Genomic DNA, 87571 nt, shown 5'->3' with positions numbered 1-87571 from the left:
AGCATCCCCTCGGCCGTCCATTCCGGCGCCGCGGGTGCGGGCGGCCTGGGCGCGGACATAGCCTCGATCGGCACCGCCTTGCTCCGGAAGACGTAGCCGTCCGCGTGGGCGGCCGAAGCGGCCGCGAGGACTGCGGCGGCGAGGAGGAGTGCCGCTCTCATCGGTCGGTCCCAGCGCCATATTCCAGCGCCGCGAGCGTGGCGTAGAGCCTCGCGCAACGGACGCGGTACTCGGGGTCCACGACGGCCCCTGCCGTCTGCACGTATGTCGCGGCCTCGGCGAGTTCGTCCGCGCTCGCGGTGCCGGAGGCCAGGAGGTCCGCCTGGTACTCGCAGGCGAGCGCGTAGCGCGATCGTGCCGCGTCCTCCAGTTTCGTCAGCATGTCCATGCTCGCTCCTCCTCGTCGGCGACGGGGAAGCCTTAGCCCCGCGGGGCGCGAACGTTCGCAGAACGTATAATCGCGCCCTTAGCAGGGGGCCTCCCGATCCCTTCGAGGGTTGGGCGCCCATTTGCTCCGCGCAAGAAGACGCCTGACGCTTGGACTTGGGCGCTCCGCGTGGGGCGCCTCCGGGCCGCACGAAACCTCGAAAAACTGGCGGGCGGCCTTCCCACGGATCGGAAGACTTTTCCGCTCCGCGATCGGATTCCGCCGGCGGATCGGTCGACCGGCGATGCAGGGAGGACACCGCATGACACTCGATCTCGCCCGGCTCGCGCACGCGACGGCCGCGTTGCGCGAAGCCCAGCGCAAGGACGATACGCGACGCAAGGTGATCGCGGGCGCGGCCCTGCTGGCGGCGGTGCGCGAAGGGGTCGTCCCTGCCGGGACACTGGCGGTCCTGGTCGGGCGAATGTCCGAACGCGACGCGGCGCTCTTCGCCGACGCGATGGCGGTCCCGTCGCACGAGACCGAAGGTACAGACCAGTGACCCCGGCGGACCTCTTCAAGGAGCCGCCGACGACGGACGTGGGGTGGAGGATCGTCACCACGATTCTGCCGACGGGCGACGACGTGACGGCCTTCGCGGTCGTGGTGCGCTACCTGTCGGCGGGCCTCCTGCTCCTCGCCTACGGCTGCCTGGGATACTACATCGTGTCCGCCGTCATGCGCGCGGCCGACCGCGGCGAGGCGCTGTCGGCGCAGCAGTCGGGGCCGGTCGCCATGATCCGGATCGTGATCGGCATCGGTTGCCTCGTGCCGGTCGCGGGCGGTCTCTCGACGGTCCACTACATCCTCCGCGACGGCGTGGCGCGGCCGGGCATCAACATGGCGAACGCGGCGGCCGGCTCCGCTGCGGAACACGTCCTTCGCGACGGGCATCCGCTGTCCCCGATCAGCGCGAACGGTCGCGATGTCGTCCTTGCCGTCGTAGAGTCCGAGGTCTGCGCGAGGGCCTACGCGGCCGCGCGGGCGAACCAGGCGATCGAAGGCGACGGGGCGGCAAAACTGCCCCCGCCGGCCGGAGCGGAGGTCGTCTCGCCGGCTCGCGCATCGTGGTTCCCGTGGGGCGAGGACCAGCCCGCGCGCTTGACGGGATACGCATGGTCGTGGGGGGCCGCGTGCGGGTCCCTCACGCTCTCGACGGCCGAGGGATTCGGCGGCGGCGAGTTCGGCCGGGCACGGCGCCAAGCCGTTGCCGCCGTCGTGTCGGAGGTCAGGTCGATGGACTGGGTCCCCCGCCTCGCGGAGGCCGTTCGCACGGCTTCCGAAACGCATGTCGCCGGGCCGGACGGGGACGCTGCTCTCGGACGCCTTGGCGTCCTTCGCGAGGGCATCGACGCCGCGCTGCGCGAGGCGGGTGACAGGTACGACCGGGGCCTGTCAGCGATCGCCGGGCGGCTCTCGACGGGCGACGACGGAAACATGCGAACGCTCGTGCTCTGGGACATCGAGGAGCGGGGCTGGTACGCCCTCGGCTCGTACTACCGCGTGATGGCGCACGCCTCCCTCGCGTCGGCCGAAGCGGTCGCGGAGCGAGCCGTCCGGACGAAGCCCGATCCCGCCGCGTGGGAATCCCTCGCCGGGCCGGTCGGTACCGCGCTGGCGCTCGTGGACGGCGAGCTACGCCGGGGAACGGCGCTCGCCGCCCTTTCGACAGGCGACACGCTGACGGGCGAGGCGACGGAGGGCGGGAACCTGTTCACGACCCTCATGCAGACCGCCACCGTGCCGCTGACCGACTTCCTCACGGGATACGACGGACCGAGGACCGATCCCATTGGAGACCTCATGTCGCTCGGCGGCGTCCTGATGGTCGCCGGACAGGCCGCATGGGCGCTTTCCCTCGCGGCCTACGGCACCTCGGAGTTCTTCATGGGCGCGGGGCGCGGGGTGATCGACTTCATCATGCTCGCGGGGTGGCCGCTGATCGCCCTTCTGTGGACCGTGGGCGCCGTCTTCGCCTACCTCGTGCCGCTGATCCCGTTCATTTTCATGACTTTCGCCCTCACAGCCTGGGCGTGGGAGGTCGTCAAGACAGCCGTTGCCGTGCCGATCTGGGCATTCCTGCACGTCCGGCTGGACGAGCCAGAGCTCGTGGGGCAGGCGCAGCGTCAGGGATACATATCCCTGCTCGTCGGGGTGCTGCTCCGCCCGATCATCACCGTCGCGGCGTTCATCGCCATGCACATGGTCAACTCGGTGATCCTGAACGCCTTCCTCGCCGGCTACAACGTGGCCTTCAAGGGGGCGCAAGTCGGCAACGCGATCGGCGGCACGGGCGTGCTGATCGCGGTCGCGGTGATGCTCTACGTCGAGTGGACCGTCATCCTGTGGAGCTACCGGATGACGACACAGATGCCCCAGAAGGTCGCCGAGTTCATCGGCTACCAGGCCAGCGCGTGGGGCGACGACGACGCCGGGAACACCGTCGTCGGCAGCGTGGCGGGCGGGTCCCGGCATCTTCCGAAGCCGGGCGGCGGCTCGTCGCCCGGCAAGGGCAACACGGGCGAGGACGCCGGGCAGCACGCGAAGGCCGGCGCCAAGCTCGGGGCGAAGGCGGCGGCAGCCGCTACGGGAGGTCCCGGATCGGGAACCACCGCTTGACGTTCGGCGAAGACGGCGCGAAGGTGCGGCCGTCTCCCCGTTCGACGCGGGAGGGCAAACCAACCGCGGGCATCGCAAGGCCGCCTCGGAAACAGGTCTCCCCAGATGCGGGAGGGATACGAAAAAGGCACCCGCGAAGGGTGCCTTTCGTCTTTCCGGAGGCCGTGTCCCCGTCAGGCGTACAAGAGCTTCCAGATGGCGACGGCAGCGGGCAGCCCGCCGATGATCAGGATGGCGGGCGCGGCCTTCGCGAGCACGATCAGGAAGGCGCGGTTGAGGCGGTGTCCGATGCTGGGCGTCATGTCCGATCTCCTGTTCGTGCCGGCCGCCCCCGGCGGCCGTTCCAGCCTCGCCCAGCGGCATCGCGGCCGGGGGTGGCTGCCTCGCCCGGCACGGGCGACGCTCGCGCTTGGGCATCGGCGCCCGCGGCCGAGCATGCCGTAGAGGCGTTACGGAACGGCGTCCAGGCGATCAGGAATTCGAGGAATTTGGGCTTGTGGGCCGCAGCGCGGCGCTCGCTCTGGGACAGGGTCTGCGCCTCGGCGGTGTAATGCCACGCGGCGAGGCCGCCGACGAGCCACCAGCCGGACTCCATCGCGCGATCGAGGTTGCCCGACCAGAACAGGAGGCCCCCGTATACGAGGGCGGCGGCACCGCCGAGGTAGCCCCCGGCGAGGACGAGACGCCGCGTCCAAGGGCGGCGATGGAGTGCGTTGGTCAACGTGATCGGCAGCAAAGCGGCGGGGCCTCCTAAGGGGTCGTGAGACCAGCGTGAGGCCCCGCCGTTCGGGCGTCCAGGTCAGGTCTCGTCGGCGAGGATGCCCGCCAGTCTCCATGCGACGGTGATGGCCTCGTCGCAACGCCGCCCGAGCGCGAGGTCGTCGTCCGAGGCTCCGGCCTCGTCGCGCAGCTTGAGGTACGCGTCCTCGGCTTCGCGCATCGCCTGCCAGAGCGATTTCCGCAGATCGGAGTACGTGGTCATGAGCATCCTCCTGCGGCGAGCGTCGGATCGCGATGGACGAGCATCCAGGCATCGCGCGCGGCCCGCGTCATCGCGCTCCCGATCGTGTCCTCGATCGCGTCGGCCAGCACCGACTGGTCGCCGCCCGGAACGACGGCCAGACCCTGCTCCACCGTCGCCCGCCAGCCGCTCGTAGTCGGCGCCACCGTGAGGAGCAGCCTCGGCCGCTCGCGGCCGGAGCCGTCGTCGTCCGCGTCGGCCTCGCGCGGGTCGGCGGCACCGACCATCGCGGCGCTCCACTTGCCGCCCGTCTCGTGCGTCCAGCGCGTGAGACGGAGGTCGGTGCGCACCGCAACGCCGAGCATGACGGCGGCAGCCGCCGCATAGACAGGCGCGTGGCCGTAGCGGATCACCAGTGCTTGGCGAATGAGGGCATCGAGCTGGTCGTCGGTCATCACAGCACCCCGTCGAGCAGCCGCGTCCCGACCGGGGTCGTCTCCGGCCTGCCGCTGTGGAGCGACCAGCCGCGGCGGAGGTGCGTGGCGAGGGCGGCCTTCTCGGTCATCGGGGCGCCAGCGGACGCGAGGTCCGCTAGACGTTCGTAGCCGGTCTCCGCCAGCCGGGCGGTCTCGAGGTCGGGCAGCGGCACGGTCCCGGCCTCGGCGCAGGCGCGCTCGTAGCCGGGGCGGTCGATGTAGGTGAGGAGGTCTGCGGGCTTCGTCACTGTGCCGCCTCCTGCTCGCGTTGCTCCCACATCTCGGCCGCGAGGTCCTGCGGCCCCGAGAGGTAACGGCGGTACAGGTCCATCCTCGCCGCGATGTCGTCGGGCCTGCTCACGACCGACACCGTCCCTGGCCGCCCGACGGGCGGGTAGAACATCGCGATCGCCTCGCCGTCGTCCACGCCGAGGTGGACGGTCCAGCCGCGCGGCACGCCGGCGACGTGTTCGACCACGATGCCGGTCATCGTGTGTGGATACGCGTCCGACCAGTAGCGGGCATCCTTGGAACGCATGTTGACGCGCATCCAGTCGGACAGGGTGTCCCACCTGTCCGCATAGGGCGGACGCTGCGTCGTAGCGGAGGACTCCGTTACGACGACGGGTGCAAGAGCGTCGCCTTCCATCACAGCACCGGAGCCGCGGCGGCCGCCGTCGCGGCGGGCGGGATGACCGGCAAGCCCTTGGCAAGCTCGCGGGCCGCCCGGAGCGCCTGCGCGGCGGTGTCGTGGCGCTCGACGGTCATCTCGTCGGCGCCGTCCGTCGCCAGCACCAAGAAGTAGCGGCGGTCGTAGTGGCGGTTTCCGCCGCTGGTCACGTAGTCGCCCCCGAACTCGATAACCTGCCCCGGGCGCACGTCGGACAGGTCCACCGTCGCCCCGCGGGTGTGGAGGAAGGTCCGCTCCATGCGGGCGGCGTTCGGGCCGGACAGGATGGCGCACCAGTTCCTGCCGCGCTTGTGGCGCACGAACGCTGGGTTCTCCATCGCCCCGCCGTCCAGCGGCAGCACCTCCCCAAGGGTCGGCGCCTCTGGGGCGGTCTCCGCCGCGCTGCTCGCGGCCTGCTTGTCGTCCACGTCGGACATCGCATCATCCTTCCAGGTTGCATCGTTGTCAGCGACGGAATTGCCCGCGACCGGGCGGCTCCGTCACCAACCAAGCTGCCTACGAGACGGCCCGACGTCCAGGGCTGGGGACGCAAAGAAATATAATTTAAGATACTGATTTATATGATGAAAACCTTGACAAGGACTCGTTGGAACTGGCCGGAAAGTTGAGCCGGCGAGGTAGGACACGCTGGAAAATCGTACCCCTAAGCAGGGATTCGAACCCTAAAGATCGGAACGATTTTCTCACTCAGACCGCTGGAAGGATCGAGAGGGACGGCTTGACAAGAACCCATGCTAGCAATTTTGGGTTGCAGCTTGGTTTGGTTTGCCAGGCGCTAGGTCTCGCAAGGATTCGAGTGTCGGGGAGATCGGTGAGACCGCGACAGGCGACCGCCCTTCGCGTCAGAACGGCGTTCCGTGCTCCACCCATGTCGTCGCCGACCACGTCGCCGCCTGCTCCTCGCGCGCGAGGCGTTCGCATAGCGCCAGTGCGCCGGACCAGTCGAGCCAGTCACCGCGGCTGTCCCGCACGTCAACGATCTCCTTGAATGCCTTGATCCGGGCACGGCGTTCCGGCATCGCCGGCTCGCGAAGTCCGCTGAACTCCCGGCACACCCGTTCGATCGTATCGGCCGCCGGGCGGCAGTAGCTGCCGTCCTCGTAGATCCACTCCATCGCTTCAGCGGCGGCGACCAACGCCCGGCGCGCCTCCGGCTCGAAGCGCCACGGGCGCGGCAGCCGCTCGGAGAGGATGCGGCGCACGAAGTCGGGGAAGCGCGCGGCGCCGCCCTCCGCGTCGTGGACCGCGCGTTGGTAGGCCCGCGTCACCGGTCGCGTGTCCCGAAGCGGCGTCTGGAGGGAGATGAACTCCCAGAACCTGTGGCCGTAGAGCGACGAACCGCTGGAAGCCCAAAGCACCGCGACCAAGCAACGCACCTCGAGGCTGGTCCAGAACGGCCCGCCGACGATCGGCACTGGAACCGCGGCGACGGCGCGGTGCGGGTCCGCCACCGCGGCCGCGATCCGAGCGGCAGCGGCCTTCTCGGTCCATTGTCGGCCCCGGATCAGGGCAACGTGGTCGCCGTCCGCCACGGCGTGGATGGAAAGCGGGGCGAGGCTCGCGAGCGCGTCGAGGAGGCGCTTGCGTTGCGCGCGGGTCGTCCCCGGCTTGACGGCCTCGCCGGCCTTCGGCCACATGCGCTCGGCGAGGTCCGCGACGCGGACGACGCGCTCGCCGTCGCCGGACAAAACGCTCTCCACGAGGCCGCGAAGCTTCTGGGCGGTCGGGGACAAGGTCGCCGCGACGGCCTCGCGCTTCGGCGTTCCGCGCACGGCCTTCAAGGCCCGCGCGGCCGTCGATCGGCTGATCCCGAGCGTGTCCGCGATCTGCCGCGCGGGGACGGTCTTGCCCGCGTCCTCGCCCATCATCTCGGCCACGACGCGGGTCGCGTGACGGTCGAGGGCGCGGCTCTCGAAGCTGCTCGTAGCGGGCGGGCGCTTCCTGCGCTGGCCGCACTTCTCGACCATGAAGCGCGCGACGCCCGAGGCCGTCGTCCAGAGTTGTGCGTCGGAAAGCTCGTCGCCGTCGGCTCGCCGCTCGCGCCAGCCGCGCAGTTCCGCCTCGCCCCATGCGGCGATGTCATCGGCCCGGCGCTCCGCCTTCGGTACGCGCCCCCATCGCTCGTATGCCTGGCGGCGCAGCCACGCGAACGCCTCTGGCGCGATGCTCATCGATTCTTGACGATCGCGGTCCTGTCGCGCATCATCACCCCCGTAGAAACGACCCAAGACCCGGCCGGGACGGCAATCCCATTGGCCGGGTCGATCGTTTCAGGGTTCGGGCGTATCGCCCTCGCGTCAAGCGCCCAGAAGGGCCGCACCGTCGCTCCGCTCCTCCCGGCCCTTCACGACAGACCCCAGCATGTAATAAGGGCAAAACGGAACGCGCTCGCGAAAGCTGTTGCGCTACAAGGGCTTGCGCCGTTTCCGCTTGTAACGCACGGCCTGCCGAGAATGCGAACGATCGGCGCAAGGGTCCGTTCGCCTGCGACGTGCCAGGGTGTAGGCTCCACGTGACAGGAGCCTCCATGCGCCTCGCCGCCATCCTTCCCGTCGTCGCCCTGCGCGCGCTGTCGTCCACCGCCGCCGTCGCCGGTCCCGAGCTGTCCCGACAGGTCTCGGCCGGTGCCGAACGCGGCGTCGAGCGGTTCGGGGGCATCTACGAGGGCGGGGGGATCAGTGCGGCATCCGATGCTGTCCGGGGCTGCTACAAGTCCCTTAAGCGATCGGCGGCGGGCAGGCTCGCCGAGTGCGCCGCCCTCGACATCGTGTCGGCGAGCGTGGACCAGCAAGCCGTTCATGGCCTCGGGGTGCCGCCCTACGAGTTCTTCTCGGGGACGGGACCCGAGGGACGCATCCTCGCCGGGATCAAAAAGGTCGGCCTGTCGGCGAAGGAGAAGGCAACCTTCGACCGAGCGCTGGAGGCGACGATGGCTTCGGCCGCGGCGGAGTTCATGGCGGAATAGACGTACGGGCGACGGCGGCCGTAACGAATGTCGCCGTTACGGCTCGATCGGCGGCGGGACGCTCTCGGCGGCGCGCTCGGGCGTTCCGTCTGCCCGGACAGGTCAGGGTCGCCGCTCCGTCGTCGAGACGAGGAGCCCGACCGCGGCGAAGGCGACGACCGCCCCGCAGCCGAGGAGCGCCGTGACCAGCAGACCGCCGCCGACCCCCATCCAGTCCGTCGCCAAGGCGAAGGCGAACGGCGCCGCCGAGCCGACGATCAGCCGAATGGACGTGATGCGCCCCTGCAACGCGCCGTAGCCTTCGGGGCCGAAGAGCGCGAGCGGCAGGGTGCCCCCGACAATGCTGTAGAGGCCATTGCCGAGGCCGAACAGAGCGGCGAAGACGGTGGCCCCCGCGATGGATGGCGCGGTGGCCGCGAGGAGGACCAGGGAGGCGGGCAGCAGGCCTGCGGAGATCACCGCGAGCGCCAGCGGGGACAGGTCCCGCCCGAACACCATGAGGGTGAAGCGGCCCGCGACCTGCGCCGGCCCGAACACGGCGCTGACCATGACGCCCGCGAGCCCCAGCCCGAGCGCCGACAGGATCGGCAGCATGTGGACCAGCACGGACGAGACCACGAGGCTCTGGAAGGCGAAGGCGACGCCCATCAGGAGGAAGGCCCGGGACCGAAGGGACGGCGGCACGAGGCCCCTCGCCGGGGCGACGGGGGCGACGCGGGCAACGGGTTCAGCCCCGGTCGCCGGGAGCGCCGAGGCCTTCGGCCGGCGGTCCAGCCACAGGTGGATGGGCAGGCAGACCGAGAGGTTCATGGCCGCGAAGACGAAGTAGACGTCGCGCCACGACATCGTCTCGTGAAGCCACGTCGTCAGGGGCCAGAACAGGGTCGAGGCGAACCCGGCGATTAGGGTTAGGTACAGGATGCTCCGTTGTGCCGTCCCCGGGTGACGTTGGACCAAGAGGGGAAAGGCGGCCCCGTACTGGACGAAGGTCGATGTGACCTCGATCGCGACGAGCGCGAGGACGAAGGAGGGGGCGGCCGGAGCGAGGGCGGCGGCGACCAGCGCAACGGCGGCCGCGACGGACCCCGCGGCCATGACCCGACCGGCGCCGAAGCGGTCGAGCCAGCGCCCCGTCCAGGGGGCGACCAGTCCGCCCGCGAGCAGCGCGGCCGAGAGGGCGCCGAACACCCACTCGGTCGGCCACCCGATGTCCCGCGCCATCGCAGGGGCAAGGATGCCGAAGCTGTAGTAGAGGGTCCCGTAGCCGACGATCTGGCTGACCCCAAGGGCGGCGATCTCCGCCCAGGTGCCTCGCATGCTGCTCACCGCGACGACACGATCGGGAGCCACACCCAGAGGGCGACGAGCGTCGCCAGCAGGACGGGCGGGGTGAGGACGAAGCCGACCCGCATGTACTGGCCCCAGGTGATCCGCTGCCCTTTGCCCGCGAGGACGTGGAGCCACAGGAGGGTTGCCAGCGAGCCGATCGGTGTGAACTTCGGCCCGAGGTCGTTGCCGATGACGTTGGCGTAGACCATGAGCTCGCGGGTGAGCGGCGCCACGTCCGCCCGGTCGATGGCGAGCGCCCCGACAAGCGTGGCGGGCATGTTGTTCATGACGGAGGCGAGCGCCGCCACCACGAAGCCCGTACCGACGGTGGCGGCGAACGTGCCTTGGGTCGCAAGCCATCGCAGGACGCCTGCCGCGATGTCGGTCAGCCCGGCGTTCCCAAGACCGTAGACGACGAGGTACATGCCGATCGAGAACAGGACGATCTGCCACGGCGCCTCGCGCAGGACGTTCGGCAGGTCGACCACCGCACCGCGCCCACTGGTGAACCACCGTCCCGCGACCGCCATGAGGACGAGGGCGGCGGCACCTGTGACGAAGGCTATTGGCACGCCGAGCGGCCCCGTCACGAAGTAGGCGACGAGCAGGAGCTCGAGAAGCGGGAACGCGGCGTGGAAGACGGCCGGGTCGCGGATCGCGCTGCCGGGGGCTTCGAGCCGACCCACGTCGTAGGTCGCCGGGATGTCCTTCCGGAAGTACGCCCACAGGACGAGGAGCGTGGCCGCTAGCGAGACGAGGTTCACCGGCACCATGACCGCGGCGTAGCGGCCGAAGGACACGTCGAAGAAGTTCGCGGTGACGATGTTCACGAGGTTCGACACGACGAGTGGCAGGCTGGTCGTGTCGGCGACGAACCCGCAGGCGACGACGAAGGCGAGCGCCCCGGCGGGCGGGAACTCGAGGCGCAGGAGGATGGCGAGCACGATCGGGGTGAGGAGCAGCGCCGCCCCGTCGTTGGCGAACACGGCGGCGATGGCCGCGCCCAGAAGGACGACGAGCGGGAACAGCCGCCGCCCGTTGCCTCCGCCCCAGCGGGCGACGTGGAGCGCGGCCCAGGCGAAGAACCCGGCCTCGTCGAGGACGAGCGAGATGACGATCAGCGCGACGAAGGTGAAGGTTGCGTCCCAGACGATCTCCCAGACCGTCCCGACGTCGCCCCAGCCGACGACGCCGGTCGCCAACGCGACCGCGGCGCCCGCGAGCGCCGACCATCCGATGCCGAGGCCCCGGGGCTGCCAGATGACGAGAACGAGGGTGGCGACGAAGATCGCGAGGGCGAGCATGGACGGTCCGGGGACAAGAGGATCAGAAGGTGGGCTGGTTCACGCGCTCGGACAGCTTCTCGGCGCTCTCGACCCGCTCGGAGTAGCGATCCGTCAGATAGTCCGAGCGACCGCGCACGAGGTGGGTGAACTTCACCAGTTCCTCGCAGACATCGACGACGCGGCTGAGATAAGCGGACGGCTTCATGCGTCCCGCCTCGTCGAACTCGAGGAACGCCTTCGGGACCGACGACTGGTTCGGGATCGTCACCATGCGCATCCAGCGGCCGAGGATGCGCATCTGGTTCACGGCGTTGAAGGACTGCGAACCGCCCGACACCTCCATGACGGCCAGCGTCTTGCCCTGCGTCGGACGCTTGGCGCCGAGGGCCAGCGGGATCCAGTCGATCTGCGCCTTCATGATCCCGGTCATGGCGCCGTGGCGCTCCGGGCTGACCCAGACCATGCCCTCGGACCAGTCGGCGAGGTCGCGCAGCTCCTTGACCTTCGGATGGTCGGGCTCCGCCCCATCCGGGAGTGGCAGGCCACGCGGGTCGAAGGTGCGCACCTCGCAGCCGAACCAGCGAAGCAGGCGACCGGCCTCCTCGGACAGGAGGCGGGAGTAGGACCGCTCGCGGATCGAGCCGTAGAGGACGAGGATGCGCGGCGCGTGCGTCGAGGCGCCGGGGCTGGCGAGCGCGTTCCCGTCGATCGGTCGAAGCTGGTCGATGTCGACGGACGGCAGGTCGAGGGCAACGGGATCCATCATCGTCCGGTCTCCTTCCGCCACAGGACCGCCGAGGCCGAACACAGGCCCATGGCCTGTCGGGTCGCCAGCACCGCGGCAGGTGCCTCCGTCCGTTCGACGCGGCGGAAGCCGAGCGCCGCGAGGAAGGTCCGTTCCCCTGTCGTAAAGGCAAACGCGTCGGCCGCGCCTTGCCCGCGACCACGTTGCATCAGGTCCGCCGTGATCGCGCCGCCCATGCCGCGCCCGCGATGCTCGGGAACGACGGCGATGGATCGCAGGAGGACGGCGGCGCCGAGGGGTTCGAAGCCGCCGATCCCAACGAATTCGCCGCCCTCGGTGGCGTAGCGCAGGAACACCCGGCCGGGCTCGGCCACGTCCTCGGTCGGCAGCCCTGCCGTGGACAGGAGGCCGACGAGACCGGCCGGATCGTTGACTGCGGTCGCGACGAGCGTCGGGATCATGCCCGGGAGCCTCCGACGGTCTCCCCGTCTTCCTTGGTGAAGGTGGCAACGGGGTTGGCGAGGAGCGGCAGCACCTTCTCGGACGGGCGGCAGAGCGCGGCGCCCTTGTCCGTCACGACGATCGGGCGGTTGATCAGGATCGGGTGCGCCATCATCGCGTCGAGGAGGGCATCGTCCGTCAACTTCGGGTCGGCAAGGCCAAGCTCGGTGTAGGGCGTGCCTTTCTCCCGCAGGATGTCCCGCGGCTTCAGGCCCATCCTGTCGAGGAGTTCGGACAGGACCTCCCGGCTCGGCGGGTCCTTCAGGTACTCGATCACCTGCGGATCCTCGCCGGACTGGCGGATCATCTCCAGCGTGTTGCGGGACGTGCCGCAGGCGCGGTTGTGGTAGATCGTGACGGTCACGAGCATTTCTCCGACGGGCATGACGGGGCGAGGAGGTCGGCGTCGAGGTTCCCGCAGATCTCCGGGTTCCCTGAACAGCAATCCTCCGTCAGGAAGGCGAGGAGTTGGCGCATGTCGTCGTAGCTCGCGGCGTAGAGGATTCGCCGGCCGTCCCGCCAGGAGCGCAGGAGCTTGGCGCGTTCCAGCGTCGCGAGGTGAAAGCTCATACGCGTCGGCGGGATACGTAGGGCCTCGGCGATCTCGCCGGATGCCATGCCGTTCGGACCGGCACGAACCAGCATCCGGAAGGCCGCGAGGCGGTCGGCATGAGCGAGGGCGGACAGGGCGGCAACGGCTGAGTCGTCGTTCATCCCTGCGATATTGCAAACATCGTTGTAATGTTCAAGCGTCCGTTCGTCTGGCGCGCGCGTCGGCGACGATCCTGCTGACCGTCGGCTGGGACACCCCATAAAGCCGCGCCATGTCCGCCGCCGTTCGTCGGCCCGAAACGACGCTCTCGACGATCTCGCGACGCTGGGCGGTGGAGAGCTTCCGGCGCCGCCCTCCGACGCGCCCCTCGGCTCGGGCCTGACGGAGACCGGCGGCCGTCCTCTCTCGGATCATGGACCGCTCGAACTCGGCGAACGCCCCGAGCATGTGCGCCATCATGCGGCCGGCGGGGCTCGTGGTGTCGACGGCCTCGGTCAGCGAACGGAAGCCTGCGCCGGCTGCCTCGACCCGCTCCATGACTGTCAGGGCGTCCTTGAGGGACCGCGACAGGCGGTCGAGCTTCCAGACGACCAGCGTGTCGCCGGGCCGCAGGTGATCGAGGAGGCGTTGAAGCTCTGGGCGGTCCCAGCGGCCACCGGACGCGACTTCCTCGAACACTCGCTCGCATCCGGCATCGCGCAGGGCGCGGGCCTGGGCGGTGGTGGACTGGTCGTCGACGGTGGACACGCGAGCGTAGCCGAGGAGCATGGGACGGGAAGCCTTTCGCAAACGGCCGTTTTCGGATGCGATCGGCAGGGTGCGGTCGCGTCGAGGGTTGGGCCTTTCACAATCCTCTTGCGCTGGATCGGCAAGGCGCAGGGGGTTTCCGGAAGGCGCGACATTCCTCCGGCTACCGAATCGGCCGATGCCTGCTACGGTCTCCTACAACCTGGGGGTAACCATGAAGCTTCTGTCGGCGAGCATCTGCAACTTCCGCTCCTACCGAGAGCCGGTGACGATCGGCTTCGGGAACTTCACCGCGGTGATCGGCAGGAACGACGTGGGGAAGAGCACTCTCCTCGAAGCGCTGGAGGTCTTCTTCAACCACCAACTCATCAAGCTCGACCAGGACGACCCGTGCGTTCATGGGGCCGACAAGATCATCGAGATCGGGTGCGTGTTCGACAACCACCCGACAGAGCTCACGATCGATGTCGGGTCCTCCACGACGTTGGAGGCGGAGTTCCTGTTGAACCGCGACGGGCGGCTGGAGATCGTGAAGCAGTTCGACTGCTCTGGAAAGACGGTCAAGGAGGCGGTGTTCGCGCGCGCGAGCCACCCGACCCATGACAAGCTCCGGGACCTGCTGAAGCTGAAGAACACGGACCTGAAGGCACGGGCGACGGAACTCGAGATCGAGAAGGGAAACGCGGTAGACTTTCGATCGAACACCGCTCTTCGCAACGCCATTCGCGGTGCGGTGGATGACGGCGCCCGCGAGGAGACCTTGATCCCGCTGGCGGCCGACGACGGCAAAAAGGTCTGGGAGCTGTTGGAGAAGCACCTGCCGGCCTTCGCCCTGTTCCAGTCGGATCGTCCCAGCCGTGACGACGACCGCGAGGTGTCCGACCCAATGAAGGCCGCGATGGCGCTCGCGGTAAAGCAGGTCGAGGCCGAACTGGAAGCCATCAAGACCAAGGTTCAGGCGAGCGTCATGGAGGTGGCCGAGCGGACCCTTGCGAAGCTGCGCGAGATGGACCCCGCCCTCGCCGGGCAACTGACGCCGACGTTCAAGGCCGAACCGAAGTGGGACGGGTTCAAGCTGAGCCTGACTGGCGACCACCAGATCCCGATCAACAAGCGCGGAAGCGGCGTCCGCCGCCTAATCCTCCTGAACTTCTTCCGTGCTGAAGCGGAGCGTCGCCGGGAGGCTGAGGGAGGGAGGAACGTCATCTATGCCCTCGAGGAGCCGGAAAGCTCGCAGCACCCTGACAACCAGATCATGCTGATCAAAGCCCTTCTCGCCCTTGGCGAGGACCCAAGCACGCAGGTGCTGATCACGACGCACGTCCCGGCGGTGGCCGCGATGGTGCCGGTCGATGCGATCCGGCTCGTCAAGCGCGACGCGGCCGGGCACCCACGCCTTCGCGTCGGGGACGACGACGTGTACCGTGAGACCGCCGAAGCGCTCGGCGTGCTGCCGGATCGTCGAGCTCGCGTCGCGGTCTACGTCGAGGGACCCCACGACGTGACCTTCCTCACCGTCGTGGGGCATCTCTACCGCACCGAGGATGCAGGCCTGATCGACCTAGAGAATGACCACCGTGTGGTCTTCGTCCCGACCGGCGGCGGGAACCTCAAGCACTGGGTGAACAACCAGTACCTCCGGCATGCCGAGCTTACGGAGGTCCATATCTACGACCGAGACGACCAGCAGAACCCGCCGTACCGCGCGCATGTGGACGCGGTGAACGCTCGGCAGGGACGGGACATCGCCTTCCTGACCGTTCGGCGCGAGATGGAGAACTACCTGCACCCCGACTGCGTAACGGATACCTTCGGAGGATGCCCTGCCTTCACCGACTGGTGCAACGTGCCAACGTTGGTGGCCGAGCATGTCCATGCTGCGAGCGCGTCGCCGAACCCATGGGGGACGCTGGACCCAGAGAAGCAGTCGAGAAAGGCATCGCGCGCGAAGTACCGCTTGAACCAAGAGGCTGCCGCGGCAATGACGCTGGTCCAACTGAAGGCGGTCGATACGAACTCGGAAATCCTCGGATGGCTTGTCGCGATCCGCGAGCGGGCGGACGCTTGATCTAAACATCGGGCATATGCCGCACGCGGCGGCAGGCCATCCCGCGTTGTCCAGCCCCAGAAGGGGCCGTCAGCAGGGCGGAGCCGCGCCGCGCCCTCCGAAGCGCCGAAGGTGCGCCGTAGCCCTGTGGTCAACGCGGGGTGGGCGGATCGACCGGCCGCAAGCCCCGAGCGGATTTCGTTGCCTACGACCGTAACGAGATTTCGCATCACGGAGTGGGCATGCGGACGGTCGAGCTATTCTGTGGGGCGGGCGGACTCTCGCTCGGGCTGGGCCGGGCCGGATGCGAGGTGGTCCGCGCGCTGGATGTCTGGCCGGAAGCGGTCGCCGTGTACCGTGCGAACCTCGGCGAGGCAGCCGAGGTGGCGGACCTGTCCGACCTGATGGTCGTCGCGCCCGCCGTGGCGGCGCTGCGGCCCGATCTGATCGCAGGCGGGCCGCCCTGCCAGGACTTCTCGGCGGCCGGCCCTCGCGTCGAAGGCGAGCGCGCATCCCTCATGGTCGCCTTTGCCATGGTCGTGGTTGTCGCGCGGCCGCGCTGGCTGCTCCTCGAGAACGTCCCCCGGGCCAAGGATTCGGCCGCTTGGGCGGCTGCCCGCGAACTCCTGACGCGGGCCGGCTACGGACTGACGGAGACGGTCGTGGATGCCTCGCGGTATGGGGTCGGGCAGTCGCGCCGACGTCTGATCGTGGTGGGACGGCTCGGCGAGGCGGACGGGTTCTTCGCGTCCGCGATCCGCGACGCGGCGAGCGCACGGCCGACCACCATCCGCGACGTGCTCGGCGGTGAGGTGGCGGAGGTCGTCCACGCGCATCCTCGGGTGTCGGGCAAGCGGCGTTTGTGGAGCGTGGATGCGCCGGGGCCGACGATCCGCGAATCCTCTCGGCGGCCAATGCCGACAGGGGCCGTGCTGATCGACTCGGACGCGGCCCTCCTGAGGGCGGGGGCGGTGTACGTGAGGCCCTTTGGGGGCGGACGCGGTGTCCGTTCGGTGGACGAGCCGTGCCTCGCGATCGTCCGCACGTCGGCGGAGCGTCCGGGGCCGCGCTACCTGTCTGCCCCACACCGTGGCGATGTCCTGCCGGTCGCGGAGGTCCCGTGCCTGACACGGGAACAGGCCTCGCGTTTGCAGGGGTTCCCGGCGGGCTGGGACTGGTCCCCTGCGGGCCGACTACGGAACGTCGATCAGATGATCGCCAACGCGGTGCCGTCTGCGCTCGGCGAGGCGATCGGACGCGCGATCCTCGCCCGCGACCGCGGCGAGAGCGTGCCGGCCGTCGAGCCGGGGTTCTCTGCCTGGCTCCGCTCGCGCGGGGTGGTCGTCGGGCAGGTGCTGCGCAACAGGCGGGCGCAACTCGGCCGCGCGCGGCGCCTGCTCGGGGGGCGAATCATTGCGGACCTCGCGGCGGATATCGCGGCGCTGGAGGCGGCGGAAGGTTTCGCGGCCCTCTCGACGGGGGTGCGGTCGGACCTGCGCGCGGCGCTGCGGCTGCACGCCGAATGGCGGGCGCTGCCGCCGCCTGAGTCGAGGCGCGCGAGACGGGCGGAGGTTGTCCCCGCGGAGGAGATGGCGGACGTTCGGCGGGCGGCCTGACCCCCTCCCGGTCCTTCGGACCGGCTCCACCCCTCCCCGGAGGGGAAGGGTTCACGCCCCTCGCGGGGGGCGTTGCCGGGTTCGGGCGGGTCGCGCCGGCTACGCCGACGCTCGCCGCCCGCGCTTGGTCTTGGCGGGTGCCCGAGCGCGGAGTTCGGCAAGGTCGGGGACATTGCGAAACCGGGGCTTCGGTCTGGTCTGCTTGGCCTTTGGCAACGGACGCGACGGCGCCTCGCGATACGGCGAGATTTCTACGCCGCGAGGAAGTGGCGCACGCTCGATCGCCTCCACCTCGTCGGCTGTCAGGGTCCGGAAGCCGTACTTGTCCCCGGTCGTCTTGGGAGCGTGACCGCATTGAAAGTCGGCCGTTCGGTCGCCGACGTGCGGTCGAAGCCAGGCCTTGGTGTTGTGGCGGAGGGAGTGGAACACCTGCTTCTGGCGCTTGCGAATGCCGAGCCGCGTCATCCAATGTCCCATGCGCTTCTGGGCAGTCTGCGCTGGGTCCTTCGAGTCGTGGAACTCGGGGAATAGAAAACCCTCAATGCCCTGGGCCCACGCGACGAATCCGACCTCTTGAAGGATCGGATGCAGGGCGACGAGACGACGGGAGGTCGGGGTCTTCAATGGGCGCGGCTTTTCGATGCCGCCGACAAGGACGGGCGAGCGTAGGTCGATCACCAGGTTCCCGTCGACCAGGCAGATGTCGCGCCCCTGTAGGAAGACGATCTCGGCCAGCCGCATGCCTGTCAGCAGGCCGATCAGCGGCAGCCAGCGCACATGCGGGTCCGCGTAGGTCGCGGCATCGGCCAGCCATAGGTTCAAGGCCTCGACGGACAGACCCTCTCGGGTCACGGAAGGGGCCGCCGCTCGTGGCGCGGTGACCTTGACGGCGCCGAGGTCGCGCACGCCGGGCACCGTGGCGGCAACGGCGCGCCAAGTGGGGAGGAAGTCCGACACGTACCCCTTGACCGCAGACGAGGACAGGGGGGGCGGCGCTGGTCGGGCGGCAGCCTGTCGTTCGCGTCGGCCGCCTTCCGGGCCGTCAGTCCCGCGAACGCCTTCAGCTTGTGCCGGTTCGCTGGCAAGCGTCCGAGGACGTTCGCGAACTCCTGCACGTCGGCGGGAAGGTATGCCCGCAGCGGCTTGTCGCCGACGATCTCGAGGAAGGCGGCGAGCGCCTGCTGCACGCGCTCGCCGTAACGGCTGGCGGAGGTGCCACCTTGGTCGAGCGCGTCACGCCGGGCCTTCACGATCGGGGCCGCGACGACGCTGAGCAGGGAGTCGGCGGTGGGTCCCTCGGGAGCCGGCGGCGGGGCAGGTTCGGGGGCCGGGGGAACGGAAGCGGGCGCAGCCTCGCGGCGTTCGACGGCATGGAGGTCCGCCAGCGTCTCGCGGTACGTAGCACGCTCCGCTGACCAAGCTACGTCGTCGCGGTCCAGCACGGCACTGAGCGATTCGAGGCGAGACCGGATCGACTCGAGAGCGACCTTGCGGGCACGATGCGCCGCCGCTTCCGTCCGAAAGTGCGCGGCGAGCTCGTAGGCCGGGTCGTCGTGCATGGCCTTGTCGGCGGCCTGCGAAGCGGCGGACGACGCCTTGAGGGCCGCCCATCGGCTTGCGCGGTCAAGGTCGCGGAGTTCCGCGGCAAGGGCGGCGAGGCTCTTGTCGAGCGTCGGTCGAGTCATGGTCGGGTCCAGCATCAGGCCATGGCAATGACCGGCGAGGATAGCGGCCCGGCGTTGCGCTTCCGTTGCCGCGACTGGGCCAAGCCGAGCGCGCAGGGGCGTTCGCCCGAAGGATTCACGGAACCCGGAAGGGATTCGAAGCTGGAAGGTGAAGCCGCCCGGCCGTCGCCAGAGGTACATGCGCCGCGTCCCGTGTGTACGCGGAGGTGTACGGAAGGCGAAGGGCCCTAGAAAACGCTACGTCGAAACAATGGCCTGGGTTAGTGGTGGGCCCGGCAGGACTCGAACCTGCAACCAAGCGGTTATGAGCCGCCGGCTCTAACCATTGAGCTACAGGCCCCACCCTATGCGAGCCCTAGCGCAAACGCTTCGTCATCTCAAGCGGACTTGTAGGGGGGCGGGCGATGCGGACGAGAAATCGGGAAACTTCTGGCGAGGCTTTCGTTCTCTTCTCGACAGGCAAGGGAGTGAACATGTCTCAGATCGAACCCAATATCATCGACCCGACGAAATCGCCGCCGCCGGATTCGGTGCCGAATATCGATCCGCCTTTTACTCAGGACGACCAAACGTCTCCCGACGATATCAGGGAGCCGGGGGAGGGGAATGCGCCGATCGAGAAGGACCCGGAGGAAGGCGGCGGAGGCGGTTCAATCGAGCGCGCCGGGGTGCGTTGATCCGAAGGCTCGAGTGAGGAACGAGAAAGGCGGGGCTGCCGCGCACCCCGCCTTTGCGGTTCAATCCGCTTTGGATTTTTCGGTTTCGGCGGCCCCGTCGAGCGTTGCGCGATCGGTGCCTTCGCGGGCGATCAGACGCTTGGCCTCTTCGATGGAGATGCCGTGCTTGCCGGCCAGCTCTTCGGCCGCCAGATCGGGTGTCGCGCCCTCGTCAATCGGTGTGTTGCTCATGCTCGCGCCTCCTGTTTTCGACACAACGATAAGGCGCGGCGTTTGGTGCCCTTCGGCCCTGTGGATAGACGCATCAGCATTCGCCCTTTAGGCGCGGCGTTCTCATCGCGGGCGGCATTCCTATATAAGGATGGAAAGAGGAGTTGTGCCGTGAGTGTCGCCTTCGTCAAGGAACCCAACGAGAATCAGGTCGAGACGCTGCCCGACCGCGAACTCGGAACCGATCCGAACTTCGTGACGGCGCGCGGCCTCCAGCAGATCGAAACGCAGGTCGCCGAGCTCGAAGCCAAGCTTCTGGAAGCTCGGGACGTCGATGACAAGATCGCCTATGCCGCCATCCATCGCGACCTGCGCTATTGGCGCGCGCGGCGCATGAGTGCCGAACTGATCGCCCCGCCGGAGGCAAGTGACAGCGTGCATTTCGGATCGGAAGTGACGATCGAACGCGATGACGGACGGCAGCAGACCTTTCGCATCGTCGGCATCGATGAGGCCGATCCAAACGAAGGACTTTTGTCCTATGTCTCGCCGCTCGCCAAGGCGATTGCCGGCAAGGAAGTCGGCGATGTTGTGAAGGTCGGGCCCGCCGAGGCCGAGATCACGGAAATCCGACCCGCCGATTGAGGCGGGCCGTGACCTTGGAAACCGGCGTCAGGCCGGTTGAAGCGCCCGAATGAAGCGGCGCGTCGTTTCCGCGAACCCATGCTCCAGCGCATCGGCCGTGAAGGCGTGGCCGATCGAGACTTCCTTGAGCGCGGGAATGGCTTGGCAGAGCGCCGGCAGATTGTCGATCGTGAGATCGTGGCCGGCATTCACCTCCAGCCCCTCGCGCGCAGCGGTATCGCCCGCATCTTTCAAATGCGCTAATTCGCGCTGTGCCGCCACCGCATCGGAATGTGTGGCGCCATAGGGGCCTGTATAGAACTCGACACGATCGGCGCCGACGCGCCGGGCGATATTCAGCCCGACCGGCGAGGGGTCGGCAAACAGCGACACGCGAATGCCGCGCGCTTTCAGCCGGGCGACGATCCCCACCAGACGCTCCGCCTCGGCGGCGAAATCCCAGCCATGGTCCGAGGTCGCCTGCGTCGGATCGTCGGGCACGAGCGTGACCTGATCGGCGCGTGCGTCCTCGCAGAGCTGGAGGAAATGGTCGCTCGGATAGCCTTCGATATTGAATTCGGCGGACGGAAATTCGCGGTCGATCAGATCGCGCAGAGCCGGCACGTCGGAAAAGCGAACATGCCGCTGGTCGGGCCTGGGATGGACCGTCAGCCCGGACGCCCCGTTCTGAAGGGCGATGCGCCCGAAATGGATAACGTCAGGCCAAGGCAGGTCGCGGCGATTGCGCAGCATGGCGATCGCATTGAGATTTACGGAAAGGGTCGCGGTCATCGGCGGACGGCCTCCTGCCAGCCAAGCTCGCCTGCGGGATGAACCCGGCCGCTCGCCATGTCAACGCCCTGAATGGGACAACGCCCCGGCGGCACAGGCCACCGAGGCGTTGTTCAAGTCTGGCCGAAGGCTCAGTGCGCCGGCTTCGATGCCTCGTCCGCCGGCTTGGCCTTGCCCTGGCCCGTCAGCTTCAACACGAAGACGAAGAAGATCGGCACGAAGAAAACGGCGAGGATGGTCGCCGAGATCATGCCGCCGATCACCGTCGTGCCGATGGCGTTCTGGCTGGCGGCGCTGGCACCGGTCGCGATCGCCATGGGGAGGACACCCATGGTGAAGGCGAGCGAGGTCATGAGGATCGGCCGGAAGCGAAGATGCGCGGCTTCGATCGTCGCGTCCCGCAGACTCATCCCCTCTGCCATCAGATCCTTGGCGACTTCCACGATCAGAATCGCGTTCTTGGCCGACAGGCCGACGATCGTGATGATGCCGACTGTGAAGTACACGTCGTTCGACAGGCCGCGCAGCATCACGGCGGCGACACAGCCGATGACGCCGAGCGGCACGACCAGCATGACCGAGAAGGGGATCGACCAGCTCTCGTAGAGCGCAGCCAAGCACAGGAAGACGAAGAGCACGGCCAGACCGATCAGGAAGGGCGCCTGATTGCCGGACTCGATCTCCTGCAGGGACTGCCCCGTCCATTCGAACGAGAAGCCGGAGGGAAGCTGGCGGGCCAGTCGCTCCATCTCCGCGATCGCATCGCCCGAGGAGTAGCCGGGCTGGGCATCGCCCGAAAGGCGGATCGAGGGATAGCCGTTATAGCCGACGAGCTGCGAGGAGCCGAGCGTCCAGCGCGCATCCGCGAAGGCCGAGAGAGGCACCATGCCGCCCTGATTGTTGCGGACATTGAGGCGCAGAACCTCCTCGGCCCGCATCCGCGAGCGCTCCTCGGCCTGAATGATAACGCGCTGCATCCGCCCGCCATTCGGGAAGTCGTTGATATAGGACGAGCCGAGCGCCGCCGAGATCGTCTGGTTGATGTCGGTGAAGGTGACACCGAAGGCGTTGGCCTTCTCGCGGTCGATATCGAGTTCGATCTGCGGGCCGGGCGGCAGGCCCTCGAAGTTGATCCGACCTAGAATCGGGCTCTTGCCAGCTTCCGCGACCAGCTGGTCACGCGCCGCCAGAAGCGCAGGGGTGCCCTGATTGGCGCGGTCCTGCAGACGGAAGGCGAAGCCGCCCGTGTTGCCGAGACCCTGAATGGGCGGGGGCGAAAGGGCGAAGGCGATCGCATCCCGGAACTGGATGAGACGACCCGAAATGATCTTGGACAGCGTTCCCGCATCCTCGCCGGGGCCGCGCTCGCTCCAGTCCTTCAGCGTGACGAAGGCAAGGCCCGCATTCGCGCCCTGGCCGGAGAAGGAGAAGCCCTGGATCGTGATCATGCTCTCGACCGGCTTCTGTTCGAGGATGAACGCCTCGGCTTGCGACGTGACCTCGCGTAGACGGTTGCTGGTCGCGCCCGCCGGTCCCTGGAAGTTCGCGATCAGGAAGCCCTGGTCTTCCTGCGGTAGGAAGGCCGAGGGGATCTGAATGTAGAACCAGCCGAGGCCCGCCAGAAGCGCGAGATAGATCACCATGAAGCGCTTGGTGCGCCCGATCAGGAAGCCGATGCCACGCGAATACGAGCGCGAGGTCCGGTCGAAGCCGCGGTTGAACCAGCCGAAGACGCCGCGCTTCTCGTGATGATGCCCCGCCTTCACCGGCTTCAGGAAGCTGCCGCAAAGCGCGGGCGTCAGCGAGAGGGCGAGGAAGGCCGAGAAGAGGATGGAGGTCACCATCGTCAGCGAGAACTGGCGATAGATGACGCCGACCGAGCCGGGAAAGAAGGCCAGCGGAATGAACACCGCGCAAAGCGCCAGCGTGATGCCGATGATCGCGCCGGTGATCTGCCCCATCGCCTTCTTGGCGGCCTCCTTGGGCGACAGACCCTCGCTCGCCATGATGCGCTCGACATTCTCGACCACGACGATCGCGTCATCGACCAGAATGCCGATCGCCAGAACCATGGCGAACATGGTGAGTACGTTGATCGAGAAGCCGGCGGCCAGCATGACGGCGAGCGTGCCGGCCAGCGCGATCGGCACGACCAGCGTCGGGATGACGGTGTATCGGATGTTCTGCAGGAACACGAACATCACCACGAAGACCAGCGCCACCGCTTCCAGCAGCGTGTGGATGACCTTCTCGATCGAGGCCGAGACGAAGGGCGTCGTGTCATAGGGGATCTGGTAGCTCACCCCTTGCGGGAAGAGCGGAGCCAGACGCTCCATGACTTGGCGAACGCCCTTGGCCGCATCCAGCGCATTACCCGTGGGCGAAAGCTGGATGCCGATGGCCGCGCTCGGACGCCCATTCAGGAACGTGTTGAAATTGTAGCTCTCGGCGTCGATCTCGACCCGCGCGACATCGGACAGGCGCACCAACGAACCATCGGGATTGGCGCGCAGCACGATGGCGCCGAACTCTTCGGGCGTCTGCAACTGGCCCTTGACCAGGATCGTCGCCTGGATCTGCTGGCTGACCGGGTTGGGATTGGCGCCGATGGAGCCGGCCGCGACCTGTGCGTTCTGCTGCGCGATGGCGCCCGTGACATCGGAGACCGCCAGATTGAGGCCGACGAGACGGTCGGGGTCGATCCAGACGCGCATGGCGCGCTCGGAGGCAAATAGCTGTGCGCGCCCGATGCCGGGCACGCGGCGAACCTCGTTGATGACGTTGCGCGTGATGTAGTCGCCGAGGCCCACGGCATCGAGCGTCGACTTGTCGTCGCCGACGAGCGAGACGACCATCAGGAAGCTGGAACCGGCTTCCTCGACCAGAACGCCCTGTTGCGTCACCTGCTGGGGCAGGGAGGATTCCACGCGCCGCAAGCGGTTCTGTGTGTCCACGACCGCCTGGGCGATTTCGGTGCCGGCCGAGAAGGTCACGGTGATCTGCACCGCGCCGGTGGCGTCGCTGGTGCTCTCGAAATAGAGCAGACCCTGAATGCCGTTCAGTTCCTCCTCGATCGGCCGCGTGACCTGCTGATACAGGTCCTCGGGCGATGCGCCGGGGAAGGCGGTCGAGATGGTAAGCTGAGGCGGCGCGACATTGGGATATTGCGCGATCGGCAGCGACGGCAGGGAGATGACGCCTGCCAGCACGATGAAGATCGCGATCACCCATGCGAAAATGGGTCGATCGATGAAGAATTGAGGCATGTCGGTCGATCCTTAACGCGCGGACTTGGGCGCATCGCCAGCGGGCGCGGTGGCCTTCTGGCTGCCCGCATCCTGCGGGGCGGGATTGGTCGTGCCGGACGCGGCGGCGTCCGAGCCGGGGGCTGGCGTCGCCCGCTGGGCCTGCGGTTCGGCGGCCCCGCCGGTCGGCTCGGCCTCGGGCTTCTGCGTGCCTGCGCCGACCGCACCCGATTGGCCGCCATCCTTCGTGAGCGCGTCGGCCGCCGCGCCGACCGGCGTCCAGGGCGCGGGCGCGACGGGCGCGCCGGGGCCGATCTTCTGGAACCCGTCCGCGATCACCTTGTCGCCGGGCGCCAGCCCCTGAGAGATGACGGAGCGATTGCCGACGACGCGAACCACGGTGACATTGCGCTGCTCGACCGTGGAATTGCCGTTCACGAGATAGAGAAAGGCCTGGCCCGCCGTGTCGCGCTGAATGGCTTGGTTGGGAACTGCGAGCGCCTTGGCGTCGATGCCCTGATCGACCGTCACGCGGACATAAAGGCCGGGCAGGAGCGTGTCCTCCGGGTTCGGGAACTCGGCGCGCAGCGTGACCTGACCGCTGGTTTCCTCGACGGTGGCTTCAGAGAAGAGAAGGCGTCCGGGGTAGGGATAGTCGCTGCCATCGTCGAGCCGCAGGCGAACCTGCGCGACATTCTCCTCCAGCTTGGTCAACTTCCCCGTGCGCAGCGCTTCGCGCAGGCGCAGAAGCTGCGACACGGGCTGCTGGATATCGGCGTAAACGGGGTCGAGCTGCTGGATCGTTGCCATGGCGGTCGTGTCGGTGGTGCCGACCAGCGCGCCCTCGGTGACGATAGCGCGGCCGATGCGGCCGGAAATCGGCGCGCGAACCGTGGCGTAATCGAGATTGATCTGGGCGGAGCGCAACTGCGCCCGAGCGGAGGCAAGATCGGCTTCCGCCTGCTTCTGGGTCGCGATCGCGGTTTCCAGATTGGCGGAGCCGACCGTGTTGCGCGAGACGAGTTCCTGCGTGCGCTGGGCGTCCTGCCGCGCCTGCGTCAGCACGGCCTCGGCGCGCGCGACGCCGGCCTGCGCCGATTCGACTGCGACCTGGAACATGGCCGGGTCGATCTGGAACAGCGGATCGCCTTCCTGTACGTCCGATCCCTGCTCGAACACGCGCTGGATCACGATGCCGCCGACGCGCGGCCGAACCTCGGCAATGCGGGTCGAGGCGATTCGGCCAGGCAGTTCGGAGGTCACCGGAATGGCTTCGGGCTGGACCTCGACGATGCCGACCGGCGTCGGCGGCGGCGCGCCGCCGCCAGCCCCTTGCGCCGCGGCCGTCTTGGATTCGCCTTGGCAACCCGCGAGGACGAGAAGGCCAAGGGCTGTCGCTGCGTAAAAGGAACGTGCTGGAAATCTCATGGAACCGCTCTGTTCGCCGCCTCGCCCCACGCGAATGCGGCACCCCCGAATATTGCTGTGCAACATACATGCATGTATGACACTAAACAAGAGAACGGCAAGGCAGGCGTAATATGAGGCGGACGAAGAACGAGGCGATGGAAACGCGGTCCGCGATCCTCGACGCTGCGGAACTGACCTTCTTCGAGAACGGCGTCTCGCGCACCACGCTTGCCATGATCGCGCAGGCCGCGAGCGTCACGCGCGGGGCGATCTATTTCCATTTCGCCAATAAAAACGCGCTGTTCGAAGCGATGCTGGAGCGCGGCCGGCTGCCGCAGGAATGTTTCGTGGGGTTGGACGAACTCATGGCGGCTGCCGATCCGTTGGATCGCATTCGCGCCAATGCGATCGAGGCGCTGGAGTTCATCAGCCTCAACACGCGGACTCAGAAGATCCTGACGATCATGCTCCTGCGCTGCGAATATGTGGCGGAAATGGAGGAGATGCTGGTGCGAATGCGCGATGCGGACGAGGAGATGCTCGGCACGATTCGCTTCGCCTTCCAGGAGGCTTCGCGCCGCGGGCTCATGGCTGAGGACTGGACGCCCGATTCGGCGACGACCACACTCCATTGCGGCATGGCGGGTCTCATCAACCAATGGCTGAGATCGGGCTTCGGCTTCGATCTCGTTGCCGTTGGTCGGCGCATGGTGGACAGCCTGTTCGATTCCTTCCGCGCGCCGCCCACACCGGCGTAGGGGAGGGGGCTTCGACCATCAGGAACGGGAACGAAAAAAGCCGGAGGCGAGTGCCCCCGGCTTTTTCATGGACTTTGCGTTGGTCGTCGTCTCAGAGCGCGCTGGCGGCGAGACGGCGGTTGACGAGCAGCGCCAGCAGCGTGACCACGGCGCCCGACAGGAGATAGGCGCCGGAGAAGACGAGGCCGAGATTCTGGGCGATGGCCAGAGCGGCCAGAGGCGCGAAGCCGGCACCGAACAGCCAGGCGAGGTCGGACGTGAGAGCCGAGCCGGTGTAGCGCTGCGAACGCGGGAAGTTCGCCGCCAGAGCGCCGGAGCACTGGCCGAAGGAGATACCCAGAATCACCGAGCCGATGATCATGTAGATCGTCTCGCCGATCGTGCCGCCGTTCAGGAGCAGCGGCGCCAGGCAGCTATAGAAGGCGATCGCGCCGGCGCAAACGCCCAGAACGCGGCGGCGGCCGTAATGGTCGGCCAGCGGGCCGGAGGCGATGTGAGCCACGACGCCGAAGACCGTTGCGATGATCTCGATCAGGAGGAAGCGCGAGACGGGTTCGTTATTGAGATGAATCCAGGACAGCGGAAACACCGTGACCATGTGGAACAGCGCGAAGCTCGCCAGCGGCACGAAGGCGCCGATCACGATATTGCGTCCGTTGCGCGCGATGGTCTGGCGCACGGGCGAGGGGTGCAACTCGCCGCGCTCGAACATCTCGCGATAGTTCTCGGTGACGACGATGCGCAGGCGCGCGAAGAGCGCCACGACGTTAACCGCGAAAGCCACGAAGAACGGATAGCGCCAGCCCCAGCCGAGGAAGTCGTCCTGAGTCAGGTTGGTGATCAGGAAATAATAGAGCGCGCTGGCGACGAGCAGGCCGAGCGGCGCGCCGAGCTGCGGCAGCATCGCATACCAGCCCCGCTTGTTCTCGGGGACGGAGACGGCGAGAAGCGGCGCGAGACCGTCCCACGTGCCGCCAAGCGCCAAGCCTTGGCCCACGCGCAGCACGATCAGCGTGACGACGGAGGCGGTGCCGACGCTGGCATAGGCCGGCAGGAAGCCGATGACGATCGTGGAGCAGCCAAGGAGGAAGAGCGCGGTGGTGAGCTTGGCCGCGTCGCCATAGCGCCGGTGCATCCACGTGAAGAAGGCGGTGCCGATCGGGCGCACCACGAAGGCTAGGGCCAGGAGTGCAAAGGCATAATAGGTGCCGGTGACGGGATCGGCGAAGGAGAAGACCACCGCCGGAAACACGAGCACGGACGCGATCGCATAGACGAAGAAATCGAAGAATTCGGCGGTGCGGCCAATCAGCACCCCGATCGCGATTTCGCTGGGGCGAATTTCGCCGTGATGCGCGTTGGCGGCGCGCGCATCCCTTTCAAAGGCGGACGGAGCCGCCGCCGCACTGTTCGCACTCATCTCTGATCTCGCTCCTCACATTTCGCGAAGGTGGAACATTCGCGTTTCCCTCACGGCTTCCACCTTGAATATAGGCTCCGGCGGGCTTAACGAACGCCCCATAAACTATTTGCTGCGATGCAGCTAAGATAAAGCATGCAAGCGACCCCATTTCGCTGGATTGGACCGCTATCTTGAGCCGATTTCGCTTCCTAGCCCTCGCACCGCTCCTCGTCCTCATGGGGGGGTGTAACGCTGTCCTGCTCAACCCGGCGGGCGATGTCGCCCTTCAGAAGCGGGATCTCCTCTACATCTCCACCGGATTGATGCTCCTGATCATCGTCCCGGTGATCGTCGCCACCCTTGTTTTCGCTTGGCGCTACCGCCGAAGCAACAAGGATGCGACCTACGATCCCGAGTGGAACCATTCGACGCATCTGGAGCTGGCGATCTGGTCGGCTCCGCTTCTGATCATCATCTGTCTGGGAGCACTGACCTGGACGGCGACGCATCTTCTCGATCCCTACCGTCCGCTGACGCGAATCGCCGAAGGGCAGCCGGTCACGCCGGAGATGAAGCCCCTCGAGGTGCGCGTCGTCTCGATGGATTGGAAGTGGATGTTCATCTATCCCGAACTGGGGATCGCCACCGTCAACGAACTGGCCGCTCCGGTCAACACGCCGATCAATTTCAAGCTCACGTCCACCAGCGTGATGAACGCGTTCTTCGTGCCGTCCATGGCCGGCATGGTCTACACGATGGCGGGCATGGAGACGCAGCTGCACGGCGTCATGAACAAGGAAGGCATCTACGAGGGCATGTCGTCGCATTATAGCGGCGCCGGTTTCTCCTACATGAACTTCAAGTTCCACGCGCTGAACCAGCAGGGCTTCGACGAGTGGGTCGCCAAGGTGCGCGCCGAGGGGCAGCCGCTGAGCCGCGAGCTTTTCCTCGAGTTGGAGAAGCCCTCCGAGAAGGAGCCGATCCACTATTATTCGAGCTTCGCCGATGGCCTCTACCACGCGATCCTCAACAAGTGCGTCGCGCCGGGCAAGATGTGCGCCGACGAGATGATGCATATCGACGCGATGGGCGGTGCCGGCGTCGAGAGCCATGAAAACCGCGAGCGCCTACTCTATGATAACCGCCGCGCCGAACAGGGCGATGAGCCCTCGGGCGCGACCTTCCCGGCCAGCGGCCGTCTGCCGCATAGCGAGGACCAGCCGCAGGGCATGAAGCCCGACGAGCTGAATCCTCAGGTGAACGAGAGTGGGACCAGCACGCCGCCGGCCGGCCACAGCGACCACCAGATGCCCAATAGCGGCACGGGCGTCGCGCCGGCGCAGCTGAACCAGACGAACTAACGGAGCACCGTGTCGCACCCCGCCGGGTGCGACGCCAGACGATGCCATCGCACGAGTGCCAGAGATGCAAGAGAACTCAGACCTCATACGAATGATCTTCGGGCGCTTGACGCTCGAAGCCTTCCCGTATCACGAGCCGATCGTCGTCGTGACCTTCGCCGTGGTGATGCTCGGCGCCATCGCGCTTCTCGGCGCGCTGACCTATTTCAAGCTCTGGGGCTATCTCTGGAAAGAGTGGTTCACGAGCGTCGATCACAAGAAGATCGGCATCATGTACATGGTGCTCGGCATCGTCATGCTGCTGCGCGGCTTCGCCGACGCGATCATGATGCGTCTGCAACAGGCGATCGCCTTCGGAGGGTCGGAAGGCTATCTGAATGCCCACCACTACGATCAGGTGTTCACCGCCCACGGTGTCATCATGATCTTCTTCGTCGCCATGCCGCTGGTGACGGGCCTGATGAACTACGTCGTTCCGCTGCAGATCGGCGCGCGCGACGTGTCCTTCCCCTTCCTGAACAATTTCAGCTTCTGGATGACGGCGGGCGGCGCGGTTCTGATCATGGCCTCGCTCTTCGTCGGCGAGTTCGCACGGACCGGCTGGCTGGCCTTCCCGCCGCTGTCGGACGCGAACTACAGTCCGGGCGTCGGTGTCGATTACTATATCTGGGGTCTCCAGGTGGCCGGCGTCGGCACGCTGCTCTCGGGCGTCAACCTGCTGGTGACCATCATCAAGATGCGCGCGCCGGGCATGACGCTCATGAAGATGCCGGTCTTCTGCTGGACCTCGCTCTGCACCAACGTGCTGATCGTGGCGTCCTTCCCGGTGCTGACGGCGGTTCTGGCCCTTCTGTCTCTCGACCGCTACGTCGGGACCAACTTCTTCACGAACGATCTCGGCGGCAATCCGATGATGTACGTGAACCTCATCTGGATCTGGGGCCATCCCGAGGTCTACATTCTGATCCTGCCGGCCTTCGGCATCTTCTCGGAAGTCACCTCGACCTTCTCGGGCAAGCGCATCTTCGGCTACACGTCGATGGTCTACGCCTCGGTCGTCATCACGATCCTCGCCTATCTCGTCTGGCTCCATCACTTCTTCACGATGGGCTCGGGCGCGAGCGTGAACTCGTTCTTCGGCATCACGACGATGATCATTTCGATCCCGACGGGTGCGAAGATCTTCAACTGGCTGTTCACGATGTATCGCGGGCGCATCCGGTTCGAAACGCCGATGCTGTGGACCATCGCCTTCATGATCACCTTCGTGATCGGCGGCATGACGGGCGTTCTCCTGGCGGTTCCGCCGGTGGACTTCATCGTCCACAACTCGCTCTTCCTCGTCGCTCACTTCCATAACGTCATCATCGGCGGCGTCCTGTTCGGCCTCTTCGCCGGCATCAACTACTGGTTCCCTAAGGCTTTCGGCTTCAAGCTCGATCAGTTCTGGGGCAAGATGAGCTTCTGGTTCTGGGTGGTCGGCTTCTACGTCGCCTTCATGCCGCTCTATGTGCTCGGCCTCATGGGCGTGACGCGTCGCCTGCGTGTGTTCGACGATCCCTCGCTGCAGATCTGGTTCATCATCGCCGCCATCGGCGCAGGCCTGATCGCGATCGGCATCGCCTCCTTCCTCATGCAGATCTTCGTCAGCATCAGGAATCGCGAGAAGCTGGTGGACGTGGATGGCGATCCCTGGGGTGGCCGTACGCTGGAATGGGCGACGTCCTCGCCGCCGCCGAGCTACAACTTCGCCTTCTCGCCGATGATCCACGACGGCGATGCTTGGTGGCAGATGAAGCAGCGCGGCTATGAGCGTCCGCTGGAAGGCTTCAAGCCGATCCACATGCCCAACAACACGGAAGCGGGTGTGGTGATCGCGGCTCTCAGCGTCGTCTTCGGCTTCGCGATGATCTGGTACATCTGGTGGCTCGCCGTCTTCTCCTTCATCGGGATCGTCGGCTACTCGATCTATCACACGTTCAACTACGACAAGAGCTTCTACATCCCGGTGAGTGAAGTCATCGCGACGGAAGCCGAGCGGACACGTCTCCTGGCGGTGAAGGCGAAGAGCGCATGAGCACCAGCAGTTCTCACAGTGTCAGCAGCGACGAGATGACCTTCTACGTCGCCGACGAGCACGAGCACGCCGAAGGGTCCAGCACCATGCTGGGCTTCTGGATCTACCTGATGAGCGACTGCCTCATCTTCGCGTGCCTCTTCGCCACCTATGCCGTTCTCGGAACCGCCTATGCGGCGGGTCCGAGCCCGCGCGACCTGTTCGACCTCCCGCTGGTCGCGCTCAACACGTCGATGCTGCTCCTGTCGTCGATCACCTACGGCTTCGCCATGCTCTCCATGGCGAAGAACGACGTGCGCTCGGTGCAGATCTGGCTGGCGATCACCGGCCTGTTCGGTCTCGCCTTTCTCGGCATCGAACTCTACGAGTTCTGGCACCTGATCCATGAGGGCGCGACGCCCCAGCGCAGCGCCTTCCTGTCGGCTTTCTTCACGCTGGTCGGCACGCACGGTCTGCACGTGACCTTCGGCCTCGTCTGGCTGGTGACGCTGATGGTGCAGATTAATCAGCGCGGGCTAGTGCCGGCGAACCAGCTTCGCCTGTCATGCCTCAGCCTGTTCTGGCACTTCCTCGACGTCATCTGGATCGGTGTCTTCACCTTCGTCTATCTCATGGGAGTGCTTCGATGAGCGCCAACGCCCCCTCGACGAAACACGCCGCCCTGGCGGATGGCGCGGGGCAGGGGCCAAGCCACGACCATGGCCATCTCGACGGCCACGGCCATGATCACGGCACCATGGGCGGCTACGTCACCGGCTTCGTTCTTTCGGTCATCCTGACGGCGATTCCGTTCTGGCTGGTCATGGCGAACCCGCTTCAGGACAACGCCCTGACCGGCCTCGTGATCATGGGTTTCGCGGCGGTGCAGATCGTCGTCCACATGATCTACTTCCTACATATGAACGGGAAGTCGGAAGGCGGCTGGACCATGACGGCCCTGGTCTTCACCGTGGTTGTCGTCGTCATCGTGCTCGCAGGCTCGCTCTGGGTCATGTACCACATGAACACCAGCATGATGCCGGGTATGATGCAGATGCAGGACATGGGCTGACGCGTCCTGACCCCCGGTCTTCTGCGACCGGCGCAGCCTGCGCCTCGCTGATTTCAAAATCCGATCCGCGCGGCCTCGCCGCGCGGATTTTGCATATGTGCGGAAAGGCTTGAGATGAGCACTCGGTCGAGGATCCTCCTCCTTCTCCTGTCGCTCCCTCTGATCGCTCTCCTCGTCGGCTTGGGCGTCTGGCAGGTCGAGCGGCGTGCCTGGAAGCTCGATCTGATCGCCAAGGTCGAGGCGCGGGTTCACGCGCCGGCGAGCGACGCGCCGCCGAAGGCGCAATGGGCGGAGGTCAATGCCAGTAACGACGAATATCGCCATGTCAGTCTCACCGGAACCTTCCTGAACGACAAGGAAACGCTGGTTCAGGCGCTGACGGATCTCGGCGGCGGCTTCTGGGTGCTCACGCCTCTGCAAGCCGCCGATGGATCGATCACGCTGGTCAACCGCGGCTTCGTGCCTCAGGAGAAACGCGACGCCTCCACGAGGCCGGCGGGGCAGATCACCGGCGAAGAGACCGTCGAGGGCCTGCTGCGCATGAGCGAGCCGGGTGGAGGATTGCTGCGCGCCAATGATCCGGCAACCGACCGTTGGTATTCGCGCGACGTCGCGGCGATCGCGGCGCGACGCGGGCTGGTCAATGTCGCGCCCTATTTCGTGGATGCCGATGCGACACCCAACCCGGGCGGCTACCCCGTGGGCGGACTGACGGTGGTGCGCTTCAATAACAACCATCTCGTCTATGCGCTGACCTGGTTCAGCCTTGCGATCATGCTGGCAGGGGCGACGATCTCTGCCCTGCGTCATGATCGCAACAAGCCCTGACCCCGCGTTGCCGCCATGCGTCACGGCCTCGATCGCGACGTGTTTTGTGCTAGACGGGGGAGGGGATCGAGCTTCGGGGGACGCATGACATTGGCCAGGGGACGGGGCCCTCAGCGGGCCCGGCGCATCGCCGGTGCTCTGGTTTCCGCTGCGATCCTCGCGTCGGGTTGCGCGAGCCGACCCTATGCGACGTTGATGACCGTGGATCGGACGGTGCCGGGCGCGCACCGCGTCGATATGCTGGTCGCGACCACTCGTGCGCCGTCGCCTGTGCCGGGCGTTATCTTCTCCGGGGAGCGCGGGCCGGAGCTTTCGCTGGAAAACATTGTCGTTTCGATTCCGCCCGACGGCGTTCGCAAAGCCGGCGACGTGATCTATCCCAAGCGCAATCCGCCCGACCCCTCCCGCGAGTTCGTGGCTTTGCGCATCGATCCCCTGACCGAGCAAGGCGCGAACCGCTGGTTCGAGCAGCGCGAAGCGCCGAGCGGTCGTCTCCTGATCTTCGTTCACGGCTTCAATTCGAGCTATGAGGAAGCGGTCTTCCGCTTCGCGCAGATCAGCTACGATTCCGGCGCGGACGCCGCGCCCATTCTCTTCACGTGGCCCTCGCAAGGGTCGATCTTCGGCTATCTCTACGACCGCGAAAGCGCCAATTACTCGCGCTCGAGCCTGGAGCGGGTGATCCAGCAGGCGGCGGCGCGCAAGGACGTGTCCGAAATCACCATCATGGCCCATTCCATGGGAAGCTGGCTGACCATGGAAGCCCTGAGGCAGATGGCGATCCGCGATGGGGGATTGCCGAAGAAGCTCGGCAATGTCGTGCTGGCATCGCCCGATCTGGATGTGGATGTGTTTCGCGAGCAGCTGGACGAGATCGGCCCGGACCAGTCTCGCATCACGATCTTCACCTCGCAGGACGATCGCGCGCTTCTCGTCTCGCGCCGTCTGGCGGGCGGCGTTCAGCGTCTCGGCGCGGTGGATCTGACGAAGCCCGATGTGCAGGCCGGCTTTGCGAAACGCGGCATCAATGTCGTGGACCTCACCAGCGTTCGCACGGGCGACAGTCTGAACCACACGAAATTTGCCCAAAGCGCCGAGGTCGTACAGGCGATCGGTCGCCGCCTGATCGCGGGGCAGAAGGTGTCCGAAGGCAATCTCGGCCTTGGCGAAACGATCGGTGCCGCCGCCATCGGCACGGCGCAGGGTGTCGGCTCCGCCGTCAACGCGGCGGTGAATGCGCCTGCCGCTTTGGTCGATCCCGGCGCGCGGCAAAGGGTCGGCGAAAGTCTGCAGGATGTCGGCCGCAATATCGGCGGCTCGCTGCAGACCGTCACCGGCAATTGAGATGAGGTGAGCCCACCGTGCGGCGGGCTCTCCCATTCTGGGTCAGGCAGCTTTGCGCAGGGGCCTGACGTCGGGCGCTGCGACCGGGCCTTCCAGGCGCGGCAGAATGAGGAAGGCGAGCAGCGCCGACAGCGCCATGAAACCGCCCACGATCACCATGGGAACGACATATCCGCCGGTCCAGTCCTTCACCGCGCCGGTGATGTAGGGCGCGGCGAAACCGGCCACGTTGCCCATCGTGTTGATGAGCGCGATGCCGGCCGCCGCGCCCGCGCCGGTCAGAAAGCGGGCGGGGAAGCTCCAGAAGTTCGGCAGGGCCGAGAAGATGGCGCAGGCCGTGACGGTGATGACCGCGATGGTCGCCGCCGGGCTCTGCATGGTGAGCGCCAGCGGGATGGACACGGCCCCGAGCAGGGCGGGAATGCCGATATGCCAGGGCCGAACGCCCCGGCGCGTCGCGTCGCGGCTCCACAAAACCAGCGCGACGGCGGCCGGCAGATAGGGGATGGCGGTGATGAGGCCGCGCTGTATGACGGTGAACTTCGTGCCGAACGCCGTTTCGAAGCCGCCAATGATGGTCGGCAGGAAGAAGCCGAGCGCATAGAGCCCATAGATGAAGCCGAAATAGATGAGCGACAGCGCCCAGACACGCCCATCCGTCAGCGCCTTGCGCGAGATATGGCCGCCTGTCGATTTGGAACGATCCTCGCGCGCCAGTTCCTCATTCAGCCAGTCTCGCTCGGCCGGTGTCAGCCATGTCGCGTCGTTCGGCGTGTCCGGTAGATAGAAATAGGTGACGATACCAACGAGAATGGCCGGAATCGACACGCCCATGAACATGACGCGCCAGCCCTCCAGACCGAAGAGCCCGTGCATGTCGATGAGCAGCGAAGCGAGCGGCGCGCCGATCACGGTGGTCAGCGGCTGCGCGACATAGAAGACCGCCAGCACCTTGGCGCGGTGCCGGGCCGGCACCCAGAGGCTAAGGAAGAGGATCGCGCCGGGAAAGAAGCCGGCCTCGGCGATGCCGAGCAGGAAGCGGAGCCAGTAGAGCTGCGTTGCGTCCTGCACGAAGGTGAAGAGAAGCGAGACGATCCCCCAGCTCACCATGATGCGCGCCAGCCAGCGCCGCGCGCCGAACTTGTGAAGCGCCAGATTGCTGGGGATCTCGAGAATGATGTAGCCGAAGAAGAAGATCCCGGCGGCGAAGCCGAATTGGGCGGCCGACAGGCCGAGATCCTGCGTCATGCCGTTGGGGCCGGCAAAGCCGATGGCCGTGCGGTCCAGGAAATTGATGAAGAACATCAATCCGAGAAAGGGGACGAGCCTCCAGACGATCTTGGAGATCGTCGATGTCTCGACGCTGGTCGGGGTGCTGGTCATGGCTCGCCTCCTCCTTCAGGCAAAGCTCGAGCGCTCCGCCGGATGGGTCCGGTCGGCCGCTTCGTGTGGTGGGTGGATTGCGGGTTCGAAGCGGGGGTCAGACCCCCTGGCGAATCCGGACGAAATAGTCGTCGTTTCCGACCTGACCGCCCTTCAGCGCGATCTCCAGTCCGTCGAAGGCCGGGTCGTCGCTATGGGCGGTCGAGACCGGAGAGCCGGGCGTCTCGGCCAGCGGCATTCGCGGCGTCAGCGCATGGACGCCGAGCTGGCGCAGCGCGTGGCTCGACGTATCGCCGCCTGCGATCACCGCGCGCGTCAGGCCGGCTTGGCGTACGAGCGCGGCCTGAAGCTGCCCGAGCCCACGCCCGATCGCATGGCGCGCGCCTTCGCTGCCGGCGATCTCCGCGCCGAGATCGGTCTCAGGGCCGAGCGCGGTATAGACGATGAGGCTGCGACCCTGGGCGAGCTGGGTCAGGGCGTGGTCCCGCAGGGCGTCGATGGCCGCGCTATCGCCCGCCACGAAATGGCGCGGGTCGAAGGCAAGCGCCGTGAAGCCGTGCGCTTCGGCAAAGCGGATCTGGCGCTCGGTGGTCGGCGAGCAGCTTCCTGAAACGACCGCCAAGCGCTCCACAGGCTCCATCGGCGCGAACACGCCGGGCCGGTCGATCACCCCGTCCTCCCGCCAACTCTCGGCCAGCGCATATTCGACGCCGGACGAGCCCACGACGAAGCGCGAGCCGGCAAAAGCCAGGCGGCGGAGCTGGCGCCCGGCCGCGCGCTGGGTCGCCGCGTTCAGCACGTCGATCAGGAGTGCGCCGGGCGTTTGCGTCAAAGCGGCGTCCACAGCGGCATCGGCATCGGCGTCCGTCAGGGCGAGATGGTCCACCAGCGCGATGGGCAGGTCGGTTTGGTCGGCCAGATGCCGGCGCAGATCGGCCTCGCGCATCGGGGTCACCGGATGGCGGCTCATGACCGGGTGGCGATCGATGCGGAAGATTCCGCCACGATAGGCCGCGAAAAGTTCGCCGAAAGCCGTGTAGCGCTTCAACTGCGGCGCGCCGACGAGAATGGGCACAGGCTTGCCTCCGAAGGCGGCGTGCCCAAGCTCCAGCGCGCGGCCGATGGAGCCGATCTCGGGCGAGGAATCGAAGGTCGAGCAGATCTTGTAATGCGCGATCTCGGCCTGCTCGTGCGCCATCCAGCGGAATACGGGCGTGAGGTTCTCGTTCATCCAGCCCGGCGTTTCGCTGCGGCTCGTGCCGGCGACGCCGATGGCGCGAACGTTCGGGAAGCTCGCTCGCTGCGCTTCGGTCGGCACATCAAGAAACAGAACGGTCTCGACACCTCGCAGCGCCAAGGCCTCCATCACGTCGGTGGAGCCGGTCAGGTCGTCGCCATAGAAGGTGATGAGAAGGGGGCTGGTCATAGCGCGCTCCATCGGATCAGGCGCCCGCGCCGGACGAGAATGTGTCCAGCGAGGCGGCAAGCTCGGGATGGTCGGCGGCGTAGGTCTCCAGCGGAATGCCCGCGACGGCCGCTTCCCAGGCCTGCCGCACGGCGCGAACGCCCGCGCCCGGCCCGCCGGGATGGCTCACCACACCGCCGCCGCAGAGATACATGATGTCGGTCGTGCGCACGGCGTCCCAGGTGGCCGGGGCCTGCCCGCCCCATTGACCCGAGCAGACGACCGGAAGGGAGCGATCGGCCTCCGAAAAGATCGGCTTCTGAAGCGAGCGGAAGGAGCGGATGAAGGAGTCGTCCGGCTCCCAATATTTGGCGCCGATCCCGTTGATCTGGAACTGATCGACGCCCAGCAATCGCCAGATCGTGCCATAGACCGAGAAATCCATGCCGAGCGAGGGATGCCGCGTGAGAATGTCCCAGCCATTGCGATGGGCATGGAGCACGAGCTTCGAGCGCTTGCGCAGGAAGGCCATGGCCCCCATGCCGATCGAGTTGATATTGATGACGGCCGCATTGCCGCCGGCCTCGGCCACGAGGTCGTGGTTGCGCATCATCTCGTCCGGGTCGGTGGCGGAGATGCCGAAGGCGTACATGACCTTCTGCCCGGTCTTCTGCTCATGGTCGAGGATCACGGGCATGATCGCCTTCACGCGCTCGGCCAGCGGCGAATAGGCGGGGCTCATCAGCTTTTCGTCGTCCTTGATGAAATCGACGCCGGCCTCCACCAGTTCCTTCACCATGGCCGCACTCTCATGGGGGCGAAGCCCGAGCGCGGGTTTGACGATGGAGCCGATGATCGGCCGCTCGCGAACGCCGGTGAGGCGCTGCGAGCCTTCGATGCCGAATTGCGGGCCGGGATAGGCGTTGGCGAAAGCGGGCGGCAAAGTCAGGCCGATCACGCGGATGCCGCTGAAGCCCTTGATCGAATAGGTGCCCCCGATAGCGATCGTCATCAGCGCCGCGAGATCGGGGCCGATGGCCTCGATCGGAAAGGCAATGTCAGCCTCGCCGCATTGAAACGGACCGGCGTCCCGCAGATCGTCATGCGACCGGCCGAAGGCAGGCTCGGCGACGGGTTCGAGCGTGCGAACTGCCAGAACCTCAGCCGCCACGCGCGCTTTCAGTTCCGGCGTTTCGCCGGGAAGGGGAACGAAGGTGCCGGTGGACTGATCGCTGGCGATCTTCGTCGCCATCTTTTCCACGCTGCCTGGCGTCTCGATGCGGTAGGTCAGGACGATGCGGTCGGCCATGTCAGGTTCCATCGGAAAGTTTGCGCGAAGACGCGGCGCGCGAAATCGTTTGGGTCTGTTCTAGAGAAGGCGTGCCGGTATAATGACGATATCAGATCGCCGGCGCGCTTGAGGGGCGATCGGTTTGACGAGACCTCGCTCCGAAAGGCTCCCGATGGCGACGCCGTCCGAACCCATCGTCCGACGCAAGCTCTCCGCGCAGGTCTTCGAGCGGCTGAAGACGATGGTCATGGACGGGACGCTGAAGCCCGGCGACGCCATGCCGTCCGAACGCGAGCTGATGGAGCGCTTCGGTGTCGGACGCCCGGCGATCCGCGAGGCGATGCAGACGCTCGGCAATATCGGCCTGATCGCGATCTCCCATGGGGAGCGCGCGCGTGTTCTGCCGCTGACGCCCCATTCCGTGATCTCGCAGGTAGATCTTGCGGCCGAAATCATGCTGTCCACCTCGCCGGCGGCGCTCGACCATCTGAAGGAAGCCCGCATCTTCTTCGAGCGTGGCATCGTCCGGCAAGCGGCTGAAAAGGCGAGCCCACAGGACGTTGCCGCGCTGCGCGCGCTCCTGGACGAGCAGGAGGCCGCGCTCGGCACGCCGGAGATTTTCATTGCCGCCGACATGCGTTTTCACACGCGCATTGCCGCGATCTGCGGAAACCCGATCTTCGAGGCGGTGTCCGGCGCCATGCTCGGCTGGCTCAAGGCCTATCACACCGAAATGCTGATCTGGACCGGCAAGGAAAACGTGACGCTGGTGGAGCATCACGAAATCCTCGACGCGATCGCGCGCAACGATGCGAGCGAGGCCGAGGCGGCGCTGATCCGCCATCTGGAGCGCTCGCGCGCGCTGTATGTTCATCAGGCGTCCTGACTCGGTTTCGATGCAGCGAGCGACACGAACCTAACCACGGCATGAGGCCCGAGCGGAATCGTGTCACCGGCCTGCAGCGCCGCCGGCGCTTCCCCCGATGCAGCCTCGTCGAAGCTCGCCTCATCCAGCACCCAGTGCCGCCAGCGGCCGGGAAGGCGGATGGTTTGCGGTTCCGACGTGAGATTGGCGAGCCAGACGATGCTGCGCCCGTCCGCATCCCGATGCGCATAGCCATTGACCCGCCTGCGATCCGAAGACGTGAAGCCGATGCGCGGATCGCCCGCTGCGCGGGCAAGGCCGGCGGCGACATGAAAGAGGGGCGCGACGCGGCTGTTCTCCAGGACGAGGCCGCGCGGCCCCGCCAGCGACGCCCCGCACCAAGCTTCCACCCCCGAGCCTTCCAGCCGCGCGGCATAGCCGACACCCCAGGCCGCGCCGAACAGACCGCGCCCACGCGGATCATCGGCGGCCATGGGCACGCGCTTGTTGTCGGGGTTCGGCATGGTGCGCGAACCATACGGGTTCTGGCGCATTCCGATCGTCGTCGGACCCAGCCGATAGGGTTTGTCGCCGATGAAGGCGCGGGTCGATCGGGTGATGAAAGGGATGGCTTCGAGCGTTTCCATGACGCTCCGATCGTCCGCCGCATGGACGATGGGGCAGGTCGCGTGGGTGACGAAATCCAGAGGCTCCAGCGGAACGCGCTTGCGGTTCAACTCCGTGAAATAGCTGAACATGCCGCCGCCAAGCCGGACACCGGGAAACGCGCGGCGCGCGGCTGAGTAGATGTCGGCGAGCGGCGGGCAGTCCGGCCATGCGCTGCCCGGCGGCGTCGAGCCGCGATCGGCATCCGGGCCGACCACCAGCGTATCCAGGCGAAGGCCCGCCTCGCGGATCGCCTGTGCGCCGGCCTGGCATTCCGCGTCGAGATCGCCGCGCGCGGGCAGGACGAATTCCAGCGCGATCTCGGCGCCGGGGCACTCGGCCGCGATGCTGGCGAAACGCTTGAGATCGTCCACGCCATGGCCGGCCAGCGGATCGAAGTGCAACAGGAGATATTGCGGGGCGATGGCTCGCAGCCGCTCGAGTTCGGCCAGCGCGGCCTCGGCCTCACCAGGCGCGACGGCGAGGCCGAAGCGCGGCAGGGTTTCGCCTATGGCGTCGCCCAACGCGATGTCGATGACGCCATTCTGGATGGCGGCGGGTGGCAGGGCAGCGGCGTCCCCCGTGATCGTCAGCGTCACCGCCTGGCGCTCGGCGACGCCGCTCTCCATGCGATAGGGCCAGGGCAGGGCGAGGGGCCGGACGTAGGTCTTGTAGGAGGCATCGGACCAGGCGCGCTGATCCTCCATCTCGAAAATGTCGCCCTCCATGCGGCAGGTCGCGGCGACGCCGGGGGCGATCTCGTGCGTGATGGCGCGGATGTTCTTGAAGGGCTGCCAGGGCTCGATCAGATCGGGGAAGGCGCTGCGCTCCACCGACCCATCGACATGCTCGACCTCGGCCGCTGTTCCGGCCAGATGTTCGATGGGGTGCAGTATGCAGAAACCGCAGCGATTGGTTTCGAACGCGCCTTCGGACAAGGCCTCGACGTCAAAGGAAAGCCGGCCGGACGCCTCGCCGGCAATGCGCGCGCTATAGCGCAGCCGCGCGCCATCCGGGGCCTCGCAGGCGGCCTCGAATTGCAGGGTGAAGCGATCGGGTTCTTCCGCGATCTTCAGATGCTCGATCGGCGGATCATAGGTGCCCCAGTCCCGATCCCGCACGACATAGGCAATGGCGCGCAGGACCTCATGGCCCTTGAAGCGGATCGCGCGCAGCCCGCCCGAGACGAACTCCACGGACAACGGCCCCGCCGTCATCAGGCGTGAAGTGGCGGGCGGCTCATCGGTGCCGAAGAGCTTGATGCGGTCGCTCATGGCTCAAAGGCTCGCGGGATCGACGGTCTGACGCGAGGCCGCGCCCTGATAGGCCGCTTCCACCAGTGCCAGCGTCTTCAGATTGTCGCGGCCGGACGTGTCGGGCTCGCGGCCCGCACGCAGGCTCTCCACCCAGTGCTTCTGAATCAGGAGCACGCTTTCCTGAATGTTGTGCCAGGGACGCTCGGCCCAGGCGAGAAGCGGGGGCGAGACATCCTCGTGCCGCGTGCCCTGCGCATCGGTCACGGTCAGCCGGTAGCCGGCGTCGAGGCGGATCGATCCTTCGGAGCCGTCGATTTCCACCAGCGTCTGGGGGAAGCGCTCCTCCTCCAGCTTCGTGGCATAGGAGCAGTCCACGACCGAGTGCATCCCGCTCTCGTGGTCGAGCAGCATGGTGGCGACATCCTCGCCGCGAATGCGCGGGTTGACGCGCTTCGTGCGGGTCGTGATGGCCGAGACGTCGCCGAAAAGAAAGCGGGCGATGTCGAGCGCGTGGATGCCCAAATCCTCGATGATGAAGCGTTCGCCCTCGGCCAAGTAAGGCTGGCCGGAATAGACGTCATAGGCCGAGCGGAAGGAAACGCGGCCGAAGAAGGGCGTGCCGATCGTGCCGGCATTCAGCGCCTCGCGCACCCGCAGGATGGGCGATTGCCAGCGGAAATTCTCATGAACCATCAGCGGAACGCCGGCCCGCTCGCAGGCCGAGACCATGGCGCGCGCATCCGCCATGGAGGGGGCGAACGGCTTCTGGCAGATGACCGGGATGGAAAGGGAGGCGGCGAGTTCCACCAGCGCGCGGTGGCTCGGCGCGGTGGTGGCAATGTCCACGAAATCCGGCGTCTCGGCGCGCAGCATCTCGGCGGCGTCCCTGTAGCGAGCCGCAATGCCGAAGCGCTCGCCCATGGCGTCGAGGCGGGCTTCGTCCCGGTCGCAGATCGCGACCATACGCACACCTTCGATCTCACCCCAGGCGTTCATCTGGTTGACGGCGAAGAAGCCGCAGCCGATCAGGGCGCCGCGCAGCTCGGTCATGTCACTCTCTCCCTCATGCTGTCTGTCCCGCCCGAGCCTTTCGGCCCGGACGGAATGCGTGCGAGCTGTGTTCGCCGATCAGGTGATGCGGCGGATCGAGGCGGCGAGTTCGTCCGCCTCGAAGACACGCTTCCAGTCGTCGCGCATCAGCATGGGCTTGCCGAATTCGATCGCCTTGTTGCAGGCGTCGGAGAAGACGCCCGGCGTTTCCTCGAAGATCACCGCGCCGAGCACGTTCATATGCCCGAGCAGGAAGTCGCGCGCGGCTTCCTTGGGAACGCCGCGACGGACCACCTCGTCCATGGCCTCGCGCATGACCACGAGCAGGCTGGCGCAGACGGTTTCCGACAGGCCGGGCTCGAGCAGCGCCATCTGCTCGACCGTGACACGGTGCGAGCGCATGACGGGCGCCCAGATTACCTTCGCCACTTCCTCGCCCAGCGCGAAATGTTCTTCCGGCCCCTGCATCAGGGCGGAGGTGATGTGCTGCTTGGCCGCGATGCCGCCGAAGAAGTCCCGCTTGGCGGCCGGGTCCGTCTCGTCGTTGAAGATCGGCGGATGACAGGGATGCGTCACGAAATAGGTGAGGTCCGGGCGCTCCGGCAGATGGCCGGCAAACGGAGCGGCGGCATCGAGAACGACGACCATTGTGCCCGGCTTCAGCTGCGCATTGATGCCGGCCGCGACCTTGCCGATGGCGGTGTCGGGCACGGCGAGGATCACGACGTCGGCTCCCTCGAGCGCTTGATCCTGCGGCACGCAGTCGAAGCCCAGACCCGACTTCAGCCGCTCGCGTCCCGCTTCGCTCAGCTCGACATGGCGCACGTCGAAACGCGAGCCCTTCAGATTGCTGGCGAGGCGGTAGCCCATCTTCCCGCCTGCTCCGAACAGAGCAATGGATGTCATGGAATGTCCTTTCACTGCGAACGAATGTGCCTTCCCGTCAGCGGCCGAGGGCCGCCTGACGCTGGAGCGCGATGCGCTGCTGAAGGCGTTGCTGGAACTGATCGACCACCACGGCCGCGATAATGACGAGGCCCTTGATGACGGTCTGCCAGAGGGAGGAGACGCCCATCATCACGAGCCCGTCCGACAGGATGCCGATGACGAAGGCGCCGACGATCGTGCCGCCGATCTTGCCGCGCCCGCCCGACATGGAGGTGCCGCCGAGAACCGCCGCCGCGATGGCGTTGAGTTCGAAGCTTTCCCCGGTGGCGGGATGCGAGGCGACGAGCTGCGAGGCGATGATGAGGCCGACGATCGCCGCGCAGAAGCCGGAAAACATGTAGACGAACATCTTGATCCGGTTGACCTTGATGCCCGAAAGCGCGGCGGCGCGCTCGTTGCCGCCGACGGCATAGATTTGCCGGCCGAGCGGCGTGCGAGCGGCGAGATAGGCCGCGCCGAGCCCCAGCACGACGAGAACCCAGATCGACACGGGCACGCCGAAGAGGGAGCCCGCGCCAATGAACGGAAAGCTCGCCGTGCCCCATTCCTCGGACCCGCGCAGGTTCGGGAAGGTCGCGCCATCGGACGAGAGCAGCGCCATGCCGCGCGCGACATAAAGCGTGCCGAGCGTGGCGATGAAGGGCGCGACGTTGAGGCGCGTGATCAGAAGCCCGTTGACGACGCCCACTGCAACGCCGACGCCGAGGGTCAAGAGGATGATCTCGAACGTGTTGAAGAAGACCGTGTAGCCCGTGAAATCGAGCGTCACGCCGTTCAAGACGAGATAGCCCGCGACCATGCCGCACAGGCCTACGATGGAGCCGACCGAGAGGTCGATGCCGCCGGTGATGATGACGAAGGTCATGCCGATGGCGAGGAACGCGTTCAGCGCCACGTGCTCGGACATGATGATGAGGTTGGCCGTCGACAGGAAGTTCGGCGCGGCGAAGGAGAAGAAGGCGATCACCGCGATCAGGGCGATGAAAGTGCGCGCCTTCAGGAGAAGAAGCGTGAGCGAGGCGTCGTTTCCGCCGGGAGCGGCTGCAAGCGATTGGGCCGACATCAGTGAAGCTCCCCAGCGGGACGGGACGAAACGGACTTGGTTGGGGCAGGGGACAGGCCATGGCCGGCGGCCGACAACGCGACGATCTCGGGCTCGGAGGCCTCAGCGCGCGAGCGTTCCCCCGTCACGCGGCCGTTGGACATGACGATGATACGGTCCGACAGCTCCATGACCTCTTCGAGGTCGGAGGTGACGAAGAGGATGCCGAGCCCCTGGGCGGCCAACTCGCGCATGACGCGGAAGATCTCAGCCTTCGCGCCGATGTCGATGCCACGGCTGGGCTCGTCCATCAGGAGCACTTTCGGCCCCGTCATCAGCGCCTTGCCGATGACGATCTTCTGCTGGTTGCCGCCCGAAAGGGAGGAGACCGGATTGTCCAGCGAGGAGACTTTCACCGCGAGCTTGCGCACGAATTCACGGACGGCACCGCGCTCGGCCTTCACGTCGAGATGAAAAAGTTTGGTGAAGGCGGCCAAGCTCGACATGGTCATGTTTTCGGTGACGGAGAGGATCTGCACGAGACCCTCCGCCTTGCGATCCTCCGGGATCAGCGCGATGCCGCGCTGGATGCGCCCGTGGATCGTCTTGTCGTGGAGCGCCTTTCCGTCCAGCACGATGCGGCCGGTGGCGAGCGGCTCGCGTCCGATAATGCAGTCGAACAGCTCCGTGCGCCCCGCGCCCATCAGCCCGTAAATGCCGACGATCTCGCCGGCTCGCAGCGCCAGGGACACGTGATCCACCGCGAAGCCGCCGCCCTTGCGCGGCAGGGTCATGTCGTCGACGCTTAAGACCTCGCCGCCATAGGCATGGTCCACCGTCTTGGCGAAGTCCTTGGAGGCCGAGCCGATCATGGCGCGCACGATCCAGGGCACGTCCACATCGGTCATCGGCTGCGCGCCGGTGATGCGCCCGTCGCGCAGGACGGTGATGTAGTCTCCGATCCGCACCAGCTCTTCCAGCCGATGCGAGATATAGACGATGGCGACGCCCTGCGCCTTCAGCTCATGGATGACGCCGAACAGGATTTCCACCTCGGCCGCCGAAAGGGCGGAGGTCGGCTCGTCCAAGATCAGGATACGCGCATCCTGCGACAAGGCCTTGGCGATCTCCACGATCTGCTGCTCGCCGATGCGCAGGTCCGCGACCGGCGTGTCCGGCGCGTTGGAATGCTCCAACCGGCGCAGAAGCGCGCTCGCGGCATTGGCCTGTGCTTGCTTGTCGATGTCGATGCCCAGCCGCGTCTTCTCGCGGCCGATGAAGATGTTCTCGGCGATCGTCATGTTCGGGAAGAGGTTGAGTTCCTGAAACACGATGCCGATCCCATGCCGGGCGGCGTCGGCCGTGCCCGAGAGGGTGACGGGCTCGCCGCTCACGATCACCTCGCCCGTCGTCGGCTGCTCGACGCCGGCGATGATCTTCATGAGGGTCGATTTGCCCGCGCCGTTCTCGCCGACGAGAACGTTCACCGCGCCCTTGCGCACGTAGAAATCGACGCCCTTCAGCGCCTGCGTGCCGGGATAGACCTTGGTCGCGTTGCGGACCGACAGCACGATCTCGTGGTCTTGCGACGCCGTATTCATGCGCCGCCCCCGAGGGAGACCAGAACCGGGGTCAGGACAATCTTGTCGCCCTTGGTCTTCATGGTGAAGACGCCCGTCGCCTCGACGCTTGCGCCCACCAGCTTGTCGCGCGGCAGGTCCTTCAGCGCCGTCTCGTAGGCCTGATTGTTGAAGGCCTTGGCGACGTCGGCATATTCGATCTGATTGCTGTATTGCGTGAAGGAGACAAAGGGCAGCACGTCGCGGATCGAGGTGCCCTTGATGACGGGGCCGAGTTGGAGCGTGACGTCGCCCTTGCCGTCGCCGTCCGTGTCGAGTTCGGCGGTGGCCGCGCGCGACTGCGTGTTGGCCGCGACCACCGTGCCCTTCACGCGCACGGCGAAATTCCAGGGCGCGCCTTCCTGCACCTCGCGATAGCCGAAGCTTCGGCCGGCGGCGTCGAGATCGGCCGCGATGGCGGGGCGAACCGCGGCGAAGGGATGGGCCTTTTCGACGAAATAGGGGACGACTTGGGCTCCCCACATGGCGGTTGCGCCAACGCCCGCCTTGGGCTTGGCGGCCGCCTCCTTGCGGGCAGCAAGCTCCGCCGTTTCGATGAACTTGCAGCCGGTCAGCGCGAGCGCGAAACCGAGAGCGACGAAGGGCAGTTTGCGGAAAAGAGACATGCGAAGCCTCCGGATCGAGCGAGCCGACGATGCGGGCGGCACGTTGCGCCGCCCGCCTGTCGGGTCAGTCCTTCAGGGCGAAGGTTTCGAGCTTGTCGGCATTGTCGGCATTGATGAGGACGCAGTCCATCAGCTGCTTCTCCTCGGTGCCCGTCTTGCCGGTTTCGAGATATTGCTTGGCTTGCTCCACCGCGAGCTGCGCCTGGCGATAGGCCGGCTGGAGAACCGTGGCCTTGATGCCGCCCTTCTTGATTGAGTCGCGCACGTCGTTTGAGCCGTCGAAGCCGACCACGATCACGTCGGTGCGGCCGGCCGCTTCCAGCGCCGCCCAGGCGCCCATGGCCATCGTGTCGTTGCCGGAGATCACGCCCTTGATCTCAGGGTTCGCCTGCAGGATCGTCTGCATCTTCTCGAAGGCTTCGGGCTGGCTCCAATTGGCCGACTGCTGCACGACCATCTTCATGTCGGGATACTGATCGATCACGTCATGATAGCCGCTCGAACGGATGCCGGCATTGGTGTCCGCCTCGCGGCCCAGAAGCTCGGCATAGGGGCCTTTCTCGCCCATGAGCTTGACGAACTCTTCCGCGCCCAGCTGCGCGCCCTGATAATTGTTCGACACGATCTGCGACACGGCGATGCCGGTCTCGTTGATCTCGCGGTCGATCATGAAGGAGGGAATGCCGGCATTCTTGGCCTTCTGCACCGCCGCCGTGGTGGCCGCCGCGCCGGCATTGTCGAGAACGATCGCCTTGGCGCCGCGCGCGATCGCCGTGTCCACCAGCTGGTTCTGCTTGTTGGCATCGTCGTCGTGCACCAGGATCAGCGGCTCGAAGCCGAGTTCCTTGGCCTTGGCCGCCGCGCCTTCCGCCTCGGCCTTGAAGAACGGGTTGTCGTGGCTCGGCGTGATGATCGCCATCAGGTCGGCGGCAAACGCCCCGGCCGGCAAGGTGACCGCGAGCATGGCGGCGGCGGCCGTCGATAGAAGAAGCTGCTTGAACATGGATCGTCCTCCCGAAACTCCCTTCGGAGGGTGATCGGCGTTTTGGCACCACGATCCCCACCCGGGCGCTGCCTCCCCGCAGCGATGCCGGGACCATGACAATCCATGGTCTTCTCGTCAACTGGTATAATGAGTTTGCCAGTTTGTGGGTCTCAGACGTCCTGTGGCCAGTTGGCCTGCGTGAAGACGCCGCCATCGACCCAGAGCGTCTGGCCCGTGACGAAAGCGGCGGCCTCGCTGGCGAAGAAGAGGACGGGTCCGGTGATGTCGTCCACCGTGCCGGCGCGGCGCAGCGGCGTGATGCGGCCCCAGCTGGCTGCGTAGTCCGGCGCTTCCTGCAGGGTGCGCTCGTTGAGGATGGCGCCGGGGGCGACGCAATTGACGCGAATGCCGTAAGGGCCGAGCTCAGTGGCCGACACCTTGGTCAGCTGCTCGATGCCGCCTTTGGACGCCGTGTAGTCCACGAGCCGGGGGAAGGCGAGCTTGTTGCAGCCCGAGCCGATATTGACGATCGAGCCGCCCTTTCCAGCCGCGATCAGTCGGCGCGCGGCCGCTTGGGTATTGAGAAACGTGCCTTTCAGATTGGTTTGGATGACCCGGTCCCAATCTTCCTCCGCGAGGTCGAGCAGCGAACTCCAGGTCTGCAGCCCCGCATTGTTGACCACGACATTCGGCGCGCCGCCATGCCAGCGCTCGATCTCGTCATAGAAGGTCGAAACCTCGACGGAGCGTCCCGCGTCGCATTCCAGGCCCAGCGCCCGGCCGCCCTTGGCCTCGATCTCGGCGACGAGCGAAGCGGCGGCCTGCGCATCCGCCTTGTAACTGACGGCGACAGAATAGGCCTGTGCGGCGAAGGCCAATGCGAGACCACGCCCGATGCCGGTATTTCCGCCTGTGATCACAACCAGCTTCGTCATGAATGCCCCTTTGCACGCGTGAGATGCCGCGCGCTCTACGACGAGGGAGCACTTGGCGGAAGGGCCAAAGGTTTTAAAAACGGCTGGGGGCGGGCTCTTTGCCGGGCGAGGGAACCTGTTGGCCGGCTCCGCTCTTTGCTGGAAGAGTTCCAGACAAGGATGCGACGCATGGCCGAGAAGGACAAGGGACCGGACTTCGCGAAAGGCATCGCCTCGGCGGAGCTTGCGATCGGCGCGATGATGCGCGGCACCGTGGGCGAAGCGCCGGTGATCCTCGTGCGGAGCGAAGCGGGCCTGCGCGCCTTCTCGGCCAAATGCACGCATCTCGGCGCCATGCTGGATACGGGCCTGCTGGCGTATGGCGAGATCCGCTGCCCTTGGCATCATGCGCGCTTTTCCGCCGATACGGGCGAGGCCGTTGCCGCACCGGCTTTCGCGCCCTTGTCCTGCTACCGTGTCGAAGAGCGCGACGGGCAAATCGTCGTGGGTGAGAAAACCTCGACCCAACCTCCGCAACTGGACCGGCAGCCGCCCGAGCGAATCGTGATCCTGGGCGCGGGCGCAGCGGGCTTTGCCTGCGCCCATGAACTGGCCAAGCGTGGCGCGGGCGCACATGTTACTCTCATCGACGAGGAGAGGGACGCGCCCTACGACAGGACATTCTGTTCCAAGCAATATCTCGCAGGGAAGAAGGACCGTCCCGGCGTGGCCATGGCCGAGGCCGAGTTCCTGCACCAAAGCGGCGTGACGTTGCGCAGCGGCGAGCACGTTCTGTCCATCGACGCGGAGGCCAAAACCCTCTCGCTGAAGAGCGGAACCTTGCCTTACGACGCGCTGGTGATCGCCAGCGGCGCCGCGCCGAAGCGAGCGGACACGTCGGGTTTCGAGCGCGAAAACGTTTATGTGCTCCGCAGCCTCGCGGATGCCGATGCGATCATTGCACAAGCGCGAGAGGGTCGAACGGCCCTGATCGTCGGCTCCAGCTTCATCGGGCTGGAGGCGGCCGCTTCGCTGCGCGCCCGTAAGGTCGAAGTCCATGTGGTCGCGCCCGGCGACATCCCGCTGCGCAAGGTGTTGGGCGCGGATGTCGGGCGGATGGTTCGCGCCCTTCATGAAGAGAACGGTGTCCTCTTCCATCAGGGGAAGGTCCACTCCTATGATGGGCGCACCGCCGTTCTGGAAGACGGCATTCGCCTTGACGTGGATTTCGTGGTGCTCGGCCTGGGCGTCGCGCCGCGCGTCGATCTGGCATCGGCCGCCGGGCTCGACCTGGCTTCGGACGAGGAAGGAGGCGGCATTCGGGTAGATTCCAATCTTCGCACATCCGCACCCGGCATCTTCGCGGCCGGCGACGTCGCCAACCTTCCGGCGCGTGCGGGGCAGGGACGTCAGCGGATCGAACACTGGGTTCATGCTCAGCGCCAAGGCCAGCACGTCGCCCGCGTCCTGCTCGGACACAGCGAGCCTTTCGAGGACGTACCGTTCTTCTGGAGCGCGCATTTCGGCACCAGCCTTCGCTATGTCGGCCATGCCGAGGAGATCGCGGAGGCCGAAATGGACGGCTCGACGTCCGACAAGAATTTCGCCTTACGCCTGACGGACAATCGAGGCGGCCAAGCCATCGTCACCTGCAAGCGAGATAAGGCGGCCCTGGAGGTGGAAGCGGACTGGGAGCGTTAAGGTCTCCAGGTGCGATACCCCGAGACACCTGACGGCCGATATTTCGTGGTGCGGGGTCGCCTTTGGCGCCTGTCCAACCCCGCTCTGTCAGGCGACAAACGGGATGCTCTCGTCAAGAACCTCATGGCGGCTCGCCGCGCGGTGGCGCTGAGCCGGCGTAAGGGGGACGGCGAGGGTCTTGCCGACGCGCGGCAGGCAGTGGATAGGGTCAAGAGAGCCTTGGGCGAGCGTGGGCCGGTCTGGTGGTCCGATGGCGCGCCGGATTTGAATCGGCGGCTCGTGCGCAATACGCCTTACGCCGATTGGTATGCCGGCCTCGAAAGCGAACAGGACGGTGCGCGGGACAGAACCGAACCGGGCGATACGCCGGCGGTTTGACGCCGATTCGATGCGAATTTGTCTGCGCATTGGGCCCGAAGGTTGGGTATCACGCTGGCCCTGCCATCCGGCTATGCTACAGTTGCCTGCCGGATTCGCGTCCGGTAGAGGGCCGCGCGGGGGGATCGCGCGGTGGGGAAGGAGTCGCCACGCTGGTAGTCGAGATCGCACCTGTCAGCCGTTCGTCCAAGCGACGCTCCTTGAGATTGCACGGCTCCATCGCGCAAGAGATCGGCACGGCCATTGTGACCGGGCGGTACCAGCCGAACGACCTTCTCCCGAACGAAGTCACCTTTTCCGAAAAGCTTCAGGTCTCGCGCACGGCCTATCGCGAGGCGGTGCGTATTCTTGCTGCCAAGGGGCTCGTAACGAGCCGCCCGAAAGCCGGCACCCGCATCAGCCCGCGCCGGAGCTGGCACGTTCTGGATCCTGACGTCCTGCGCTGGATTTTCGAGAACGGTGCGCCGGACCCGGCCTTCCTTCAGGAACTGTTCGAACTGCGACAGATTGTTGAGCCGGCAGCGGCCGCGCTCGCCGCCGAGCGACGCACGGCCGAGGATCTCGACGAGCTTCGAGCGGCGCTGGACGGTATGGAGCGTCATGGTCTCGCGGTGGAAAACGGGCGCGAGGCCGATCGCCTGTTTCACGAGGTGATCCTGCGCGCGACCGGAAACGGAGCCCTCGGCACGCTGGCGCCGGGTATCGCTTCGGCCGTGCGCTGGACGACCTTGTTCAAGGCTCGTGACGGCCGTATGCCCCGCGATCCTCTGCCCGAGCATGTGAGCGTGTTCGAGGCGATCAAGCAGGGCGATGCCGCAAAGGCGCGCCGCGCCATGGGCGAGCTTGTCGGCCTAGCGCTTCACGATATTGGCGCGATTGAGAGCAGCCAGACCTGACAGAGGGGCAACCCGAGCGCTTGGCCACGGTCGGGGAGGGACTCTTTCGATGGTCGCAAACCCGCGCCTCGAATGGCCGAGGGCATCGACGATACGCGCTGTCTGAGTCGAGCACGTAGAAGCAGCCAGTTGATCGCACAAATCGTTTAGCCGGCTGAAAGTCGATTGGAACGCGCCCATAATATCGCGCGCCATGATTCGAACGGTTATGCCGACTTGGACAGGCGCACCACTTCGGTGTCCCGTTACATCGTGGGGTTCTCGCAACATTGCGAAACCGAAGAGTCTCGATTCCATTTCGAAGGGCTCCGGAACCTTGCGTTTAACGCTCGCTTCCGATCCGATGCTAAGGCACCATTGGTAATTCGGCGAGGAGGGATGCCGCGGAGCGGCGCGCCGGGTTGCAGGACGTGAAGCGGGGATATCCACATGACATTGCGCACCGTCTTCCTGGCGATTGGCGCCAGCGTGCCAGCCTTATCTTGGGCGCATGGGGCGGACGTCCCTGTCACGCCACAAGTGGAACCGGCGGATTATGTCCGGGTCTGCGACGTCTATGGTGCAGGATTTCTCTTCATTCCGGGAACGCAGACCTGCTTCAGCTTCGGCGGCTATCTCCGCTTCGACACGATCGTCGCCGGCAGCCCGGCGCGCAATCTGGAAGGGGACGATTACGAAGCCTCGACCAGCGTGCGTACGCGCTTGAACTTCGACATTCGGGAAGAAACGGAATGGGGGACGCTTCGCGCCTACGCGCGTCTTCAGAACACCAATCTGTCCGGCACCGGTAATACGGTCGCGATGGATCAGGGATTCGTACAGCTTGGTGGTCTCCTCGCGGGCTACCGCGATTCCCTTTGGTCGTCCGACATCGGCGGGATCGAAGACGGGCTGCTGACGGACACCGACCTCGTGGTTGGTGACTTCAACACCAATCAGGTGTCCTACACCTTCGCCGGAGGGGGCTTCTCGGCGACGCTGGGGCTGGAGGACGATTCCACCGGCGACATCAAGCCCGATATCCACGCCAAGCTCGTCTATTCCGGCGCCTGGGGCGGGGCCTACCTGTCGGCTGTCTATGACGAAACGTTCAATCAGGAAGACGCCGCCCGCGCCATCGGCTTCGATCCGTTCCTGTATCAGGGCTTGGAGTATTATCCGCTCTTCCTGCCCAATCTGCCCACCCGGCTTCAGGATGGTTCTCACTACGCCTTCGCTTTGAAGGGCGGCGTTCTGTTCAAGAACGTTATAGCGCCCGACTCGTCGCTGAAGATCGAAGGGCATTATGCGTTCGACCCGACCGTCTACGCCTCGATCGCCGGGCTTGCGACGACCAGCACATTCGCGGCCAACAACCCGACGGTTCTGAACCCGGAGCCTGGCTCTGTCCCGGTCTTCCTCGAATATGCCGTGGGCGCGGGCTACGCGCAGAAGGTCGGACAGGTCGGTTTGGCCGTCTCGGGTCAGTTCGGCCGGACGTTCGACACCGGCTTCTTCGGCACCTTGCCCGATGGACGCTTCGGCACGCTCACGAGCCGAGGAGATTATTACGCCCTGGTTGGCAATCTCGGCTACCAGATCACGTCTAAAATGGCCTCTCTCTTGGAGGTCTCATACCGCAATGTCGACTTTGATCGCGTGGGGCAGGTGGACCAGACGAGCGGCTTCCTGCGCCTTCAGCGCGATTTCTGATCTGTCGGCCGGAGTTTAACTGAAGATGCCGCGCCCTTTCGGGGCGCGGCCTCCTGGAATATCTGCCTCTCAGGCGCTCAGCCGCTCCCATTCGTCATCGCGTCCGACGTGACGCGAGGGGGAGGGCCGCGACGATTCCGCCACCGGCCGGATCACGGCTTCACGTTCGGCGGCCGGTGATGGAACCGTAGTAGCGGTGGATGCGAGCTTGAAATAGTCGGTTTGGACGTTCAGCCGCTGCGCTTCGCCCGACAGTTGCTCGGCCGTCGCCGCCATCTCACCGGCCGCACCGGCATTGGCCTGCGTGACCTGATCCAACTGCCCGATCGCCTGATTGATCTGCTGGATGCCGATCGACTGCTCGCGGCAGGCCGCCGAGATTTCCGAGACCAGCTCCGCCGTTCTGCGGATGTCCGGCACCAGACGCTGAAGACGCGAACCGGCGTCCTCGGCCACGACCAGCGTGCGCGTGGACAGATTGCCGATCTCGGTCGCGGTGCTCTGAGAGCGCTCCGCCAGCTTGCGCACTTCGGAAGCCACCACCGCAAAGCCCTTGCCATGCTGCCCGGCGCGGGCCGCTTCGATGGCGGCGTTCAGCGCCAGAAGGTCGGTTTGACGTGCGATCTCCTGCACCAGAGCGATCTTTTCGGCGATCTCGCGCATGGCCTGTGTGGACTGCGCCACGGCTTCACCGGTTGTCCCGGCGTGTTCGGCGGCTTGGGCGGCGATCTTTTCCGTGGTGGACGCGTTGTCGGCATTCTGACGAATATTGGCGGTCATCTGCTCGATCGCCGCCGAGGCCTGTTCCGACGCGGCAGCCTGCTCGGTGGAGCCGGAGGAGAGTTGCTGGGCCGTCATCGAGGAATTGGCCGCTCCGGAGGAGACCTGCGACGCCGTTTCCCGAATTTGTCCGACCGTCGACGCAAGCCTCTTGGCCATCGCCGCGGCCGCATTCTGAAGGTCACCGATCTCGTCTCTACTGCGAGTCGCCTCGACCGAACGGCTCAGATCGCCGCCGGCCATACGGCCGAACGCATCTTGCAGGATATTCAGCGGCCGGAACATTCGTCCCGTCACGTAGAAGATTCCGAGCGCGGCCACGACTGCAATCGCCAGATTGGTCAGCGCCATCGTGTAGAACATGGTGTTGATGCCTGCGATATAGGCGGCTCTGTCGAGCCCGACCAGAAGGAGGCCAAGCGTCTTGCCGGAGGCGTCCTTGATGGGATCGTAGGCGACGTAATAGTCTTTCCCGAGAATCTGCGCTTCGCCCCGGAACGGCTGTCCGCCGATCAAACTGATGTTCGTGGCTCCGGCCGATGTCAGCTTTGTGCCCGTCGCGCGCGTCCCGTCGGCGTTGCGAAGGTTGGTGGCGATGCGTGTATCGCCCATGAAGACCGTCGCCGCGCCTCCCAACATGTCTGCGATCTCATCGACGATGCTCGTATCGCCGTTCAGAGTACGGGAGCCGAGCTTCAACTCCCCATTTTCGGCGGTGAAGGTTTCGTTCCGCGGGTTGAGCGTCTTCCAGGCCACCCGCATGTTGGACGAGAGCCGCGCCTCGGACTTGTGACCGGCGTCCGTGATCGCGGTCTGGTAAGATTGCCAGATGTTGACGACCGATACGAGAAGAGCCACTGAAAGTGCTAAACAAACAACTTTGGCGCGAACAGACATTCGCATAGTCTTACCGTGCACGTCACACCTCTCCGGGCTCACGAACTCACGAGCGTTCATGGGCCTATAATAAGGCAACGGCTAGATGGTTCGGCCCAGAACTGGAGCATCAGGCCGAAAGTGGTTTCTATACTGAAGAAGGTATGAAACGTTTGTCCGAACGGGGCTGATACCCCCCGTCGCGATGATCCGCCATGCGATCAAAGCGGTCATATCCTTGCTCGAACGCTATTCGTCATTCGATGCAAACGGTCCGGCGTATCGCATCTTGCCCCGCGCCGAAGCGCTCCGATCTGCCAGGGCATCGCAAGCGTTTCCGAGGAAACAAGCTCAGCAAGCTACCAATCGCGATTGTCACCCCAAGAGGGAAGCACTGCTACATTTTAAAGGGGAATGATCGGATATGATGGATCGCGTGATGGCGCTTCATGGCGGAGAGGATGGGATTCGCCGCTAACAGCCGAGATTCGATGCGAGCCCTTCTAGTCTAGGGCTTTTTGCGCGTCTGGCGCAAGCTGCGTCCCCCCATATGTCCCCCGGAATGTCCCCCGAGACAAACCATGAACATGAACCTATTGGACATGTTCTAGGGTGCCGTGCAAGGGGGGAACATGGACCTGAGCTCTACGGCGCAATGGACTGATCGTGAGCTTTCATCTCGTCTTCGATCAAGTCAGCTAAGCTACCGATCTCGTGCTCCTCGAACACCACGGGATCGCAAGCACTGACCCGAAGGAGCTTGATAGCACGTTCATAATCCTCATTGAGGGTAGCGTCGACAGGTGCCCCAACGAAGAAGTATGGTCGGAATGTTTCTGTTGATCGAGCCAGTCCGGTCATATGGCCCGACCAGCGTGCTGCCTTTTCGCGGATCCCGTCAGCAGTCGCGAGGTCAAGGCTTAGGGGCTGATAGCAATGCCAAGCACCATTTTTCCAAGCGTTGTCAAACGACACTCGGTCGACAGATGAGACGATCTCCTTAGCCTGAAGGCGATCGGCGATCCCGCGCTCGACCAAAAGGTCCTTCAATGGCTGCCATACTGCCAAGTCGTCGCGTGTGTGTTTTGCATCGCCATCGTAGCGTCCCACGAACCGATCGTAGAGCTTTAGGAGCGTGGAATAGGGGTCGGCAGTGAGACCAGAGCGGCACTCACTCCACAAGAATGCGGAGTCCAGATCGTCGAGAGCACTCTTCGCGAATGTCACAACGTTCGCTTCCAGATCGAACAAAGACGTTTCACGCTTTGTGGCTACGCGATCAATCTGACGCTCGATCGATCGTAGAACTTCCATCACCGCAGACCTCTCCACGTCAGGAAAGACCTTTGTCAAACGACCCACGGTCTTGCGAACCTTGACGCCCAGGTAATCCCCTTTGCGGGAATGCAGAACGACGCCAACGTTGATAGCCTCACCGGCCAGCGGATCGTGTCTGTAGCGGAGGAGGGTGTATGTGTAGGCGTACTTCATGAGAGCACCCTATGAACCTCAGCAAGGCAATCGTCTATGCGCTCTCTGACAAGAGTCAGATGCGCTTTCGCATGATCGATGTAGGCAGCGGTTTCACTCCACTCCGTCGGGAGCATCGCTGCGTATGCTGAAAGAGCATCATCCGTTAAGCTGACCCAAATAGGGCGCAACTCGGATACGTCGGCAAATTTGTTCTGACGCAGTTTCCGGACAAGCGCATGTCCATCCCCATGCGCGGTCCGCGTAAGGTATCCAAGCTCCCAAGGGCGCGGAGGTGGAAAGAGCAGACTGCGGATGCGGAATGAAAGCTCGTGATCAATCAGGATCATGCGATCGGATTTGCATAGGAGGTTGGGGTTGTTGCCCCTTTTTCGGTCCGCGTTTTCTGTGAATGCGTCGAAGGCGAATGTACCTTGGGCGTGTAGCCGGTTCGACTGACCAATGATGTCATCGTCCTGCCATTTCCGCCAACCCGCGCCAGCAGACACGGACGCAAATGCCACTGGGCAGCTTCTCCGTAGGCACGCTTTGAGGTCGGGATCCTCGATAACCTCGATCCACTCTTGGTCTAGATCTACGAGGAGGGGCTCACAAACGGGAAGTTCGAGATGCTGGGCTATACAAGCCGCAAATACTTCGTTTGCCATCCCTTCCAAACCTGTCTCACGCCAATGAGACGGTTTGAGGTACGCTTCAACTTCCTCACCATCGATATCGACGGCCACTTTCAACGGACGATTTCTGCCACCCTCGGTCAGCCCGTCGTAGCGTACGGCGAAACCACGACGAATCATCTACAGCCCTGCGTCTCTCACAACCTCAGAATGAGAAGCATGACAGAAGGTACGAGTCTAGGGCCTGTTAGCGCCTGAAGTCGACTCTATGTCGCTGGCTTTTCCGAGGAGGAGAAGCTGGGGTGCTGAGCGACAAGCAATGGTCTGATCTGGAGCCGCTGATGGAAGTGTGCCGCCCGCATGCGAAGGTTCCGAGCCCGCACCTTCGCCGGACCGTGGAGGCAATCCTCTGGCGCCATCAGAACGGGGCGCAGTGGCGTGCTCTTCCAACGGAGTTCGGCCCATGGTGGATGGCGGCGCAGACCTTCATCAGCTGGGCGCGGCTCGGCGTCTGGGAGAGGCTACTGGTTTCAACTTGCCGGCTGACCCCCCCATTACGCACGAAAGAATGTGGCCACACCGGCACGGTGCTCTTGGACGAAGGTCGGGCGTAGCCTCGTCTCTGCCCTTCCTGACGCTCGGACCGTCATCGACACGCTGCCGATCTGGTTCGAGCACTACAATACCGTTCACCCTCACAAGGCACTCGGATATCTCTCACCGCGCGAGTTCATCGCGTCCCGGCAATCCCTCTGATCTGTCCGATCAGTCGGGGGCAACAACAAAAGCCAGAGACATAGAGTCCGCTTCAGACGCTAACAGGCCCTAGCTCACTCTTGGTTGGGAACGGGCGCGTACTTGATTGCACAACGCCTCAAGTGCAAGATGGAATTCCGAGTAGTTCCGGAAGAAGGGTGTGTTTTCCACAATCGCGCCGGGCTCGGGTTGAAATTGGAGACAGGTCATGCCGGCTGCCGTTGCAGCTTGCAAGCCCAGGGCGCTGTCCTCCACAACAAGGCATTCATGTGGCTGGACGTCCATAGCGACGGCGGTCGCAATGAATAAATCGGGATCCGGTTTCCATGCTCCTATATCGTAAGCACTGAAAAGCTTCCGAGCGAAGAATCGGCTCAGACCGGCAATCTCCAAGGCGATGTTAATTTTTTGCATTGGAGCGTTTGAGGCAACGCAAACTGGCAAATTGACAGCTTGCAGCGCCTCGCTGACGCCATCGAACGCTCTCAATTCTGTGCGATATAGCTCTTGAACGCGGCTCCTGTAGGACGCGACGAATTCGTCCGGAACGTTAATTTTGTAGGTCTTCGCGAGGTGGTTGATCACGTCGCTTAGCTTCCATCCACGATATGCATCTCTGATAGCTTCACTACTAAGATCCAGGGGACCCATCAGCTCAGAAAGCGCGCGTGCATTCAGCGTCTCGCTGTCTACGAGAGTTCCGTCAAGATCAAAGATGATACATTTAAACATAGGAGTCTTATGCATTCGCCTACCATTATTCCTCTAACAACTATGGTGGTGGTATAAGTAGGGAAATCAGCAGCGCGAACCCGGCAGAGCTCCCTACAAAGATGAGGTCTCCCCTGAGCTTTTGAATTCTGCGATAAGCCCCTAGGGCCTGTTAGCGCCTGATGCAATCGAGCGCGGCGGCGAGACAGAGGACACCGAGGAAGCTGGCGGCGGTTTTTTCGTATCGGGTGGCGATGGCGCGCCACTCCTTGAGCCGGGCCCAAAGGCGTTCGACCCGGTTGCGGTTGTTGTAGATTCAGTCCGGGCAGGCAACTGGCGCTTCGTGGCGAAGCGGCGGGATGGCGGGCCGAGTGCCGATGTCCCAGATGTGCTGGCGGAACGCATGACTGGTGTAGCCGCGGTCGGCCACGACCCACTTCGGGATGCCCAGCAGATGGGCCAAGAGCGGAACGGCGTGCGGTAGTTCGTGTGCTTGTCCGGGTGCCAAGCGGAAGGCGATGGCGCGCCCGGTGCCGTTGGCCATCACGCAGGCCTTGGTGACGTAGCCGCCACGAGATCGGCCAAGCGCTTCACGGCCGTCTCGCTCTTTTGCAGATCCCCCTTTCGGCTGGCACCTGCTGCCTTCTGATGGGCGCGGATGTTCGTCCCGTCCAGGAACACCATGCCGAACGTAACGCCGCGCTCCTGGACCAGCGCCAGCAGCCTCTCCCAGACGCCGAGCCGCGCCCAGCGGATGAAGGTCTGCGCCGCCATCCACCAGGGGCCGAACTCGGCCGGCAGAGCACGCCACTTGGCTCCGTTCTGGGACGCCAGAGAATGGCCTCGACGGTCCGGCGAAGGTGCGGGCTCGGAACCTTCGCATGCGGGCGGCACGCCTCGATCAGTGGTTCCAAATCAGACCATTGCTCGTCGCTTAGCATCTGCGCACTTCTCCTCATCGGAAAAGCCAGAGACATAGAGTCGGCTTCAGATGCTAACAGGCCCTAGCCTTCTAGCCTGCCGGTCTCTCGTCCATGTTTGTGCCGCTGGGCTTGTGCTTCGAAAGTCCCAATAGGGCATCAAAAATGTTTTGCGGCGGTCGGTGCAGGCGGCCCATCCAGCCAGACAAGACCGCCGCCCATATGGCGAGCAAGAGAAAGCGGAGTTCACCGCTTGAATCAACGTCGTCGGTGAAAACGGTATTCAATGTGAGAACGCTGAGAAGTTTTTTGTTCCCGGCTCTATGTCTTCGGAAGACGTCCAATATCGGCTGGCTCATGGACGAGATGTTGTGCGCGTAGCTGTTCCGCAATGCCGCTAGTGCCTGCACGAACTGCAGTTCGTCGGAAGTTATGACGTTCAATTTGCACGCAATTTGAAGGCGACCGGGTCGACCCATTAGCGGGAGGTGGTCCAACTCCCGGAAGGTAGGTTCCAGTTCGGGGCCTCGGTCACGCCCACCGAGCCCGCCATTTGGTTGTAGGAAGCCGAACCGGATCAGGTCGTTGATGACAGGTTCGATGACGGCGATGAGTTTGATGAGGAACAAATTGTCCTCGTCTTCGACAATGCCTGCAATCGAGCCGGCCGGAACGCTGAGATGCCGTTCTACCTCTTCTGCGGTGTTGCCGATGAACAGCTTGAACGTTTCAAGCGGATCGCTCGGGAGCGCGCTCGTCGGCTCTTGCGAGCTATCTACCGGGCCCTGCTTTTTTGTCATGGGAAATTCGTCGGCGGCATGAGACGGTCTTGATGTTGGTTCACAAACCAACGCAAGGACCACGGCGGGCGTTTCCGGAAACGACTGTTCAGCTTCCGAACGTCCACAATCCGAGTGATCCAGAATGAGGATAGGTACGGTTCGTCACGCTGCATGTAGGCCATGAAGCGAGCGTTTTGCATCGCATCTCCTGCCCCAGAGAGGGGGGCGAGGAAGTGAATGCGTCCGGTTTGACCGGGTCTGATTTCTTCTTTGAACAGAAATCTCACAGTATCGCCGGAAAACTCGCATGCTTGCATCCTTAACTCTTCCGGTTTTGAGTCATTGATAATGAAAGTTCCGCTGTATGGCTTGCCAGTGAAAACATCTCCTGGCACGCAAACGACGATCCGATACACCGTCACCGGGACCTTCTGTCGATTGGTGATGGAGAGACCTAGCTCCTTTGCGAACTCCGTTTTTTCTGGATTGAGCGCTCGGCGGCCGAGGATAAGTTCGCTGATCCAAGGTTTCGCCCCATACGCGGAAAGCCAAGCGAGACGCCCGGCTAAAATTGCAGCACCGATCGTACCAACGGCGCTGCCCACAGAGCCGACCGCACTCGCGATAGTCCAGAAATCAGCCCCCAAAACTGCCCCCTCGCCGCATTGATCTTCAATCTAGCAAGGTGACCTTTCAACCCAAAGGTAATTTCTGTCTATGAGGCATCGTCCTCGCCAACCGCGCAGCGGCCGCGATGACCTTGACCTGTGCGGCAGCCTCAGCGACCGTGAAGCGGTACAACTGCAAGCGCACATAATGCATGCCGGCCGGCGCACCCGTGCTGGGTCCGCCTTACAGACCCATAGCGATCGGTAGCGCAGAGCCGGTTGGTTTGGCCCCTTGCTTCGCGCGAATTTTCTCCACCATCTCCGGCGTCGTGATCCGATCGATCTCGCGGCACGCCTCGACCTCAATGTCGAGACCGTGGGCGTTGCAGGCAGCGGCCAGCGTGACCATCACGCCGCCGACTTCCTGGCCGGGGTCTCCCGCGGGCCGGCCGAACACGTATTGCACAAGGGCATGGGCGCGATCGGCGGTGTAGCCGGTGCTTTGCGCGAACTCGAGCGCCTCTTCGATGAAGCGATCGTTCCGCTCGACCTTATCGGACGAAATCTCTCGGCCGAAGCATTCCTCCGTCCATGCGGCGACGCGGTTCTGAAACGAGGTGTGAGCACTCATAGGCTGGCCTCCATGCCGAGCGCCTGCAGATAGAGGTCCATGATGGCCTCCTGCTCCTGCCGCTCCTGTGCGTCCTGTTTGCGAAGCGAGATGACCTTCCGAAGCACCTTCGTGTCGAAGCCGTTGCCCTTGGCCTCGGCGTAGACGTCCTTGATGTCGTCGGCGATCGTCTTCTTCTCTTCCTCGAGCCGCTCGATCCGTTCGACGAAGGAGCGCAACTGATCCTGCGCGACCTCATCCGTGGCGTTCGACATGCGGCTAACTCGCTTGCTTGGCGCCGGGTGAAGCCACAGGCGCGATGTTGAGAATGGATGACTGCCCCTTGGCGTCGAACGTCGGGGCCAAGCTGTGCAGCAGCTTGGGTTGCTCGCCCAAAGCTTCCAGCTCGATCTTCAGCGCGCTGATGAGCTCATCCGTGCCGCGCTTGTTACGGTACCGGGTCAGCGCAGCGCGGAGAGCCTTACGGGCGTCCTGCTCTGCGCGGCTGTCGGCCGTGGCTTTGGCCTGGCGCGCGGCTGTGTAGGTTGGAGGCGGCAGGATCTCGCCGCGCGGACCGCGAGGGAGCCTCATCCGAACGGCACCTCCAACGAGGGGAAGCCGTCGTGCAGTTCGCCGTCGAGAAGGCGGCCGGCTCGTTTCTTGCCGATGCTGTGCATAACCGTGACCGGGAACCGCCCCTCGTCGCGAGCCCGCATGAAATCTGCCCCAATTCGGAGTTCCTGCCCCATGCGATCGAGGCAGATGCCCCCGGCAACCCATGTCTGGGCCTTATTCACCCATGTCTGGAACGTGTCGAAAGTTCTGAAGACCATCTCGCCCGAGCTTGATTTTTCAAACCGTGATCCCCATTCGCCCCACTGTTTGAAGAGGAACGGCGCGCCCGCCTCGCTGCACTGATCGCGGATCGACCGAACCCATTCTGGGTGCATCGGCCGCGCACCTTTTCCGCTCTCACCGCCCACCACAACCCAGTCGAGACGCGCTCCAGCCTCGAGATCGGGAGGGCCAAGCAACGCATCCATGCAGAGAATATGCTCGCCGAGCATGTCGCCCGTCGGGATCATCGTGAAATCGATCGGTCCTAGTAGAGGCTCCGCGCTGACCCAGCGCACGGCGGCCGGAGTTTCGAGAAGGATCGGCACTCGCGTGTCGGCGCGCAGCTGGTCCTCGACAGAGACGCCGAGCCAGACATTTGGCAGCGAACCGCCACCCAAATGGGCCAGCGTCTTCCCGATCGGCACGGACGCCAACTGGCGCGCGCGGTGCTCTACCCGACCCCACGGTCCGAAACCGTCGTCCGCTGTCAGGTAGGCGCGCATCCGCTCCGGCCGTTTCGTCAGCACCTGGAACTGATGCTGTGGGGCGAGGGCCATGACCGCAAAGATGCGATCGATCCATTCGTCCGGCACGTTCTCGTGGAACAGATCGGCGTGGGCGCAGACGAAGATCATGCGCGGCCGGCGCCAGTGCAGCGGCTGGTCGAGCGTCCGTTCGTTGAACCGAACCTCGCCGGTCCAGACCGCGCCGCCCTTCGTCTGGCGCGTCAGGCCGGCGCGCGAGGGCTCGTTTCGCAGGCGGGAGCCTGCCAGCTTCATCGCGTAGCAGTTCGTGCAGCCGGGCGAGACCACGGAACAGCCGGTGATGGGGTTCCAAGTCGCGTCGGTCCATTCGATCGGGGTGCCGTCGGCCATCAGGCATCGCCTCCGCTGTTGCGCGCGGCAAATTCGGCCGGCGTTTCGCATGGGGCACAGACGAGTTTGCCGCTGGGGTCGAAAAAGCCGCCCTCCTGAAGCCAAGCTTCGTCCTGGCAGCGAACGCAGATGCTCCCGAGACCGCTTTCGCACCACAAGCGGCTGCCGATCGGAACAGCGTGACCGTCCCATTCCTTGTGGCGGACCACATCCGGGTCCTGAGCGTTGCAAAACTCGCAGTCGCCGCAAGGCTCGGTCGCCTCGCCATCCTCGATGGCCTCGCAGATCGATGGAATGCCGCGCTCGCTCAGCCAAAGCTCGATCGCGTGCTCCGGGCTGCGCGCTTTTATCGGCAGCCAGTTCCACTCGTCAGCGATCCCAACCGCATAGGAAAGCAGGGGCTCTGCCGATGAGACTATGCTGGCGCTGCCAGCGATGGCGGGAGCGGCGATCGGCGGAAGGAGAGGTGCCGCCGCGACGGCCGCCATCCCGCGCAGGAGTGATCTACGGTTGATCATCACGCAGCCTCACTCTTTGGAAGGGCGTCGATATTCGCTTTCGCGACGGTGAAGGTGAGGGCGACCACCCAGGGGTTTTGGCCGAAGATTCCGTCGCCTTTCAAATTCCAACGGGGATCGTGAAGTTCGTTGATGAACCCTGCGAAGGCGGCGACGGGGGTGCCATGAGAGATGTCGCACTCGGACAGCACTCCGCCGTTCCGCGCAAACCGAGATGGTTTGTCGACGGCCGACCAGTCCATCGACCAGCCTGGATAGCGTCCCATGCATCCAGAACATTCGAGACGGCACGTCGCGCCTTCAGCAATCGCATCTGCTTCGCTGATATCTCCGAGCCGCTCGACCCGCACATCTGACACCGTGAGCGTCAACCGGGAGAATTCGCGTGGCATGTGGATCGACGGCCAGTACTTCGCGTGCGGGGCGTCTGGCGCGGGCGTGGCCGCATAAATCACGCGACCGGTCGGCGCAATGCGAGCCTGATGAATTTCGAACACACCATCTCCGGTGTGCGACCACGTCTCGCGCACCCAAAGGCGGTCGCCTGCTGCGAAGCTCAAACTGGCGAGTTCCCATAGGGACATCGGCCCGCCGTCGTCGGCAAAATTATCGCCCCAACTGCTCGCGTCCCCAGGCATGCCCGAATAATATCCGGGATTGCTCTCAGCTAAGTTCTCGACAGTGAACCCCTTTGGAATGCGTAGCACCCGCCGCGTCTGGGTCTTTCGGCCGTCGAGAAGCGCCTGGATCATCGGTCCTGAAAAGAGGATCGGGCGATCGGCCATCAGAAGTCGCCGTAGCCAGTGTCGTGATCGTTCTCGCTACCGACGATGATTTTCGCGCCACAGGCATAGGCCGCGAAAAGCATCTTCTGCCATTTCGGTAGATAGCCCATTCTGACCGTCGTCTTGGCGTCCTTCTGATCAATATGCAAGGCGTAGATCACACCGTCCGAATTGACCGAAAAACGCGCGGCGGCCGAATACTTATCGGTGTCGCCGCGATAGCGTTTCTCAAGCGATCCCGGGTCAAGATAGACGCTCTTGTAGCCGGAGACGCTTTGGCTTTCTTCCACGATGACGGTCGCGTGGGTTCCCCAACGCTCACTCTCATCCTCCTCCGCTTTCATCGCTTCGACGATCTTGGACAGATCGGTTTCGGCCGGTGCGACCGCGAGGATTTCCTCCATCTCTTTCCCCAGCCGCTCGTTCACGAGCGGGGTCAGGATCTCGTCCATCTTCTGACGGAGGACAGCCATGACCATCGTGCCGTAGGCGGGCACGTCGAGCGGCTCGCGAAGTTCGAGGGAGGTCGCGACAGCCTTCTCGATCTGCTTGCCGATATGGCCGTAGCTGGCGAACGCCGACTCAACAGCCCGAGCGACCGTCTTCTCAACGTTCACTTCGACGATCTTGCGGATGTTTTCTTCGCTGCTCTGGCGGGCCACTTCGGCGACGATGAAATCAACGAGGGTTTCAGGCGCGTTCGACATGGGAAGCTTTCGGTATCAGAGGACAAGGAGGGCGAGGCCGAAGCCGACCGGAATGCCGATGAGCGCGCCGCTCAGGGCGCAGGCGACGGCCGTCTGCAGGATAGGTCCGAGGCCAGGGCGAATGCGCACGCTCATCGCGCGACCCTCGCATCCTCGGCCGCGATTTCGAGGGCGATCTCAGCGGCGGCCAGCGCCGCTTGACCGAACGCCCGCGCTTCGGCCTGCAAGCGGAGGCGTGGCGCGGAGGCCTTGCCGTCCACCGAGCTTTTCGTCTCGATCGCGGAGCGGATGTCGGCCTGCTCGCGGGCGAGCCTTGCCTCGATCTTCTGTTCGGTCGCGACCGCGCGGCGCGCCATGGCAGCGGAGACGCCGCGCGCCACCTGGTCGGAAAGGCTGGTCACGGCCGGCCCTCCGCGACTTCCGTTCGGCGCTCTTCGACCGCTGCGGCCGCATAGGAGGCGACGAGATCGCAGGCAAAGGCCGGCCAAGTGGGGCGCTTCGCCACTTTAAGCGGCATTAGGAAGCCGATAAAATCCGGCACGCCGTCCATCAGGAAGACGACCGCGCCGCCTGGGCCACCCGGCGTCCATGTCACGGCCGGCGGGTTAAAAACGTCCATTGCCGCCCCGAACATAGCAACGCGGTTCGGGTCGAGGTCTGCCCCCATCTCAGGATCGGGTGCGCTGGCAAGCGCGCGGAGCGGATCAAGGCGCGGTTTGGCGTGCCAGTAGTCCCGTCCGAGCATCCGATGCGACTTGAAGGCTGCCGACCGCGAAAAGAGCGTGTGAAGATCGTCGTAATCGGCCACGTCGGCTGGATGGTGCATCCTTGCGAACAGGCTGACCCCGCTCCTGAAGAGCATGACGCTGCCTGGCTGCATCCATTCCGGCAGGGGTTTTTCCTCCTGCCAGCCCGGGTAATGCGCCACGAACGGCTTGGGCGGTGCGCAGGCGGCGATGAGTTCTTCGGGCAGATGAAGGTTGCGCGGAACGTCGACGCGCGCCTCACGGTCCAGCATCATCATCATGGCGCGGCCGTCAGTGGCAATGCACAGGACGCCATCCTGATGCGGATAGAGAAACAGGCCGCCGTCCCAAAAGCGGAGGAAGTCCTGTGCGGCGGATCGAAGGATCGGCCCGAATGCGTGAATGATCCGGCTGTCGATGAAGGTGCAGAACGGCACGTCTTCGTCAGGGCTCGCCATGGTTATTCTGCCTTTTTCCGGGTTGGGACCGCTCAGTGCGCAAGCGGCCCTGAGGCAGCGGTCGGCGCAGCGGGGCGCGGGCGCGCGTAGCTCGCGCCGAGGGCGTCGAGGAGCGCCGACATGGGCGCGCGCACATGCGCAGGCAGGTCCTGCAGGGTGGGCAACGGCGCATCCTGCAGTCCAAGTCGGCTAGCCGAGAGCGCGGGAATTGTTTCAGCGCCCTCCTGATCCGGCATCGGGACCAGCAGGTCGGCCGGCTCGCAATGGAACGCCTTGGCGATGCGATAAAGCGTTGCGGTCGCGATGCGGTTCGCGCCGGTCTCGTATTTCTGGATCTGCTGGTAGGTCACGTCGATCTGGCGGCCGAGCTCCTGCAGGCTCATGCGGCGCGCGGTGCGCATGGCGCGCAGGCGCGCACCGAGAGCGATATCGATGGGATCGCGAGTGTTGGGCATGGTGGTCACTTTCAAGACGAGGGAAACGGTGCGGCGCGGAACCAGCGCGGCGAATCGGGGCGGGCGGCCCGGCTTTAGGCCGCGCCCCGCAAAACCATCTCGAGTTCGAGATCGAGATTGTCGTTGTTCATGAGCTGCTTCTCGAACAGCTTGATGTCCTCCCAGAACTCCAAGAGGATCGGCACCTTGCCGTGGGCCTTGATCAGCAAGGCGCAGTTGCGTTTGGCGCGGGCGCAATCGGCCAGCGTCAGATGCTCGTCGCCCTTCGGCACGAACAAAGGACGGTTTTCGCGGAGCGCCCGAGCCATAGCGATGCCTCAGCCGTGCCCGGCGGCGAGGGCGTAAAGAGCGGCGCGAAAGCCCGGCTCGCTCTGATCGGCCTCTTCGTCCGACATGGTTTTGGAGCGAAGGAACTCGACCCCGTTCAGGCGCAGGCTGAACGCGACGCCGCCGCGCACTGCGATGCGGGGCATGGAGCATGAGGCTTTGACGCCATCGACCACCTGGGCGGCGTGCGTGTTCCTGTCGGCCAGATAGGTGGGGGTGCCGTCATAGGCGCGGGTTGTCGGCAGCAGCTGCGCGTCGCGCTCCCGGTCCACGAAGCCCGCCGGGGTGCGGGTCTGGGCCAGAACGTCGGCCGGCGTCTCGCTGTCTTCGAGATCGACGCGGCGGACGGGTTCGAAGTCCGGCGCGGACTGGTCGAAGTTGAAGTCGCTCCAGTCGTAGCGCTTGGTTTTCTGGCGCCTGCTCATCGGCCGGCCTCCGAGGAAGCGGTGCGGAACGAGCGGAAGTTCTCCTGCCGGTCCAGAACCTGAGCGGCCTGCGCCTCGATGCAGCGGCCAATAGCCTTGTAGCCAAGGGTGGACATGCAAATTGCAAGCATCGCCCAGGCAGCAAAATACCTTGTGAGATCGCCGATTTTAAGGTTGCGCCTGTCGTGCTGATCAGGCCGATTGCCGAGCTTTTTGGATGCCATGTCTCGTCTCCGACATGAGGGGGCTTCGGTAGCGCTTGGCTAGCGAACTGGAGACGAGGATATACGCACGATGCGTAAAGTCAACGCATGATGCGTATGAATATGCGTAAGCCGATCGCGGGAGGAATGATCTCGGCCAGCAGGCAGGCGAAAGCTGCTCTCACCCTACGCGGTTATTCCCGCAATCCACAGGCGAGGAAATGGCACACTCGACTCCCGCCATTGTTTGATAGCTAATGAGAACGAATGGTGAACATTTGGAGGAAATGAGATGAGCTTTCCCGGTCGGGAGGCGCTTTTGGGCCAAGTATCGTCATTGACGATCGAATGTGCCGACTGCGGTCGCACCCGCATGCGTCGCAGGGATGAGCTATGGCGCTATGGCGTCAGTGATGACGTGCCGCTCTCGCAACTTTGCGCCAGGCTCACGTGTGCTGGCTGCCGTGACGAGGGGCTACCTGGACGTCGAGTTTCCGTACAGGTGGTATTCATCAGCGAAGCCCATAGGCTCAGGGCAGAGGCCTATCTGATCAATAGCCGTGAAGCTCGCGGTTCGGCACGACGCGCCAAAGGTGCTTGATCTCATATGGATCGAACGTGAGGTCTTCTGGCGGATTGAATTGTTCGACCGTAAGCGTGGATTTACTGCGTCGCTTCAAGCGCTTCAGGAATGCTTTTCCTGCGCTTCCGTCGGCTTCGGGGAACGTCTCAATGATGACGTCATCTCCTACGCTGGGCTCAGTCCGGTCGCAGAAGACGATGTCGCCCTTACGGTATGCTGGATACATACTATCGCTGATGACTTCGAGGGCGAACACGCCGGGTCTCTGGTACAAGCCCCGGGGGCGCATAATGTATTCAGAAACGGCTCCATTGAATGCGAAGTCGCCATCTATTCCGGCGGCCACCACGCCGAGCTTTTCCACATCGCGGGGCCCATTGGGTAGCGGTAGTTTGTCCGAGACGAAAGTCGCATCGGCCAATTTTTCAAGGTCGAGCGGGTCAACGATCCCCTGCCGCAGGGCTTCGGAATCCACGGCCAGCAGAGCCGCCAACTCTTCCAGTTGGTCGCTCGTAGGCGTCAAAGCGCTGCGTTCCCAGGCGTCAACTTCTTCGATCGTTTCCCCGAGAGCATCGGCGACATACCGGATCGTATAGCTTCGTTGCCTGCGCGCTTGGCGCATGGCTTGAGCTAGCCGTCCATCCTGCACCGGGGCTGACAATACAGGCGCCGACACGACGGGCGCCATAATCGGCCCTCCCAGAGCCCTGACCTCCTGCTCGGTGATCCCGAACTGACCTGGCAGTTTGGCCAGCATTCGCTCCATGAGCGGGCCGCTTAGATACTGGCCGCTGTGAAGCGCCGGGTTTCCGTATCGCTGGATGCTGGACGCGCGTGCGTACCCCAAGAGTTTCGCGAATTCGTCCATAGATAGGCCGGTCTTGTCGCGAATCTTGTTGAATTGCGCAGCGAGGCGCTCGCGCCGTTCGTCCTTCGTCTCATCCGGCTTCTTGCTCATAGAGGCGTAGATACGCGTAAAGTCCATACGCATTCCACGTTGATCGCTGTTGACCATTTACGCATGATGCGTATATCCTCACCCAATGTGCGTAAGAGGTGCGATCGATGTCTGATATCGCCACGGCCGACCGAGCATCGCGGAACCCGGCTGAGATCATCATCCAAAAGTTTGGTGGCCTATCGGGGATGGCACGTGCCTACCCGATGCCTGACGGATCGCCCCGGCCTGTGACCACAGTGCAGAGTTGGAGGGACCGCGGCCGTATTCCGCAGGATCACTGGATCGGCATCCAAGAGGCCGGGGAGCGGCAAGGGCTTGAGATTGCCCTTTCTGATTTTCTTGCGGTCGAAGGCTCGGCCGCCGCATGACCGCGCCCCTCTCCGCCACCATGATCAGCGCCGGCCTTTTCGCGCTGGTCAGAAGCCAGCGCGCGGCCAAGGGTTTGACGCAAGCCGACATGGCGCACCGCCTGGGCGTGAGCCTGCGCACCTTCAAGCGCTGGGAATATTCGGATGGGAGCCCGACATTGGAAGTCGGCATCCGCTGGATGCGCGCGCTCGATATCGTGCCGACCTTTGCCGTGAGCGCCGAAGGTGTCAGTTCTGACACTTCCGGCGCGCAGCCTGACGATGCTTCTGCTTCGTCCGCCATTGTTCCTCATCGTGGCCTCTTCACCTCGTCGTTCTCGGAAGATGTGGCAGGCGGTCGCAGCGTTCACGGAAATTCGCCCTGCGCTGATTTCCCGAACTCGGAGGCGGGCCAATGATTCGCGCCTTCTCGGATCTCGACCTGCGCTCGCTCAAGACGATGAAGGGCGAACTCGTTTCAGCGGTGGGTGGGACGCGTGCCGCGAGCCAGCTGCTACCGACTGTCAATGACCGTGGCGAGGTTCGACCGCTCTCAGAATCTCGCATTTCCGGCTACTGCACCGTCAGCGACATGACCCGGTTCATGCCGATCCATCATGTGGTGCGCCTAGAAATCGCCGCGGGGCAGGGGATCGTCTCCAAATGGATGACGGACCGCCTCGTGCGAGACGGCACCGGCACGGTCGGCGACGTGTGCGACAACGATCTGCGCCGCATCTCGCGCGAGGTCTCCGACCTGATCGTGGTCACAGACGACGCACTGGCGGACGGCAACATCTGCAGCGCAGAGCGCGCGGCAATGCGCGAAGCCATCCGCGACCTGGAGCGCGAGCTTTCGACACTGAAAGCGAAGGTGGCGCAGCCATGAGCGGGCGTCATCGCAAGCCACGTCTGATGCCGCGTGACGATGACCCGGCAGTGCCGGTCGGGCGCGGGCGACTTTTGCTCAACGACGAGCCGGCGGAAATCGTCCGGCACATCGTGGACGAGGCCGCACGCTGGGCCGTCGAGCATGATCCGCGTCGCTTTGGTTGGGTTGCTCGCCAAATCCAGAAAGGTCGGCTCAGCAGCTGCCCCCCCTAAGCGACGGCCGCGCTCCTCCTCGCGGCTGTCGCCTCGCCGGGCCTGCGGCGCCAGCAGGCCCGGCACCCCATCCCGGTCCGAACCGGGTCACTCCCGCGCCTCACGCTTCGGCCGGCGCTCACCCTCCAAAGGAAAGACATGTCCTTGCTGGCAAACCTCAAATCCATGCTGTCCGGCGGCGTCCATAAGCTCTCAGGGCGAAAAGACGCGCTCGAAGCGGTCTGTGCTGGTGCCGCGCTGGTGGCCTCCGCCGACGGTAACATCTCACCTGTCGAGATCGCGGCAACGCTGCGGGCCATTGGCGCGAACCCCCATCTTTCGAAAGCCTTTCCCGCCAGCGAGATCGAGCGCACGGCCGAGGCGATGCTCAAGCGTGCCGAGGGCGGGCGGGTCGGTCAGTCGGGCCTTCTGGCCGAAATCAAGCAGATCGCGGCCGATCCCGAAATTTCCGAACTCGTTCTTCTTGCCACGGTGGATGTTGCCGAAGCGGATGGTTCGATCGGCGAAAAAGAGCGCGCCGTGCTCGCCACGATTTCCAAGGCGCTCGGCATCCCGCTTCCGGCCGGCGTCTGACGACGATGCTGGCTTTCCTCAAAGCCAAGGCGCGGGCGGTGGCGTTCATCGCCGCCTGTGTCCTCCTCGCCCTCCAGATCGTGCTGCCGACTGCGCTCGACCTCCTCTTCGGGATGCTCGCGCTCGGTGCCGTCTGGCTCGCCCTCCGCCTCATCTGACAAGGAGCCCGCCATGGCCACGCGCCGCCCGTTCCAAGACGTTGAAAACGACATCATCCGCTCGGGCGCGCGCTCCGGGCTCGGCTGCACGGCCATCATGCGCAAGCTGAAGGACGCGGGGCATATCCGCTCCGCGTCTGTCGTCGGCGCGTCCGGCGCCTACCGTGAAGGGCGTGTCGATTATGACAGGGCGCGCAAGAAGGCCGTGGGGATCAACCGCGATGCGTCGTTGCGCGCCAAGGCAGCGAAGGAGGCGGCCGCATCCCCGACCTTCACGACGACATTCGACCAGATCGTCTATGCGCAGGCCAAGGCTGGCGCTTCGCTGGACCAGATCGCAGACGCCTTGCAAGCGAAGGGCTGCGGCAGCCCCTCCCTGACGACGATCAACCAATCTGCGGCCTATCGCGAGGGTAGGGGCCTAGCGCTCCGGCCGCGCACGACGCGCCCGTGGTCCGCCAAGGAAAGCGAGATCATTACTGAGGGCGCGCGTCGCGGGCTGACCGGGCCGGCGATCCTCAAGGCTCTTACGGCGGCCGGGTTCGAACGCGGCGTTCGCTGCGTCACCGCCAGCCAGATCTACAAGCAGGCTCGGCAGCTCTGGCTCGATGACGTCGAGCGTGACGCGGCCAAAGCCGCTGAACTGGCAGCCGTGCAAGCCGCCCCGCAGGTGGCTCCGGTCTCGCGTGGTTTCGTCACGCGCTACAGCGGCGTGTCGCTCCCGTATCTGCCCTTCCAGAAGGGCTTCGGCGAGGTCGTCGCGCGATGACGGCCGCGCTCGTCCATCGTCTCGAACTGGCCGAAGGCGCCGATCTCGCGATCGACCATGCGCTGCTCGACTGGCTCGCTGACGTGGTCGGGCTCGGCCGCACGCCCGTCTGGCTCGTGCATGTGCGCTGCCTGACGGGCGATCTTTCCGGGGCGTTCGGGATCCTCGACCAGGTGTTTCCCGACGCCGACTACACCCTTCGGCGCGTTGCGGGCGACCGGCACCGCGCGACCGTCCAGCCGGCCGGCGCGACCGTCGCCTTCGCCGGCGAGGCCCGCGAGCCCGCGAACGCTCTTCTGGCCGCCGTCCTGCGCGCCCATGACGCCTGCGCCCTCTCCATCTGTTTCACCTTCGAGCAAAGGGCATGGGCATGACCCTCCAGAGCTACGCCGACTTCCTCGCTGCGAAGGCCTGCATTTCCGATCGGCAGGGTTTCGAGATCGATGACAGCTTGATCAATCCGCTGCTCAAGCCGCACCAACGCGCCATCGTGCGCTGGGCCATTGCGGGCGGCCGGCGCGGCATCTTCGCGGCCTTCGGGCTCGGCAAGAGCATCATTCAGATCGAAATCTGCCGCATCCTCCTGGTGCTGGCGACGGCCAATGCGGGCCGCGCGTTGATCGTCGCGCCGCTGGGCGTGCGCCGGGAGTTCGTGAAGGACGCCGCCATGCTGGGCGTGCCGATCCGCTTCGTGCGCTCGTCGGCGGAGATCACCGAGCCGGGCCTCTACCTCACGAACTACGAGAGCGTGCGCGACGGCAAGATCGACGTCGGCCTGTTCGATATCGTCAGCCTCGACGAGGCCTCCTGCCTGCGCGGCTTCGGCGGTACCAAGACCTTCCGCGAGTTCATGCGCATCTTCGACGCCGATAGCGGCGCGGGCCGGGTCGCCTATCGCTTCGTGGCGACGGCGACGCCCAGCCCGAACGAGACGATCGAGATCCTCGCCTATGCCGCCTTCCTGGGCGTGATGGACGTCGGGCAGGCCAAGACACGGTTCTTCAAGCGCAACTCGGAGAAGGCCGACACGCTCACCCTGCACGCGCACAAGGTCGATGAGTTCTGGCTGTGGGTCGCGTCTTGGGGGCTGTTCATCCAGCGCCCGTCCGATCTCGGCTTTTCCGACGAGGGCTATGAGCTTCCCGAACTGAACGTCGTCTATCACGAGGTGAAGGCCGACCTGCGCGGCCGGTCCACCGAGCGGGACGGGCAGGGCATCCTCCTGCGCAGCGCGGCGATCGGGGTGCAGGACGCGTCCCGCGAAAAGCGCGAGACGCTCGGCGCGCGCATCGCCGCCATGCGCGACATTCTCGCGACCAACCCGGCCGACCATGCGGTTCTCTGGCACGACCTCGAGGACGAGCGGCGCGCCATCGAGGCGGCCGTTCCCGGCGTCGTCAGCGTCTACGGAAGCCAGGACCTCGACGCGCGCGAGCAGGCCATCGCCGACTTCTCCGATGGCCAGATTCAGTATCTCGCCGCGAAGCCCGTGATGCTGGGATCGGGCTGCAACCTGCAGCGCCACTGCGCGACCGCCGTGTTTCTCGGCATCGGCTTCAAGTTCAACGACTTCATCCAGGCGATCCACCGCCTGCAGCGCTTCCTACAGACCTGCGCGGTCACGGTGCACATCATCTTCGCCGAGACCGAACGCGAGATCCTTCGAACGCTCCAGAGGAAGTGGCGCCAGCACAACGAGATGGTGGCCACCATGACCGAACTCATCAAGCGCTATGGTCTATCGGAAGCGGCCATGGCGAAGACCCTCGCGCGCTCGATCGGCTGCGAGCGCATTGAGAAGCGGGGCGAGCGCTTCACTCTCGTGAATGCCGACTGTGTCGAGGAGACGAACCGAATGGCGGCCGATAGTGTCGGCCTCATCGTGTCCTCGCTGCCGTTCTCGACTCAGTACGAGTACACTCCTTCCTACAACGATTTCGGTCACTCGGACGACGACGCGCATTTCTGGCGGCAGATGGACTTCCTGACGCCGCAGCTGCTGCGCATCCTTAAGCCCGGCCGCGTCGCCGCGATCCACGTCAAGGATCGCATCACGCCGGGCGGCATCAACGGCTTCGGCTTCCAGACGCTCTCGCCCTTCTCGGACGATGCCGTCGCGCATTTTCGCCGGCACGGCTTCGCCTTTCTCGGCCGCGTCACCATCACGACCGACGTCGTGCGCGAGAACAATCAGACCTACCGGCTTGGCTGGACCGAGCAGTGCAAGGACGGGAGCCGCATGGGGTGCGGCGTCCCCGAATATCTCCTCCTGTTCCGCAAGGCGCCGACCGACCGCTCGAACGGCTATGCCGACGAGCCGGTGCGCAAGGTGAAGCGCGAATGGTCTGCCGAGGCGAACGACTGGTCGGGCCCCGGCTATTCGCGGGCGCGCTGGCAGGTCGATGCGCACGGCTATCACCGATCCGGCGGCGACCGGCTTCTGACGGCGGGCGAACTGGTCGGGCTGGCGGCCGACGAGGTCTGGAAGCGCTGGCGCGCCTTCTCGGAAAGCGCGGTCTACGACTTCGAGCACCATGTTGCGATCGGCGAGAGCTTGGAGATGCGCGGCTGTCTGCCGCCGACCTTCATGCTGCTGCCGCCGCATTCCTGGCATCCCGAAGTCTGGACGGACGTGGCGCGCATGCTGACGCTCAACACGAGCCAGTCGGCGAAGGGCCGCGAGCCGCATCTCTGCCCGCTGCAGTTCGATATCGTTGATCGCGCCATCGCGCAGTTCTCCGCGCCGGGCGACCTGGTGCTCGATCCCTTCGGCGGCCTGATGACGGTCCCGGTCCGCGCGCTCAAGGCCGGCCGGCGCGGCTACGGCATCGAGCTCAACCCCGGCTATTTCCTGGACGGCTGCGCCTATGTCGAGGCCGAGGCCAACAAGGTCGCCGCTCCCTCCCTGTTCGATTTTCTGGACGCTCATGCGGAGGCTGCGGAATGACCGCCGCCGTCGTGATTCTGGTCGCGTCTGTTGCCGCCTTCGGGGCGGGTCTCGCCGTCGCCGAGGAGGCGCGCCGCTGGATGGGGCGTGTCGGCGGCTTCACCCTCATGACGATCGGCGTCTTCGGCTTCGTGGCCGTCTTCGTTGCGGTGGCGTGATGGCAGACCTGTTCGGCCTACCCGATCCACCGCCAACGGCCCGCAAGCCGAAGCCCGCCGCGCGCCCGGCTGCCGCTTCACCGATCGCCTGCGTCCCTGCTGACACGCCAGCCTGGCCCGAAATCGGGCCGCAATTCGGTACGCCGGAATGGGACCGCTGCCGGTGCGGCCGCTGGGCCTCGCTGCACTTCCCTTTCTTGGGCGGCATCCGCCGCTGCAACGCGTGCGCCAAGGCCGAAGGCCTCTGGACGCCGTCTCCACCAATTTGGGGCGCTAGATCGTGACCCTCTATTATGGCAACGTCCCCGTTCCCTTCACCGCCTCCTGGTCCAGCGAAGAGGCCATGACGATCGCGCCTTGCCGCTATGCCGGTGCGCGGCCGGCTGTCTGTCAGGCCATTTCGCCCGGCGTCGGCCGGCCGCTCTTCGCCAAGCCGCATATGGTCCGCCAGCGGCAGGCGATGGCGCGGGATCTCTGCAACCTGTGCGGCCGGCCGCTGAAAGGTCGAACGAAGGTCTCGCTCTCGCACGCGTCCGTGCGCTTCAACGCGGCCGAGGGCTCGGCTGTCCTACAGGTCGAGCCGTTGCTCCATCGCGAGTGCGCGGCCGTGTCCGTGCGCCATTGCCCGTCGCTCCAGCGCGACATTGCCGAGGGTCGCCTCGACGTGCGGCGCGTGACGCGCTCGCGCGTCCAGCTTGCGCAGCTAACGGGTGCGGCGACCATGGAGTTCTGCGGCGTCAGCCGGCCGGGCACTGTTGGTCACGCCAAGATCGAAATCCTGTCGTCCGTCTCCATGCCCCTCGAATGGTTGCAGGGGGCAAGCAGTCCATGACCAAGCGCGCCGGCCCCCGCTACGCCATCATTCCAGCCGATGCGGTCACCGACCCCTCGCTTCAGGGGCCGGACCTCAAGGTGTTGGCTCTTCTCGGCCGTCATATCGACCGCAAGGGCTGGTGCGTGCGTTCTCAGGGGCGGATGGCAGAGGAACTGGGGATCGCGCGCGGGACGCTTCAGCGCGCCCTCGGGCGGCTCGTGTCGGCTGGCTATGTCGAGGTGAGCCATGAAAAGCGCCGGGACGGTGGGCAGGCAGCCAACCGCTACCGCGTCATCCTCGACGATCAGGCCCGGGCGGATCAGCTGGACCTCTTCTCCGACTTCGGGACCGATGCCGTTCGGGCCGAAGCTGAGGCACCCCCTGCCTCACTGGCGAGGCACCCCCTGCCTCATTCAGGCGAGGCACCCCCTGCCTCACTCAAGCGAGGCACCCATAAGGAACGACCCCTTTCTTCAACGACCCCTTCCGATATCGGAGCCGAGCCGCGCGCACGCGACGTTGCAAACGACCATCGTTCCGAGCCGGTGCCGACCCGGACGGAACCGCCAGCGGGTGCCGTCCCGCCGGTTCGTCTCAACGTCGAAGCCGTGCCGTTCCTGCCCAACCTGCCAGCCACGGCGGATCGCTCCGACCTTGCAGCGCTCCAAGATCGCCTCGAGGCGACCGCCGGGGCCATGATGGACCCGACCGCCGGCACGCTCGGCGACGTATCAGCCGTTCTGGGCTGGATCGTCGCCGGCTGCGACCTGGAGCGGGACATCCTGCCGACCATTGCGGGCCGCGCCGCGACCCATCGCGGCAAGGGCATCCGCAGGTGGGGCTATTTTGCGGAGCCGGTGCTGGAGGCCTTCCAGCGCCGCACCGCTCTCGCGGCGCGCATCGCTGCATCGGCCGAGCCGGCCACGACCATCATCCCCTTCGACCCGAAAGGCGCTTCCCATGCCGCATCATCCCGTTTCGCGCTCGAACCAACCGGAGGCCGTTTCGCAGCTGCAGCCGCAAGGCGCCGACGCGGGTTCGTTGGCGGCCCAGCTGGAGGCGAGGATCGTTAAGGTCGCCCCTGGCCTCTACCGGTTTCCGGCCGGCCGTGGCCTGACGGCCAATGATCGCCAGGTCATCACCTTCGAGACCTTCCGGCTCAGCGGTCTGCTGGCCGAGACGGTGCCGAACGACGGCGGCCGGGTTGTCGAGGAGATCGCGGAGCAGGTCTGCGCCTCCTTCGTCGCCAACGACCGCAAGAATACCGATCAGGCCATCTATGATGGTTACGCCATCGCCCTGCCAAGGCGCGCTGTGGCGGCCGTTTACGAAGCCGTGCAGCGCATCGTTCGCGATGAGGCGCCGCCGGAATACAGCCGCAAGTTCCGCCCCCAGCCGGGCGAGATCGCGCAGCTATCGCGCGCCATCGAAAAGGAATGGGCTTTGGAGCGCGCGCGGCTTGAGCGCCTGCTGACGCTGGAGGAGCAGCCGCCATCCCCGCCCGAGCCGGAGATGACGGAGGAGGAGAAGGCCGCCGTCCGTGACCGAGCGCGCCGCTTGATCGCGGGCGCGGCGCATCACCGAAGCGCCGGGGTGCAAGCATCCGAAACCGGAACGTCGGCCGGCGCGCGGGTGGCCGCTGACATTGCTCGCCGCAAGGCGGAGCGAGGCGCGCGGGATGAGTGAGCATGAGCGGCTATAATCAGGTCAAGCTTTGCTCATCCACTCATAACGCAAAATGCTATTCGCGCGGGCGTATTCCCAGATCGTAGATGGGGCAACCCGCAAAGCACCGAGACAGGCTAAAGCAGTGAGCCTGCGTCTGGAATGTGAACTGTGGCTAGCGGAATAGGCGGCGCCCAAGCCTCCGCAGCAGTGAACTTAGACGTAACGGCCTACATTAAGAGGTTGTGTTTGAGTTTGGACCTATTTGGAATGCGTCTGAAACCGTTTTAGCCAACCGCGTCCGCAATCTGGGTAGCTTCTTAATGAGCAGAGCACGTGTCGATCTGTACAGGCGTAAACTCGCATCGGTGCTCGGATACGCGAACGATGAAGATTTTCTGCTGATGTGTTGGTCTTGTGACGCACTTCAGAGTGGTCGCGCTTCTGAAGCTAGGCCATACATATTTTATCCTAAAGAAGCGGTGACGGAAGATTTAACATCGCCCTATGCGGTCCACAGATGGCGGATCGAGACGTTGATCAATGAGTTGTTTGCAACCCCCAAACCACACTCCCGCGCTGGGGAGCGGGTTCGCTACCTGAAATGCAAAGAGTTCGGCGCAATGTCGCTTTCGATGAATGCCTTATCCAAATACGAAAATGCATACGATGGGCAAGTATTGAAGCGAATAAACGTTCTTCAGGAAATGCATCGTCTAATCCAAAGGCAATTTGATTGGCAAAATGGGTACATCAATAAACCGCAGTTTTATAGAGCGGCATTTTTGTATGGAGGAGAAAGGTCTAGGGCTGCATTTGAGAATAAATACGAATGCACAATTTCTGATTACATTTGGGCGTGTTTTGCTCTGATCGCTATCTTTTCCACGCAGCCTCTCGTATCCAAAACACTCGATTTGCAGGGAGTCAACGTTAGTCAGAAAACCTTAGCGTTGGTCTTTTCGAAGATTTCTATCGATTTGGAAGAAGCAAGGTCGTACACAGCGCGCATTCGCGCGGGGTATGGCCATCCCTCCTATAAGCGTAGCATTCTCCGCCAGTTTCCCCTAATCGGAATTTCCAAGAACAGGATCATTTGCCCTCTTCTGGAATTGCTTGCTGCGCGAATGTCGTCAGGTATTTTTTATGACGTGATTGGCTTGGGTGCCGATATTCGCAATGAAATTAGTGATAGGTTCGAACAATACTGTTTTGATCTCATTCAGATCGCTCTAGGCGGTTTTGCAGTGGAGAGGAGTTGGAAGTACAGACCGATCGGAAAGAAGGACATCGACACTCCGGATATTATCGTTAGCGATAACGAAAAGGTCTCAGTGATTGTTGAATGCAAAGCGACAAGAATGAGCTATGAGGCCAGATTCTCTGAAGACCCCATTGCGTCCGCCGCGCGCGGTTATGGCGAGCTTGTGAAGGGGGTTTTTCAAATCTGGCGGTTTGCTTCTCATCTGCGCCGAGGTCTTGTTCCTGGGCGAGAGCGGTCAAAGGATATCAGCGGCATGGTGCTTACCTTAGACACTTGGCTTAGCATGGTTGAGCCCATGCAACAGAACGTTCTTGAGCAAGCAAACGCTATGGCGGACGAAAAGGACCCGTCGATCACTTTTGAAGACCGCATCCATGTGCAATTCGTACCGTGCAACGACCTGGAATTTGCCTATCAAACGCAGTCCCAAAACTCGCTTTTCGAAGCCATAAAAGGTGCAATCGGTAAGAAGTACGAGGGTTATCTCCTATCAGCGGTGCATAGAGAAATGTTTCCTAATGCAGTGGATGTAAACGCATATCCCTTTGGCGATAGGATTGTAGACTTGCTTCCATGGTGGGGGGAGCTCGAAGTCAGACGAAAACATAGAAAAGACGGTGGGGCATCGTTGGGCTAGCCTCTCATCGCGCTACTGGAACTTCAGCAAGACGTGTCGTCCATGCGGGACTCTTCATCGCCCGCTTCGTGTCGAACGATCGTGCGCCGATCCCCGCCGTCCCGAGCGCCAGCGTCTCGCGTCCATAGCGGGAGTTCACCGCGTCCATGACCGACATCAGGTCCGCGCCTCGGCTGTCAGTTGCGGCGAAGAGGTCCGTCTGCTCCCGGCCGATGTCGCACAGGTCTTCCAACATTACACCGCACTTCGTGTAGACGCAGCCCTCCTGCCACATGCTCTCCACCATGCGGGACGCCCAGCGCACGATGACGCGCGTGTCGTTGGTTGGCGGCGAGAGGCGGCAGGAGCGCTGCGAGGAGGGCGCGTTCGCCTTGCGGCCGTTTCCATGCGCAAAGCCGATCAGCCGGCCGGCCACCGACCCCTGCTCGCGGATCTTCTCGGCCGCGCGCGCCGCGCGCCGCGCCATCGCCTCGCGCAAATCCTCGATCGTCGTGACCGGCTCGCCGAACATGCGCGTGACGGCCGTCGCTTGGCGCTTTTCGGGCTCGATGACCAACTGATCGTCGCCGACGCCGTTCAGTTCGCGCACGAGCCGCTCCAGCACCACCGTGCCGACGCTGCGTGCTTGATGCGGGTCCATGGCCGCGAGATCGGCCGTGGTGCGAATGCCGAGCGGCGCGAGGCGCTCCGACAGCGCGCGGCCGATGCCCCAGACCTCGGACACGGGCCAATTGCGAAACAGATGCCGGCGCAGGTCGACGTCGTGCAGATCAATGACGCCGCCGAACACCTTCTCGCCCGCCTTGGCGAGGCCGTTGGCGACCTTGGACAGGGTGCGCGTGGGGCCGAGCCCGATGCGCGTCGGCAGGCCGGTGTCGCGCTTGACCTTGGCGATGACGGCGAGGGCGGTCGCGATGTCACCCAGCCCGTCCGCGCGCACAGGCAGACGGAACCAGCTTTCGTCGATGGAATAGATTTCGATCTGGTTCGAGAACTCGGAGAGGACCGCGTTGAAGCGGCGGTTCATGTCCGAATAAAGCTCATAGTTGGAAGAGCGCAGTGCGAAGCCGTGCCGCTTGATCAGTTCGCGCATCTTAAAGACCGGCGCGCCCATTTTCACGCCGAAGGCCTTTGCCTCGGCCGAGCGCGCAATGGCGCAATGGTCGCCGTTGGACAGCACAAGAACCGGCACGCCGCGCAGGGCCGGATCGAAGACGCGCTCGCTCGACACATAGAAGTTCTCGACGTCCACCAGCGCCCAGGTCATCGCTGATAGTCCCGCACCCCGGCGCGCACGACGCCCCAGATCTCCACGGTCTCGTCGCAGATGCAGAGGGGATAGCTCATGCGCGCGTTGCGCGGTTCGAGATAGCCGACGCCTTGGCGGATCACGAGCTGGCGGCAGACGAACCCGCCCTCGACGATGGCGATGACGATCGAGCCATTGCGCGCCTTCGCGTCCCGATCGACGACGACGATGTCCTGATCGTTGATCCCGGCGTCCGCCATGCTGGAGCCCGAAATGCGAAACACGAAGGCCGCCGCGCGATCGAGGCGCAGAAGCTCGATCAGGGACAGCGCATCGTCTTCCCAATCCTGCGCAGGCGAGGGGAAGCCGGCACCGGCCGACGCCACGACCCGCAAGCGGAAGCCGGGTGGGACGGCGGTGAGGGGCACAGGATGGTTGGTGTTGGGGAGCATGCGTGATCCTGTCGGCGATTCGGTTCGTGAACCGAACATAACGGGAACAGCTTGCTTGGGAATAGATACCTTATGCCGCTGTGGATTGCGGGAGGCAAGTGTTGCGTGGTCGCAGCCGAAAAGCGCGAATCGCCTGTGAACTAGGAAAGAAAGCCGACGATCTGCTTTGATTATCGCAAAGGGCTGCTCCATAATGTGCGGGCATTACCCGACGGGCCGGCTCCAGTGCCGAGGAGCAAGGCCAGCATGCCTGAGAAGACCCCCGCCGAATTCACCCCCGGCCAGACGAAGACCCTTGATGCCTCGACCGATGGCCGAAGCCCCCGGATCGCTTGCGGCTCGTTCGCCAAGCTTCCGTTCGCGCGCTATCGCGAGCGCGCCCGGCAGCCTGTCCAGTTCCGGAATCTCGGCGTCGATATCCGCATGGCCGAGGTGGACAATCCTGCTTTCACCAAAGCTTCGCGCGAGAGCGCGGACAATCCGCGCACCGTCACAGCCGCGCGCAACTCCAACGAAAGCCCGCTGGTGCGGCTGGAGCACATGGGATCGATCGACGCGCGGCAGGCGCGCGCCGGGCACATGTTCCGCCAGCTTTACGAGCGCATGATGGGCGGGCAGCGCTCGCCCTCCTTCCTGCAAATCCGCGTCGATGGCGGATCGGCTCCCGATGCGTTCACGGACAGCCGGGGCCGGGCGTCGAGCCAGTTGCGGACGATCTCGGAGGAGATGACGCCCGACGATTATGCGGTGGTGCGGTTCGTCTGCGGCGAAGGCCGCTCGCTTCGAGAGCTCGACAAGACGCTCGGCGTGCGCAAGGGCGGCGGCAAGCTGCGCCTCGTGGCCGCGCTGGACAAGTTGTCGGACGTGTTGGGGCTTGGGAAGCCGAAGGCGAAGGATGGCTAAGTCGCTCACCCCCGCTGGCGTGTCGCCCGAGATGCTCCACGAGATGGCCCGGCGCGTGGAGCGCCTAACGGTCTCCCGCCGCGACCCGGAGGCATTCTTCGTGGAGCGGTCCGAGATCGCCGACGCCTTGCGTAAAGAGGCGTGGAAAGCGGAGCGTGAGGCGCGCGAAACCCCAAGAACATAAGTGAAGCTCCCCGTCTCCCAACACGCCACAAGAAGCGTCCTCAGCCAGCGAAAGGCTCAGTCAAGCGCCTCAACCTAAGATAGTTTAGAATCCAACAGGAGCGTGTGTGATGACGAGCATCGCAAATCTGCTACAAAATCGCTCACCGAGCGGCGAGAAGCTTGGAGTGTCTGCAGATCGCCCCAGAATGATAACCTCCATCGCCGAAATCTATTCGCGAGGAGGTTATAGGATGAAGCCGACAACCCATGCGATTTTCACCACCGGTGAAGCTCTGAAGCCGGAGACCCAGGAGGAAAGGTCGAAGCTCAACGGAACGCTCTCGCTCGCCGACTTGAATGAATATCGGGCCAACAACGGGCTCAAAACGACCCTGTCCCAAATCGACTTCGACACGCTGCTCAAGCGAACCGAAGGTCACTTCGAAGATTTCAAGACCGATGCGACGATGAACTATCGACGCAACCTATACCTCAGGGACATGAGCGAGGATTTCATCCCAAACGGTCGCTCATAAGGGCACGGCTTCCACAGACGCCATGCAACTTTGCAACCAAAAGCCGGTTCCCAAACGCAGCATGCTTTAGAGCTTGACAGGCGGGGTCGCTAAGAGCATAAAAGGCCTACGGTCGGAAGAAGCGCCAAAAACGCTTATCCGGCCTTTTTCATGTCCAATTGACGGTTTGTGGCGCGCCGGAAGCGCCCGATCAGCTTGCCGGCCGGGATGGTCCCGCCGGCGAGACGCCCGGCCTGGCGGTTGATGCGCCGGGGAGACGGACCCGGCACGGTCCTGTCTCCCCTATAGGCCTAAATGCTCGAACCTTCGTATGGGACGTCTTTCTCAGTGCGAGAGCTTCAGCTTACGAATTTCAGCAGCCTCTTCTACCGATACCCAACGTCGCTCTTTTGCAATCAATCGGTGAAGTAGCCTGTGGCAGCATGCGCATAGAAGAGCCATATCGGACAACTTTGTAGTCACTTCGCCTTCAGCGGTAGATAGCGGAACGCGGTGGTGCGCTTCATATTGTGCTTCTGCTAGGCTACGATCTTCGAATCGCTCACCTGGGCCACACATTTCGCAAACCAACGGACGATTTGCCATTTTTGCTAGAAGTTTACCTCGCAAACGGGCATCTCTATAACGGTGCCTAGCAGTAAGCACCTTTCCCTCGGTGAAGGTTTCTTCGTCCGACACGCTGATTGCGAGATCTGGGTCTTGCAGGCGTAAACGTAAAAGGGCCGCTAGTTCGCGTAGCTCCGTATAGCGAGTAGGAGGGAACTCGCTCACTACCTGACGATCTCCGATTGAGGAGGCTAAGCCTCTGTTTGGGTCAATCGCGGAGAGAAGGTTCTGTAATTTAAGGGCGACCCCATCCACGTTGCGAAAATTGTCACGGCGTTTGTCCATAGGATGGATGTTGATCCTCCTAAGAAACTGAGACAGTTCGATGACGTCGCGGTGTCCACGATCTACGGGGCGGCCATCATGACGAGCCAGCAACTCGAGCGCTAGAAGTGTTTCTTCTTTCGTCCAATCAGGATTTCCTGCGCCCTGCGTAACTGGCATCGCTAGACCTTTCAAGTTGCTGCACACCAAAGAAGCGCATTACAACCAGAAAGGAAAGCCTCGAATTTCACGCAAGCAGAGATCGTGGAAATTGGGATGAGGAATGGTTTCCCGCCAGATGATAATTCTTGCATCTGTCAATGCTCCATAAAGCATGCTCGGGCGCAGGTGCATGTCTTACGGATCGAAGAAGGCGCTCTGGTTACATTAATACTTCCGGAGCGGATCAGCTTTGCCGAGCAATGCGCAATAGGTGCGGAATTTGGCAGAGCAATTGGCGAGCTGCCTGTGCGAGGCATATCGATGCTTCTGCTACCCGAAGGCGCGAAAGTGGGTTCGATCGCACAGGGGGCGAAGTCATATGGCGAAGGTTCGAATGCTTCGTCCTTCCATCCCGACGATGGACGCGCGGATCGCCAAGCCCCCGCCGAAGGAGGCAGACCCGCACTACCAGACGCCCGAGCATCGCGAATGGCGGCTTGCGGTGATGCGGCGCGCCAAGTGGTGCTGCCAGCATCCTGGATGCTCGGTCCGCTATCCCGACCGCCTCTTCGCGGACCATATCGTGGAGCTTCGCGATGGCGGCGCGCCCTTCGATCCCGAGAACGGCCAGGCGCTCTGCGGGGCGCACCACAGCAAGAAGACGGCCCAGGCGAGGGCGGAAAGGGCGAAGCGATGAACGAGACGGTGAGACTGATCTTTCAGGAGACGCTTAGAGATCTCGAAACCGTTGCCAGAACCGCTGAGACCGAGGCGGCCCATCTGCACCGCAAAGCGGAGACGGCGGACACCAACGTGGCCGAGATCAAAAGGCGCGTTGAAGACGTCCGCTCGGCGCTGGCCGAGGCTTCCTTGGAACCCTGCGCACCAGCTGCATAGCAAAGGGTGGGGGGCCCGAAAGTCCGCGGTCGGGTAGGGGGCTCAACCGCATGGGTCCCCATTCGCAGAATTAATCCCCCCATGCAAAAACAGGGTGCGTACCAGTACGCAGGGTGACGCGTGCGAACGCCTAGAGCCACAAAGGATTGGAGTGCAATCGAAGCCGCCTATCGGACCGGTACGCAGTCGGTGCGCGACATTGCGGACCAGCACGGCATAACCGAGGGCGCGATCCGCAAAAAAGCCAAGGCATCCGGCTGGTCTCGCCCCGCGGCCGCGCCCAAGCGGCCGAAGAAGAAGGCGGTGATCGCAATGACGATCATCCCGCCCCGCCCGCCCGCCGCGAAGCGCGTAAGCGATCCGTCCGACGCCGTGCAGAGAGGCCGGGATCTGGCCGACCGCATGCTGGACGAACTGGACAGCGTGACGTCCCGCCAGGGTGAGCTCGAAGACATGATCGACGAGGCGACGGCCGGTGACGAGAGTCCACGTCGCCGCGACGCGATGATGCGGGCGGTGTCGCTGCCGATGCGAGCGAACACGCTGAAGACGATCGCGCAGGCGCTGAAGACGCTGGCGGAAACGAACGCGCCGGAAGGCAAGAAGGCGCAAAGGCAGGCGGAGGCCGAGGAAGTGGGCGGCCTCTTCGCCGCGCCTCCGCCCCCAGGTAAAGGGTTCGCGGTGAACTGATGGAATGGTCGACAGCCTGCCCCGATTGGGAGAAGCGGATTGTCGCCCGCCAGTCGCTCATCGCGTCCCCTCCGCTGTTTCAAGACGAGGCCGATGCCGCGCTGCATATCTTCAAGCAGTTGCGCATCGTTGATGCACCGGGATCGCCGACCTTTGGCGAGGCCTGCGGGCAATGGGTGTTCGATTTCGTCGCCGCGATCTTCGGGGCGTACGATAAGAACGAGGGCGAGCGCCTGATCCGCGAGTACTTTTTGCTCATCTCCAAGAAGAACTCAAAATACTGATTTACGCGAAAAAAGACAAATGAAAACAAACGATTAGGCCCCGGAAGGGGCCTTTTCTATGTCGCAGGGAAGGGCGCAGGTTACCCAAATGCGGACTGATGAAAATTGATGAGAATTCAGCAGGTTAAACGCAAGAGCGAATGCCGCTTGGCGCTGTGCACGCGCGACATGGCGCAACATGAGCGCAACATGGAGAGCATCATGGAAGACGTAGAAACCGCCGACCTTCTGTATGGGGTTCCCGCAATCGGAAGACACCTCAAGATGACCGCGCCGGCGGTTCGCCATCTGGTGCGAGCGGGGCACATTCCGACGTTCAAGATTGGGGGGAAAGTTTGTGCACGTCCCTCTACCCTGGCCCGCTGGCTGGTCGAGCAAGAGACTGCCGCTCAAGGGGCGCGCATCGCTAACAAGGCGACGGGAAAGGCGCGGTGATGAGCTATCGAATGGTGCATGTGAGCCCCTGCCTTCGCATGAAGGTTTCGCGCCACTTCCAGGGGGCCGAAGCTCGCATCCATGTTGCGCTGGACGGCCGGCCGAACGGGAACGAGATGTTCACGCCTGCACAGTCCCTCAACGTCGAGCGCCGGCATCTACCGTTGCTGATCGCCGCGCTTCAGGCGGTCTATGACGACACCCGCACCGACAAGCGCCCGCGCCGGCCGGCCCGCGAGAACGAAGACGGCACGCCGAAGGGGGACGCTTGGTGAGCGAGAACCGGAAGCTTCTCGAGACCGTCCCCAAGTACGGCGGTCGCGAAATTCGGATCACGTTCCATACGCGACGCGGCGACCCTGAAATTCGCATCGATGACGCGCCGACCGGCGACAGTCCCGGCCCGGTGCATTTTATCGCCTTCCACTCCAAGCTTGCGCGGGAAGTCGCCTATGCGCTTCTCGACACCGCCGACAAGCTCAACGCTGCCCGCAAGCGTCAGAGAACCGAAGGACGACCGGCGCGCTGAGCGGCCATCCTGGGCCATCTGTGGCCCCTTCGAATGCCACCCGAGAGCATATGGCGCCCGAGCCTGAATTCGGCCGGCGCAACGCTTCCTGACCTCCGCCGCCGATCGGCGCGTGTCGAACCCTTTGGATCGAACCCATGAACACGATGAACCCGCTCGCTCGGGGCGATGGCGCACGCCCGCCCGCCGCCCGCCGCCGCCGATGCGATCCCGCCCGCGCCGTCATCGGCCGGCCGGCGCACGAAGGGCAAACCCGATGAGCCGGCGCACGCTTCGCGTTCTGGTCGGGGACGCGGCGGAGCCCGTCACCATCGTCGGCCGTGACGCCTGGGCGCTCGAAGCCCTCCTATCGGCCGGCATGATCGGTCTGACGCCCATCGATCGGCCGGCCCCGCGCTGGTCGCACTACATCTTCAAGCTTCGCGGGAAGGGCATTCGCGTCGAAACGATCGAGGAAGCGAACCGGGGCGAATTCAAGGGAACGCACGCCCGGTACGTCCTTCGCTCGCCAGTGACGATCCTTGAGGACGTGAAGGGCTGATGCGCGTCAACGCCGACATGGTGCGCAGGCTGGCCGCCTTGGGTCTGTCTGCCGACCAGCTTGCCGGCGTGGTCTCCGTGATCGAGGAAGAGGCCGAAACCCGGCTGGCCGCGAAGCGTGAGGGAAACCGGGTTCGGCAGGCCAAGAGCCGCGCGTCACGCTCTGTCACGCGTGACAGTGATGGTGTCACGCGTGACACCCCTTCCCCCCAAAAAGAAAGTTTCCCCCCTTCACCCCCCTTCAAAGAAAA

101 protein-coding genes, 1 tRNA gene and 3 pseudogenes are annotated in these 87571 nt (G+C 64.7%); 46 read left to right on the top strand and 59 right to left on the bottom strand.

Going from position 1 to position 87571, the window contains the following annotated elements:
• Positions 1-157: 157 nt before the first annotated feature.
• Positions 158-382 carry a hypothetical protein gene (locus AUL36_RS19100; protein ID WP_156418481.1) on the bottom strand — a complete coding sequence of 75 codons (225 nt, stop codon included), beginning with the start codon at positions 380-382 and terminating at the stop codon, positions 158-160.
• Between the two features lie 307 nt (positions 383-689).
• On the opposite strand from AUL36_RS19100, the gene AUL36_RS19095 reads away from it, so the two are divergent.
• Both AUL36_RS19095 and AUL36_RS19090 read left to right on the top strand, forming a co-directional pair.
• Entirely contained in the window at positions 690-929 is a 240-nt protein-coding gene (locus tag AUL36_RS19095) for a hypothetical protein (RefSeq protein WP_062223295.1), read from the top strand.
• Positions 926-3046, top strand: coding sequence for a DotA/TraY family protein (locus AUL36_RS19090; RefSeq protein ID WP_062223293.1), 2121 nt, complete (start codon positions 926-928; stop codon positions 3044-3046). Before AUL36_RS19095 ends, AUL36_RS19090 begins: the two co-directional genes overlap by 4 nt.
• Positions 3047-3219: 173 nt before the next feature.
• Here AUL36_RS19090 and AUL36_RS24890 read toward each other — a convergent pair whose 3' ends face one another.
• The 8 genes from AUL36_RS24890 to AUL36_RS19055 form a co-directional block, all read right to left on the bottom strand.
• Positions 3220-3348, bottom strand: a complete 129-nt coding sequence (locus tag AUL36_RS24890) for a hypothetical protein (protein WP_280138000.1) — start codon at positions 3346-3348, stop codon at positions 3220-3222.
• Complete coding sequence (locus AUL36_RS19085) at positions 3345-3767, bottom strand: hypothetical protein (RefSeq protein ID WP_210168871.1); 423 nt, start codon at positions 3765-3767, stop codon at positions 3345-3347. Before AUL36_RS19085 ends, AUL36_RS24890 begins: the two co-directional genes overlap by 4 nt.
• Positions 3768-3845: 78 nt before the next feature.
• Entirely contained in the window at positions 3846-4028 is a 183-nt protein-coding gene (locus tag AUL36_RS19080) for a hypothetical protein (RefSeq protein ID WP_062223289.1), read from the bottom strand.
• Entirely contained in the window at positions 4025-4462 is a 438-nt protein-coding gene (locus tag AUL36_RS19075) for a hypothetical protein (RefSeq protein WP_062223287.1), read from the bottom strand. The genes AUL36_RS19080 and AUL36_RS19075 overlap by 4 nt, the downstream gene beginning before the upstream one ends.
• Positions 4462-4731: a hypothetical protein gene (locus AUL36_RS19070; protein WP_062223285.1), complete on the bottom strand. Its 270-nt coding sequence runs from the start codon at positions 4729-4731 to the stop codon at positions 4462-4464. Before AUL36_RS19070 ends, AUL36_RS19075 begins: the two co-directional genes overlap by 1 nt.
• Positions 4728-5021, bottom strand: coding sequence for a hypothetical protein (locus AUL36_RS19065; protein WP_156418479.1), 294 nt, complete (start codon positions 5019-5021; stop codon positions 4728-4730). The genes AUL36_RS19070 and AUL36_RS19065 overlap by 4 nt, the downstream gene beginning before the upstream one ends.
• 110 nt (positions 5022-5131) lie before the next feature.
• Complete coding sequence (locus AUL36_RS19060) at positions 5132-5590, bottom strand: hypothetical protein (protein ID WP_062223281.1); 459 nt, start codon at positions 5588-5590, stop codon at positions 5132-5134.
• A 426-nt stretch (positions 5591-6016) separates the two neighbouring features.
• A complete protein-coding gene (locus tag AUL36_RS19055; protein WP_062223279.1) occupies positions 6017-7345 on the bottom strand; it encodes a hypothetical protein in 1329 nt (442 codons plus the stop codon).
• 356 nt (positions 7346-7701) lie between these two features.
• On the opposite strand from AUL36_RS19055, the gene AUL36_RS19050 reads away from it, so the two are divergent.
• Positions 7702-8139, top strand: a complete 438-nt coding sequence (locus tag AUL36_RS19050) for a hypothetical protein (RefSeq protein WP_062223277.1) — start codon at positions 7702-7704, stop codon at positions 8137-8139.
• 102 nt (positions 8140-8241) lie between these two features.
• Here AUL36_RS19050 and arsK read toward each other — a convergent pair whose 3' ends face one another.
• From arsK to AUL36_RS19015, 7 genes are read right to left on the bottom strand one after another with little or no spacing between them, the layout of a single operon-like run.
• The gene (gene arsK / locus AUL36_RS19045; RefSeq protein ID WP_202814767.1) at positions 8242-9456 is read right to left on the bottom strand and encodes an arsenite efflux MFS transporter ArsK; all 1215 of its coding nucleotides are present in this window, start codon (positions 9454-9456) and stop codon (positions 8242-8244) included.
• A gap of 5 nt (positions 9457-9461) precedes the next feature.
• Positions 9462-10772 (bottom strand): arsenic transporter, encoded by a 1311-nt coding sequence (locus AUL36_RS19040; RefSeq protein ID WP_062223273.1) that lies wholly within the window; start codon positions 10770-10772, stop codon positions 9462-9464.
• A 22-nt stretch (positions 10773-10794) separates the two neighbouring features.
• Positions 10795-11520 carry an arsenical resistance protein ArsH gene (gene arsH / locus AUL36_RS19035; RefSeq protein ID WP_062223271.1) on the bottom strand — a complete coding sequence of 242 codons (726 nt, stop codon included), beginning with the start codon at positions 11518-11520 and terminating at the stop codon, positions 10795-10797.
• Positions 11517-11960 carry a GNAT family N-acetyltransferase gene (locus AUL36_RS19030; RefSeq protein ID WP_062223268.1) on the bottom strand — a complete coding sequence of 148 codons (444 nt, stop codon included), beginning with the start codon at positions 11958-11960 and terminating at the stop codon, positions 11517-11519. Before AUL36_RS19030 ends, arsH begins: the two co-directional genes overlap by 4 nt.
• Positions 11957-12364: an arsenate reductase (glutaredoxin) gene (gene arsC, locus AUL36_RS19025; RefSeq protein WP_062223309.1), complete on the bottom strand. Its 408-nt coding sequence runs from the start codon at positions 12362-12364 to the stop codon at positions 11957-11959. The genes AUL36_RS19030 and arsC overlap by 4 nt, the downstream gene beginning before the upstream one ends.
• Complete coding sequence (locus AUL36_RS19020) at positions 12361-12714, bottom strand: ArsR/SmtB family transcription factor (RefSeq protein WP_062223266.1); 354 nt, start codon at positions 12712-12714, stop codon at positions 12361-12363. The genes arsC and AUL36_RS19020 overlap by 4 nt, the downstream gene beginning before the upstream one ends.
• Positions 12715-12745: 31 nt before the next feature.
• Complete coding sequence (locus tag AUL36_RS19015; protein ID WP_062223265.1) at positions 12746-13321, bottom strand: recombinase family protein; 576 nt, start codon at positions 13319-13321, stop codon at positions 12746-12748.
• 193 nt (positions 13322-13514) lie between these two features.
• On the opposite strand from AUL36_RS19015, the gene AUL36_RS19010 reads away from it, so the two are divergent.
• The gene (locus AUL36_RS19010; protein ID WP_192843865.1) at positions 13515-15368 is read left to right on the top strand and encodes an ATP-binding protein; all 1854 of its coding nucleotides are present in this window, start codon (positions 13515-13517) and stop codon (positions 15366-15368) included.
• A gap of 221 nt (positions 15369-15589) precedes the next feature.
• Positions 15590-16963, top strand: a complete 1374-nt coding sequence (locus AUL36_RS19005; protein WP_156418478.1) for a DNA cytosine methyltransferase — start codon at positions 15590-15592, stop codon at positions 16961-16963.
• A 99-nt stretch (positions 16964-17062) separates the two neighbouring features.
• Here AUL36_RS19005 and AUL36_RS19000 read toward each other — a convergent pair whose 3' ends face one another.
• The 3 genes from AUL36_RS19000 to AUL36_RS18990 form a co-directional block, all read right to left on the bottom strand.
• The gene (locus tag AUL36_RS19000; protein ID WP_062223259.1) at positions 17063-17869 is read right to left on the bottom strand and encodes a tyrosine-type recombinase/integrase; all 807 of its coding nucleotides are present in this window, start codon (positions 17867-17869) and stop codon (positions 17063-17065) included.
• Positions 17812-18828 carry a hypothetical protein gene (locus AUL36_RS18995; protein ID WP_062223257.1) on the bottom strand — a complete coding sequence of 339 codons (1017 nt, stop codon included), beginning with the start codon at positions 18826-18828 and terminating at the stop codon, positions 17812-17814. The genes AUL36_RS19000 and AUL36_RS18995 overlap by 58 nt, the downstream gene beginning before the upstream one ends.
• 84 nt (positions 18829-18912) lie before the next feature.
• Positions 18913-18988, bottom strand: a tRNA-Ile gene (locus AUL36_RS18990).
• A 133-nt stretch (positions 18989-19121) separates the two neighbouring features.
• Between AUL36_RS18990 and AUL36_RS18985 the strand changes: the two genes are divergently transcribed.
• The gene (locus AUL36_RS18985; protein ID WP_062223255.1) at positions 19122-19325 is read left to right on the top strand and encodes a hypothetical protein; all 204 of its coding nucleotides are present in this window, start codon (positions 19122-19124) and stop codon (positions 19323-19325) included.
• A gap of 60 nt (positions 19326-19385) precedes the next feature.
• Here AUL36_RS18985 and AUL36_RS23950 read toward each other — a convergent pair whose 3' ends face one another.
• Positions 19386-19556 (bottom strand): hypothetical protein, encoded by a 171-nt coding sequence (locus AUL36_RS23950; RefSeq protein WP_156418476.1) that lies wholly within the window; start codon positions 19554-19556, stop codon positions 19386-19388.
• Between the two features lie 150 nt (positions 19557-19706).
• On the opposite strand from AUL36_RS23950, the gene greA reads away from it, so the two are divergent.
• Positions 19707-20180, top strand: a complete 474-nt coding sequence (gene greA / locus AUL36_RS18980) for a transcription elongation factor GreA (protein WP_058599350.1) — start codon at positions 19707-19709, stop codon at positions 20178-20180.
• Positions 20181-20207: 27 nt separating this feature from the next.
• On the opposite strand, the gene AUL36_RS18975 is transcribed toward greA, so the two are convergent.
• The 3 genes from AUL36_RS18975 to AUL36_RS18965 all read right to left on the bottom strand — a co-directional run bounded on the left by AUL36_RS18975 (position 20208) and on the right by AUL36_RS18965 (position 25624).
• Positions 20208-20951, bottom strand: coding sequence for a pyridoxine 5'-phosphate synthase (locus AUL36_RS18975; RefSeq protein ID WP_062223252.1), 744 nt, complete (start codon positions 20949-20951; stop codon positions 20208-20210).
• A gap of 131 nt (positions 20952-21082) precedes the next feature.
• A complete protein-coding gene (locus AUL36_RS18970) occupies positions 21083-24217 on the bottom strand; it encodes an efflux RND transporter permease subunit (RefSeq protein WP_062223250.1) in 3135 nt (1044 codons plus the stop codon).
• A gap of 12 nt (positions 24218-24229) precedes the next feature.
• A complete protein-coding gene (locus AUL36_RS18965; RefSeq protein ID WP_062223248.1) occupies positions 24230-25624 on the bottom strand; it encodes an efflux RND transporter periplasmic adaptor subunit in 1395 nt (464 codons plus the stop codon).
• Positions 25625-25761: 137 nt separating this feature from the next.
• Here AUL36_RS18965 and AUL36_RS18960 point away from each other — a divergent pair, with 137 nt between their 5' ends.
• Positions 25762-26364 carry a TetR family transcriptional regulator gene (locus AUL36_RS18960; RefSeq protein ID WP_058633879.1) on the top strand — a complete coding sequence of 201 codons (603 nt, stop codon included), beginning with the start codon at positions 25762-25764 and terminating at the stop codon, positions 26362-26364.
• 91 nt (positions 26365-26455) lie between these two features.
• Here the strand turns inward: AUL36_RS18960 and AUL36_RS18955 are convergent, their stop codons facing one another.
• Positions 26456-27784: an MFS transporter gene (locus AUL36_RS18955; RefSeq protein WP_058599345.1), complete on the bottom strand. Its 1329-nt coding sequence runs from the start codon at positions 27782-27784 to the stop codon at positions 26456-26458.
• 218 nt (positions 27785-28002) lie between these two features.
• On the opposite strand from AUL36_RS18955, the gene cyoA reads away from it, so the two are divergent.
• From cyoA to AUL36_RS18925, 6 genes are all read left to right on the top strand, one after another.
• A complete protein-coding gene (gene cyoA, locus AUL36_RS18950) occupies positions 28003-29127 on the top strand; it encodes a ubiquinol oxidase subunit II (protein ID WP_244493449.1) in 1125 nt (374 codons plus the stop codon).
• A 64-nt stretch (positions 29128-29191) separates the two neighbouring features.
• Positions 29192-31204: a cytochrome o ubiquinol oxidase subunit I gene (cyoB, locus tag AUL36_RS18945; protein WP_058599343.1), complete on the top strand. Its 2013-nt coding sequence runs from the start codon at positions 29192-29194 to the stop codon at positions 31202-31204.
• Positions 31201-31833 (top strand): cytochrome o ubiquinol oxidase subunit III, encoded by a 633-nt coding sequence (gene cyoC, locus AUL36_RS18940; RefSeq protein ID WP_062223244.1) that lies wholly within the window; start codon positions 31201-31203, stop codon positions 31831-31833. Before cyoB ends, cyoC begins: the two co-directional genes overlap by 4 nt.
• Positions 31830-32255: a cytochrome o ubiquinol oxidase subunit IV gene (cyoD, locus tag AUL36_RS18935; RefSeq protein ID WP_058599341.1), complete on the top strand. Its 426-nt coding sequence runs from the start codon at positions 31830-31832 to the stop codon at positions 32253-32255. Before cyoC ends, cyoD begins: the two co-directional genes overlap by 4 nt.
• Positions 32256-32369: 114 nt before the next feature.
• A complete protein-coding gene (locus AUL36_RS18930; RefSeq protein WP_062223242.1) occupies positions 32370-33083 on the top strand; it encodes an SURF1 family protein in 714 nt (237 codons plus the stop codon).
• A gap of 84 nt (positions 33084-33167) precedes the next feature.
• The gene (locus AUL36_RS18925) at positions 33168-34427 is read left to right on the top strand and encodes an alpha/beta hydrolase (protein WP_062223241.1); all 1260 of its coding nucleotides are present in this window, start codon (positions 33168-33170) and stop codon (positions 34425-34427) included.
• Positions 34428-34469: 42 nt separating this feature from the next.
• Here AUL36_RS18925 and AUL36_RS18920 read toward each other — a convergent pair whose 3' ends face one another.
• From AUL36_RS18920 to oiaX, 3 genes are all read right to left on the bottom strand, one after another.
• Positions 34470-35810 (bottom strand): MFS transporter, encoded by a 1341-nt coding sequence (locus tag AUL36_RS18920; RefSeq protein WP_062223239.1) that lies wholly within the window; start codon positions 35808-35810, stop codon positions 34470-34472.
• Between the two features lie 97 nt (positions 35811-35907).
• Complete coding sequence (locus AUL36_RS18915) at positions 35908-37236, bottom strand: four-carbon acid sugar kinase family protein (protein WP_062223237.1); 1329 nt, start codon at positions 37234-37236, stop codon at positions 35908-35910.
• 16 nt (positions 37237-37252) lie between these two features.
• Positions 37253-38524, bottom strand: coding sequence for a 3-oxo-isoapionate-4-phosphate decarboxylase OiaX (oiaX, locus tag AUL36_RS18910; RefSeq protein ID WP_062223235.1), 1272 nt, complete (start codon positions 38522-38524; stop codon positions 37253-37255).
• 154 nt (positions 38525-38678) lie between these two features.
• Here oiaX and AUL36_RS18905 point away from each other — a divergent pair, with 154 nt between their 5' ends.
• The gene (locus AUL36_RS18905) at positions 38679-39392 is read left to right on the top strand and encodes a transcriptional regulator NanR (protein ID WP_062223233.1); all 714 of its coding nucleotides are present in this window, start codon (positions 38679-38681) and stop codon (positions 39390-39392) included.
• Here the strand turns inward: AUL36_RS18905 and apnL are convergent.
• The 8 genes from apnL to AUL36_RS18865 form a co-directional block, all read right to left on the bottom strand.
• A complete protein-coding gene (gene apnL / locus AUL36_RS18900; protein ID WP_062223231.1) occupies positions 39380-41311 on the bottom strand; it encodes a D-apionate lactonase in 1932 nt (643 codons plus the stop codon). The genes AUL36_RS18905 and apnL overlap by 13 nt on opposite strands.
• A 3-nt stretch (positions 41312-41314) precedes the next feature.
• The gene (locus AUL36_RS18895) at positions 41315-42343 is read right to left on the bottom strand and encodes a Gfo/Idh/MocA family protein (protein ID WP_062223230.1); all 1029 of its coding nucleotides are present in this window, start codon (positions 42341-42343) and stop codon (positions 41315-41317) included.
• Positions 42344-42421: 78 nt separating this feature from the next.
• Complete coding sequence (locus AUL36_RS18890; protein ID WP_062223227.1) at positions 42422-43249, bottom strand: phosphogluconate dehydrogenase C-terminal domain-containing protein; 828 nt, start codon at positions 43247-43249, stop codon at positions 42422-42424.
• A gap of 37 nt (positions 43250-43286) precedes the next feature.
• Entirely contained in the window at positions 43287-44354 is a 1068-nt protein-coding gene (locus tag AUL36_RS18885) for an ABC transporter permease (protein WP_062223225.1), read from the bottom strand.
• On the bottom strand, positions 44354-45934 hold the full coding sequence (locus tag AUL36_RS18880; protein WP_062223223.1) for a sugar ABC transporter ATP-binding protein: 1581 nt from the start codon (positions 45932-45934) through the stop codon (positions 44354-44356). The genes AUL36_RS18885 and AUL36_RS18880 overlap by 1 nt, the downstream gene beginning before the upstream one ends.
• The gene (locus AUL36_RS18875; protein WP_062223221.1) at positions 45931-46578 is read right to left on the bottom strand and encodes a DUF2291 family protein; all 648 of its coding nucleotides are present in this window, start codon (positions 46576-46578) and stop codon (positions 45931-45933) included. Before AUL36_RS18875 ends, AUL36_RS18880 begins: the two co-directional genes overlap by 4 nt.
• Before the next feature lie 64 nt (positions 46579-46642).
• Complete coding sequence (locus AUL36_RS18870) at positions 46643-47581, bottom strand: D-ribose ABC transporter substrate-binding protein (RefSeq protein WP_156418475.1); 939 nt, start codon at positions 47579-47581, stop codon at positions 46643-46645.
• A 152-nt stretch (positions 47582-47733) separates the two neighbouring features.
• Complete coding sequence (locus tag AUL36_RS18865; RefSeq protein WP_062223219.1) at positions 47734-48498, bottom strand: SDR family NAD(P)-dependent oxidoreductase; 765 nt, start codon at positions 48496-48498, stop codon at positions 47734-47736.
• A 168-nt stretch (positions 48499-48666) separates the two neighbouring features.
• On the opposite strand from AUL36_RS18865, the gene AUL36_RS18860 reads away from it, so the two are divergent.
• The 4 genes from AUL36_RS18860 (at position 48667) to AUL36_RS18845 (ending at position 53144) form a co-directional block, all read left to right on the top strand.
• On the top strand, positions 48667-50178 hold the full coding sequence (locus AUL36_RS18860; RefSeq protein ID WP_062223217.1) for an FAD-dependent oxidoreductase: 1512 nt from the start codon (positions 48667-48669) through the stop codon (positions 50176-50178).
• A gap of 9 nt (positions 50179-50187) precedes the next feature.
• Complete coding sequence (locus AUL36_RS18855; RefSeq protein ID WP_062223215.1) at positions 50188-50556, top strand: hypothetical protein; 369 nt, start codon at positions 50188-50190, stop codon at positions 50554-50556.
• 200 nt (positions 50557-50756) lie between these two features.
• On the top strand, positions 50757-51452 hold the full coding sequence (locus AUL36_RS18850; RefSeq protein WP_244497171.1) for a FadR/GntR family transcriptional regulator: 696 nt from the start codon (positions 50757-50759) through the stop codon (positions 51450-51452).
• Between the two features lie 429 nt (positions 51453-51881).
• A complete protein-coding gene (locus tag AUL36_RS18845; protein WP_062223213.1) occupies positions 51882-53144 on the top strand; it encodes a porin in 1263 nt (420 codons plus the stop codon).
• 69 nt (positions 53145-53213) lie between these two features.
• Here the strand turns inward: AUL36_RS18845 and AUL36_RS18840 are convergent, their stop codons facing one another.
• The 3 genes from AUL36_RS18840 to AUL36_RS18830 form a co-directional block, all read right to left on the bottom strand.
• A complete protein-coding gene (locus tag AUL36_RS18840; RefSeq protein ID WP_244497170.1) occupies positions 53214-54881 on the bottom strand; it encodes a methyl-accepting chemotaxis protein in 1668 nt (555 codons plus the stop codon).
• Between the two features lie 564 nt (positions 54882-55445).
• Positions 55446-56291, bottom strand: a complete 846-nt coding sequence (locus AUL36_RS18835) for a DUF3037 domain-containing protein (RefSeq protein WP_062223209.1) — start codon at positions 56289-56291, stop codon at positions 55446-55448.
• Positions 56288-57085, bottom strand: a complete 798-nt coding sequence (locus AUL36_RS18830; RefSeq protein ID WP_156418474.1) for a HipA family kinase — start codon at positions 57083-57085, stop codon at positions 56288-56290. The genes AUL36_RS18835 and AUL36_RS18830 overlap by 4 nt, the downstream gene beginning before the upstream one ends.
• A gap of 122 nt (positions 57086-57207) precedes the next feature.
• On the opposite strand from AUL36_RS18830, the pseudogene AUL36_RS18825 reads away from it, so the two are divergent.
• Together AUL36_RS18825 and AUL36_RS23415 are read left to right on the top strand one after the other, a co-directional pair.
• Positions 57208-57432: pseudogene (locus tag AUL36_RS18825) on the top strand (transposase); the annotation flags it as partial.
• Positions 57433-57523: 91 nt separating this feature from the next.
• Positions 57524-57661 (top strand): annotated as a pseudogene (locus AUL36_RS23415) (integrase core domain-containing protein); the annotation flags it as partial.
• Between the two features lie 69 nt (positions 57662-57730).
• Here the strand turns inward: AUL36_RS23415 and AUL36_RS18820 are convergent.
• The 18 genes and pseudogenes from AUL36_RS18820 to AUL36_RS18735 all read right to left on the bottom strand — a co-directional run bounded on the left by AUL36_RS18820 (position 57731) and on the right by AUL36_RS18735 (position 69196).
• The gene (locus tag AUL36_RS18820) at positions 57731-58408 is read right to left on the bottom strand and encodes an HAD family hydrolase (RefSeq protein ID WP_062223205.1); all 678 of its coding nucleotides are present in this window, start codon (positions 58406-58408) and stop codon (positions 57731-57733) included.
• 136 nt (positions 58409-58544) lie between these two features.
• A pseudogene (locus AUL36_RS18815) lies at positions 58545-59313 on the bottom strand (IS5 family transposase).
• A 71-nt stretch (positions 59314-59384) separates the two neighbouring features.
• On the bottom strand, positions 59385-60092 hold the full coding sequence (locus tag AUL36_RS18810) for a hypothetical protein (protein ID WP_062223203.1): 708 nt from the start codon (positions 60090-60092) through the stop codon (positions 59385-59387).
• Positions 60089-60721, bottom strand: coding sequence for a hypothetical protein (locus AUL36_RS18805; protein WP_062223201.1), 633 nt, complete (start codon positions 60719-60721; stop codon positions 60089-60091). The genes AUL36_RS18810 and AUL36_RS18805 overlap by 4 nt, the downstream gene beginning before the upstream one ends.
• A 205-nt stretch (positions 60722-60926) precedes the next feature.
• Entirely contained in the window at positions 60927-61313 is a 387-nt protein-coding gene (locus AUL36_RS18800; RefSeq protein ID WP_062223199.1) for a hypothetical protein, read from the bottom strand.
• Positions 61310-61567: a DUF2312 domain-containing protein gene (locus AUL36_RS18795; RefSeq protein ID WP_062223197.1), complete on the bottom strand. Its 258-nt coding sequence runs from the start codon at positions 61565-61567 to the stop codon at positions 61310-61312. The genes AUL36_RS18800 and AUL36_RS18795 overlap by 4 nt, the downstream gene beginning before the upstream one ends.
• A gap of 4 nt (positions 61568-61571) precedes the next feature.
• A complete protein-coding gene (locus AUL36_RS18790; RefSeq protein WP_062223195.1) occupies positions 61572-61883 on the bottom strand; it encodes a hypothetical protein in 312 nt (103 codons plus the stop codon).
• Positions 61880-63004: a phage Gp37/Gp68 family protein gene (locus AUL36_RS18785; protein WP_062223193.1), complete on the bottom strand. Its 1125-nt coding sequence runs from the start codon at positions 63002-63004 to the stop codon at positions 61880-61882. The genes AUL36_RS18790 and AUL36_RS18785 overlap by 4 nt, the downstream gene beginning before the upstream one ends.
• Positions 63004-63522, bottom strand: a complete 519-nt coding sequence (locus AUL36_RS18780) for a twin-arginine translocation signal domain-containing protein (RefSeq protein ID WP_156418473.1) — start codon at positions 63520-63522, stop codon at positions 63004-63006. The genes AUL36_RS18785 and AUL36_RS18780 overlap by 1 nt, the downstream gene beginning before the upstream one ends.
• Positions 63522-64307 (bottom strand): hypothetical protein, encoded by a 786-nt coding sequence (locus AUL36_RS18775; RefSeq protein WP_062223189.1) that lies wholly within the window; start codon positions 64305-64307, stop codon positions 63522-63524. Before AUL36_RS18775 ends, AUL36_RS18780 begins: the two co-directional genes overlap by 1 nt.
• Complete coding sequence (locus AUL36_RS18770) at positions 64307-65014, bottom strand: hypothetical protein (RefSeq protein WP_062223187.1); 708 nt, start codon at positions 65012-65014, stop codon at positions 64307-64309. The genes AUL36_RS18775 and AUL36_RS18770 overlap by 1 nt, the downstream gene beginning before the upstream one ends.
• A 131-nt stretch (positions 65015-65145) precedes the next feature.
• The gene (locus tag AUL36_RS18765) at positions 65146-65415 is read right to left on the bottom strand and encodes a hypothetical protein (protein WP_062223185.1); all 270 of its coding nucleotides are present in this window, start codon (positions 65413-65415) and stop codon (positions 65146-65148) included.
• Entirely contained in the window at positions 65412-66218 is an 807-nt protein-coding gene (locus AUL36_RS18760) for a hypothetical protein (protein ID WP_062223183.1), read from the bottom strand. Before AUL36_RS18760 ends, AUL36_RS18765 begins: the two co-directional genes overlap by 4 nt.
• A 32-nt stretch (positions 66219-66250) precedes the next feature.
• Positions 66251-66682, bottom strand: a complete 432-nt coding sequence (locus tag AUL36_RS24310) for a helix-turn-helix domain-containing protein (RefSeq protein ID WP_244497173.1) — start codon at positions 66680-66682, stop codon at positions 66251-66253.
• 65 nt (positions 66683-66747) lie between these two features.
• Positions 66748-66981: a hypothetical protein gene (locus tag AUL36_RS24305; protein WP_192843863.1), complete on the bottom strand. Its 234-nt coding sequence runs from the start codon at positions 66979-66981 to the stop codon at positions 66748-66750.
• Positions 66982-66990: 9 nt separating this feature from the next.
• Positions 66991-67425, bottom strand: a complete 435-nt coding sequence (locus AUL36_RS24300; protein ID WP_062223177.1) for a hypothetical protein — start codon at positions 67423-67425, stop codon at positions 66991-66993.
• Positions 67422-67649 (bottom strand): hypothetical protein, encoded by a 228-nt coding sequence (locus AUL36_RS18740; RefSeq protein ID WP_058602424.1) that lies wholly within the window; start codon positions 67647-67649, stop codon positions 67422-67424. The genes AUL36_RS24300 and AUL36_RS18740 overlap by 4 nt, the downstream gene beginning before the upstream one ends.
• A gap of 530 nt (positions 67650-68179) precedes the next feature.
• Positions 68180-69196, bottom strand: a complete 1017-nt coding sequence (locus AUL36_RS18735) for a helix-turn-helix domain-containing protein (RefSeq protein WP_210168870.1) — start codon at positions 69194-69196, stop codon at positions 68180-68182.
• 80 nt (positions 69197-69276) lie between these two features.
• Here AUL36_RS18735 and AUL36_RS18730 point away from each other — a divergent pair, with 80 nt between their 5' ends.
• The 13 genes from AUL36_RS18730 (at position 69277) to AUL36_RS23935 (ending at position 79608) form a co-directional block, all read left to right on the top strand.
• The gene (locus AUL36_RS18730; RefSeq protein ID WP_058602422.1) at positions 69277-69540 is read left to right on the top strand and encodes a carph-isopro domain-containing protein; all 264 of its coding nucleotides are present in this window, start codon (positions 69277-69279) and stop codon (positions 69538-69540) included.
• Entirely contained in the window at positions 69537-69938 is a 402-nt protein-coding gene (locus AUL36_RS18725; protein ID WP_062223173.1) for a helix-turn-helix transcriptional regulator, read from the top strand. The genes AUL36_RS18730 and AUL36_RS18725 overlap by 4 nt, the downstream gene beginning before the upstream one ends.
• Positions 69935-70408, top strand: a complete 474-nt coding sequence (locus tag AUL36_RS18720; protein WP_062223171.1) for a hypothetical protein — start codon at positions 69935-69937, stop codon at positions 70406-70408. Before AUL36_RS18725 ends, AUL36_RS18720 begins: the two co-directional genes overlap by 4 nt.
• Before the next feature lie 353 nt (positions 70409-70761).
• Complete coding sequence (locus AUL36_RS18710) at positions 70762-71196, top strand: tellurite resistance TerB family protein (protein ID WP_062223167.1); 435 nt, start codon at positions 70762-70764, stop codon at positions 71194-71196.
• Positions 71197-71201: 5 nt separating this feature from the next.
• Positions 71202-71354, top strand: a complete 153-nt coding sequence (locus tag AUL36_RS23945) for a hypothetical protein (RefSeq protein ID WP_156418472.1) — start codon at positions 71202-71204, stop codon at positions 71352-71354.
• Between the two features lie 13 nt (positions 71355-71367).
• Positions 71368-72123, top strand: a complete 756-nt coding sequence (locus AUL36_RS18705; RefSeq protein ID WP_062223164.1) for a hypothetical protein — start codon at positions 71368-71370, stop codon at positions 72121-72123.
• The gene (locus tag AUL36_RS18700) at positions 72120-72497 is read left to right on the top strand and encodes a hypothetical protein (RefSeq protein WP_062223162.1); all 378 of its coding nucleotides are present in this window, start codon (positions 72120-72122) and stop codon (positions 72495-72497) included. The genes AUL36_RS18705 and AUL36_RS18700 overlap by 4 nt, the downstream gene beginning before the upstream one ends.
• Positions 72494-75070, top strand: coding sequence for a DNA methyltransferase (locus AUL36_RS18695; RefSeq protein ID WP_202814768.1), 2577 nt, complete (start codon positions 72494-72496; stop codon positions 75068-75070). Before AUL36_RS18700 ends, AUL36_RS18695 begins: the two co-directional genes overlap by 4 nt.
• Complete coding sequence (locus AUL36_RS23940) at positions 75067-75228, top strand: hypothetical protein (RefSeq protein ID WP_156418471.1); 162 nt, start codon at positions 75067-75069, stop codon at positions 75226-75228. The genes AUL36_RS18695 and AUL36_RS23940 overlap by 4 nt, the downstream gene beginning before the upstream one ends.
• Positions 75229-75508: 280 nt before the next feature.
• The gene (locus AUL36_RS18690) at positions 75509-76060 is read left to right on the top strand and encodes a hypothetical protein (RefSeq protein WP_062223158.1); all 552 of its coding nucleotides are present in this window, start codon (positions 75509-75511) and stop codon (positions 76058-76060) included.
• The gene (locus AUL36_RS18685) at positions 76057-77115 is read left to right on the top strand and encodes a helix-turn-helix domain-containing protein (RefSeq protein ID WP_062223156.1); all 1059 of its coding nucleotides are present in this window, start codon (positions 76057-76059) and stop codon (positions 77113-77115) included. Before AUL36_RS18690 ends, AUL36_RS18685 begins: the two co-directional genes overlap by 4 nt.
• Positions 77084-77728 (top strand): hypothetical protein, encoded by a 645-nt coding sequence (locus AUL36_RS18680; RefSeq protein WP_062223155.1) that lies wholly within the window; start codon positions 77084-77086, stop codon positions 77726-77728. The genes AUL36_RS18685 and AUL36_RS18680 overlap by 32 nt, the downstream gene beginning before the upstream one ends.
• Before the next feature lie 224 nt (positions 77729-77952).
• Positions 77953-79608 carry a hypothetical protein gene (locus AUL36_RS23935; RefSeq protein WP_156418470.1) on the top strand — a complete coding sequence of 552 codons (1656 nt, stop codon included), beginning with the start codon at positions 77953-77955 and terminating at the stop codon, positions 79606-79608.
• 4 nt (positions 79609-79612) lie between these two features.
• On the opposite strand, the gene AUL36_RS18670 is transcribed toward AUL36_RS23935, so the two are convergent.
• A complete protein-coding gene (locus AUL36_RS18670) occupies positions 79613-80875 on the bottom strand; it encodes a Y-family DNA polymerase (RefSeq protein WP_082655933.1) in 1263 nt (420 codons plus the stop codon).
• On the bottom strand, positions 80872-81309 hold the full coding sequence (locus tag AUL36_RS18665; protein ID WP_062223152.1) for a LexA family protein: 438 nt from the start codon (positions 81307-81309) through the stop codon (positions 80872-80874). The genes AUL36_RS18670 and AUL36_RS18665 overlap by 4 nt, the downstream gene beginning before the upstream one ends.
• A 246-nt stretch (positions 81310-81555) precedes the next feature.
• Between AUL36_RS18665 and AUL36_RS18660 the strand changes: the two genes are divergently transcribed.
• From AUL36_RS18660 to AUL36_RS18650, 3 genes are all read left to right on the top strand, one after another.
• Positions 81556-82212, top strand: coding sequence for a DUF6456 domain-containing protein (locus AUL36_RS18660; RefSeq protein WP_062223150.1), 657 nt, complete (start codon positions 81556-81558; stop codon positions 82210-82212).
• Positions 82205-82396 (top strand): hypothetical protein, encoded by a 192-nt coding sequence (locus tag AUL36_RS18655; RefSeq protein WP_062223148.1) that lies wholly within the window; start codon positions 82205-82207, stop codon positions 82394-82396. The genes AUL36_RS18660 and AUL36_RS18655 overlap by 8 nt, the downstream gene beginning before the upstream one ends.
• A gap of 109 nt (positions 82397-82505) precedes the next feature.
• On the top strand, positions 82506-82913 hold the full coding sequence (locus AUL36_RS18650) for a hypothetical protein (protein WP_156418469.1): 408 nt from the start codon (positions 82506-82508) through the stop codon (positions 82911-82913).
• A gap of 324 nt (positions 82914-83237) precedes the next feature.
• Here the strand turns inward: AUL36_RS18650 and AUL36_RS23405 are convergent, their stop codons facing one another.
• Entirely contained in the window at positions 83238-83963 is a 726-nt protein-coding gene (locus AUL36_RS23405) for an HNH endonuclease (RefSeq protein WP_082655932.1), read from the bottom strand.
• A gap of 376 nt (positions 83964-84339) precedes the next feature.
• Here AUL36_RS23405 and AUL36_RS18645 point away from each other — a divergent pair, with 376 nt between their 5' ends.
• From AUL36_RS18645 to AUL36_RS18605, 9 genes are all read left to right on the top strand, one after another.
• Positions 84340-84642, top strand: a complete 303-nt coding sequence (locus tag AUL36_RS18645) for an HNH endonuclease signature motif containing protein (RefSeq protein WP_244497169.1) — start codon at positions 84340-84342, stop codon at positions 84640-84642.
• Positions 84639-84842, top strand: a complete 204-nt coding sequence (locus AUL36_RS18640; protein ID WP_062223141.1) for a hypothetical protein — start codon at positions 84639-84641, stop codon at positions 84840-84842. The genes AUL36_RS18645 and AUL36_RS18640 overlap by 4 nt, the downstream gene beginning before the upstream one ends.
• Positions 84843-85031: 189 nt before the next feature.
• A complete protein-coding gene (locus tag AUL36_RS24410; RefSeq protein ID WP_202814766.1) occupies positions 85032-85532 on the top strand; it encodes a hypothetical protein in 501 nt (166 codons plus the stop codon).
• Positions 85532-85816 carry a hypothetical protein gene (locus AUL36_RS18630; protein WP_062223140.1) on the top strand — a complete coding sequence of 95 codons (285 nt, stop codon included), beginning with the start codon at positions 85532-85534 and terminating at the stop codon, positions 85814-85816. The genes AUL36_RS24410 and AUL36_RS18630 overlap by 1 nt, the downstream gene beginning before the upstream one ends.
• A 108-nt stretch (positions 85817-85924) precedes the next feature.
• Positions 85925-86251, top strand: a complete 327-nt coding sequence (locus AUL36_RS18625; RefSeq protein ID WP_244497168.1) for a hypothetical protein — start codon at positions 85925-85927, stop codon at positions 86249-86251.
• Positions 86251-86526, top strand: coding sequence for a hypothetical protein (locus AUL36_RS18620; RefSeq protein ID WP_062223138.1), 276 nt, complete (start codon positions 86251-86253; stop codon positions 86524-86526). Before AUL36_RS18625 ends, AUL36_RS18620 begins: the two co-directional genes overlap by 1 nt.
• Positions 86523-86780 (top strand): hypothetical protein, encoded by a 258-nt coding sequence (locus AUL36_RS18615; RefSeq protein WP_156418468.1) that lies wholly within the window; start codon positions 86523-86525, stop codon positions 86778-86780. The genes AUL36_RS18620 and AUL36_RS18615 overlap by 4 nt, the downstream gene beginning before the upstream one ends.
• A 256-nt stretch (positions 86781-87036) precedes the next feature.
• On the top strand, positions 87037-87321 hold the full coding sequence (locus tag AUL36_RS18610; protein ID WP_062223134.1) for a winged helix domain-containing protein: 285 nt from the start codon (positions 87037-87039) through the stop codon (positions 87319-87321).
• Positions 87321-87571 (top strand): hypothetical protein (locus AUL36_RS18605; RefSeq protein WP_156418467.1); only part of this gene is annotated, 251 nt, incomplete at its 3' end. The genes AUL36_RS18610 and AUL36_RS18605, both read left to right, overlap by 1 nt.

It is taken from the genome of Aureimonas sp. D3, from assembly GCF_001463805.1.
GTDB classification, from domain to species: Bacteria; Pseudomonadota; Alphaproteobacteria; order Rhizobiales; family Rhizobiaceae; genus Aureimonas; species Aureimonas ureilytica_A.
This window is presented reverse-complemented; position numbering and strand designations above follow the sequence as displayed.

Bases quoted from the DNA above. Each gene is read 5' to 3' on its own strand.
- AUL36_RS19100 (WP_156418481.1), bottom strand. From the start codon at position 382: ATGCTGACGAAACTGGAGGACGCGGCACGATCGCGCTACGCGCTCGCC.
- AUL36_RS19095 (WP_062223295.1), top strand. From the start codon at position 690: ATGACACTCGATCTCGCCCGGCTCGCGCACGCGACGGCCGCGTTGCGC.
- AUL36_RS24890 (WP_280138000.1), bottom strand. From the start codon at position 3,348: ATGACGCCCAGCATCGGACACCGCCTCAACCGCGCCTTCCTGATCGTG.
- AUL36_RS19080 (WP_062223289.1), bottom strand. From the start codon at position 4,028: ATGACCACGTACTCCGATCTGCGGAAATCGCTCTGGCAGGCGATGCGC.
- AUL36_RS19075 (WP_062223287.1), bottom strand. From the start codon at position 4,462: ATGACCGACGACCAGCTCGATGCCCTCATTCGCCAAGCACTGGTGATC.
- AUL36_RS19065 (WP_156418479.1), bottom strand. From the start codon at position 5,021: ATGCGTTCCAAGGATGCCCGCTACTGGTCGGACGCGTATCCACACACG.
- AUL36_RS19060 (WP_062223281.1), bottom strand. From the start codon at position 5,590: ATGTCCGACGTGGACGACAAGCAGGCCGCGAGCAGCGCGGCGGAGACC.
- AUL36_RS19055 (WP_062223279.1), bottom strand. From the start codon at position 7,345: ATGAGCATCGCGCCAGAGGCGTTCGCGTGGCTGCGCCGCCAGGCATAC.
- AUL36_RS19050 (WP_062223277.1), top strand. From the start codon at position 7,702: ATGCGCCTCGCCGCCATCCTTCCCGTCGTCGCCCTGCGCGCGCTGTCG.
- arsK (WP_202814767.1), bottom strand. From the start codon at position 9,456: ATGCGAGGCACCTGGGCGGAGATCGCCGCCCTTGGGGTCAGCCAGATC.
- AUL36_RS19040 (WP_062223273.1), bottom strand. From the start codon at position 10,772: ATGCTCGCCCTCGCGATCTTCGTCGCCACCCTCGTTCTCGTCATCTGG.
- arsH (WP_062223271.1), bottom strand. From the start codon at position 11,520: ATGATGGATCCCGTTGCCCTCGACCTGCCGTCCGTCGACATCGACCAG.
- AUL36_RS19030 (WP_062223268.1), bottom strand. From the start codon at position 11,960: ATGATCCCGACGCTCGTCGCGACCGCAGTCAACGATCCGGCCGGTCTC.
- AUL36_RS19020 (WP_062223266.1), bottom strand. From the start codon at position 12,714: ATGAACGACGACTCAGCCGTTGCCGCCCTGTCCGCCCTCGCTCATGCC.
- AUL36_RS19015 (WP_062223265.1), bottom strand. From the start codon at position 13,321: ATGCTCCTCGGCTACGCTCGCGTGTCCACCGTCGACGACCAGTCCACC.
- AUL36_RS19010 (WP_192843865.1), top strand. From the start codon at position 13,515: ATGAAGCTTCTGTCGGCGAGCATCTGCAACTTCCGCTCCTACCGAGAG.
- AUL36_RS19005 (WP_156418478.1), top strand. From the start codon at position 15,590: ATGCGGACGGTCGAGCTATTCTGTGGGGCGGGCGGACTCTCGCTCGGG.
- AUL36_RS18995 (WP_062223257.1), bottom strand. From the start codon at position 18,828: ATGTACCTCTGGCGACGGCCGGGCGGCTTCACCTTCCAGCTTCGAATC.
- AUL36_RS18985 (WP_062223255.1), top strand. From the start codon at position 19,122: ATGTCTCAGATCGAACCCAATATCATCGACCCGACGAAATCGCCGCCG.
- AUL36_RS23950 (WP_156418476.1), bottom strand. From the start codon at position 19,556: ATGAGCAACACACCGATTGACGAGGGCGCGACACCCGATCTGGCGGCC.
- AUL36_RS18975 (WP_062223252.1), bottom strand. From the start codon at position 20,951: ATGACCGCGACCCTTTCCGTAAATCTCAATGCGATCGCCATGCTGCGC.
- AUL36_RS18970 (WP_062223250.1), bottom strand. From the start codon at position 24,217: ATGCCTCAATTCTTCATCGATCGACCCATTTTCGCATGGGTGATCGCG.
- AUL36_RS18965 (WP_062223248.1), bottom strand. From the start codon at position 25,624: ATGAGATTTCCAGCACGTTCCTTTTACGCAGCGACAGCCCTTGGCCTT.
- AUL36_RS18960 (WP_058633879.1), top strand. From the start codon at position 25,762: ATGGAAACGCGGTCCGCGATCCTCGACGCTGCGGAACTGACCTTCTTC.
- AUL36_RS18955 (WP_058599345.1), bottom strand. From the start codon at position 27,784: ATGAGTGCGAACAGTGCGGCGGCGGCTCCGTCCGCCTTTGAAAGGGAT.
- cyoA (WP_244493449.1), top strand. From the start codon at position 28,003: ATGGGGGGGTGTAACGCTGTCCTGCTCAACCCGGCGGGCGATGTCGCC.
- cyoB (WP_058599343.1), top strand. From the start codon at position 29,192: ATGCAAGAGAACTCAGACCTCATACGAATGATCTTCGGGCGCTTGACG.
- cyoC (WP_062223244.1), top strand. From the start codon at position 31,201: ATGAGCACCAGCAGTTCTCACAGTGTCAGCAGCGACGAGATGACCTTC.
- cyoD (WP_058599341.1), top strand. From the start codon at position 31,830: ATGAGCGCCAACGCCCCCTCGACGAAACACGCCGCCCTGGCGGATGGC.
- AUL36_RS18930 (WP_062223242.1), top strand. From the start codon at position 32,370: ATGAGCACTCGGTCGAGGATCCTCCTCCTTCTCCTGTCGCTCCCTCTG.
- AUL36_RS18925 (WP_062223241.1), top strand. From the start codon at position 33,168: ATGACATTGGCCAGGGGACGGGGCCCTCAGCGGGCCCGGCGCATCGCC.
- AUL36_RS18920 (WP_062223239.1), bottom strand. From the start codon at position 35,810: ATGACCAGCACCCCGACCAGCGTCGAGACATCGACGATCTCCAAGATC.
- AUL36_RS18915 (WP_062223237.1), bottom strand. From the start codon at position 37,236: ATGACCAGCCCCCTTCTCATCACCTTCTATGGCGACGACCTGACCGGC.
- oiaX (WP_062223235.1), bottom strand. From the start codon at position 38,524: ATGGCCGACCGCATCGTCCTGACCTACCGCATCGAGACGCCAGGCAGC.
- AUL36_RS18905 (WP_062223233.1), top strand. From the start codon at position 38,679: ATGGCGACGCCGTCCGAACCCATCGTCCGACGCAAGCTCTCCGCGCAG.
- apnL (WP_062223231.1), bottom strand. From the start codon at position 41,311: ATGAGCGACCGCATCAAGCTCTTCGGCACCGATGAGCCGCCCGCCACT.
- AUL36_RS18895 (WP_062223230.1), bottom strand. From the start codon at position 42,343: ATGACCGAGCTGCGCGGCGCCCTGATCGGCTGCGGCTTCTTCGCCGTC.
- AUL36_RS18890 (WP_062223227.1), bottom strand. From the start codon at position 43,249: ATGACATCCATTGCTCTGTTCGGAGCAGGCGGGAAGATGGGCTACCGC.
- AUL36_RS18885 (WP_062223225.1), bottom strand. From the start codon at position 44,354: ATGTCGGCCCAATCGCTTGCAGCCGCTCCCGGCGGAAACGACGCCTCG.
- AUL36_RS18880 (WP_062223223.1), bottom strand. From the start codon at position 45,934: ATGAATACGGCGTCGCAAGACCACGAGATCGTGCTGTCGGTCCGCAAC.
- AUL36_RS18875 (WP_062223221.1), bottom strand. From the start codon at position 46,578: ATGTCTCTTTTCCGCAAACTGCCCTTCGTCGCTCTCGGTTTCGCGCTC.
- AUL36_RS18870 (WP_156418475.1), bottom strand. From the start codon at position 47,581: ATGTTCAAGCAGCTTCTTCTATCGACGGCCGCCGCCGCCATGCTCGCG.
- AUL36_RS18865 (WP_062223219.1), bottom strand. From the start codon at position 48,498: ATGACGAAGCTGGTTGTGATCACAGGCGGAAATACCGGCATCGGGCGT.
- AUL36_RS18860 (WP_062223217.1), top strand. From the start codon at position 48,667: ATGGCCGAGAAGGACAAGGGACCGGACTTCGCGAAAGGCATCGCCTCG.
- AUL36_RS18845 (WP_062223213.1), top strand. From the start codon at position 51,882: ATGACATTGCGCACCGTCTTCCTGGCGATTGGCGCCAGCGTGCCAGCC.
- AUL36_RS18840 (WP_244497170.1), bottom strand. From the start codon at position 54,881: ATGAACGCTCGTGAGTTCGTGAGCCCGGAGAGGTGTGACGTGCACGGT.
- AUL36_RS18835 (WP_062223209.1), bottom strand. From the start codon at position 56,291: ATGAAGTACGCCTACACATACACCCTCCTCCGCTACAGACACGATCCG.
- AUL36_RS18830 (WP_156418474.1), bottom strand. From the start codon at position 57,085: ATGATTCGTCGTGGTTTCGCCGTACGCTACGACGGGCTGACCGAGGGT.
- AUL36_RS18820 (WP_062223205.1), bottom strand. From the start codon at position 58,408: ATGCATAAGACTCCTATGTTTAAATGTATCATCTTTGATCTTGACGGA.
- AUL36_RS18810 (WP_062223203.1), bottom strand. From the start codon at position 60,092: ATGACAAAAAAGCAGGGCCCGGTAGATAGCTCGCAAGAGCCGACGAGC.
- AUL36_RS18800 (WP_062223199.1), bottom strand. From the start codon at position 61,313: ATGAGTGCTCACACCTCGTTTCAGAACCGCGTCGCCGCATGGACGGAG.
- AUL36_RS18795 (WP_062223197.1), bottom strand. From the start codon at position 61,567: ATGTCGAACGCCACGGATGAGGTCGCGCAGGATCAGTTGCGCTCCTTC.
- AUL36_RS18790 (WP_062223195.1), bottom strand. From the start codon at position 61,883: ATGAGGCTCCCTCGCGGTCCGCGCGGCGAGATCCTGCCGCCTCCAACC.
- AUL36_RS18785 (WP_062223193.1), bottom strand. From the start codon at position 63,004: ATGGCCGACGGCACCCCGATCGAATGGACCGACGCGACTTGGAACCCC.
- AUL36_RS18780 (WP_156418473.1), bottom strand. From the start codon at position 63,522: ATGATCAACCGTAGATCACTCCTGCGCGGGATGGCGGCCGTCGCGGCG.
- AUL36_RS18775 (WP_062223189.1), bottom strand. From the start codon at position 64,307: ATGGCCGATCGCCCGATCCTCTTTTCAGGACCGATGATCCAGGCGCTT.
- AUL36_RS18770 (WP_062223187.1), bottom strand. From the start codon at position 65,014: ATGTCGAACGCGCCTGAAACCCTCGTTGATTTCATCGTCGCCGAAGTG.
- AUL36_RS18760 (WP_062223183.1), bottom strand. From the start codon at position 66,218: ATGGCGAGCCCTGACGAAGACGTGCCGTTCTGCACCTTCATCGACAGC.
- AUL36_RS24305 (WP_192843863.1), bottom strand. From the start codon at position 66,981: ATGGCTCGGGCGCTCCGCGAAAACCGTCCTTTGTTCGTGCCGAAGGGC.
- AUL36_RS24300 (WP_062223177.1), bottom strand. From the start codon at position 67,425: ATGAGCAGGCGCCAGAAAACCAAGCGCTACGACTGGAGCGACTTCAAC.
- AUL36_RS18740 (WP_058602424.1), bottom strand. From the start codon at position 67,649: ATGGCATCCAAAAAGCTCGGCAATCGGCCTGATCAGCACGACAGGCGC.
- AUL36_RS18735 (WP_210168870.1), bottom strand. From the start codon at position 69,196: ATGGACTTTACGCGTATCTACGCCTCTATGAGCAAGAAGCCGGATGAG.
- AUL36_RS18730 (WP_058602422.1), top strand. From the start codon at position 69,277: ATGTCTGATATCGCCACGGCCGACCGAGCATCGCGGAACCCGGCTGAG.
- AUL36_RS18725 (WP_062223173.1), top strand. From the start codon at position 69,537: ATGACCGCGCCCCTCTCCGCCACCATGATCAGCGCCGGCCTTTTCGCG.
- AUL36_RS18720 (WP_062223171.1), top strand. From the start codon at position 69,935: ATGATTCGCGCCTTCTCGGATCTCGACCTGCGCTCGCTCAAGACGATG.
- AUL36_RS18710 (WP_062223167.1), top strand. From the start codon at position 70,762: ATGTCCTTGCTGGCAAACCTCAAATCCATGCTGTCCGGCGGCGTCCAT.
- AUL36_RS23945 (WP_156418472.1), top strand. From the start codon at position 71,202: ATGCTGGCTTTCCTCAAAGCCAAGGCGCGGGCGGTGGCGTTCATCGCC.
- AUL36_RS18705 (WP_062223164.1), top strand. From the start codon at position 71,368: ATGGCCACGCGCCGCCCGTTCCAAGACGTTGAAAACGACATCATCCGC.
- AUL36_RS18700 (WP_062223162.1), top strand. From the start codon at position 72,120: ATGACGGCCGCGCTCGTCCATCGTCTCGAACTGGCCGAAGGCGCCGAT.
- AUL36_RS18695 (WP_202814768.1), top strand. From the start codon at position 72,494: ATGACCCTCCAGAGCTACGCCGACTTCCTCGCTGCGAAGGCCTGCATT.
- AUL36_RS23940 (WP_156418471.1), top strand. From the start codon at position 75,067: ATGACCGCCGCCGTCGTGATTCTGGTCGCGTCTGTTGCCGCCTTCGGG.
- AUL36_RS18685 (WP_062223156.1), top strand. From the start codon at position 76,057: ATGACCAAGCGCGCCGGCCCCCGCTACGCCATCATTCCAGCCGATGCG.
- AUL36_RS18670 (WP_082655933.1), bottom strand. From the start codon at position 80,875: ATGACCTGGGCGCTGGTGGACGTCGAGAACTTCTATGTGTCGAGCGAG.
- AUL36_RS18665 (WP_062223152.1), bottom strand. From the start codon at position 81,309: ATGCTCCCCAACACCAACCATCCTGTGCCCCTCACCGCCGTCCCACCC.
- AUL36_RS18660 (WP_062223150.1), top strand. From the start codon at position 81,556: ATGCCTGAGAAGACCCCCGCCGAATTCACCCCCGGCCAGACGAAGACC.
- AUL36_RS18655 (WP_062223148.1), top strand. From the start codon at position 82,205: ATGGCTAAGTCGCTCACCCCCGCTGGCGTGTCGCCCGAGATGCTCCAC.
- AUL36_RS18650 (WP_156418469.1), top strand. From the start codon at position 82,506: ATGACGAGCATCGCAAATCTGCTACAAAATCGCTCACCGAGCGGCGAG.
- AUL36_RS23405 (WP_082655932.1), bottom strand. From the start codon at position 83,963: ATGCCAGTTACGCAGGGCGCAGGAAATCCTGATTGGACGAAAGAAGAA.
- AUL36_RS18645 (WP_244497169.1), top strand. From the start codon at position 84,340: ATGCTTCGTCCTTCCATCCCGACGATGGACGCGCGGATCGCCAAGCCC.
- AUL36_RS18640 (WP_062223141.1), top strand. From the start codon at position 84,639: ATGAACGAGACGGTGAGACTGATCTTTCAGGAGACGCTTAGAGATCTC.
- AUL36_RS18630 (WP_062223140.1), top strand. From the start codon at position 85,532: ATGGAATGGTCGACAGCCTGCCCCGATTGGGAGAAGCGGATTGTCGCC.
- AUL36_RS18625 (WP_244497168.1), top strand. From the start codon at position 85,925: ATGAGAATTCAGCAGGTTAAACGCAAGAGCGAATGCCGCTTGGCGCTG.
- AUL36_RS18620 (WP_062223138.1), top strand. From the start codon at position 86,251: ATGAGCTATCGAATGGTGCATGTGAGCCCCTGCCTTCGCATGAAGGTT.
- AUL36_RS18610 (WP_062223134.1), top strand. From the start codon at position 87,037: ATGAGCCGGCGCACGCTTCGCGTTCTGGTCGGGGACGCGGCGGAGCCC.